The organism is Bacteroides sp. 1001302B_160321_D4, from assembly GCF_015667765.1.
Lineage (GTDB): Bacteria > Bacteroidota > Bacteroidia > Bacteroidales > Bacteroidaceae > Bacteroides > Bacteroides xylanisolvens.
On sequence record NZ_JADPLO010000002.1, the window covers coordinates 1 to 115,343 of the forward strand.

Here is a 115,343-nt window from a genome sequence, read left to right on the forward strand (position 1 = left end):
TGTAAGGCTTTCAGCCTAACCGATAAATTCTCATTTAACCGATAAATTCCCATTTAACTGCTAAATTCCCATTTAACCGCAAAATTCCCATTTAACCGATAAATTCTCATTTAACCGATAATTTCTCATTTAACTGCAAAATTCCCATTTAATTAAGAACGGTACGGAAATGAGGTAAACTCATACAATTATAATTCAAAAAGACTTCCGTAAACATTCTCAAGTATACTTATCACTATGAGAAAAAATACTCATAGGTATGAGAAGAAATACTCATTACAATGAGAACTTTTTCTCATTGCAGTGAGAATATACCCTTGTCAGAATAGGCTGAAACAGTTCATTACTGTACCGGAAACGAGCTAATTCTAATTCAAAACCGAACATGAATGCTTGTCTACTTCCCACTATATTTACTTGGCTGCATCCCGAATTGTTTCTTGAACAATGAACTGAAATACTTCGTGTTGACAAATCCGGTTTCGGCGGCGACATCGGTTACGCTTTTACCTTCTTTCAGCAGTTCGGCAGCTTTTTGTAGCCGGATGATACGGATAAACTCTTGCGGCCCTTTTCCCGTCAGTGATTTAAGGCGACTGTAGAATAGTGTCCGGCTCATTGCCATTTCATGGCACAAGAGATTGATGTTGAAATCGGGTTCATCCAAATGTTCAAGAACAAACCGGGTAGCTTGCATGATAAACCGACGGTCGCCCTCGGCCATTGTTTCGCTTGCTGTCGTTACGTTTTTGTTGTCGATACTTTCATTGTTTTCATTGCTTTCATTGTCGTCACGTTTGCCGCCCGCCTCTACTTGAGCGATGGCTTGCCGCATGAAAAACTGCCGTTGCCTGTTTCGATTGTCAATCAATCCTTGTACTTTCAATTTCAGTATCTCTGTACTGAATGGTTTGGGGATATAATCATCCGCGCCTTTCTTCAATCCTTCCACTATTGCTTCGTGGTTAGCCTTTGCCGTCAGCAGAACGACGGGAATACCTGATGTGTCAGGATTTTCCTTGACCATTCTGCAAAGCTCGTCACCCCGTATGCCGGGCATCATGACGTCGGAGAGGATGATGTCCGGATATTCATTGGCGAGACAGGCGATAGCTTCGTGTCCGTCGGCAACATCAATCACCCGATAGAGGTGTTCAAAGGTCTGGCGGAGGTAGTGACGGAGAGTTTCGTGGTCTTCTACAATGAGCAATGTATTCCGGTCGTCCGGATCTTTCATTTTATCCGTTTCGGGGCTGTTATTATCCGATGTGCCGGCAAGGTGTTCGAGGGATGATTCGTGCGACACGGGTTCGGCTACGGTGGTGGTTCGCGGCAATGTTACGATGAAAGTAGTTCCCTTGCCCTCCTCGGAACAGAAAGTGATTTTTCCATGCAGCATCTTTACAATGCGTTGCACCTGCAACAGTCCGAATCCGGTTCCTTCTTCCTGTGACTGCCGGGCATTTTCGGCTCTGTAAATATCGGAGAAGATATGCTTTTTCGCTTTCTTCGGTATGCCTATTCCGTTATCTTTCAACGAAAGGATGGCTTTGCGTTTCGTGGCTTTCAAATCCAGACTGATTTCTCCCTGGGGCATGGTGTATTTGCAGGCATTGGAAAGAAGATTGTCGAGTAACATCTCTATCAGGTGTTTGTCGGCCGAAACGAAAACGGATTCGTCGGGTTGGGTCAGATTCAGTGTCAACTGCTTCTTCTCGCAAAAAGACCGGAAGACGGAGACTTCTTTCAGCAAAACTTCATTCAGACAAAGCGGAACCGATGAAGAGGATGGCTTGTGGGCGTCTACCTTTTCAAATTCGAGCAACTGTGTGATGAGCGAATGGAGTTTCTGGGTACTTTCATGGGCCAGATTCAGGTAATAACGGGCTTTGTCCGAGAGATCCTGTTCCCGGTTCAAATCCTCCAGTGGCGCCATGATAAGCGTTACCGGCGTGCGAATGTCGTGCGCCGTGTCGATGAAGAAACGTATTTTGTCTTCGTCGTATTTCTTTTGGAGCTGGTTGCTCTTATAGCGCAGGATGAAATAGAAAACGAAGCCTATTATAAATAGGTAAATAGTCCAAGCCCACCACGAGTTCCACCATGGCTGGCTCACTTTCACTTCTAAGGTGCTTTCGGAGATAGTCTTTCCGTCGCTGCGTCGCAGGCTGCGCACTTTAAAAAGATAAGTGCCCGGCGATACCTTGGTGTAGGATGCCTTGCCCTCGGCAGACGGTTTGCTCCAGTCATTGTCATACCCCTCTAAAATATGCTGATAGACAATATCGCGCTGGAAACGATAGTTGATAGATTCAAAAGAAACGGTAAACGAGTTGTATTTATAGCCGAGCCGTACCGCACGGTCGGCAAGCATATCATGGATGGCAGGTTTCAACGATTCTTCTTCCTGGACGTTTTGATAATCAACTGTCAGCCCTGTGAAACGCAGGAGCGTCCAGTAGTCTACGGTTGAAATGTCGAGTGGCATGATAAAGACAGCGCCATCCGTGCTGCCATACACGAACTCGCCGTTCATCAACCGGGCAAATGAGGATTTGTTATATTCCTTGTCTATATTGCCCGCATAGTTGAGGTTCGACACGCGCAGGCTGTCTATCAAGGCAATTCCTTTTCCGGTGCTGACCCACAAGCGTTTCTTGTCGTCTCGCTGCAAACTATATATATCGTTGGACGGCAATCCCTCTTGAACAGTGAAAGTCTTTACCGTCCGGTTTTTCATGTCATATAGATTCAATCCTCCCCCTTCGGTTCCCAGCCACACGGTTCCGTCGTCATTGAACAGCATAGAGATGATATAAGCACTGACATTCTGATTGTGAAATTCCTGGGAATTGGCATAGTGCTGTATATTCCCTGTATGTTTGTCCACCAGGAAAAAACCGTTGACCGTAGCCACCGCTACCCGGTTTCGGTCGATAGGTTCAATGGACTGTACCCAATTCACGTCGAAAGACCGTCTGCTGCCTTTTTCTTTTTCAAACATGATCAGGCATCCGTCCAGACCTCCTATCCATAAGTCTCCCTCCATGTCTTGTCTGACGGAGAAAATATAATTGGTGGTCAATTGCCCTTGTTGCTTGGTGAGATGGCGTAACACGCATCCGTTGTTATCCAATAGATACACTCCGTCTCCGTACGTTCCTACCCATACGTTCCCATTTCCGGATGTGCAAAGAGAAATGGTTACGATTTCTTTCAGCACGTGTTTCCAGGTGCCTGACAGGGTGTTTCGGATGCTGATTCCATCATCGGTAGCGAACCATTGGTTGCCATCCGGGTTTTCTTCGATATCATTCACGTTGTTGCTGATGAGAGAATGGGTATTTCCCTTTTCGTGTGCTAATATCGAAATGGGATGTTTCAGCAGGATAGCCACGGATACACCTCCCGTATAACTACCTATCCAGATGTTGCCCTGATCGTCTCTGGTTACGGCATATACGCCGTTTCCGCGCAGGTAAGTATCTGTGTCATCTTTGGTATTCATCAGTAAACGGGCTTTCTTGGTGTCCTTGTCTATCGCATACACACCGCCACCGTCCACGCCTATGAGTATGGTATGTACATCATAGTCTGTAATTGCCCGTATCGGATGAAGGAACGTGCTCCCTTGTCCCTCCAGCGCAAGCACTTTGGAAGTGTCGAGGTTCATCACAGACAAACCGCTGCCAAATGTGCCTATCCAGAGTTCTTTTTTCGGTTTGTCGCAGAACAATGTTTGTACATTCCACCCTTCCAGCAGCTGGCGTTTCTTACCCGGCAGGGCGTGTGACAGTTGCCAGACTCCGTTAGAAGTGCCTACAAAAAGCGACTCGCCGGCAAATGCGATGTCGTTGACATATTGTCCTTTCAGCACGGCAACTATACGATGGTCCGCTTCTTGCTTGTATAGTCCTTTATCCGCCCCCATCCACCAGGTTCCGTCACTATCCAAACAGAGTTTGTTCAAGATGACTTCTTCCTGAATCAATTGTCCCAGGTGGAGGACTTGCTCAAAATGATCCAGGATGGTGGAGTATCGGTAAATTCGTCCGGTATGGTCGTAGGCAAACAGTCCTTGTTGTGCGTCGTACAATAAGTAAAGCCTGCGTCCGGCAAGATCGCCATAATAGAAACTGCCCGGCAAATCATAGTTCTTTACCGTATGACCGTTGTATCTGTCTATTCCGGTTTTTGTAGCAATCCACATAGCACCGTCTCCATCCTCGACAATCGAAAAAACACGTTGACTACTAAGGCCTTCTGCATAGCCTACATGCCTGACATCGAACATCCGGTTGGTCAGTTCGGCTTTGACAGCCATATTTATCATTAGTAGTAAGGTGATAACAAGATTAAAACGAACCATATTCTTTTAATTGTTGACATTACAAAGATAAAGTTTCTTTAGAAAATCCCAACAGAATAGGGGTGTGAAATTAGAAGGAATATTCAGTAAATCTTCCTAATAATCATGTTATAAACGGCTGTCTTGGTACTGGTGTATAGGGAGAATGGATATTATGAAGCAGGGAAGAATACCTTATCTCCCCTTTATTATTGTATTAAGTTACCGCTCTTCTTGCATCAGACTACCGATATAGTTAGCTTCCCACAGCCGTGACGACTTCTCTTCACGGCCGTGAAGAGAAGTTACCACAGCTGTGGGAAGATCTCACCACGGCTGTGGTGAATTAACTATATCGGTGGTTTAACGGATGGATAATGAAGGGATAATAGATATATACCGGTTGCACTTCCTATGTAATACAAGGAAGTAGGACAACATTTAGAATGAAACAGGGTGAGGGTAACTGCCTACCCTCACTTACTATCACCTTTACCCTCACACCTGTAATGCCGATGGATAAAGAGATACAAGCAGAGGATGAGGGTGTGAGGGTAAAAGTATTCTAAACTTTTGTTTAGAGAAATTTGCTTGGAGATACTCCGTCATGCTTCTTGAATGCTGAATTCGTTTCTTAAACGGGTGTGGCACATGAAGTTAAATTCATTAGCCGAAAGCCGGAAACTGTTTTATGGCTTTTCGTTGGCTCGCAGACCGAATACTTTTCCTGTCATCTGCCGGACAGCTACTTTCCACACTTTTACGTTACGTACGGCAGGATCGGAATAGCTGAATGCGTTGTCTGTATAATGACGCATGATAATATCCAGTGCACGACGTTTATCGTCTATCTCTTCGATGAATTCTACTTGCCCCCGACACATCGCGCTTTCGGAACGCATACTGTAACTGCAGGCTACCTTTTCGTGTTGGTAGACAAGTTTATGTCCAAGGCTGAAAGTGATGCATACATTATTATTATGTTCCAACATCTCTAACTTGCTGCCTTCGGGACCTGAATGCAGATATATGATACCATTTTCATAACCGAAGTTCATGGGAACTACATAGGGATTACCTTCTAAATCTGTAATGCCCACAAAACAGGCATCGCAATGCAGGATAATGGACTCGATTCGTTGTTTGTCTTCGATAATGATAGTCTTCATGGATATATGAATGTTATAATAGTAAGAATAATCAAAATGATACGCTAAAGTACAGACTTACGACTGATTACACAAATCTATGCGAACTTTTTTCTCGTTACTTTCACAGATTTATCTAATCAATCGTATTTCTGTACTAATGTTATCAGGGGTTGAATGAGCTTTTCAGTTTGCTTGAATATTCAAACTTTTACTTTTCTATTAATTCAAAATCCAATTGTTTCTTTTCCAGATTGGCACGAGCTACCCGAACAGTAATAGCGTCTCCCAAACTGTATATTTTGTTTTTGCGGCGTCCGCGAAGACAATAGTTCTTCTCGTCGAATTCGTAGTAGTCATCATCCAGATCACGAACAGGGACCAGACCTTCACATTTGTTTTCGTTCAGTTCTACATAAAGTCCCCACTCGGTTACGCCGGAGATTACACCGTCGTAAATCTGCCCCAGACGTTCGCTCATAAATTCCACCTGTTTATATTTGATGGAAGCACGCTCGGCATTGGCTGCAATTTGTTCCATGTTCGAGCTGTGGTCGCAGAGGTCTTCGTACTTGGCTTCGGATACGCTGCGTCCTCCGTCCATATATTTCGTCACCAAACGGTGTACCATCATGTCCGGGAAACGGCGGATGGGAGAAGTAAAGTGAGTGTAATATTCGAAAGCTAGTCCGTAGTGACCGATGTTATGAGTTGAATAACGTGCTTTTTGCATGGCGCGGATAGATACCGTTTCAATCAGGTTCTCTTCTTTCTTTCCATGAATGTCATCCAATAAGTGGTTGATGGATTTGGAGATATCCGTCTTCGTTCCGCTTGTGCGCACTTTGTAGCCGAAGCGGGCAATGAACTGTGACAAGTTCTCCAACTTCTCCGGATCGGGCAGGTCGTGAATACGGTAGGGAAGCACTTTGGGCTTTTTATTTTTGGGCACTTTACCTACAAACTCTGCCACTGTTCTGTTAGCGAGCAACATGAATTCTTCCACCAGTTTATTAGCATCTTTTGACTCCTTGAAGTAAACGCTGATTGGTTTTCCTTTTTCGTCAATCTCGAACTTCACTTCGTAGCGGTCGAAGTTGATGGCTCCTGCAGAGAAACGTTTTTCGCGCAGTGCTTTGGCAATGGTATCTAATGTGAGCACTTCTTCTTTGAAGTCTCCTTCTTTTGTTTCTATGATTTGTTGTGCCTCTTCATAGGTGAAGCGACGGTCGGAGTTGATAACCGTATGTACGATGCGTGAGTCTTTAATTTCTCCTTTTTCCGTAATATCGAAGATAACGGAGAAAGCTAGTTTTTCTTCGTTCGGGCGGAGTGAACAAATGAAGTTACACAGCCGTTCGGGAAGCATCGGAATGGTACGGTCTACCAGGTAAACGGAGGTTGCTCGTTTTTCTGCTTCCTTGTCGATGATTCCTCCTTCTTTTACGTAATGTGTCACGTCGGCAATGTGTACACCCACTTCCCATAATCCGTCTTTCAGTTTGCGGATGGAAAGTGCGTCGTCAAAGTCTTTGGCATCTTTCGGGTCGATGGTGAAAGTTGTTACCTTACGGAAATCTTCGCGTTTGGCAATCTCTTCTGCTGAAATCTCGGCAGGAATCTTGTCTGCTGCTGTTTCTACTGCTTTCGGATATACATACGGCAGACCGAATTCCGCAAGAATAGCGTGCATCTCTGTGGTATTGTCACCAGCCTGACCTAATATATCTATTATTTGTCCGATAGGATTCTTAGCCTTGTCCGGCCATTCGGTTACTTTCACAATGGCTTTATCTCCGGTTTTACCGCCTTTCAGCTTATCTTTCGGAATGAAAATATCATTGGCAAGTGTACGGTTCTCTGTCACCAGGAATGCGTATGACTTGGCTACTTCCAGTGTGCCGACGAAAGTATCGTTTGCACGTTCCAGTATTTCTATTACTTCTCCTTCTGCTTCTCTGTTCTTCCGTTTGGCATAAAAAGCAATTTTTACTTTGTCATTGTTCATGGCATGTGCCGAATTGCGTTCGGCCACAAATATCGGTTCGCCTCCTCCTTCAGGAATAAATGAATTCTTACCATTGCTTTTCCGTTGGAAAGTGCCTGTCATCTCCGTTCCATGATTGTTGAGACGGAATTTTCCTTTTTCTATTTCGGAAATATAATCGTCAGCTAAAAGGTCATGTAATATATCGACGCATAGCATTTTCTGCGGATGGGTGGTGAGACGCAGTTCTGAAAATATATATTTCATACTCAAGGTCTCGCTGGATTTGGCATGGAAAAAGTCTATTAATAATGCTGCCAGCTCTTTCTTACTCATTCTTTTGCCGGCCTTTTTCTCTTTCTTTTCTTTCTTTTTTGCCATATTATATGGAATTTATTAGTAGTTCAACCTACAAAGTAAACAAATTTTTGGACTTGATAGTTCTGAATGAGGACAAAACTTTTTGTGTTACTTGATATTTCATAGATTTTGAAACAGAAAGCCTCCTTTTCTGAATCAATTCGGAAAAGGAGGCTGGTCGGGTTTATAAAGAGAGAGAGAATAAAATTAGAATACCTTCGTTATGGTCATAATTACATATTGCATTTTCACTATTTCCTGTGTAGAGAGGCACATAAAAAGGGAAGTATATCTCTTGACACGCTTCCCTTATCTTTAAGAGAGAATTTATTAATTCTGTAATGAACTAATTGATGAATACTTGTTTATAACTAATTTTTTACGCAACGTACCGAAAGACCGCGTTTTTCTTGTATTCCTCCTTTATCAGAAGAATAACCTAATCCATAGCTCATATTACTGAAATATACAGTTCCTGCTCCATAAGTAGCTTGGTCTGTACTCCAAAAATCTGTTCTACTCTTTGACTTAGGTGTTTCAAAACCTCCACTATGATAGCATTGTCCAGCAGGTATAACATTAAAGCCATAGGTATCACGCGGGCCATTAGCAAGGTCAGGATTTTCATCTATCATGCCAGATTCTCCCCAACCGTCAGTATCAAGTTTTCCTGTTAATGCTGACCAGACGTTTTTACAATCTTTATCAGAGTACTTATTTCCATCCTCATCTGTCCATACGTTACCTTCAACTGGTGCTAATTCACTAGCAACAAAACTTTCTAGCTTTTTCCATTCTGCTTTACTTGGCAGGTGCCATCCGCTAGGACAGATTCCTTGGATACCACTTGGTATGGCTTCTGCATCTCCACCTGTTGCATTCTTTTGGTTCATAGCGGCATACCAATTATACAAGACTCCGTATGTTTTATATTCTTTCGTGGCTTTAGCTGCATTTACATCTTCGCCATCATAGTTGAAAACAAAATAGAGTGGATCTCCATCACTAGTAGCGGCAGCTTCCGGTTTGCTAACTGATGGTAAATAGGCCAAGTTCTCTGCCATCCATATTTGTTCACCAATCGTAACAATTTTGTATTCATGATTGTCTCGTGGGTCAATCATTTTTCCTTCTTCCGGTTCAGGAGTTGGTTTTGTTTTTTGTAATGTGACATTAACTTCACTTGTTGCCGTAGTGCCTTGGTCGCCTTTGACAGTTAATTCAATTTTCAGTGCTCCTTCAGCTTGGTTGGCTTCAAACGTATAGTCATAGCTAAAAGGCACTGCGGTAACTTCTGATATAGCTTTGCCTCCTACTTTTAATGTGACGTTTGAGATTTCACCAAAGTCAATCGTAGCTTCTCCTTTGATTGTCATTTTTTCTGCAATGTTTACCGTAGCTCCTTCAGCAGGTGCAGATATGGAGCATGTTACATGTTGCTCGGGAGTAGGGTCGTTGTTGTCGTCACTACAAGCAATTAGTCCTAAGACTGCGAATAAAAAGAATCCAAATTTTTTCATAAATGTATTTATATTTAGTGAGTAATAATATAATAGTTAGTCTTTGATGCAACGGACAGGAAGACCTACTCCGGGATTGAATTCTGCATTGGTTACAAATGTGTGGAGGTCTGACCATAAACGTACGGTGATACCGAATTCAGGTCCCATTTGTACTCCGGCTGTCGAGCTCCACCAGCCGGCACTGTAGCAGGTATGCATCCAGTCTTCGTCACCTGCACATGCACGGAATCCGATGGGTAAACCGTTGAATAAGGTTGCATTATTCTTTTCCATTTCTACGCCAACCCAAGTTGGTTGAGGTTCTATTTCTGTATATTCCGGCAGCATCCACATTGTTGTTGAAGCTAAAGCTTTTGCTATGGCTGTTTCGTCTACCTGACCATCATTCATGATAGCGGCCATGCCGGAGTCTAAAACATATTTAGATAATGTCTGCCATTCTTTTTGTGAAGGAATATGCCATCCGTCAGGACAAACACCTTTTATATTCCGTGTTTCATCTTCTCCTAACGCTGTTTCGCCTTGAAGTGCTGCAGGTAAGTTATAGTAGGCTCCATAAGCTTTCAAATAAGCTTTTCCCAATTCTGTTTTGATATCACTGTCGAACATGACATAATATTTGGGATCTGTTGACGATATATCAAAATTCTGTTCCGGTAAATAGCGTAAATTTTCTGCCATCCATAACTGGTCTGCAAGTTGTACCGTCTTGTATACATTTCCATCACGTGTATCTGTGAGGTCTTCTCCGATTTGAGGTGGTGCAGGTCTGTCACCGAGTTCTGTTGTGACAGTAATAGTTGCCAAAGCACTGCCTTCATGATCTCCTTTGACTGCTAATTCAATTTTCAACTTTCCTGGTTCAGCTTCCTTGGGGAAAGTGTATTCATAGTAGAATGGAACCGAACTTATGTCGGTAATAACTTCTCCTCCTACTTTAAGTTCAGCGGAGATAATTTTACCATAGTTAGTCGTTCCTTCTCCTCTGATAATCAGTTTGTCTGATATTATAACGGTTTCTCCGTTAGTCGGCATAAATATCTCACAGCTTACCTGTTGGTCCGGAAGTATTTCTCCTCCTCCGCCTGCGGTGCTGTTGTCATCTTTACAGCTTGCACCAAGTAATCCTAATGCCACGATAAAGCTAGTTAATAGTATCTTTTTCATATGTTATTGGATTATGTCTTCTTTAAATAGAATACAATTAATAAAAATGGACAGATTGTCTATAACCTTCTGTAGTTTTGCATCTTCATATACCCGGAAAACAAAACCGAAAGGATCACTCTCTTTTATTCCGGAAAAAGCGAAAACGAATGTTCCGTCTGTTAACATTACGGGGCCTAATGAGATTGTTACAGAAGGATCTTTTACATAATATAGGTCAGAGCTAAGAATTTCGAATGAGAGATATAAATTGTCCTCGAAGACTCCTAGGTTTTGACCGGCTCCAAAAGCCAGGCAATTGTCTATGGCTTTTGCTTTCAGTTTGTAAGGCAATCCGGTTAGAATGTTTGAAAGCAGGTATGTTCCGTCTTCCTGTTTTTCAATGCTGACATCTTTCAAACCGTAATTCATTTGCCCGTCTGAAAACATGCCTTGCCAGGTTCCGGTAAGTTCGTCAACATCATATTGTATTACCTGATAAGAAGCCGATCTGTCTTTTGCTGCCACATTGACAATAGCTCCTCTCATTTTTCCGGAGGTATTTTCTTTTACCTTGAAATTTATTCCCTTCGCATTCTGTTCAAATGACAACCATTCTTGAGCTTCTGCGGGTATGTCTATTGTATAATCGAAAGAACTTTGTAGTTTTATTGGCAGAGTAGCTGCTTTATTGTCGGTACGGAGCATCCATTCGTCTTTGCCGAAGATGAAAACAGCTCCGGATTGATTGATGTTGAATGCTTCTGTCTCTACTCCGTTACTGATTGTCAATAAAGCATTTCTACCGGAGTACCCGGTATTTTCTTTTACTTCGAATACCACTTCATTAGGATTTACTTCTTTCAGCACACACCAATCGACGTCAACATCTGCTGTTATATTCCCTGTTGACTGAAGTTGTATGTATCCTTTTCCGCCGGTAGCTTGGAAATTAGTATTTACAGCTTTGATTTCTAACTTGGATTCGCTGCTTTCCGTATCGTTGCATCCCGCTATTGCTACGATGCAAAGTACAAATAAGAATATATTAAAAAGCTTTCTCATAATCGTATTAATTACTTTCGTTTTCTTTTACCATTAAGATTGAGTTATACCAGCTCCAGTAACCCATTAGTCCGGAGGTTGAATATTCATCAGATGAATAAGCCCAGATTATTAATGATGTAATTTCCTGGCTTGCTTTATCCGCAAAGTAAAAAGTGAAAGGGTTGCTGTTTGTCGTCACATTTATCAATCCGTTGCGTAGGCGTGATGGCAGACTTAATTCTGTGTGGGCATAGCCTTCCACACCTGCCGCGCACGCAAAGTAATAAGACGATGAAGAAGTCGAACTTATACTTTGTGAATCTAAAACTAGTTTTCCGCTGGCTTTGTCATACTGGAGGGTGAAGTTGAATCCGCCAATACTTTTCAGTGTATAACTTTCTCCTCTGACTTTAGGAGAGATGGTTACAGATTGCGAAGTTGGCCCTTCGTCATAATCGTCAATCGTTGCAGTGTAGGTACCGATATAGTCTTCATATTGTAGATAGTTTTCGGGATAATATTCTTTAAGTACGATGTCAGTTGCTCCTGCGTCGGTACAAACAAATAGTCTGGACTTTCTATCCCATTTGAAGTTTTGGACTTCAAGTCCGTTGACATTGTACGGGGATTGTAACTTTAATCCTTTTTCTGTGTAGATATAGGGTAAACTTCTTGCACTACTATAATCGGCGCTGTAAGCGGAGAATGTAGCCATTGTGCCATTGTTGCGTATAAAGTAATTCAGTACTTGTCCGCCTTTCTCCATGCGGTATGTATTTAGAAAAGCATCTTTCTCAATGTTAATGATATCTTCAATCTGAATACGCCATGGTATATCTTTGGGCATAGGCGTCATCTCCATTATGTTTTTGTGTTTTTTTCCTTGCAGAATTACTTTGTCGGGAGTTGCGCTCATTATAATAAACTCGTAATCCCCTCCTAGGTTCATGTTCAGGCCTAAAGGACCTGAAAACATATGGATTAGTGGGTTGTATGAATCGAAAGTGAGCATTGTGCTTTGTTCCGATTTTACTTGATACAGAGAGGTTATTATAGTTCCCGGTTTATAGCTTTCTGCGCCTGTTTCCGAAGCCATTTCTACCTGCTTCCCGTCAAATTTCATTAGTAAAGTGACTGCACCTGCAGAATAGTTGCTTCCTATGTAATATTCCAGTTTCCAGCCGTTCGGCACATCTTTAAGAATCTCCTGGCATTTGATTACATCGGCTGTGGCTCTATTGGCAGATGATTCGTCGAATATTTCTTCTTCGGAGAAAAGACAAGATTGCAAAACAATGCAGGCCAATGCCAGAAGTGTGTATATGGATAGATATTTCTTCATAATTTTCATATTTTATTCAATAATACTTAAGTCTACATAGCCGTTTGCTATGTCATCTTGGCGTCGTAGAACAATCTCGCGTAATTCGTCCAGATTGATTCCCCAGGTTTGTTCCATATAACTATAGACTATTTCGAATTTCTGCTTTATGAGTGTACGGCCGTTTTCACCGGCATTTTGCAGCATGTTATTCCAGTAGTCTTTGGTATTTGTGACATACACTGCGATGTTCTCCACAAAATCTTCACGTGATTCACTCATTGCATAAGGAGTGACAAATCCTTGTTGCCATGCATTGCGGTCGGCTCCCACCATATACCAGTCGCTACCGATGTAGGCATTTTCCGTAATACGGTCAAAGGCCGGATCATAGTTTTTAGTTTGATGCAGAATATGTGCGAACTCATGGTGCATTGTCTGGAAATAGTAGTCGTTTAACAGGTTAATATCTATTTGGTCGGGATTGATGTCATTTACATTGTATAATGTAATTTTCATGCCGCCTTCAGCTGTTCCTAATACCATAGTTCCATTGTCTTCATAGGCGGGGGAACCGATAAAGTGGATTGTCTTAGGAATATATTGGCGTAAGAAGTTCGGATTGCCTGTTGCTTCATCGTATGCTTCCAGCCACACATGTTTGATAATTTTAGCCAGTACCACAGACTTTTTGTATTCGGCAGGCGCTAATACGTGTGTCATATCGCTCTCGTTATCTTCCATGCGATATTTTAATGCAATGTTGTATGGATGGGTATAATTGCCTAATATCCACTTGTCGAATGGGTTGCGATCTACTTCTTCTGTGGAGAAAATGCTGTTTGCTTTGTCTACGTCTTCGTCATTGTTGCAAGCACCCAGTCCGCAAGTCAATGTTATGATTAAACTGTATATGATGTATTTCTTCATATTTTTTTCCTCCTAAAGTTATTTAGTCATTTCTTGGATTTGGTTGCATACCTGCCGTAATGACACTGGCCGGTAGCTGAATTGCACGTCTAGGGTCATTCGTGTCCATCTTGTCGGTGATATTCACCAAAGTATAACCTTCATAATAGCGGCGGTAGATTATAATGCCATAGCGTTTTATATCTTGCCATCTAAGCCCCTCTTCTAAGGTTAGCAGACGTCTTGCATGTAGAATACAATGTATTAGATTCTCCTGCATTCCTTTTTCTACTACAAAATCCGGATGCAATTCCTTTTTTACTGTCGGAGCTTCCGGTGTGTAATATTTTAGTCGGGCATAAAAATCATTGATTGTCTCCTTGGTCAAAGTTTGGGTGTTTTTTGTAAAGGCTTTCTGCCAGGCATCTATATCAGCGGCAGCTTCGTCATAACGTTTTAGTAACGTGTAGGCTTCAGCTCGGCAAAGCAATGCTTCGTCGGTGGTAAAAGCAGGATACAGCATGTAGCCGATCCAACTGTTGCCCGACGTGAATTGCTGATAGATAACTAAGCGGCGGAATCCGTTCTTTATAGAGCCACCGGGTGAAAATGGGATCTGATGATAACTTGACTGATCTCCCCATGGACCTTCGGATTTACAACTTTCCGAAGCAGTAATATTGTTCATGCAATACCTTTCGCAGTTGGCATAACCCGGATCGGAAACCAATGGCCAATATGAAGCTGCTGATATTACCATTAGATTGGCACGGTTATCTGCATCAACATAAGCGTTCGGCTGTATATTCTTGTTGGGAGATAAAGCTCCTAATGCAGCCCAGTCACGTAAATATTGGGACGCATTATTACCGAGTACTATATTGGCATAATTGATAACTTTCTGACAGTTGGAAAAATCCGGTTGTGTATAATATAGATAAAAGCGGGCTGCAAATGCATAAGCAGCCTTCTTATTAAAATGATATTTTACCCGTAAGTAAATATTGTCATCAATTAAAGGTAGCCCTTCTTCTAAATCGGCTGCAATATTTTTGTATACTTCAGCAACTGTTCCGCGTGAGTATTGTGGATTTACAGATGTTTCCGGTTCTTTTATGTAAGGTATACCCAAGTCTTTGTCCCCATTTGTACCATACGCTTTGCAGAATGTGGTAGCTAATACAAAATGATTGTATGCACGGCATATCAAAGCTTCGCCTTTTTGGGCTGATAATGATTGAGGATTTCCCATCTGCTCAATAGCTGCCAAGGCTTGGTTGGCTGATGCAATCGAGTTATAACAGTCATTCCATAAAGCATGAGGAGAGTCCTGATTTTCTTCAGTCGTTTGTTGCCAACGGTACAAATGTTCGTTTAATCGGAAAAGGTAGCTGTATGCTCTGCTATTTTCATCGATATTGTCACTGTAAAATTCTCCTATATGGCAGTTGGTAGTCATAGGATATGCAGATACCAGAACTTTAGTAATACTTTCTTCAGTAGTCAATTCGGTTCGGTTATCCGGCATTTCATCTAAAAAGTCACTACAGGAAGTTGTTCCCAAGCATAGAGCTGAAATGAGTGTTGTATATAAGACGTTTCTGTATTTCATCATTTTTATAATTATCTGAATGGTTAAAATCCTAATCTAAGAGTCAATGTAAACTGACGAGGTACAGGGGAGGCTACTCCACCGGTATTGAAGAATTCCGGATCCTGTCCATTGAGTTTTTTATCTGCATAAATCAGGAATAAATTGGTAGCCTGAAGTTTCAAAGATAAATTAGATATCTTTGCTGGTGCAATCCATGATTGGGGGAAGTCATAGGACAAGGATATCTCTTTCATACGGATAAAGTCTCCCTTGGCAATTCGTTCTGTAGAATAATTGTAGGCATTATATGCATACATTAAATCTTTATTATCTTCATATTGGCGTTTCGAGATAATAGCGGGGATATTCGTGCGTTTCTCATCACCCGGTACTGTCCAGCGATTCTTGAATTCGCGTGGCATAGAAGATAAGTCACTGTATTGATAGCTGAAACATGGATTCAAACGTACTACATTACCAAATGAATAGGTGATGAATACATTCAGTTTGAATGCTTTATAAGTGAAAATATTACCAAAACTTCCTGTTATGGTAGGATCAGTAGGACCTTCATATTTTAGGTAGTCTATGTTGTCACGTGTCTGAAAATCAATATCGGTACTGGTTATTTTTCCATTGATATTATACATCGGGATACCATTTGAATTTAGGCCGACAAATGGAATGGAAAACAAACCACGTACCGGGTAACCCTGACGGGCAAAACCGTAACCTGAAACTAAATCCATTACGCTGGAACGGGCATTCAGTTCTGTAACTTCATTTTTTGCTTTGGAAAAGATGAAGTCTGTATGCCATGAAAAGTCTTTCGACTGGATATTCTTACTTGAAATGGTGAACTCGATACCATGTGATTTCATGGAAGCTATATTGGCATATTTGTAGATAGAACCGCCTACTCCTTGTGTCGGGGTAATACCAATCAGGTCATAGTTGTTGCGTTTATACCAGTCGATCGAAAAATTGATCCGGTTGTCTAAGAATCCCATGTCGGCACCGATGTTCAACTCATGCTTTTTTTCGTAGGTTAATTCACTGTTTTCAGGATCAGATACATAAAGTCCTGTTTCCTGTCCGCTGGTGAAAGGACGAAATGGTGAATAACTAGTAATTATGGCATGTGAGTTGGTCACATATTCCGGTCCTCTATCGGCTGTTAAAGAGTAGGATGCTTTGAATGTTAAGTGTGACAGTACAGAGCTGAATGTCTTGAAGAAATTTTCTTCATGTACATTCCATGCTCCTGACATATTCCATGTAGGAAGCCAGCGGGAAGAACGGCTTTTTCCCATGCGATTGGTGCCTTCATAGCGGAATGTTCCGTTTACTGTATAACGTCCATCATAAGAATAAGTTGCGTTGGCAAAGCCTGCTACACTTCTTGTTGTTGTATGGTTTAATCCATAATAGCTTTCACCGGATTCAATGCCCTTCTTGAAGAATTCATATACATACGATGGTATTTCACCCATTGTATATTGCATTCCCCATCCTTGAAAATAATTTTGCATACGTTTCAAATCATTTACTTCCATACCGGCGAAAAGATTGGTTATATGCTTTTCTGCAAATAAATGATTCCAGGATGCTGTGGCACGGAAGTCTACCCCCAACATACGATAGTCCTTACGCTGGTAAATACCTCCTTCCGGTAGTATACTGATAGGCAAAGCATACGGATTATCCGGATTGGTATACAATAAGTTGTTTTCGTCACGAATGGTAGCGTCGTCCATTCCTGTGCGATAAGCGGTTGCCTGATTCGAGTGATCTTTGATATTGTGTTCTTGTGAAGAAGCCTGATATCTGACTGCTCCTAATGCACTTAGCTCTAACTCCGGAAGTGCTTTCCATTTTATTTCTCCTTGAAACTTAACATCAGCTACATTCAAATCCATATAATTGTTATCCAATTCATGGAGGATATTGAACGGTGCATAGTTGGCTGTATAGTCAACTGTTGGATCTAGTGCACGTGATGTATTTAGTGCATACGAATAGGGATTGATGTCAAACTGACGGGTAACTTCTCCACTTGCTGCATTAACCTCTGAACTTAGTGTCCCGGGGGCTTTCTGTTTACGGTAGGAAGCACTGGAGATCAGGTTTATAGATAAATTCTTATATATATTATATGTTGTATTTAAATTAGCAGTATAACGTTTTACTTCGCTTTGTTTATACCATCCCGGATCTGACATCGCACTTAATGAAGCATAGAATGAAGACTTTTCAGTTCCGGAAGTGATACTGACCGAATGGTTTTGTGTAACGTTGTTGGAAAATAAGGTATTGAACCAGTCGGTATTTCTCATTTCCGCTTCGCGCAGGTAAGCATTACGTGCTTCCGGCGTGTTGGCAAGTCCGAATTGTCCTGTAGCCGGGTTATATTGATTGATTAATTGATACATACGTCCATATACACCACTATCTTTGGCACGGTAAGTATCGCTGTTATTAAGCCATCCTTTCTGCTCCATCTCTTTGTAGATTCCCATTTGTTCCTGCGAATTCATAATGTTGAATTCTTTATAACTGGGAATCATACGGGTTGTAAATTCACCGGTATAGCTCATTTTGCTAACGCCGGCTTTTCCCTTCTTGGTTGTTACTACAATAACCCCTGCCATGGCTCGTGCGCCATAGATAGAGGTTGCTGATCCGTCTTTCAATATTTGAAAGCTCTCGATATCATCTGAATTCAACCCGGCAATGGCTGAACTGATTAGCGTCTCTGCATCTCCTGAAGATAAGTCATCCGGACCTACGTCAATAGCATCCTCCATGATGACTCCATCTACTACCCATAATGGCTTTGAACTACCGAAAATAGATGTGGCACCGCGTACCCGGATTTTCGGGGCAGTACCAAACGTGCCGGAAACATTTTGTACAGATACGCCTGCGGCGCGTCCTTCAAGTCCACGGCTGATATCAGGCAAACCATCTAGTTTCACTTCATCTGCGGACAATTGTTTGGTTGCTCCTGTAAACAGGCGTTTATCCATTTTTTGCATACCTGTTACTACTACTTCTGATAAAGTTTGTACATCAGGCATTAATGTAACATTCATAGTTGGGGTAGGAGTCAGATCTTGTGGCTTCATTCCTATATAAGAAAATTGTAACAGGGATTTATTGGATACATTTTCTATCGAAAACTTTCCGTCTATGTCTGTTAATACACCGGACTTGCTTCCCTTGATGACAACAGTTGCACCGATGAGAGGCTGTCCGTCATCACCGGAAATTACCACTCCTTTTACATTGAATACTTTCGCTTGTTTGGAAGGACCTTTGGAAGTAATTGTGATAAATTGATCTTCAATATGGTATTCTAGTGGCTTATTGGCTAAGATAATATCGAGAGTCTGCTCTATACTCTTATCTTTGACAGAGCCGGAAACGGTGAATTTCTTGACATCGTCATACGTAAATAGGATTTTGTAGCCGGAGAGTTTTTCCAGACGTTTAAGTACGGATGGCAATCGTTCGTTGCTAATCTCAATCGTGATTTTCTTTTGTGATTGCGTTTGAGCATTAACTTGGTAAGGCTGGAAGCACAATACGCATAGAAAACACACAATAAATAAGTTCCAATTATTTCTCATACGTTTGTTTTTAATAACACTATTTGGATATGTTTATATAACTAATGCGTATGAGAAAAGAAAATGGATACCCCTTTTGCGATTTATTTTTTAATAAAAGTGATATTTTATTGTTTATTGCATAGATTTGTTATACTTATGCAATAAAAACCTAGTCTATGGTAAGCGTATTGCCTTGCAAGGTGACAGTGACTTTTTTCATTCTGTTAAGCAATGAGATTGTGTGCTCTAAATCTTTAGTGCGATCGGATATGAAGTGCATTTTATACGTCATTGCTCCTTTGTTTCTGAATTCTATGTTTACATTGTACCAGCGTCCTAAGTTTTGCATAATATCTTTCAATGTAATATTGTCAAAATAGAAATAGCCGTCTTTCCAATAGACGTAAGAGTCTAAGTCTACTTCTGTTAGAACGAAATTTCCATCAGATTGCAGGTGTGCGTCTTCTCCCGGATATAGTCGGGTATATGATCCTCCTTTTGTGTTACTTACTTCTACTTTCCCGTTAATAAGTACTACATGAGTATCTTCGGGAGTATAGCTACGTATATTGAATTCCGTGCCGAGAACGCGGGTTTGGACTGTCTTGGTTTTTACAATAAAGGGATGCTTGGCGTCTTTGGCCACCTTGAAATAAGCTTCGCCTTCTAAAGTAACGATACGCTCGTTGCCAATAAAGGCTGTAGGGTAAACAAAATTACTATTAGCATTCAGCCAGACTTCTGTGCCGTCACATAATACCACTTTGAAACTTTCACCTCGTGGTACGGTAAGTACATGTGTCTGTGTAGTTGTTGAGATGACTTGCCTATAATCCAGCTCTTTTTTTTCAGACTTTGCGATGGCGGTTTTAGGCAGGACTTGATTGTTTGACTGCGGTTCGTCTAACACAATTTTTTCTCCGTCATCTTTTTGCAAAACAATATGTTGGGGAGTAGTATCAGCAGTGAATACAGTGATTGGTTCGAGTGCAGGGGTTGTCAGGCTATTAATTAAATAGTAACTCCCGAATAGAACGGTAATCATGGCGGCTATTCCGATAGTTATCTTCCAGAGATTGGAACGCATTCGTGTCGAATGTTGTTTTTTCTTGAATCGCTCCAATTCCATTTCTACATTAGGAAGTTCTATTCCTCCTTTTTGTTGTAGGAAAAGACTACTATCCATGATGTCGCGACAAGCTTGCAGGACTTCTTTATCTTTAAGCATCTCCTGCAGCTGTTCGTCGTTTATCTCTGAAGAACTCTCCATGATGTCGAGCGCCTTCTCTACAGATTCATCTGTATTATTTATATTGTCAATATCTTTATTCATCACTGTTTGACTGTATCATACTTATTTATATTACGTTTAATCATAAAATAAAGATACCTGATTTATGATTTTTTTGCACATTCTTCACGTATCACCTGTAATGCTTTCACAATATGCTTCCTGACTGCACTGACACTGATATTTAATTCTTCTGCTACTTCCTGATATTTCTTGCGCTGAATATAACATTCTTCTAAAATATGCCTGGTATGTGGAGTCAGTTTTTCCATTGCCTTGCTGATATGCATCATTCTTTCATCTTGCTCCAGATATTCCGTTTCAACATAACTTTTGGTCAGTTCGGAATAGATTTGTACATACTGTTCATGTGTATTCTGATGTCGCAGGAAGTCAATGCTTTTGTTGCGAACGTAAATGTATAGATAAGATTTAGCCGTGGCTTTATCTATTTTTGCATAATTGGCCCAAATAAATTCGAAGGCGTCGCTTACGATATCCTTGCTAGCCTCCATATTATTAATCAGGTGAAATGCATAATAATAAAGTTGAGGATAGTACTCTTTAAAAAGAAAATCAAAATCGGCCTTATCTTCCACGTGCTTTAAAAGTGTTGAATAGTAAATAAATCGCGTTGCAAATAAACAAATAATAATTGAGAAAAGCAAAATGGCTTTTATTTTATATTTATCGTATCTTTGTGGCATCATATTTTTTCAATTAATATTCATGTAGGACCTGAAAAGTAATAATGGAGAGTATTTTAATTACAGGCGCGAGTGGTTTTATCGGCAGTTTCATCGTGGAGGAAGCGTTGAAGCGAAAGTTTGGTGTGTGGGCCGGGATTCGTTCTACGAGTAGCAAGCGGTATTTGAAAAACCGGAAAATCCACTTTCTGGAACTGGATTTTGCGCACCCTAATGAACTTCGTGCCCAACTCTCCGGGCATAAAGGCACTTACAACAAATTTGATTATATCATTCATTGTGCCGGTGTTACAAAGTGCCCCGACAAGCACTCTTTTGACTATGTAAATTATCTTCAGACCAAATATTTTATCGATACGTTGAAGGAGCTGAATATGGTTCCGAAACAGTTTATCTATATCAGTACATTGAGTGTGTTCGGACCTGTACGTGAGAAGGACTATACTCCGATAAAAGCGGACGACCCTGCGGTACCCAATACTGCTTATGGATTGAGTAAACTGAAAGCGGAGTTGTATATTCAGAGTATGCCCGGTTTCCCTTATGTCATTTATCGTCCTACAGGAGTCTATGGACCTCGTGAAGCTGATTACTATCTGATGGCAAAGTCTATCCAGAAACACGTTGATTTTTCGGTCGGTTTCCGTCGTCAGGATTTGACTTTTGTGTATGTAAAAGACATTGTGCAGGCTATTTTCCTAGGAATAGAGAAAAAAGTAGTTCGTAAGGCGTATTTCTTGACAGACGGGAAAGTTTATAAAAGCCGTGCCTTTTCGGATCTGATACAAAAAGAATTGGGTAATCCGTTTGTTCTTCACTTGAAATGTCCATTAATTGTGCTAAAAGTTATATCTTTGTTCGCTGAATTCATTGCTACACGTTCCGGGAGGAGCAGTACCCTGAATTCGGATAAATATAAGATAATGAAACAACGCAACTGGCAATGCGATATAACCCCGGTAATGGATGAACTGGGGTATGTGCCCGAATATGATTTGGAAAAGGGAGTTCGGGAAACCATTGCCTGGTATAAAAATGAAGGATGGCTTTAGACTTATTTAAGCGCATAGAAACCCGGAAAGGGTTGTTTGCTGTGGAAAAGATTACATTGATTTATAATCTGTTGACTTCCATATTGATTCTGTTCCTGTTTCAGCGGATGGATCATCCATGGCACATGTTGCTGGATAGGGCTATGATCGCGGCAATGACTTTTTTATTGATGTATCTTTATCGTCTTGCTCCCTGTAAATTTTCGGCGTTTGTGCGTATTGTTATTCAGATGAGTCTGCTGTCTTACTGGTATCCGGATACTTTCGAGTTCAATCGTTTCTTTCCGAATTTAGATCATGTATTTGCAACTGCCGAACAGTTTATTTTCAATGGTCAGCCTGCTATTTGGTTCTGCCATACGTTTCCACATCTTATAGTCAGCGAGGCATTCAATATGGGATATTTCTTTTATTATCCGATGATGCTGATTGTGGCTCTATTCTATTTCATTTATAAATTTGAGTGGTTCGAGAAGATGTCTTTTGTGCTTGTCACTTCTTTCTTTATTTACTATCTGATTTATATATTCGTTCCTGTTGCAGGCCCTCAATTCTATTTTCCTGCCATTGGTATTGATAATGTATCTAAAGGTATTTTCCCTGCTATTGGTGATTATTTCAATTATAATCAGGAGTTGCTTCCCGGACCGGGCTATCAGCACGGATTTTTTTATAGTTTGGTGGAAGGCTCGCAGCAAGTGGGTGAACGCCCTACGGCGGCATTCCCCAGTTCGCATGTAGGCATTTCTACTATTCTGATGATTATGGCTTGGCGTGGCAGCAAGAAGTTGTTTGCCTGTCTTATACCTTTCTATATGTTGCTCTGTGGGGCTACCGTATATATTCAGGCGCATTATGTGATTGATGCCATTGTTGGTTTTTTCTCTGCATTCCTATTGTATGTAGTCGTAACCTGGATGTTTAAAAAGTGGTTTGCGCAGCCGATGTTTAAATAGAAACCAAAGACCTTGACGTTTTAATTAGATCATGTTATTCTTCAGGAACAAGTACAAGTTCCTGAAGAATAGATATAATAGGTGTTGATTTAAATTTCCGGATTTTCTTTGCGTTGGGAAGTGATTTCATCAAATATCTGGAAAAGCTCTTCTTTTGTTTCTGCTCGTAACATCGCAATACGTGTGTTGCGGAAGTTAGGGATTCCCTTGAATAGAGGGCTTGCGGCCAGATGACGGCGTACATGCAAAATACCTCTACGCTCATCGAGCAGATTAACGCTGTCTACCACTTCCTGACGAAGTACTTCCATACACCATTCAAAACTAAGTGGAGGTAATTCTTCACCTGTCTCTAAATAGTGTTTTACTTCCTTGAATATCCATGGACGACCGAAGCTGGCGCGACCGATCATTACAGCATCTACTCCATAACGGTCAAAACACTCCTTACAGCGTTGAGGATTGGTCACGTCTCCATTACCGATAATGGGAATATGCATTCTCGGATTATTCTTCACTTCGCCTATCAGTGTCCAATCCGCCTCTCCGGTATACATTTGTGCGCGGGTACGGCCATGTATAGTCAATGCGGCTATGCCACAATCTTGCAATTGTTCCGCTAATTCTATAATTACTTTATTGTTTGCATCCCATCCCAAACGAGTCTTCACTGTTACGGGTATTTTCATCGCATCTACGACAGCACGGGTGATCTCCAGCATCTTGGGGATATTTTGTAGCATACCTGCTCCAGCACCTTTTCCAGCTACTCTTTTCACGGGACATCCGAAGTTAATATCCAGAATGTCAGGTTGTGCCTGCTCTACAATCTTGGCAGCTTCCACCATTGTCTCTGTATCTTTCCCGTATATCTGGATGGCGACAGGACGTTCTGCATCGCTGATACTTAGTTTCTGCGCAGTCTTGCTGACAGCGCGTATTAGTGCGTCACTCGATACAAATTCGGTGTACACCATATCTGCTCCGAATTTCTTGCACATCAGGCGGAAAGCCGGATCGGTTACATCCTCCATCGGGGCAAGTAAGATGGGGTGTTTTCCTAAATCTATATGGGCTATTTTCATATATGAATCTGCTATTTACTGTTTATGATTGAAGTAACTTCTTGTTTTCGCTGCAAAAATACGGAAAAAAGCCTACCTTTGTACGCATTCATTTGCTTAACTGATACAAATAAGTATATATTCTATGAGTCTTAGTTTGAAAGATTTTGAAATAATGGCTCCTGTGGGTTCGCGCGAATCTCTTGCTGCGGCCATTCAGGCAGGTGCCGATTCTATCTATTTCGGTATAGAAAACCTGAATATGCGTGCCCGTTCGGCTAATACATTCACAATTGATGATTTGCGGGAAATAGCCCGTACGTGTGATGAGCACGGGATGAAGAGCTACCTGACGGTCAATACGATTATCTATGATAAAGATATCCCTCTGATGCATACCATTGTCGATGCGGCCAAGGAAGCAGGAATTTCTGCGGTAATTGCAGCTGATGTGGCAGTGATGAATTATGCCCGTCAGATAGGGCAGGAGGTGCATCTTTCCACCCAGTTGAATATCTCCAATGCGAAGGCTTTGAAATTCTACGCGCAATTTGCAGATGTGGTAGTATTGGCCCGTGAGTTGAATCTGGAACAGGTGGCCGAGATTTATCGTCAGATACAGGAAGAACATATTTGTGGTCCGAGCGGCGAACAACTTCGTATCGAAATGTTCTGCCACGGCGCGCTTTGTATGGCAGTATCGGGTAAATGCTATCTCTCTTTACATGAGATGAATCATTCGGCCAATCGCGGTGCTTGTATGCAGGTATGTCGTCGTTCTTACACGGTTCGTGATAAGGAAACGGATGTGGAACTGGATATTGATAACGAATATATCATGTCACCGAAAGACTTGAAGACCATCCATTTTATGAATAAAATGTTGGATGCCGGTGTACGTGTATTCAAGATTGAAGGCCGTGCCCGTGGACCTGAATATGTACGTACGGTGGTTGAATGTTACAAAGAAGCTATCAAGGCTTATTTGGATGGAACATTCACCGATGAAAAGATTGCGGCTTGGGATGAACGCCTGAAAACCGTATTCAACCGTGGCTTCTGGGATGGATATTACTTGGGACAGCGTTTGGGCGAATGGACCAGGAATTATGGTTCGGCAGCTACGGAACGTAAGATTTATGTAGGTAAAGGTATCAAATACTTCTCTAATATCGGAGTTTCCGAATTCCTGGTAGAAGCGGCTGAAGTAAGTGTAGGCGATAAGCTTCTCATTACAGGGCCGACTACCGGTGCCCTATTTATGACTTTGGAAGAAGCTCGTGTTGACTTGGAATCTGTGCAAACAGTGAAGAAGGGACAGCATTTCTCCATGAAATCGGATAAGATACGTCCCAGTGACAAGCTGTATAAACTGGTATCGACCGAAGAATTGAGGAAGTTCAAAGGACTCGACATTGAGCAAAAAAGAGGCTAACTGTTATTTCTCAACTTTTAATTCTCAATTTAAATGAACTATATCTATGAATTGGAAATGAAGGTTCGCGATTACGAATGTGACCTTCAAGGTATTGTCAATAATGCCAATTATCAGCACTATCTGGAACATACCCGTCACGAGTTTCTGACTTCGGTGGGTATCAGTTTTGCTGCACTTCATGAGCAGGGAGTTGATCCGGTAGTGGCACGTATTAGTATGGCATTCAAGACTCCATTGAAAAGCGGAGATGAGTTTGTCTCGAAACTATATATGAAAAAGGAAGGTATCAAATATGTGTTTTATCAGGATATCTTCCGTAAGAATGATAATAAAGTAGTAGTGAAATCCACTGTTGAGACGGTATGTGTGGTAAACGGACGTTTAAGTGACAGCGAATTGTTCGATAATGTCTTTGCGCCTTACCTGAAATGAACAGCTCCGAAGAAGAACAAATTTATAGTATTGCTCTGACAATGGTGCCCGGTATCGGGCACATAGGAGCAAAACATTTGATAGATGGAATGGGTAATGCCGTTGATGTCTTCCGTTTGCGCAAAGAAATACCGGAACGTATTCCAGAAGTAAGTCAACGGGTGATAGAGGCATTGGATTGTCCACAAGCTGTGCTCCGCGCCGAACAAGAATATGAATTTATCCGGAAGAATCGGATCTCTTGTCTGTCTTTTCATGATGAGGCTTATCCTTCCCGTTTGCGGGAATGTGAAGATGCCCCTATTGTTCTTTTCTTTAAAGGAAATACCGATCTAAATTCCCTTCATATCCTGAATATGGTAGGAACCCGTAATGCTACTGATTATGGGACACAAATCTGCGCCTCTTTTCTGCGGGATCTGAAAGCACTTTGTCCTGAAGTGCTTGTAGTCAGCGGTCTTGCTTATGGAATCGATATTCATGCGCATCGTGAAGCTTTGGCCAATGAATTACCTACAGTAGGTGTTTTAGCTCATGGGCTGGATCGTATTTATCCTCATGTCCACCGGAAAACAGCTGTTGACATGCTTGAAAAAGGGGGATTACTGACCGAATTTCTGTCCGGCACCAATCCCGACCGGCATAACTTTGTCAGCCGTAACCGTATTGTCGCCGGTGTGTGTGATGCTACAATTGTCATTGAATCAGCAGAGAAAGGCGGTTCACTGATTACAGCCGAACTTGCCGAAGGTTATCATCGCGACTGTTTCGCTTTCCCCGGTCGCGTGAATGATGAATATTCAAAAGGATGCAACCTGTTAATCAGAGAAAACAGAGCTTCTTTGTTATTATCAGCCGAAGATTTTGTGAAGGCTATGGGCTGGGAGGTTAGTGCTCATTCGGCAAAAGTGGCAAATGTGCAGCGTAGTCTTTTTCTTGATTTGTCTGAAGAGGAGCAAAAGGTTATTGAAATTCTTGAGAAACGAGGCGATTTACAGATTAATACATTAGTAGTTGAAGCGGATATTCCCGTGCAGAAAATGAATACGATTCTTTTCGAGCTTGAAATGAAAGGTGTAGTTCGTGTGTTGGTAGGGGGAATGTACCAGTTATTATAGTAATTTCCTGATAATTTGTATACTTTATATTGTGGAGAAACAGAAACCTTTTCGTATTTTTGGCAAAATTTCGAAGGTACAATGAGCATGGCAAAAAAGACAAAAGCAGATAAAAAGACGAAAAGCACAGTGAATAAAGTTTCTTATCATTATCGACCGGACAATATGACTTTGCAAGACTGGCAGATTGCTTTGCGGAGGCAGGCGGCAATGAAAGAGAAGTTTGTAATATTTGAGAGAGACAAAAAAGAATATCCCGGTTATTATACGGTGATAAATCCTACATCCGGCAATGAATATAATGTGGTATATAGAGGACATCAGAGTCCTTGGAATTATTGTTCGTGTATGGATTTTAAGGCAAGCCAATTGGGTACTTGCAAACATTTGGAAGGAGTCAAACTATGGATTAGAGAGAAAAGACGTAAAGTTTGCCGTGTCACGCCACCGTATTCTTCCGTATACCTGTCTTATCAGGGAGAGCGTAAAGTTTGCTTGCGAATCGGTACGGACAATGAGGAGGAGTTCCGCAAACTGGCAAGTCCTTATTTTACTCCCGACGGAGTGATGCGCCCTGCCGCCATTGACTCGATAACTGAATTCTTGAGGGCTGCTACCCGCCTGAATAACACATTCCGTTGGTATCCCGACGCACTGGGATTTATACTTGAACAGCGTGATTTGCGGCGGCGGTCGCAATTGCTACCGGACTATGCTTCGGACACAGCATTGGACACATTGCTGAAAACAAAACTTTACCCTTATCAGAAAGAAGGAATCCGTTTTGCTTTTCGTGCCGGAAAATCTATCATCGCGGATGAAATGGGACTGGGCAAAACTATCCAGGCTATTGGAACGGCTGAACTGATGAGGAAGCATCAGTTTATATCTTCCGCTCTGATTATATGCCCTACATCATTGAAATATCAATGGAAAAAGGAAATAGAGCGTTTTACCGATGCCAAGGCTATTGTGGTAGAAGGAAATCACCTGACCAGGAAAGTGCTATATGGAGCGGAAGAATTTTATAAGATAGTGTCTTACAACAGTGTGTGCAATGATATTAAAATCTTGAAGTCTCTTCATACTGATTTCCTTATCATGGATGAAGTGCAGCGTCTGAAGAACTGGAATACTCAAATATCCAAAGCAGCCCGTCATATTGAGTCGGATTATTCGGTTATTTTATCCGGTACTCCATTGGAGAATAAGTTGGAGGAACTTTATTCCATCATGCAGTTTGTCGACCAGTTTTGTTTGGGACCTTATTATCAGTTTCTTGACCAGACTGTTGTCCGGTCGGATACGGGTAAGGTGGTTTCTTACAAGAATCTGAATGCCATTGGCGAGCAGATGAAGAACGTACTGATTCGCCGCCGGAAAAAAGATGTAGCTCTCCAGTTGCCCGGGCGGATGGATAAAGTTCTGTTTGTGCCGATGACTGAGCAACAGAGGAATATGCATGATGAATATCAGTCTATCGTGTCGCAACTAGTATTCAAATGGACGAAAACCCGTTTCCTGAGTGAGAAAGACCGGAAGCGGCTATTGTTGATGCTTAGCCAGATGCGTATGCTTTGCGACAGCACTTATATTCTTGACCAGAAAACCCGTTATGATACGAAGGTGGAGGAAACGCTGAATATTCTCAGGAATGTCTTTGAGAGTGGAGATGAGAAGGTGGTTATTTTCAGCCAATGGGAGAGGATGACTCGTCTGATAGCGAAAGAACTGGACGTTTTAGGTGTCCGGTATGAGTATCTTCATGGGGGGATTCCTTCCGAAGCCCGTAAAAATCTGACGGATAACTTTACCGAACTGCCGGAAAGCCGTGTCTTTCTGTCAACTGATGCCGGAAGTACAGGGCTGAATCTGCAAGTTGCGTCTATACTTATCAATCTCGATTTGCCTTGGAATCCGGCCGTTCTCGAACAGCGTATTGCCCGTATTTATCGTATCGGTCAGAAAAAGAATATCCAGGTTATCAATCTTGTTGCCAGCCAGACTATTGAAGAGAGGATGTTGTCTACCCTCAACTTCAAAACTTCTCTTTTTGAGGGTATCCTTGATAATGGTGAAGATACCATCTTCTTGGAAAACAGCAAGTTCGACAAGATGATGGATAGTCTCAAGGTGGTGGCCGAACCGTCTGAAGAAGTGGACGGAGCGCATAATCGTATGGCGGGCTGCAGTATTGATTTGAATGATAATGAAGAGAAAGTTGTGGGGGAAACGGCTGTTTTGCAAACGACGGACACGGATTCATTGGCATTGCTTGAGGAAGAAACACCTGAAGAAGGAGTAACAGAGGTGAGTACGGAAAAGAAGTCTTCTGTATCTGCGGCAGATAATAATCCGGAGCAATTGCTTCAGCAGGGATTTTCTTTCCTTAGCGGACTGGCACGTACGCTTAGTTCGCCGGAAGCTACTCAGAGATTGGTTGATTCTATTGTAGAGGAAGATAAGGAGACAGGCCGGACTAGTATTCGGATACCTGTATCTGATAAAGAGAGTGTAGCGGGGATTCTGAATTTGTTCGGGAAACTGTTGGCGGCAGGGAATAAGACATAAAAAAAGGAGCAACGCCTTGCTCCAACCTTTGTTAACCTTAAATCTAATACTATGAAAAAAATCACATGACAAATATAAGCCTTCTTCTTGCCCTTTCCAAATAATTTTGTTGTATTTGTTTCTCTTTTGAATTCTTTTACGGATTTTCACTGTTAACGGGCACAATATGCTTCCATTCCCAGTGATGTTCGAGATTCTGTATAGCTTTATTGCTGAGTTTGCTTTAAATTTCTTCACATACCGGCATATCCATTCCCTTATACACCACCACAATCTTATGAAGTTGTGTGGCATCGACCGCATTCTTCACCGTCTCGGTTTCTGCATAGCGGTTAGCTTGTGTAATCCCTTCCAGACGCAGTTCTTCCACACGGCTTTCGGGGTCTTTATATTTGGCGTATTTCAGTTCTACAATGTAGCTGTGCTTCATGCCAGAATAGATATCCAGTAGCGGACAGAGGAAAATATCGACATATCCTGCCTGTGTATCCTGTTCGGAAATGGGACGGTAGAAGCGGTTCTGTGCCGTCATGGCAAGCGTAAAGCCGTGGACAAAAAGTTCACCTTTCTGTTTGTCGCGTTGGGAAGTGTAACGTTTCAGGCAGTCGGCAATATAACCGAAATAGGCTTTCCAGTTAGCGTGGTAGGCAAGGGTGCTGGCAGTTCGTTCTTCTCGTAACCGCTGAAACTGAGATCGGCTTCGTCATAAGTACTCAGCAGATAGGTGTAGATTTGTTCGCGGACTACCTGATTGGGGATGGTAAGTTTAGTCTTTCCTTCATACATACCACTGATAGTAAGCATGCCGAAATAATAGAGCAGGCTCACAAAGTTGTCGGGGTTGGTGATCCCTGGGTGCTTTGCCTCGTTGAATATAATTCTTGACGAAGTAGAGCACCATATTTGAGTTGTGCATGGTGGTTTCGCCATAACATTCTTCCGTAAAGCAGTAGTTGTCATACCAGGGTTTTATTATTTCTATCAATTCGTCCACCGTATCTTGTGGCAGATAGTCGGCATATATTTTGCAGAAGTTCTCAAAGGTGGTGCCACAATGCGCATCCAGCCTCTTTCGGTAGTTGTGCAGTTCACCGACTATTCCGGAGAAGTTGAGATACAGCACCAAATACCTGTTCCGGTCAGGGGGTAGGGTGTTTTCCGATGTAAAGGTCGTCAAACAGGGCATCGAACTTATTCTTGGCAAGTATATCATAATAATGTTGCAACATATTTACTGTAAGACTTTTGCCGAAACGGCACGGGCGAATAAAGAAGAAAAACTTGTCTGCCTCTTCTATCATGGGGATAAACCGGATTTTGTCCACATAGTAACAGTCGTCGCGGCGGATTACTGCGAAGTTCATCATGCCGTATGGGATACGTTTTCTGCGCGGTATTATATATTCTTCCATAATTTAGTTAGTTTTGTCTTAAAAGTGTCTTTAGAGTAGTAGTGATGCACAGAGAATCGATTTATGATCGGCAATCTGTGCATCTTTTATTGTATATATGTCAGTAAAGCATTTCTTTTTTAAACCATACTCCAAATACTGGATCTGCAAGAACTATCTCTTTTCCATTTGTCTCTATGAGCTCCTTTTGTAGTAATGCATTTTTTAAGCGGACAATATTGGCCGATGTTCCTAAATTGTATTTTGAAATGACTTCTTTGCTGCTGAATTTAGTGTGTATTCCATCAACAATTGCTTTTAGAAAATTCATTTGATAGGCAGAAAGGTTTTCTGTTTCACTTTGGAATAGAATATTGTTTTGGTCGAGTAGGTCTTCCAATGCATAAGAAAGTTGTTCTGTGGTTGCCGTATTAATGGTACGTATCCAAAGTAGCCAGGAAAGTTGCTGTACATAAGACGAATGGTTGTCTACAAGGCGGCAGATTTCTTCTGCAAGTTCGGGAGAAATGTGTTTTCCTGTATTTTCAAATCGTTTGCATATATATTCAATCCAGTATTTTGTTTCTATTTTTGCGAGATAGATAGCATCTCCAAATTTATAGAATGGTAAATTCTTCTTTTCAAAGAGTTCGTTCATTAAATGCTTTTTACTTCCGAAAAGACAATATGAGACATGTTGTTGTAATTGCCATACGCTACGTAGCTTTTTCTGAAACGTTTTGGAATCTTCGAAATCCGAAATTTGTTGGAACTCATCAATGCAAATGACTATCTGTATTCCTTTCTCTATTGCAATTTTTTCGGGTAACTGTAAGATGTCATTCTCCGTATTATTTTGCATGTTGTACTCGAATGATATAGAGAAATCGTTCATCGGATCTGCTCCGATAGAGATTTTGGGATTGATGTGTGAGAGGAATTGTTTAGTATTCTCTATCCATTCCTCCCATTTGGAAGAAGTTTGTTTTAAGATAGAAGTGGCAAAGAGACGATAAAACTCATTTTCGGTGCGACAGGAAAAAATGTCTATGTAGACCACTTTTCTCTTGCTATCTTGTGATAGCTGGGCTACTTTCTTAACTAGTGATGTTTTTCCCCATCTTCTAGGAGAAATAAGCACTGTATTTACACCATGTGCAAAGTTTAGGAGTAAACGTTGAGTCTCTTTTTCGCGATCTGTAAAGTTATCTCCGGAAGTGGCTACACCAAAAACAAACGGCTTTTCCATAACTATTCTTTATTATTCTTATTGGGCAAATATAGTGATTCTTTGAAATACTAACAAGTTTGTTACTAACAATGTTGTTACTAACAGACTTGTTAGTATTCTTAAAAGAATAAATGCGAACATAAAACAATTTGATTTGTTATTTATAGTAAATGGATCTATTTAGAGGTGGCCTTCTTTCATTATGATATTAAACATCTCTTTATATCTATTTTTTAAGGTGATTGTTTGACTATATGTCAGTTTAAACCTTTATATTTGTATATGTGAAGTTAACCGAAGAAAAAATCACTTATTATTGGCTATGATGAAAAAGGAAATTAAATTCAGTCTTGTTTATCGGGACATGTGGCAATCTTCCGGTAAATATCAACCTCGGGTTGATCAGCTTGTTCGTATCGCTCCTTTGATTATTGAGATGGGCTGTTTTGCCAGAGTTGAAACGAATGGCGGTGCTTTTGAGCAAGTGAATCTGTTGTACGGCGAAAATCCTAATAAGGCTGTCCGTGCTTTTACCGCACCTTTTAAAGAAGCGGGTATTCAAACGCATATGCTCGATCGCGGATTGAATGCGTTGCGCATGTATCCGGTTCCGGCAGATGTGCGTAAATTGATGTATAAAGTCAAGCATGCGCAAGGAGTGGACATCACACGCATTTTCTGTGGACTGAACGAAACAAGAAATATCATTCCTTCTATTAAATATGCTTTGGAAGCAGGTATGATTCCGCAGGCAACTCTTTGTATCACCTATTCTCCCGTACACACTGTTGAGTATTATGCCCGAATTGCCGATCAACTGATTGAGGCCGGTGCACCTGAAATATGCTTGAAGGATATGGCGGGTATCGGTCGTCCGGGTATGTTAGGAGAATTGGTCAGGACTATCAAGGAGAAACATCCGGATATATTGATTCAATATCATGGTCATAGCGGACCGGGATTGTCTATGGCTTCTATTCTTGAAGTTTGTGAGAATGGTGCGGATATCATTGATGTGGCTATGGAACCGATGTCCTGGGGCAAAGTGCATCCGGACGTAATCTCTGTGCAGGCTATGTTGAAAGATTTAGGCTTCCAGGTTCCCGACATAAATATGAAAGCATATATGAAAGCTCGTGCCATGACGCAAGAATTCATTGATGATTTTCTGGGTTATTTTATGGATCCTACCAATAAATACATGTCTTCACTTCTACTGAAGTGTGGTTTACCGGGTGGTATGATGGGTTCCATGATGGCAGACTTGAAAGGAGTGCATTCCGGTATCAATATGATATTAAGGAGTAAGAATGAGCCGGAACTTAGTCTGGATGATCTGCTTGTGATGCTTTTTGATGAAGTGGAATATGTATGGCCTAAGCTGGGGTATCCTCCTTTGGTGACTCCTTTCAGCCAGTATGTGAAGAATGTTGCATTAATGAATCTTATGCAGCAGGTAAAAGGGGAAGATCGCTGGACAATGATAGATAACCACACTTGGGATATGATTCTGGGTAAAAGTGGACGTCTTCCGGGTAAGCTCGCTCCAGAGATTATAGAGTTGGCGGAATCTAAAGGATATGAATTTGTCGATACCGACCCGCAGTTGAATTATCCGGATGCTTTGGATGAATATCGAAAGGAAATGGATGAAAATGGCTGGGAATATGGAGAGGATGACGAGGAACTTTTCGAACTGGCCATGCACGATCGCCAGTATCGTGATTATAAGTCCGGGGTTGCCAAAAAGCGTTTTGAGGAAGAGTTACAACATGCTAAAGATGCAGCAATGGCAAAGAACGGATATTCGGAAGAGGAAATTAAGAAATTGAAACGTGCCAAAGCAGACCCGGTCATTGCTCCTGATAACGGGCAGGTACTTTGGGAAGTTTCCGTAGAGGGACCATCCATTGCTCCATTCATCGGACGTAAATATCAGCATGATGAAGTCTTTTGTTATCTTTCTACCCCATGGGGAGAATATGAAAAGATTCTGACCGGATTTACCGGACGTGTGGTGGAAATATGTGCGCAACAAGGTACCAATGTACGTAAAGGAGATGTAATCGGTTATATTCTACGGAGTGATATCTTTGCGTAAGCCTTTTTATAAGAGTTAGGGGTATAAGCTACACCTAATAAAGAATTTTAGTAGGGTGTCTTAAAAGTGTTTTTAAAATAGTAGTGATGCACAGAAAATCGATAACTAATCGGTGATCTGTGCATTCTCATTATTGTTACCTTAATGTAATAATTCTATGAGTATGTTACTATACCAGTACTTTATTCTCTAAAAGTTCTATGCGTTTGCACAATATCTCGATAAACCGGCTGTTTGCCTTGATTAGTTCACGGAGATCCTCTGCAGCTTCGATGCGGACAGTGCTACAATCTTTCGCGACTCCGATATTTGTCCCGATTGTACCTGTGTTATTGACATACACATTTCCATCTATTTTATTAAATAGCTCCAATGCAGACATATTTAGCACTTCTGCTATTTTGTTCAGCCTTGTTAATGTGAGGTCGGTTTCACCATACTCAATCTTACAATAGGCACTTGTTGACAGGTTCAACTTTTCTCCCATTTGTTCTTGAGTAAGATTCTTTTCCATACGAAGCATTTGCAGCCGATGTCCTACTATCTTTTTTAAATCCGTTTCCATGTATATTGTTGTTGGGAAGCAATTTTTATTCGACAAATGTAACAATTTTAGCGGATATAACAAATGCTATTTTATACTTATTCAAAGGAACTGAAGAAAATACAATGATGGAAAGATTTTGAATGAGAGAAAAATACTTCATATTATCGTACATACTGCAATATTCCTTTTATATTTTCCTTTCTCGTTGATATTTGGATAATACTATGCGTTTAATGGATAGTTGTAGTAAATATTGTGTATACAATTGATCTTGATGTGTGCTTAACTTTGCAACCGGAGAAACACGCAGTGACTCTTAACACTTAAAAAACAAACATTTCATTAATAATAAAAGAAAAACAAACATGAAGAAGATTTTACTATTGTTCTCAATCTGCTTAATTTCGATGTTAGGTTATGCACAAACTAATGAAGATGGAAAAGAAAGCGTTTACATTGATTATTTTTCCCGTCCTGGCAGTATAAACAACATTTTAGCAGAAGCTTTGCGTAATGAAGTTACGAAAAGAGTGTAATTTATTGGAAATGAGCGTAGGCTAATTACTCTTGATAGTAATAGGTTACGATTTAGTTAGTTATCTACTGCATTATCCTTCTGCGCGTTGCGTAACCTTCAAAGAACTCTTCGTATGCAAAAGTAGCTATTTAATCCGAGATTTTGATATAAACTCCCGGATTTTTTTATCCCCTCATTCATAAGATTTTTCCGTAAAAGCGGTTTTGTCCGTCGGAACACCATTGCCCAAAACGGGTTTGAGCAAACGTGTGCCGACTACCGCATAGCCGGAGAAAAAGGCACAGCCTCACGCCTAAACGATGTTTAGACTGATGATGCTGTGCCTCTTTCTTTTTGCGCCTATGCCAAGAGGTGCTTTTACGGGGTTTCAGACGGTTTCCTCTTTTTACGGATTTTCCCCTGAAGTTTTTTCTACCCAATCTGCCTCTGTTTTCGTTTACCTCCATTTTGCGCCTTTCAGTGAGCCGCATCAGTCAGTCATTTTCGTTCTGGGCGCAAAGGTAATTCCGGGATAGGACGGGAAAGCAAGGTCAAGCCTCCTGTTTTCGGTAAAAATCTCCAGCCCTGCGGGTAGTATTTTGACCGGAAAACCTTGCATTCCCTAATCCCTACCTTTTCAAGCACCCGAAACGAAAACGACCGATGCGACAGAAAGACGCATAAAAAAAATGTCGGATAAACGAGAGGCAGATAAGATAGTTTGAAACTCAACTCCCTCAGCTCTTGAATCCGCATAAAAAACAAAAAAATCAAAAACAGCGAAGATATGACAGCAACGGCAAATTTCAGACAAGTGGCGCAATACATCGGGTTGGCGATATGCGGCTTGATGATGCGCACCGCCTTCGGGGTGTTCGGCATCCTTTGGGGCATCATCAGAGAGATTGTAAACGGAGTGTTCCGAGTGGCGATAGGTGTAATCGTGGCTATCCTTTCCACCATTGCCTACTTCGGCTTCATCCTTTGGTTATTAACCCTTTAACCCTTACCGACATGGCAAAGAGAAACAGCAAGACGGTAGCGCAGCAGTGCAGATATTACGAGGTGGACAACATCTTCGTGTATATGGTGGAAACGTACATCAACGGCAATTTTAGCACTTTCCGAAGATTGTACCACGAACTGAACAAGGACGCACGGAGGGACTTCATGGACTTCCTTCTTAGCGAGGTAGAGCCGACCTATTGGAGAGAGATACTTAAACAGACAATCTAAAAACGACAGCGATATGAAAGGAACAGACCATTTCAAAAGAACGATACAAATGTATCTGGAACAGCGGGCTGAGGAAGATACGCTCTTTGCGAAGAAGTACCGCAACCCTGCCAAAAACATAGACGAGTGCGTGACCCACATTCTGAACTATGTGCAGAAAAGCGGTTGCAGCGGCTTCACGGACGGAGAGATATTTGGGCAAGCCATCCACTACTATGAGGAAAACGAGATAGAGGTGGGCAAACCTATGGCGTGCCAAGTGGTGGTGAACCATGTTGTGGAACTCACAGAAGAGGAAAAGGCGGAGGCACGTCAGAATGCAGTCCGCAGATACCAAGAGGAGGAACTCCGCAAGTTGCAGAACCGCAACAGACCGTCAGCGAGAAAAGAAAACCACCCCCAACCCTCATTATTTGATTTAGGCTTATGAAACCGAAGACCAAGATACAGAAAGAGGTGGCAAGACTTTCAGCCAACCTCCGCCCCATATCAACGACACAAATTGAATGGGCATACCGCCACTGCGTTGAACATATCGGCTACCGCACCAAGAAAGGGAACATTACCTGCTCCGACTGCGGTCACGAGTGGCACAGCGACAGCGCACTGTGCGACACCCTTGAAGGCTGCACCTGCCCCCAATGCCATGCCAAACTCAAAGTGCAGGACACACGCAAACGTATCTACAAGGAAACGCAGTATTTCAGCGTGATAACCACCTGCAAAGGCTATCAGGTAATCCGTGTGATGCAGGTCAGATGCGAGAGCAGGAAAGGCGAGCCGATGCACTTCTACTGCCACGAGGTTGTGCAGCGTTGGATTTCACCCGACGGTAAGGTTACAGACATGGCGTTGCTCCGTGGCTTCACATTCTATTACTGCGATGTATGGGCATTGTGCAGCGCGATGGAGATAAGACCGCACAACAGCCTATACGATGATGTTGTGGCAAGAAGCTGTGCATATCCCAAGATGAGGGTATTACCCCAACTCAGACGCAATGGCTTCAAGGGCGATTTCCACGGCATTTCCCCCGTGCGTCTTTTCAAAGCCTTGCTTTCAGACCCAAGAATTGAAACCCTTATGAAAGGCGGTGAGATTGAGGTTATGAAACACTTTCTTTTCAATGCCCGTACTGCCGATGAATGCTGGACATCATATCTGATTGCCAAGCGTCACAAGTATCGGATAGACAACTTCTCCATGTGGTGCGACTATCTGCGTATGCTCAACAAACTCGGTCAAGACCTCCGCAACCCGAAGAACATCTGCCCCGAAGATTTCATGGCGGCACACGACAACGCAACCCGAAAGATTGAAACCATACACGAGAAGGAACGAGCCGAGCAACGCCGCCGCTGGGAGATTGAAAGGCGTGAGCGTGAGCAACAGCGGCAACTGCAAAGGGAAAAAGATGCGGAAGATTTCATCGCCAACAAATCCAAATTCTTCGGATTGGTAATCACGGACGAGGAAATAATCATCAAGGTGCTTGAAAGCATAGACGAGTATTACAGCGAGGGCAAGGCACAGAACATCTGCGTGTTCGGCAGTGAATACTACAAGAAAGCCGACACCCTCATACTCTCGGCAAGGATTGGCGGTGAGATAATTGAAACCGTAGAGGTGGATTTGCGGACACTCAAGGTGGTGCAGTGCCACGGCAAGTACAACCAAGACACCGAATACCACGAACGTATCATAGACATTGTGAACAAGAACGCCAACCTTATCCGTGAGCGGATGAAAGTGGCATAGCATAAACCCTAAAACAACATTGATATGGAAGTAAGAATTGAAAGTATGATTTGTGTGTGGGATGATGCAATCCCCACGATGTTCATTGAATTTGTAAACCTCCTCACTCTCACAACGAGTGAGGAGGGATTGAGAAAAAGTGTGAAGGAGTTTGCCGAGAAGCACGAACTTGACAAGTTTTTCCTTTACGGCTTCGGCTCACATGTAGCTAACACCATTTCTACCTGCATCAACGCTACACGAGCAACCCCGAAATGGTGATGAAGAACAGAGTTCTGTCAGTACATTTTTAATCATATAAAAAGCAACATTATGGCAACACGAATGACCATCAACGGAGTAAGCACCTGTACGGAAGCAGGTACGGAGAAATATGAGCGTTTCCAATCGGGTATCGGCAGACGCAGGCGGACACTTGTGCAGTACGACTACCGCCATACGGACGGAGAACTGTTCGCTTGTGTCAAACCCACATTGGACGAGTGCCGAACCGCAAGGAACAAGTGGCTGAACGCAAAGCAGGGAAAGGAGGGCAACCGATGAACACGACCTATCAAACGCTGATAGTCAAATTCAGCGAACCTATCACGACATTGGACGGTATCTTTGACGATGCCCAAGCGTGGGGAACGGACACCCTCAAAGGGTGGATAGATGATTACGAAAGCACACGTTTCACCGCCACCGACAGCCATACGGCAGTCATCACGAGCGAGTATAATATGGAGTGGCTGCAACGGCAGACACCCATTGCCGAGATGCGAGAATTTTGAACGAGTTGGCGGTGTCCGCACCGCCAACACTTAAAACCCTAAAAACAACGGATATGATAGCCAAGACGATATTACAGCAGATAGGCGGAAGAAGATTTACCGCCATGACGGGCAGCCGTGATTTCATCGACATGGGCAACGGCTTACGGATGAGCCTTACACGGAACAAGACAAGTGCCAACCGCCTTGACATCATCTATGATGCGGGGGCAGACCTCTACAATATGCGGTTCTACCGCAGGACATTCAGCAAAAAGACTTTCGAGTGCAAGGAAAAGGACATTGCCGTACACGAGGGCATCTATTTTGATATGCTGGAAGAAATGTTCACGATGGTGACGGGACTTTACACACGCTTTTGAGTGGCGGCGGCGAGAGCCGCCCTACTTTCTTTCGGTGAGCATGATGGCGGACAAAGAAAGTAGCAAAGAAACCTCTGTCCAATCTGCGATGCCATTCACAAAAAAACAAGTTTTAATCTATGATAATATTATTTTTTTGTTAGTAAATTCCAAGGAGTTTCAGATATTAGTTTTTTCACCATATCTTCACCTATTTCTTGTGAAATAGTAGCACCTGATACAGCAAAATCATCTAATAAATTATCAACTCCTAATTTATCTACCGAGATACCTTTCCATTCCCTTACAAATTCTTCACTCCAATCTTCTTCAATATCGCCAGTATAATAGTTTACATACGGTGTAAACTTCATATCAAACTTTACGACCAAATGGTTTAACGAGTTTATATCGGGAGCAATAACAATAATCTCTCCTTGAGGAAAATTAGAAAAATTAAATGTTTTTCCTTTGATTCTCCACTCTCGTAGATATTCAAAATCATAAGAGTCCACATTTAATATATCAGTTCTCCACTTTAAGTGTTCTGGTATATCTTCATTACCATCCGTATAAATAACATTTCTTGCCCCAAAATCACGAACTAATATATCTCTTGAAAATCCTAATCCCCATGGTAAATACATAGGTTGTCCGGTGCTTTTGGTTTTTACTTCAAAGAAACGTTTAATCGCTGTTATGGGAGATGCCGAAAAACAAATATATCCCTTATCGCTAATCAATTGTTTTTCCTCTAAAATCTTTTGTAACGTATCACAAGGAGAATGGTCACGTCCATTTATGAAATGAAACAGATATGGACTTTGGTCCAATCTTGCTCGCTTAAATTTATCATTAATTATTGCCATATAGTTATAAACGTCCTAATTTTTACAGTATTGCAAAATTAGCAACTAATAAGCAGACTAAGAAATTTAGTTGGGCTTATTCCAGACCCTACATATGTCATACAAAAAGATTTCAGAAAATATAGTTATTCGGAAATATATATGACAGCTTCATAATGAAATTATCATCCCCACCACATTTCCGTAGCAGGGATGATTTTTTATGCACACTTCCTTTTATGGTACATACAGCAGTGCAAACTCCGCCTTCCTCCGTTTGAGCAGCATGGAGTGGCGTTTTCCCTTGTAGTTGCAGAAGGCGATATACTCCCGGTAGATGTTCCTGTCGCCCGCCTCCAGCTTTCGGATCAGCGAGCTTTTGGGTATCTTTCCGCTCCCCAAAAGCCGGTATGGTCCGACATTGTAGGCAAGCGTGGCAAGCAAAAGACTGTCTTTTCCGAACTGCCGGAACATCGCGCAGAAGTTCCGCATGTCTTTCCGCAGGAGTGCGTCAGCCTGCCGCTTTGTCATGGTTCGTGCCGAATACCTTTCGCCCGGCAGCAAGCGGTGTCCGTACCCCACATACGGGTGGTGCTTTTCCGAGTGCCAGCCCTCAAAATACTTCGTGCAGCGCACCGCCCGCTCGAAAAGTGGCAGCCGGTAGATTGCCGCCTGCCCGTCCGTTCCCTCTTGGCGGCTGATCCGTGCGGACACGGAACAGACCGCCAGAAGTGAACAGAGCATTGTCATGAATACACGCATCATTTCAGCAAGGGTCTGAAGTTACCGATGGAAATGGCGGTAAGACCGTCATCCTTGATATTGCGGTTGTTGAAGTCAAATTCCAATTCGTATGAATTTTTGAAATTGTCCTCCACCACCACGATGAAATTATGCGCTTCGTCACCCTCCGCCGTGTAGTACAGGCGGAACTTTTCGTTCTCCAGCAGGTAGCGGTCGTTGGGCAGGAAGGTGATGCCGTTATCCATTTTGAGCGAGCCTTCCCCCTCGAACTGGAAATAGCGGATGGTATAAAGCGTACCCGCGAAGTCGCCCTCCTTTTTCAGTTCACAGCGGATTTCCACTGTCTGCCCCTTTGTTACCTTATTCGGCACGGGCATGACCTCCACCGTGAAGGGATAGGACTGCTGGATGTCCATGTCGTCGTCACACGACACAAGGGTGAATGACACAGCGACTATCAGGCATAACGCCACTGCCTTAAAGATGTTGGTTCTCTTGTTTCTGTTGTTCTGTATGTTCATTTTTCTTCGATTTTTAGATGGTTGTTTTTCTGTTTTTTCGTTGTCAGTTGCAGGTACTCGTTCAAGTCCTTGCAACCGTCATAGAGGGAGGAACGGTCGGTGACACGCTCCCCATATCGCTTGGTGAGTGCGGCAAGCGTTCGCCGTCCGGCTTCGTCACGGTCGAGGAAACAGCCGATGCGCCCGTAGCCCTCCAGCATCCCCGTCGCCTTCTCCACGTTGGCGACAGAGTTCAGCACAAGACAGTCAGCGTTACCGGTTACGCCAAGCGTCACAGCGGAGAGAAAGTCCATGAAGCCCTCGAACACGAGGTACTCGTCAGCCGGGATGTCATTCGCCTTTACCAGTGATACAGACTTCGGAGGTATGCAACCCTTGAAATATCGGCTTCTGACTTCATAGCCACCCGCCATGTTCGGAAAGCCAACGGCAAAATACCGTTTCCCACGCACACCGTAGTTCAAGCGGCAGCAGTGACGGGATGCGATGGCGTAAGGGATGCCCCGTTCCTCTAAATACTCCGTCAGCAGTGAGCGGAGCAGCGGAGCGACCTCCACATCCTCAAAAACGGATTCGGTCGGCTTCGAGAGATAGACGGGCTTTTCCCATCCGGCAACCGTCATATTGGCGGCTTCCGCTATGAACTTCGCTTGCTTCATGAAGTCATCGCTTTGCAGAAACTCCCCGGCAAGCGTGAAGATGTCGCCGCCCTTGCCCAAACCGAAGTCGTACCAGAGCTGTTTCGCCACGTTCACACGGAAAGAGGGTGTGCGCTCGCCCCTGTACGGGGCGATATACCACAGCTCGTTACCGCTACTTCTGACAGGCTCATACCCCAACCGTGCGAGGAAGTCCGCAAGCGGCATCTGTCTGACAGCATCTATTTCCGTCCGTTCCATGCCCGTGTCAGTTGATGATGAACTTGATGCCGACCCCGAACTGCGTGTGGAACTTCCGTGTGTCGCCACCCCACAGGCAACGCTCACGCAGATTGGCAAGTAGGGCGATACGGTCTGCCACGTAGCACTCCACATCGAGCGTCAGCGCACCGCCGTAGATAAAGGCGTCCCGGTCGTGCAGCGTGGAGCCGTCATGCAGCACTTTCTTCCCCCAATTCACAGACTCATATCCGGCGAGAGCCGAAGCCCCGGCATAGACGAACACGATTTTTCGGGCGTCCGACAGTATCTTGAAGTAATAGCCGCCCTCCGCCGTGAACTGCGCCACGGGTATCTTGGTGTCCTTATAGAGGTTGTTCTTCAGGAGGTATTCGCCACCGAACACCCACTTGTTCCCCTTTTTCGTGTAAGTGGAGAGTGCCGCCCCGAAACTGTACCCGCCACCCTTGCCGCCGGGATTGAAGCCGTCCGCCATGTCCGCCCTCACCTCGATGCCCTGCATCTTCGGCAGACACCGCTGGGCGTGCGCCTGCCCCGTAAAAAGGGCAAGCGACGCGATGATTATTGCGATGTACTTTCTCATGGTCAGCGCACTTGAAGTTCATTGATGGTACCCGCGCGTACCAAATCCTCGTTCTCAATCACGAAGGACTGGTGACGGCCGCCGTTCTTCTCGTTTAATTCCACCACGAGGCACTTGTCATCGGGGATGGTGAACTTCGCCATCGTGAAGACTGTGCGCTCGCTCTTTTTGCCCGGCACGAGTGTGGCGTAGTTCTGCGCACGGAGCGGCAGAATAATCTGCTCCTGCACGGCAGTACGCTTTGCCATCTTCTTGTCCACGATTTTCCAAGTGATGTAGTCCACATCGAAAGGCACGTTGCTCTGGTTCTTTATCTCCGTGTGGAAATAGAGCAAGCCGTTGTGCGTGTAGATGCCTTTCAACTGGTATTGGATGCCGAAACGCTTGCAGCCGATATGCTTCACCTCGCGCTTGTTCTGCTTGTGGATGGACTTCATGATAAGGCGCACCAGCATCGGGCTTTCGCTGCCCAGCTCTTTCAGATAGATTTCCTGCGCGTTGTTCGGGCGGTTCACCGTGCTGCCGTCATGGATGAAGTCGCACATCTCCACGTTGAGCAACAGCGGTTCGGCGGCGTACTTCACGTTGAAGGTGTAGAAACTGCCGTCTTCCGTGATGACGGACATATTCGTTTCGTTGGGGAAATTCCGTACCGTAGCCTTCACACGGATGACGTTCTCCGCTCCGTCGGCTTTCCCGGCAATCAGGTCGGGCGAGCCTAAATCGACATAGCGCACCTCCGCCGGAAAAATGACGTGGACGGTCTTGTCGTAGGTCACTTCCAGACCGTGCGGCGGTATCATGCGGTCGAAGGCCAGCTTGCGCGACAGCCCGTGATACAGGTCGCCGTCCGCCTCCTTCTGCGGATAGACCTCCTTCGTCAAGGTCGGCTGTTCATTACTTCCGTTGTTCTGTTCAACGGTTACATTCTCCTGCGCGTTGGCAGTTGCGATGCCCATAGCGAGGGCAAACATGATGATTACTTTTCTCATTACTTTTGGTTTTTTAGTGGTAAATGGTTTTTATTGATTGTTGTTTTCAGTCCTTTTCCTGATAGAGCATGACCCTGTACCCGGCTTTCAGATGCACCTTGACGGTGCGCATCTTCTTGGCGATGTACTGGCTCGTGCCTTGTATCAGCCCCTTGCCCAAATCGGAGGCGAGCTGTGCCCCGGCATTGGTGGAGATGTTGATGCTGCTCCCCAATGAGCCGCCCATGTTGGCGGCAACCTCCCTGACGGCGTTCATCTCCATCGAGTTTGGGATGAAGATACCGGGCTGTCCGTCCGTGTCATAGACCGCAAGCTCCACCGGGATAATCGTGCCATCGTATTCCAGCGAGGTGACCTCGATGTCGAGCCGCTCACCCTGTATCTTGCCCGTGCCGACCACCACTGCATTGCGTGGGATAATCCTGCCCGCCACCGCCATAGGCTCCAGCAGGCGCAACCTTACCGTCTGTCCGTCCATCACACCATGCGCACCATGCACACACGCCGGTATGGTGTTCCGGTCCGATACCTCTGTAGTGCCGACAGCCGTGTTGAACCCCCGGTTGCGTTCCTGCGAGAAGGTGGCGACAAACTCCGCGTTGCTCATGGGCTGTGCAAGGGAGGAAACGATTTGGCGGGTCACTTGCCTTACGGGTGTCGCCGTGTTCTTCTTTCCCTTCTGCACGGTGGAAGGCTCTGCCGCCTGTTCCGGCTTTCCTCCGTTCTGACCGCCCATGTACTTTGCCGCCAGCTCATAGGACTTCTCCATAAGTGCCACCTGTTCGTCCATAGATGAAGTCCTGCCTTTTTCGCTTTCCAGTTCCGATTCCAGCGAGGCGATGCGCTCCAACAGCTCATCCATCTCGGCATTGTCGTTCTTCGGCTGTTCGTAGAAGTTGCCGAGGGTGGCGTTCAGGTCACGGTAGGCGGCAGCGGAGGATTGGATAGTCTGCGGTGTGGCAGGCTGTGCCTTTTCCTCCTTGCCGCCCGGATTGGCGAGGTCGAAGTCCGTCCCGTCCTCCGTTCCAGCTATCTCGCGGTCGAACATGTCGCCCAGCTGCCCGATGGCACGGTTGCGGCTCTCCAGACGCTCCTCCATCTCCCCATGCTCGTAGGCTTTCAGTTTGTCGCCGATAATCTGCTTGTTCGCCTTGTCAGCGTCGGGCATCTCGGTGTTGTATCCGTCCGTTCCCGGCTGTTGCTCCTTGCCGGAGGACGGGGCGAATATCAGCCACATCGCCCCGATGAACACCAGCACCATAGCGGGCAACACGATCATCTTCTGCCGTTTCAGCCGTTGCGCCTCTGTCAGCGGTTCGCGCTCCTTTTTCGGCTTTCCCGTGTCGGGAGCGGTTTTGTTCTCTTTCATCGGTTCATTCTTCGTCTGTTCCATATAAATAAGGTGTTAAGTGATTGTCTGTTTCCGCCGGGGTCGGCAGTTCCACCCGTCCGGCGTGTCCCGTTTCCATGCGTGAGCCATCGTTTCTGCCGATGTCATAGATGGCTCTGCCGAAGGTGTAGAGGGCAAGCACCGTGAAGGCGGCGAGCATCCCCAGCACGATGCGGCGGCGTGTTTCCGGCGGCAAGCCGTCCAGATACCCTTTGAGCCTTGCCACCAGCTGTTTCCGTTTGTCGTGGAGCTTCCAGTACACGCCCCACATTGTTTTTCTGATACTTTTTACTTTCCGTTTCATAATCCGTTACCGTTTGATTGTCTGTAAATCCTTGTTCTCAATGATGGTGAAGCCCTCGATGGTGAAGCCATTGGGGTTGTCGTCCGACCGCGATGCGTTCAGCAGGCGGCAGGTGGTCACGAGGCTGCGCTCGGTGACGTTGCTCTGCCGGATGATTTTCTGCGTGGCGTAGGTCACGGCACGGTAGGGATAGGCGTTGAAGTCGCACACCACGCTGTCCACCTTCAGCACTTGGTTGATGTTCCCGGCGATGATGCGGTTGTAGTACCCCTTCTCGGCGAAGTCCGAATAATAGTGGTACACGCTCTTGTCCGCCAGCAGCAAGGCACGTTTCACGTTGTGTTCAATTGCGCTCTTTTCGGGCGACAGCGTGAAGAACAGCTCGTGGAAGCGGCGCACATGCTCCCGCGCCTCCGCCGGGCGGTTCTGCGACAAGTCCTGCGACAAGGCGAGCATCAGGCTCTTGCCGTTGTCCAGCACATAGATTTTCTCCCGTTGCTTCTCCGCGAAACGGTAGGAACTCCACACGCTCCATACCGTCACCACGGCGCACAGCGAAAGGAAGACGATACCGAACAGGCGTATCTGCCTGAACGATGATTCGATGTTTCTGAGTGACTTAAATTCCATTCTTAATTCTGTTTCAATGATTCTACATGATTGTTATTTCAGCAATTTGCCGGCACGTCCCATCATATTGCCTGTCGCAGCTCCGGCAACACTGCCCGCCATTCCTCCGGCACGTCCCGCCATCTGGTTCACGTTGCGACCGTAACCGCCCATGCCTCCGGCTTGGATAATCCAGCCGGCAACGGTGGGAATGGTGAAGTAGCCGATGATGCCGATGCAGAGGAACACGATGTACACCCCGTCGCTCGAATCCAGCGAGAAGTTCGGGTCTGTCTGCATCCGCTCGATGTCGCTTTGCAGCATCAGCACCTGTATCTTCGCCAGTATGGTGCTGAACATGTCCGACACCGGCAGCCACAGATATACCTGTATGTAGCGGCATATCCACTGCGTGAGCGTGCTTTGGAAACCGTCCCACACCGATATGGCGAAGGCTATCGGACCGAGTATCGCCAGCACCACGAGGAAGAAGGTGCGGACGGTGTCTATCACGAGGGCGGCGGCTTGGAACAGCAGTTCCAGTATCTCGCGGAAGAAGTCGCGGATGCTCTTCTTCATGTTGTACATTCCCCGGTCGATATACATTCCCGCCATCGTCACCATGTCGGAGGGCGACCAGCCGAGTTCCTCCAGTTGCTTGTCAAATTCCTCGTTGGACACGAGGTAGGCGGTTTCGGGGTTGCGTACCATCGCCTCGTATTCCAGCTTGTCCTTCTGCTCCCGGTATCGGTTCATGTCCAGCGTTTCCGCCTCCAGCATCTTTGCCGTGCCCTGTACGACGGGTGAGAGGATGCTGTTTATCGTGCCCAGCACCACAGTCGGGAAGAACATGATGCACAGACCGATGGCAAAAGGGCGGAGCATCGGGAATACGTCTATCGGTTCGGCTCTCGCCAGCGACTGCCATACCCGGTAGGCGACGTAGAACAGCGCACCCAGCCCGGCGATGCCTTTCGCCACACCCGCCATGTCCCCACATAGCGGCATCATCTGCTCATAAAGTGAGCGTAAAATCTGATGAAGGTTATCGAACTCCATAGGCTTACCAGTATCTTTCGTTCATGTTCCCGTACAGCCCCATGATGCGGTCGAGGTCGTTCTTTTTCTTCGCACGCAGATAACTCACGGAGATGTTCTTGTTGGTGTAATAGCTCACAAGGTTGCGGTAACGCTTCATTTTGGAGTAGCAGCGTTCCACCACGTCCATGCGCTCCTTGTCGGTCATGGAGAGCGTGGTGATGTTCACCACATTCTTCAGTTCCGTCAACACTTCGTTGCTCTCTTCCAGCAGTTTCGTGTAACCGAAAGCGATTGCCGACAGCTCTTCTGGTCTGAAATTTCCATCACGGAGCATCCTTTGGAAACTGTTTACATAAATGTCGGTGATGTCGCCTACCATCAGGATGGTCTGCTGCACCTTGCGGGCGTCCTTGACGAGATTGTTCACCGATTTGAGGGCATCGTAATACTTTTTGCCCTGCTGATAGATTTTCACCGTTTCCTGAAAGTTGCTCACCATGTTCGTGGCGGTCTTGGAGGTATGGATGATGTTTTTGGAGGCATTGATGATACCCTGCGCCAGATTGCCCGGATCGCTTACGACCCACTGTGCGCTTGCCCTGCCTGCGAAAAGCAGGCACAGGCAGATAATCATTGTTATTCTTGTTCTCATGTTACTTTGGATTTTAGTGGTTGTTATTCTTCTGTCGGGTGTCCCGGCTGCGGTTTCACCCGCACATAGTCGCCGCCCGGCGAGAAGGTCAGCACGTCCGTGGCCTCGTTGTAGGACACGTCGATGCGGAAGCCGGTGTTCATGAACAGGTTGCCGTTCTCCTCCTGCAAGAGATAGGTTTCCGGTTTCAGCTTGCGGCGCAGACCGCTCCGGCGGAACACCGTCACCTTGTAGGCTTCGCCCTCCTTGTAGATAAGCACGTCGGGCTTCCCCTCCACGCTCTCCCAGTTCCCGCACAGCATATCACGGAGGTTGTCGGCCACGTCGCAGGATTGCAGCATCATGACCGCCAATCCGATCAGACACTTGCTGACTTGCAGCATTTTCACTTTCTGTAAACTCATACGCATTTTTCTTTTTTCGTTGATAAATTCATTTTTAATTGTTGGTTGTTTCCTTGTTTCTCCGCTTCTCGGCAAGTTGCCGGATGGCGGCTTCGATGTCGCCGCCCAACTTCTCCGCCAGACGGTAAACCTCCACTTTCTCCGTTTCCTCGGTGGTGTACGCCAGATACTCTTCTGCACTGACCTCGGTGGCATAGACCGCCGATTGTGTGCCACCCAAGCCTATCCACACCTCCTTGTAGAGCCGTGAAGGATTGTTCGCCATGTTGATGGAGAGTATCTGTCCCTTCTCCTTTTCCGTCAGTCCGAGCAACGCCTGTATTTGGTCGAACTTGTTCATATATTTCCTTTGGTCAAGCAGGATTTTACAATCCGAGTTGTTGATGATGCTCTCCTTGACCACGGGAGAGGAAATGATGTCGTCCACCTCCTGCGTCACCACGATTGCCTCGCCGTAATACTTTCTGACGGTCTTGTACATATAGCGCAGGTATTCAGCCATGTTCGCTGAAGAGAGAGCCTTCCAAGCCTCTTCCACAATAAGTTGTTTCCGTACCCCTTTCAGACGCCGCATCTTGTTGATGAAGGCTTCCATGATGATGATGGTCACGACGGGGAACAGTTCGCGGTTTTCCTTAATCGAATCTATCTCGAAGACAATGAACCGCTTGCCGAGCAGGTCGATGTTCTCCGTGGAGTTGAGCAGGAAGTCGTAGCGTCCGCCCCGGTAATACTGCCGCATGGTGGTGAGCATGTTGTCGATGTTGAAGTCGGACTTCTCCACCTTGATGTCACGCTCAGCCAGTTCCTTGCGGTAGTCGTCACGCATATACTCGTAGAAGGTGTTGAACGACGGCACGATGCTACGGTCAGATTGGATACGCTCAATATAGGCACTCACGGCACTGCCCAGTTCGCCGCTCTCCGTCTTCGTCACCTTGTCGTCCTCCGATTTCCAGAGCGTAAGAAGCAGGGTCTTGATGCTGTCCTTCTTCTCTACGTCGAAGATGTAGTCATCGGTGTAGAACGGGTTGAACGATATGGGCTTCTCTTCCGTGTAGGTGAAATACACGCCGTCCGCCCCGTCTGTCTTGCGCCGGATCATGCCGCACAAGCCCTGATAGGAGTTTCCCGTGTCCACCAGCACCACATGCGCGCCTTGCTCATAATATTGCCGCACCAAGTGGTTCATGAAGAACGACTTGCCGCTGCCCGAAGGACCCAGCACGAACTTGTTGCGGTTCGTGGTGATGCCCCACTTCATCGGAAGGTCGCTGATGTCGAGGTGCAGCGGTTTCCCCGTGAGCCTGTCCACCATCTTGATGCCGAAGGGCGAGAGCGAAGAGCGGTAGTTGGTTTCCTCTGTGAACAGGCACACCGCCTGTTCGATGAAAGTGTGGAAACTCTCTTCCGCCGGGAAGTCCGCCGCATTGCCGGGTATCGCCGCCCAGTAGAGTGTCGGGCAGTCGATGGTGTTGTGGCGCGGCACGCATTCCATGCTTGCCAACTGGCTGCCCACGTCGTTCCTGATATGCTTCAGTTCCTCCGCATCGTCGCTCCACGCCATGACGTTGAAGTGTGCCCGTACCGAGGTCAGTCCGTAGGAATGGGCTTCGTTCAGGTACTGGTCTATCCACTCGCGGTTGATGCTGTTGCTCCTTGAATAGCGAGATAGTGACTGCATATTACGGGCGGACTTCTCGAACTTCTGCAAGGCTTCCTCGCTGTTGTCTATCAGCACATACTGGTTGTAGATATGGTTGCAGGAGAGCAGAAGCCCCACCGGGGAGGCGAATGACAGTCGGCAGTCACTCCGGTCAGTGGAGAGCTTCTCGTAACGGGTATCTGTCGCCACCTTGCCCGGCAGGTCTTCCGCATCGGAGAGGGTGTGCAGGCACAGGCGGTTGTCGCCGATGCGCATCTCCCTTGCCGAAAGTTCGATGTCCTGCAAGGTGATGTCACCTTCCGGCATGAGCGAGAAGTAGCGTTCTACCAGCCCCGCCTTACCCTCCGTCCCCACAATCTCGTCGGTGGAGAGGCGGCGCAACCTGACAAGCCCGCTGTCGTTCATGATACGCTCGAACTGTTCGCAGGCTTCCATGAACTTGGTCGTGGTTTCCCTGTCCAGCTCCTTCGGGATGATATGTCCCCGGCACAGCGTGCTGAAGTTGCTCTGCATCCGGTTACGCTCCTTTGTCGTCTTGGTCAGGTAAAGATAACAGGTGTGTTTCAGGTACGGACGCTCGTTGAAGTGACGCTCGAAGCTTCGTGAGAGGAAGCTCATGTCGTCCTTCTGAAGCTCCGGCTTGTAGCGTTCCTTGATGAACCAGTCCTGTTTGTGGACGACGGAGTAGTCCGGCAGCACCTTGATCGCCTTGCACCAGCAGCCGTGTATCGCCTCGTACTCCGCGCCCGTCACGGTGTAAAGCTCCGGCAGCTCCACCTCGAAAGCCACCGTGATGTCGGCGTCCTTTGAGATGATGCAGCCATGCTCCACCGCAAGAAGCGGGAACTTGTTTTCCAGTGTTGTCATTTTTGATGTATTCCTCATGTCGTTTCTTCCTTTCGTTGTCGTTTGAACAGACGGGTTATCCGCCGCCGGTTGATCAGGTATCGGGGATGGCTCCGTGCCGCTCCCAGTTTCATCAGCCCGTGTTCGCCGTACCGGGCGTTCAGCGCGAAGGTCTGCCATACAAGGAGGGAGGACGATGCCGCGCCAAAGCCGATACATACCCACTGGTCGATGCCGACCATGTAGAGGATGACGAACAGGACGAAGAGAGCCAGCAGACCTCCGCAGAAGATGAAGAGGTACTGTGCCTTCAAGCCCTTGAACTCTACCGGACGGCCGATACCCTTGTTGATTGGGTATTCAGCCATACATTATTTATTAAAGGAAGAATGAGCGCAGGATGGTGGCGGCAACAATCAGGAAGATGCACGCGCCGAACCACGAGGCGGCTGTCTTGCTGGTGTCGGGGTCGCCCGATGAAAACTTGCCGTACACTTTTACGCCCCCGATAAGCCCGACGACCGCACCGATGGCGTATATCAGTTTAGTTCCGGGGTCGAAATAAGAACTCACCATAGAGGTGGCTTCGTTGATGCCCGCGATGCCGTTTCCCTGTGCGAAAGCAGAGGCGGTTGCGGCGATGACAAGTGCCGCGGAGAGGATTGCTTTTCTGTTTTTCAAGATGTTCTTGTTCATAAACTGTTCTTGTTTTTTGCCGTCAAAAGGGTGGATGGTCCTTTGTCGGGCGGTTGATACTTTGTTTCTTTACTTTGGTTTTAGTGGATGCCCGTTTGTTTCCACGGACGTGGGCGTGTCCGTTGCGGATGGGGATGCGCCTTGCGTTTCCTCGCCGCGTGGGTTGATGTCATTCTTTCATGTTCATTTCTTTTATTGTTGTCATACATAGTTGCGAATGTCGAACTCCTCGATGTTGTCCGGCACGACGAACTCCTTTTCAGATTTCTTCAGCCGAATCTCGATAAGCCCCTTGATGCGGATGCCTATCTCCGAAGAGCCTTCCATCATTTTCTCGTACAACTCCGTGCCCTCCATGTCGGTGAACACCTTGGCCGCCTTTTCACGTTGCGCCTGCGTTGCATCCGGGTTCTTGGCGGTCTTGCAGGCGTCGTCGATCTCGTCAAAGCTGCTGCCCGAAGCCCGTGGCGTGTCCGAAGCGTCTTCATCCGGTTCGTCCTCCCCGTATCCCAGTTCCTCCGGCGGTATGCTCGTGAAGGTCTCATCGAGCTTTTCCTCCGGGACTTGCGCCGGGCGGGACGCGGTTTCCGTGTTTCCGTCGTCAAAAGTAGCCTCTTCCTCCGACAGCTCAATGCCTTTTTCCGAAGTGGCGGCTTCTTGCGCCGGTATGGCAGCGGTTGTCCGGGTGGATGCCATTTTGAAACGGCTCTTGCCGATGATGTCCCCCTTTGCCGTGGGAACTTCCTCATGTGCCGCTACGCTCTTTGGTCCATTCCTGTCCAACGACCGCCATAATCCGGCTATGCCCTTGAAGAAGCGGACAAGCCGCGTTTCCATGATGCGCTCGTAAAGGAGCAGGAACAGGAACCATAGGTTGCAGCCGACCGATACCGCCAGCAGAATGTCTGTCATACTGATTGTTTCATTCATATACTTCCGGTTTTAATTAGAATACTGAATTGTAATTCCGGGCGTAAAGGCTCTTTATGGCGTCCTCGCACTGGTTGAAGTGGTGCGTCAGCACATGGTCGATGTAGGCGGACAGCGTAAGCCGGTCATGCCCGATTACACGGGTGATGCGCATGATACGCTCGTGGTACTCCGGGCGCACATACGCCATCTTGCCCTCCCGCGCCTTTACTTCGGGGTCGCGGATAAACAGACGCTCATAGTCCTTCTCGCTGCATTTGCCGCTTACCGGGACGAGCGACAGTATTTCCACGCTCGCCTTCACTTGGGCAAGCATGCCTCCGCAGTCCTGCTGCGGTCTTTTTTCATTCGGTGTCATTTCTTTTTCCATTTTCAAATCAGATCTTCACGTTGTTTCTTGTACAGTTCGTTGATTCTCTCCTTGTGCTGTTCCAGATGCTGGCGCAGCACGGTATCCACATAGCCGCCCACGGAGATTTCCCCTCCGGCGATATCGTTCACTATTCTGAGGATTTTGCCGTGTACGTCGCGGCTGATATAGACGCACTGGCGGGTCTTTATCTCGTTGCGGCGCAGGAACAGCTCGTTATAGTCCTCGTCCTGCCTTTTCCGGCGACCGCCTTCCCTCTGCGTTCTCTCCCGTGCCACGGGCTGCGCGGGTGGCGGCTCCGGTACGGCGGTGTCATCTTCGGTCGGTGCGGTTGCGGGGACTTCCTGCGCCGGACGCAGTGTCCCGTCCTGAGTGCGCCGCCCAATGGATGCCAACAGCAGTTCCTCGTCGATGCCTTCCGTGTTCACTTTCCTGCTGCCCATGCTCACTGCGGTCTGATGATGTCGCTTATCTCTTCGGAAAACTCACGGATGCCGCTTCCTTTCAGCAGTGCCGTGTCCATCGGGAAGATAGTGGAGCGGAAAACGCTCCTGCGCTCTTCCGATAGGTCGCGGCGGAACTTCTTGCTGTCGGGCAGGCGGGTGGAAAGCACCGGAAAGCCCATTTCGGCTATCACTTCTTCGTAGATGCCGTACAGGTCGTTCCTCTCCCTGCCGTCCACCATCGTCCAGAACAGATAAAGCCCCTTTGTTTTCGCCTGCCCGGTCGTCATCAGCCTGTCGCGGAACATCGTGACGAATTTCAGGGTACTCTCCACGACGAAGCGATCGGCACTAAGGGGCGTGAAGATGTAGTCCATCTGCGATAGCGTCTTTATCACGCCGTTGCTCCGGAGTGTTCCCGGCATGTCGAAGAAAACCACGTCGGGCTTCATGACCTCGGCGGCGATCATCCTTTCCGCATCGTCGAGGGCGTTCACCGCGTTGCTCTTGATGACCGGATAGGCGTTCTTCTTTATCTTGCGGAAATGGTCGCACGCGAGAGCCTTGAAGTAGATGCTCCCGCCGATGAGTGCCGTCTCATGTTCGCGCAGACCGTGGATGCTGTGCTGCGGATCATCGCAGTCAACGACGGCGACATTGTAGCCCTTCACGTTGTGGAGGTAGCTGGCGGCGAGTGCCGTGACGGTGGATTTGCCAATGCCACCTTTCTGTGTTGCGAATGCAACGAAGATTTCTTTACTCATGGTTCTATTCAGTTTAATTGTTGATGATTTTATTTTCTGTTTACATGCGGATTGAATTACCGCATTATCCGTTTCCGTGAACAGGCACACGGGCGGGTCACCACGTATCCGGTTCTGCGGTGAAGCGGTGCGGCGGACAAGTGATGAATGACGACATTGCGTCATGAAGTCATTGAATCCATACGTCATCGGATTGTCGGACAACCGGGTTTCCGACGGTTCGGGTATCCGTTTCGGCAAGTGTCCGCCGAAGCGGTTGTCCGGGTATTTGAATGTTCCTTTCCTCATATCTTCAAACCGTTCGTTTCTTGAATCATGCTGCAAATAAACAAGTATATTTTTGAACCTGTATCACTTCTCCAGCAAGTGGCGGCATGTTGCGCCGGTTGGCAGCCATTGACCGGGTCAAGCATCTGTCCATTACCGCTTTAAGGGCGTAACTTTGCACCCGGACAGCAGGGTTCGCCGATGACGCGCGGCCCGGAGTCCTGAAAGGTATTTTCCCAATCCGTCCCCTGACGGATTTTTATGTTCACCTGAACATAGCAAGATGTCTTTTCAGCCGCTCAAAATGATTTGAGCATCCCGGAAAAGCACTTGCCCTTGCAGGGGACGGGCTTTCCCTCCGAAGTCGGAAAGCCTTTCAGAACTGCGGTGCCGTGAACAGAAGCGGCGGCTTATGCCGTCAATCCGCTAAATCCAAAGTGATATGAAAGAGAAAAGGAAAAGCAAAGCAGGGAGAAATCCCAAACTTGATCCGGCGGTGTACCGGTACACCGTCCGTTTCAACGAGGAGGAACACAACCGTTTCCTCGCCATGTTCGGAAAATCGGGTGTCTATGCACGGTCGGTTTTCCTCAAAGCGCACTTCTTCGGGCAACCGTTCAAGGTGCTGAAGGTGGACAAGACGCTGGTGGACTACTACACCAAGCTGTCGGATTTTCACGCGCAGTTCCGCGCCGTGGGTACGAATTACAACCAAGTCGTGAAGGAATTGAGGCTGCATTTTTCCGAGAAAAAGGCGATGGCGTTGCTCTACAAGCTGGAGCAACACACCGTCGAACTCGTGAAACTGAGCCGTCAGATTGTGGAATTGTCGAGAGAAATGGAAGCAAAATGGTCGCAAAAATCAGTGTAGGAAACTCGTTGTACGGCGCGATTGCCTACAACGGGGAGAAGATTAACGAGGCGCAGGGGCGGCTTCTCACCACCAACCGCATCTACAATGACGGTTCGGGAACGGTGGACATAAGCAAGGCGATGGAGGGTTTCCACACCTTCCTGCCACCGCAGATGAAGGTCGAGAAGCCGGTGGTGCATATCTCACTCAACCCGCACCCGGAGGATGTGCTGACCGATATTGAGTTGCAGAATATCGCCCGCGAGTATCTGGAAAAACTCGGTTTCGGAAACCAGCCTTATCTTGTATTCAAGCACGAGGACATCGACCGCCACCACCTGCACATCGTGACGGTCAACGTGGACGAGAACGGTAAAAGGCTCAACCGGGATTTTCTCTACCGCCGCAGCGACCGTATTCGCAGGGAACTGGAACAGAAGTATGGATTGCATCCGGCAGAACGAAAAAATCAGGGATTGGATAACCCGTTGCGCAAGGTGGATGCATCGGCTGGCGATGTGAAAAAGCAGGTGGGCAACACCGTGAAGGCTCTGAACGGGCAGTACCGCTTCCAGACGATGGGCGAATACCGTGCGCTCCTTTCCTTATATAATATGACGGTGGAGGAAGCGAGGGGAAACGTGCGCGGACGGGAGTATCACGGGCTGGTCTATTCCGTCACGGACGACAGGGGTAACAAAGTTGGCAATCCGTTCAAGTCCTCGCTCTTCGGGAAGTCCGCAGGCTATGAAGCCGTGCAGAAGAAGTTTGTCCGTTCCAAATCGGAAATCAAGGACAGGAAACTGGCAGACATGACGAAACGCACCGTCCTTTCCGTGCTGCAAGGCACTTATGACAAGGACAGGTTTATTTCCCGGCTCAAAGAGAAGGGCATAGATACCGTGCTGCGCTACACAGAGGAAGGGCGCATCTATGGGGCTACCTTCATCGACCACCGCACGGGATGCGTGCTGAACGGTTCGCGCATGGGTAAGGAACTTTCGGCGAATGCCTTGCAGGAACACTTCACACTGCCATACGCCGGACAACCGCCTATACCGCTTTCCATCCCGGCGGATGTTGCGGACAAGGTATATGGGCAGACCGCATACGACCGTGAAGACATGTCGGGCGGTATGGGCTTGCTCACTCCCGAAGGTCCGGCGACCGATGCCGAGGAAGAGGCTTTCATCCGGGCAATGAAGCGCAAAAAGAAGAAAAAGCGCAAGGGCTTGGGTATGTAATCAGAGTATCAACAATTAAAAAATCAATGTATGTCACAAGAAGACGATTTGAGGGCATTGGCGAAAATCATGGATTTTCTGCGTGCCGTGAGTATCATTTTAGTGGTCATGAACGTGTACTGGTTCTGCTACGAAGCCATCAGGATGTGGGGCGTGAACATCGGCGTGGTGGACAAAATCCTTCTGAACTTCGACCGCACGGCGGGGTTGTTCCATTCCATACTGTACACGAAACTGTTTTCCGTCCTTTTGCTTGCCCTGTCCTGTCTGGGTACGAAAGGTGTCAAGGGTGAGAAAATCACTTGGGGGAGAATCTGGACAGCATTTGCCGTCGGGTTCGTGCTGTTTTTCCTGAACTGGTGGTTGCTGCCCCTGCCGCTGCCGCTTGAAGCGGTGACGGGACTATATGTCCTTACCATTGGAACGGGCTATGTCTGCCTGCTGATGGGAGGTCTGTGGATGAGCCGTCTGTTGAAACACAATTTGATGGAGGATGTTTTCAACAACGAGAACGAGAGTTTCATGCAGGAAACGAGGCTTATCGAAAGCGAGTATTCGGTCAATCTGCCGACACGTTTCTATTACAGGAAACGCTGGAACAACGGCTGGATCAATGTGGTTAATCCCTTCCGTGCGTCCATCGTGTTGGGTACGCCGGGCAGCGGCAAGTCATACGCCGTTGTAAACAATTTTATCAAGCAACAGATTGAAAAGGGATTTTCGATGTATGTATATGACTTCAAATTCAGCGACTTGTCCACTATTGCCTATAACCATTTGCTGAACCACCCGGAGGGCTACAAGGTGAAACCGAAATTCTATGTAATCAACTTCGACGACCCGCGCCGTTCACACCGTTGCAATCCCATTCACCCGGATTTCATGGAGGATATTACGGACGCTTACGAGAGTGCCTACACGATAATGCTCAACCTCAATAAAACGTGGGTGTGACCTGTAAAGTCGCGTAATTGATTGTTAAACAGTGATATTAGTTGCATGATTTAACCCGCTGTTCCGTCAGCGGTAGCCTACTATAAGGTGCATCTCCAGTGATGGGTTGTGCCAAGCTTATAGGACAAAGTACACTCTCCGAAAGGACAAGACTGAACCGTGAGGGAACGTCAAGGGCGGTTAGTATCATACTGCCGAGTGGCGAGGCTGGATAGCATGGTTAACATAAGTGAACTGTCTTTAGCCATCGTGAGGTTTGAAGGAGCGGAAGATACTTTAGCTCTCACCAAAAGGTAAGCAGTCGGATAACCCCTGCCCATGTTGGGGTTACACGGACATGGCACTGCCGGTGGACTTGACAGAACCTAAACTATCCTTTTGTCAATTACGTGGAACAGGGCAAGCCTGTATCTCTCTCGTAACAACGCGAGTAAGCGAACCGCAAGGCAAGCCGAAAGGGGTGCAGGTATGAGATAACGGAGAAAGCGAACGCCTCCCTGTAATGGGGAGGATACGGATTGAATCGACATCACGGGCTGATTGTGGATAACATCATCCGACACGAAAGTGGGCAGACTTCCGTATATGGTAACTCTTTACAAGATAACTTTTAGAACTTTCAAAAGGAGGAAAGCAAATGAACGAAACTAAGACATCGTGTGCGCCTGCTGACAACAGGAATCTGACTTGGGACGGTATGAACTGGTCCAAGTGCGAAGCCTATGTCCGAAAGCTTCAAGCGCGTATTGTAAAGGCTCAGAAAGAAGGCAGACATAACAAGGTGAAAGCCTTGCAATGGATGCTCACTCACTCTTTTTACGCCAAGGCATTGGCTGTAAAGAGGGTTACTTCCAACAAAGGGAAGAAAACGTCTGGAGTAGATAAACAGCTTTGGGACTCTCCCAAGCGCAAGTACAAAGCAATCAGTGAACTGAAACGCCGTGGCTACAATCCGCAGCCACTCCGTAGGGTTCACATCAAGAAAACGAACGGTAAACTCCGACCGTTGGGAATACCGACCATGAAAGACAGGGCGATGCAGGCTTTATATCTCATGGCATTGGAACCGATAGCCGAAACGACAGGCGACCGTTTCTCCTACGGCTTCCGAAAGAAGCGCAGGACAATGGACGCAATCCGTCAGATTGATACGGTTTTAAACCGCCAACATTCTCCCGAATGGATTTTGGAGGGAGATATAAAAGGCTGTTTCGACCACATCAGCCACGACTGGCTCATTGAGAATATCCCTATGGATAAGACAATACTCAGAAAATGGTTGAAATGTGGAGCTGTGTTCAACGGAAAACTATTCCCGACAGAAGAGGGTACGCCACAAGGAGGTATCATATCACCGACACTTGCAAACATGGTACTTGACGGGCTTCAGCCGCTCTTGGCTAAAAGATTCAAAAGACTATGGCGTAACAACAAGACATTCCATTACAAGGTAAATCTTATTCGCTATGCTGACGACTTTATAATCACAGGCCGAGATAAGGAACTATTGGAAAACGAAGTCAAACCAATAGTGATAGAATTTCTCAAAGAAAGAGGTCTTACCTTATCCGAAGAGAAAACTACTATTACGAACATATATGACGGATTTGATTTCTTGGGTTTCAATGTAAGGAAGTTCGGCAAAAAGCTATACACATCTCCGTCCAAAGACGCACAGAAACGCTTTAGGGCAAAAATCAGTGACATAGTCAAAGGACATAAGATGTGTAAGCAGGAATCGCTGATACGAATGCTCAATCCTGTAATCACAGGATGGGGTAACTATTACCGATATGGTGCATCGACCGATGCTTTTCATGGTTGCGACTACCACATTTATAATCTCACGAAGAAATGGGCCTTACGTCGTCACCCTAAGAAACGCAAGTCTTGGGTCGCAGACAGGTATTGGCATGAAATTCGGGGACGCAAATGGACGTTTGCGTGGAAATATGAAACGAAAAGTATGAAAGTGAACTACCTGACCCTTAAAAGATTGTCGGATATACATTATACTCCGTACAAGCAAGTCAAGGGAGAGGCAAATCCTTTTGACCCGGAATACGATGATTATTTCTCTCAGCGTAAGGAGCAACAAATGCTGGAATCTCTCAAAGGACGTAAGTCTCTCTTATATTTATGGAACAAGCAGAACCGGATTTGTCCGTTATGTGGCAAGGAAATAGACTGTACAAAAGCATGGAACGTCAACGAAATATCTGTTGGTGGTTCGATTGTACGGCAACTTGTCCACAACAACTGCTACAAGCGAAATAAACGAAAATGTTGAAAGTATGAGCCGATTTCTAACAACAAATAGAAATATTGAGTTGCTTGAGCCGTATGAGGGGAAACTCTCACGTACGGTTCTTAGGGGAGAAGGGGGCAGCAATGCCCTTGACTTACCCGATGTGCAAAAGCAGGGCGACTTCTTCGTGGAGTCTCCTATCATTCTGTTTGCCAGCATTATCTGGTATCTCAAAATCTATCAGAACGGGAAGTATTGCACTTTTCCTCATGCCATCGAGTTTCTGAACCGCCGTTACGAGGATATATTTCCGATACTGACCTCTTACCCGGAGCTGGAGAACTACCTTTCACCATTCATGGACGCTTGGCTCGGAGGGGCTGCGGAGCAGCTCATGGGGCAGATAGCGTCGGCGAAAATTCCGCTTTCAAGGATGATTTCACCGCAGCTCTATTGGGTGATGTCGGACAGCGAGTTTACGCTGGACATCAACAATCCCGAAGAGCCGAAAATCCTATGCGTGGGCAACAATCCCGACCGCCAGAACATCTACGGGGCGGCACTCGGATTGTACAACTCCCGCATCGTGAAACTCATCAACAAGAAGGGGATGCTGAAGTCGTCGGTCATCATTGACGAGCTGCCCACGATATACTTCAAAGGGCTGGACAATCTTATAGCTACCGCCCGAAGCAACAAGGTTGCCGTGTGTCTGGGTTTTCAGGATTTCAGCCAGTTGGTGCGAGACTACGGGGACAAGGAGGCGAAGGTGGTGATGAACACTGTCGGCAATATCTTTTCCGGGCAGGTGGTAGGCGAAACGGCAAAGACACTATCGGAACGGTTCGGTAAGGTGTTGCAGAAACGGCAGTCCATCTCCATCAACCGGCAGGACGTGTCCACCTCCATCAACACGCAGATGGACGCGCTCATCCCGCCGAGCAAGATTTCCGGTCTTACGCAGGGTATGTTTGTCGGTTCTGTGTCCGACAACTTCAACGAGCGCATCGAGCAGAAGATTTTCCACTGCGAGATTGTGGTGGATGCCGAAAAGGTCAAACGGGAGGAAAGTGCCTACAAGAAAATTCCTGTCATTACCGATTTCACGGACGAGGACGGCAACGACCACATGAAGGAAACGGTGCAGGCGAACTACCGGCGCATCAAGGAAGAGGTGAAGCAGATTGTGCAGGATGAACTGGAGCGCATCGCAGGCGATGACAACCTGAAGCATTTGTTGCAGCAGAAGTAAATAAAAAAATGAAGAAAGGCTTACCATAAACCTTTCTTCATTTTTTTAGAACTTAAGCATTATCCATACTTACTAAGATTCCGTTTTCCAAAATTTTTTGCAATGGAATTTTCTTTAAGATTTCTTGATAAGTGCTATAGAAGTCATTATCAAGTCCTATATAAACAATATTGTCATGTAATTCTTCTATAACACTAATATGTGAATGCAATTTGCACTTTTTATCAGAACAATCTGATACGATACTTTTAATTCGTTCCAACTTATTTAATAAATCATCATATTGAGATAACCCTTTTGTAGTTGGTTGTATTTGATAATTAGTTTTCTTTGCCGGTTGTATATTATGTTCAGGATCTAATAATACTATGTGAAATATAGAAGAATCCCGATCAAAATAACCTACAATACGCCCCGTACTTTTTGTTATCGAAAATTGCATTATTGGAAAATCTGTCTCATTGTCCAATATTTCTTTTGGTAGCCAATCTAAATCTTTTCGTTGAATAGGAATGTTTTTAGCACTCCAATCTATTGGATGACATCTTAATGCAATACTACCTCTATTTTCTTCTAATACTTCTTGCGGTGTCATAGTACCCAAAGCACCTAATCGTTCAAGAAGCCCAATATGCCATCCCTTAGAACACTCTCCAATCTGAAAATTAGGTATCTGCTTAAAGTAAGAGAAGGAAAAAGTTATCTTCCTTCTCTTTAACTCATTTTCTTGTTCTTTGGTAACTAATGATTTGTTTCCGTATTTAGGAGAATCTGAATTAAGATTTAATAGTTTCCCATTTTTTCCCATAATACTCAATCATTAGTTCTGGAGTAATAACCTTGTCACAACGCTCATTTACATTTAAATCTCCACGTGTTTCAATCCAAGGCATCTCATTGTGGGACAATCGTTCTAATTCAGCACCGCTATATTTAAGATAATTCTCCAATATAAAGTCAATAAATTCAGCGTCTTCTGATGATAAACTCACATTGTGATTCATGCAATCATCAATATTGATTTCTGAATAGAGATATTTTGTAGAATTAAATCGATTGTAGATTTCTCGATTTACCGGACCATGAATCCATGCTTCAAACTCGCCGTCAAACATAGGTTTTTTATTGATACCATAAGACCATGCTTGAACATAATACAATAACTTCTGCAACTTTAAATTTATTAAAGACGCAAATCTATCTTCCGATTTTACTCGTAAGATAATGTAGTCTGTTATATCGTGTATTGAGTTCATCTGAATTATGACTATATCAATTTCAATGCAAAGTTAATATCTTTTTCTAATATAACAAAATAATGAATTGAATTGATGTGATTTATTCTAATGAATTTGTTTTTTATCTCCTCATACGATCCAACTCATCATCGCGCAGCATCTTCTCGTTCAGTTTTTCCTGCATTTTGTCAAGGAAGTAGGTGCGGCTTTCGTTCTTCCGGCGTTTGATATCAGTGTAGAAGCGGTAGCAGTCTTTAGAATCAACCCCGAATATCTTATAGAGAAGTGGGGCGAGCTGTTTGAGCGGCATATTGCCGTTGTTGATGCAGCCCATCACGTCTATGCCGTAGATAAGTTCCACGAGGTCGATGGCATTGCCCGTCCATTGAAGAAGGCTGGCGGTGGTTTCTGTTGCGTTGTTGGCGGATATTAGTGGTGGCACTTGGGGCGTGGCAAGGAATTTCTGCATCTTTCTTACGAAAGACAGAGCCTTGCTGACGTAGGCGGCAATCTCTCTTTTTTCTTCTGACAGATTACGTACGGGATGGTGCTGCAACTCGATTTCGATGTAGGCAAGCGCGATGACGGTAAGGTTCATGTCCATGCCGCCGTTGCACAGTTCGATCACTTGGGTGGCGAAAGCCGTGTATGCCGTTTCCATATTGCAGTCGCCGGCTTCGTTTATCAGGCGGAAAAAGTCGGTTTCCGCCAGCAAGAAATAATTCATGGTTCTGTCAATTTTGAAAATTACACTTTGTTTTCTGCGTGCGCACATGAATATAATTGGCAAAAAACGCGGCAGAAAATAAAAAATCCAACACTCAATTTTACAAAGTGCTGGATTTCAGAGGTATAAAATTCAGTATTTTTTCACAAGGACAAATTATCTCCGACTTAAATTGTTTGTAATCGGAACATTTATTCTATTCCTGAAAATAGAAATGTATGCTTGCCGCACATTTTGGCTATCTTGCTTTTTTATCAAGGATATAGATAATGCGACATACACCGTTGGGATAGCTTTTCAAAGAGGAAAGCGTCCAGTGTTGCTCTGGCAGAGCCGACTTAAAAAAATGTCGTCCGCTTCCGGATATGAAAGGAACGGTGTATAGTATGATTTCATCCACAGCGTGCATCCGCAGCAGTCCGTTTATATAGTCTGCCGTGTCCGGTGTGGCTTCCGCGAGGTAACGGATGTTTGTGCAGTCTTTTCTCCATTCGTGCAGCATTGAAATGGAATAGTCCGGTGTCACACGGTAAAAGGCTTTCTTCCTGATTTCATCAAGACCGCAACGGTCAAGGCACAAATCCTGATGTGCTTTATCATATAACTCTGAAGAAAGACATCCGTCCATCGTCAGTACGGCGAGAATCTGAACTTTACCCATAATCGTTTCCTTTCGTTAGGCAAGGGTAAAAAAGTAGCGTGCAATTCACACTACCTTCAAGCGATGGCTCTGGTAAAGCCTTTACGGAGAGTACGTGAATGCACGCTATGCGTAAGCATAGCATAAGCATCACGCAATCGTCTCCGTAGTTCCAATTTACCAGATTTTCGCTTGAAACGCCTTGCGGTCTTATCCTATATGTTGGCGGCGAAAAGCTCCTGCCAATCGCCGTTTTTCTCAAATGTTATGCAAAGATAGCCAAATTCAGTGAATTACGGGCTATGATTGCTTGAATTTATATTTAATCTCCTATGCGCACTTTATCTCCTATCGAAACATTAATCTTGTCCAGGACTCCCGATATCTGCGATTTTATTTCGATCTCCTTCATCGGAAAAACATTGCCGGATATGTTTATTTCCTCTTTGATCTCGCGATATTGTGGTTGTGTAGTTTCGTAAATTGCCTTTGTACCTCTTAGCGAAGAACGAAAAGCAACAAATGCCAGTGTGGCGGAAAAGATGCAAATTAATATAATCTTAAATGTCTTCATTATCCTATATTTTCGTTTCTAATGGCGTCAATGGGTTGTATAACAGATGCTTTCATAGCCGGAAATGCTCCGGCAATGACACCGGACAAAATCAAGATAACCAAAGCGAGAACAGCTACATTTATATCTATTTCTGCATGCTTTATCATTGTCGCGTGACGGGCGCTTTCGAGCAACCAATTTATAATCTCAAGAATAGCTGCACCTGATATCAATCCGATGATACCGGAGATTACAGTTATGATGACAGATTCCGTCAGCATTAACACAAGAATGGATTTAGGAGTTGCTCCTACAGCCTTACGGATGCCTATTTCGCTACTCCTTTCTTTGATCACGACAAACATGATGTTGCTTACTCCAACAATACCACTTATCAGAAAACAAATTCCTACGATCCAGATAAACATTTTCAATCCATCAAAGAGTCCCTCAAAAGCAGATGTTTGTGTCTCAAAATTGATTATCTGTAAGGCTTGCTTATCAGAATAAGCAAATTGGTATTTATTAGCGATGAAGGCTCTCAGCTCATTCTCAAATCGCTTGGAATCAACTTCTTTGTTCAGATATAAACAGAAAGCGCGCAATGGAGTCTTATTGTCAATACAGTTTATGTAACTTGAGAAGGGCACATATACCGAATTGATTTCCGAAGCGCTGAAAATATCATCATTCTTTAGTACGCCTATCACCTTAAAATCAATACCGGCAATGTTGATCGACTTACCCAACGCTTTTTGATTATTAAATAAGGTCGTACTGACATTTTCGCCGATAATGGTAACATTACGGGTATTCTCGTCATCTCCTTTATTAAAATATCGTCCATCTTCGTTGATTTTAAGTATCTTAATTCCCATATAGTTTTCATTGATTCCTATAATCTTAAAAAGTCCGCTTTTAGCTTTATTCATCACTTGCGAATAAGGTCCTGTTATTTCAGGCGAAATAGCTTTTATCCCCGGGAACTGTTTCTTTATGCGGTTAAGAAAATGCAAATCGAAATGCAATTGTTCCCCTTCTCTGATATTCTTATACTTCACCCAGAATCCTCATCATTCCATACCATGACGGATTCACCATAAGTTACTAACGTGGTCACATAGCGGTGTGTGGTATTGATATTGTGCTGGGTTTGAAAAATAGCGATTGATTCATTCTCTATTTTCTGTACACGACTACGCTCGTGCAGAACAATAGCGACCATGCTGCCAATGATCGCCATTAAAAGAAAGTATCCTATAAATATTTTATGCTGCAAAAGTATTTTCATTGGCTTGATATTTTACAATCCAAATATTGCTTTCGTACAATATCTACATGCGGCAGAATCACGAAAAATATCCGAGATGAATAACACTAATAATAATTTCAAATTTTTCTATTTATTGCAGTTACATTCCTCCTCCCAACACATGATAAAGTTTGATTACACTTTGTATGCGTTCAAAACGAGTTTGTAGCTGTTGCACTTCCGCTTCGAGAAGAGACTGTTGGGCGGTCAACACTTCCAGATAGGTGGCATTGGAATGACGCATAAGCGATTCTGTCTTTCGCACAGCATCGCATAATGTTTCAACCTGTCGAGCATTGATTTCAATTTGCGATTTTGCCGTCTGCCATGCAGTCAGAGCATCGTTCACTTCTTTTCCAGCGTTCAGCAATGATTGCCGGAACAACAGTTTGGCTTCTTCCTGACGGCTTTTGGCTATCTTCAAGTTGGCGATGTTTGTGCCCCGGTTGAATAAGGGCTGTGTCAGGGAACCGATGGCATTGAGCAACCATTGTCCGGGATTTACGATTACGCCACCGCCGTTATTAGTCCATCCAAGAGTCCCCGAGAGGGTAATATTGGGATAGAAGGCGGCACGAGCCGCATTGGTGGCGTAGAACGCCTGCGCCAGTTCCATTTCAGCCTGACGCACGTCGGGACGGTTGGAAAGCAGTTGCAAAGGGACTCCAATCGAGACAGTATCGGGGAAAGCAGCCTCGGCCAGATTACTTCGTCCAATCGAGTGTGACGGCATGGCAAGTATCGCAGACAGGGCATTTTCTGTTTCGGAAATACTCTTGCGTATGGATAACAGGGATGCTTCGAGTCGCATCACGTTCGCCTTTGCCTGCAATACGCCGGCTTCGTTTGATTTCCCCACTTTTTTCAACGCTTCAAGAGTACGTACGGTAGTCCGCCAGTTCTCCAAAGTCCGGTTACTTATTGCCATTTGTGCGTCAAGCATGGCAAGGGTGTAGTAACTGTCTGCAATAGTGGCGACAAGCTGTGTCTGTACGGCCTGCCGGTAGGCACGGCTTCCTTGTAACGCGGCGGCTGCACCACGCTTTGCCGCCGTAAGTTTGCCGAAGATGTCCAGTTCCCAGCTTGCCGACGCTCCCACATTATATGTCTTTGCCGTTGCTCCGTCATGTTTATTGGCATTACCTTCGGCAGTCAGTCCCAGTGATGGAAGATATGATAGTCTGGCAGTCATCAGGACGGCTTCTGTCGCTTCCACGCGTAACCGTGCCACATTGAGGTCTGTGTTCCGTTCAAGTCCGGTTTCAATCAAGGACTGGAGTTTCGGGTCGGTAAACATTTCCCGCCACGACAGGGACGCGATGGTCGTTGTATCAATGTCCGCCGGTACGTCCCGATACAGATTCTCCGTTGAGAGGTCAGGACGATGATACCGGCTGTATGTGCCACAACCGGCAAACATCCATCCTGACAATATGATATATATTACTGTCTTCTTCATTTAATTATGCTTAACACGTTCTTGAATATATTGGAATACAATAAACAATGACGGCACAAGGAACAACAGAGCCAAAGTACCGACAATCATTCCACCGATTACACCTGTGGCAAGCGAACGGCTGCCGTTGGCACCCACTCCGTGCGCCATCATCAGCGGGACAAGACCGAACACCATGGACAGCACAGTCATCAATATAGGGCGCAGGCGGACTTTTGCCGCACTGTATGCTGCCTGTGCCAGCGTCATGCCTTCCGACCGCCGCTTGCCGGCGTATTCGGTAAGCAGGATGGCGGTCTTGGCAAGCAGGCCGATAATCATGATTAATCCGGTCTGCATGTAGATGTTGTTCTCCAGACCGAAGAGCCACGCAAACAGGAAACTGCCCATTAGTCCGCAAGGCACCGACAACAGAACCGCGAAGGGTATGAACACGCTCTCATACAAGGCGCACAGAATCAGATAGACCAGAACCATGCAGAGCAGGAATATAAGCGTGGCATTGTTGGTCGTCTTGCTTTCCTCACGCGAAATGCCGCCAAACTCGTATGTGTAATTTGACGGAAGCACTTCACGTGCCGTCTCGCCGATGGCTTCGAGCACCTGCCCTGAACTGTAACCCTGCGCCGGCGACCCGCTAATCGAGATGGCGTTGAACAGGTTGAAACGGGTGAGGTCTGACGGGCCGTTGGTCTTGGTCAGGCGCACGAACCGGCTCAAAGGCGACATGCCGCCATCGGAGGCGCGCACATACATGTGGTGCAGGGATTCCGCATTCACACGATATTCCGCCGGAGCCTGCATGGTCACATGGTAGAGCTTGGAGAACCGGTTAAAGTCGGAAACATATTGTCCGGTATAATAGCCCGACAATGTGGAAAGCACATCTGCGGGCGACACACCCGACTGCTCACATTTGGCGGCATCGATATCCACCCAGTATTGCGGATAGTCCGTGGCAAAGGAGGAATAGACTTCGCCGATTTCGGGTCGTTGCGACAAGGCTTCGACAAACTTGTCCGCCTCTTCCTTGAAAGCGGCGATGTTTCCGCCCGCCTTGTCCTGCAAATAAAGCTCGAAACCGTTTCCCATGCCGTACCCGGCAATCATCGGAGGCGACATGGCGAACACCGTGGCATCGGGAATATCTGAAGTGGCGGCATAAATCTTTCCGATGACATCATTCACCGACTGCCCCTCTCCCTTACGATCCTCCCAGTCTTTGAGTGTCACGAAATACATCGCCTGCGAGGGACCGGAACCGCTGAAAGAGAAACCGGCTACCGCACCGCTGTATTCAATCTCGCCGATGCTGTCGAGACGGCTGTTGATACGCTCCATCACCTTACTTGTCTGAGCCATGGATGTGCCGGGCTTCGTGTTCATGCTCACCATGACCGTCCCGGTGTCCTCTTCGGGAATAAGTCCCGTCTTTGTGACATTGACCAGCAGCACCAGCAACCCGAAAGAAATGCCTATGATGCTCCACAACAGCCATCGGCGATGGATAATGAACATCACTCCACGTACATAGCGTCGGCTCAGACTGTCGAAGACGGCATTGAACGCTTTACGGAAACGGGCTGCAAAATTGTTCTTAGTGTTGCCCTGCTCATCGATATAGGGTTTCAGCAGCAGCGCGCAAAGTGCCGGTGAGAGTGTGAAGGCATTGACTGCCGAGATTCCCACGGCAACAGCCATCGTGATACCGAACTGCGTGTAGAACGCTCCCGAAGTCCCGCCCATCATGGCTACGGGGAAAAACACTGCCATAAAGATTATGGTAGAGGTCAGGATAGCCGACGAAACGCCTTTCATGGCATCATCAGCCGCGAGAACTGCTGATTGATAGCCCTCATCGAACTTCGCCTGCACCGCTTCCACCACCACAATGGCATCATCGACCACGGTTCCGATGGCAAGCACAAGCGCGAACAGGGTGAGCAGGTTGATGGAGAATCCAATCATGGACATCACGGCAAATGTGCCGATGATGGAAACGAAGATGGATATGGTAGGGATAAGCGTTGACTTGATGTCCTGCAAGAACACATACACCACCACGATGACCAGAAGTATCGCTTCCAATAAGGTGCGGAGGACAGAGTGGATGGAGGCATACAGGAACTTGTTGGTATCGGTAAGCACCACGAATTCCGTCCCTTCGGGCAAGTCCCGGCTAAGGTCGTCAAGCACTTCGTGAATCTCCTTGATGGTGCTTGATGCATTGGACCCGGCTTTCTGGTTGATGAGCATCATAGCTGCCGGATGCCCGTTCACCTCGGAGGAATAGTTGTAGTATTCATCGCCCAGTTCCACATCGGCAACCTCTTTCAACCGAAGCACATTGCCGCCCGGCAGTGACTTGACGACCAGCTCACCGAACTCTTCCGCTCCGGACAAGCGTCCGCGGTATTTCATCGTGTATTCATTGGCGGTAGGATGATTGGCACCGAAGGAGCCGGTGGCGGCCTCGATGTTCTGTCGTGCAAGTACGGCAGAGATGTCATCGGGGATAAGCCCGTATTGCGCCATCTTGTCGGGACGCAGCCAAAGTCGCATGCTGTAGTTGGAACCGAACAACTGTGCCTTTCCCACGCCGCTGATACGTTTCAGCCTCGGCTCGACATTGATTTTCACGTAATTGCTCAGGAAGGTCTGGTCGAAGCGGTCATCGGGCGAATAGAGCGCGAAAGTCATCAGTTCGGCATTCTGCTGCTTTTCAGTGGTGACACCGGTCTTGGTGGCTTCCGCCGGAAGTTGGCTCAGTGCGCCGTTCACGCGGTTCTGCACGTTTACCGCCGCCATGTCCGCGTTGGTTCCCTGTTTGAAATAGATGTTGATGGAAGCATCTCCCGTATTCGATGCCGTGGAAGTCATATAGGTCATGTCTTCCACTCCGTTGATGGCTTCTTCCAGAGGGGTTATCACTGCCTTCTGCACGGTTTCAGCGTTTGCTCCCGGATAAGTTGCGAATACGTTGATGGTCGGAGGTGCGATGTCGGGGTATTGTTCCACCGGCAAGGAAAACATGGAAATCATGCCCAACAGTACAATCACCACCGAGATAACGCCCGAAAACACCGGGCGGTCTATAAAAAATCGCAGGTTCATTTCGTTTCGTTTTTAGGGGTTATGCTCATGCCTTCTCTCACCAGTCCCACGCCTTCGGCGACAATGGTGTCACCGACCGAAAGACCTTCTTTTACGATAAACCGGTTGCCGTCGTTCAGGCGGTCCACCGTGAGATAGGCGGCTTCCGCCTGTCCGTTTTTCAGACGGTAAGCGATAATCTTGTCCTGCAGTTCCACGGTGGCGGTCATGGGAATGGTTACGGCCTCCGTTTTCGGGTTTTGAAGGATGACATTGCCGATGCTGCCACTCAACAGTTCGCGGTCGGGATTGGGGAACAGGGCTTTGATTTGTACCGTTCCGGTAACAGGATCCACCACGCCGCTTACGGTTTCAATACGTCCTTTCGCCTTGTACAGGCTGCCGTCGTTGAGTTGCAGGCCCACTTCCGGCGTCCCGGCTATCATGCTGTCAATCGAGCCATAGCGAGCCGAATATCGCCGTAGCATATTCTCCGAAATGGAGAAATAGGCATACATCTCCGCATTGTCGGACACGACCGTGAAAGGCTGTGCCATATTGGGACCGACAAGCGCACCGATGCGATAGGGCAATGTGCCTACTACTCCGTTGCTCGGGCTTTTGATTTCCGTATAGGAGAGATTGTTGCGTGCATCCGATTCTTGTGCCTTTGCCTGTTCGAGTTCAGCACACGCCACTGCCAGTTGGTTCCGGGCGAGAGAAAGCTCGTAGTCGGATATGACCTTCTCGTCAAACAATGCCTGCTTGCCCCGCAGCTCGATTCTTGCCGTTTCCACTTTTGCCTGTGCCGCGCTGACATTGGCCTGCGCCGTGCGTAATGCCGCCCGATAGGGCACTTGGTCAATTACAGCCAATACTTGACCGGTCTTCACCCGTTCACCCTCTTTCACTTTCAGACGGATAATGCGCCCGGATATTTGCGGCAGGATGTCCACATCCTGCCGTCCGCGTATGGCGGCGGAATAGGACTCGGAGATTTCCACCGGACTTGCCGCGACCTTTATGACCCGATAACTCTGCACCGCATCCTGCTTGCCGTCCGCCTGCCTGCATCCGGTCGGCAGGAACAGCATGAGAGCAAATGCGGCGAAATTCGTGATAATGAATTGCTTGTTCATATTTTCTTCTTGTTTTGTATTAATTCATAAATTGATTTTTGGAACATGAATAAAAGTTTATCTTTTTCGTTCATGCGGATATTATCAGAATAACCGTCTTTTGTTATTTGATACCCACATGGCTTAACCATAAAAATGCCTAAGCCCTTAGTGTACGAACTTACTTCTGAGGCATAGTCTTTACTTGTATTTAATGGAACTTTCCCTTTAATATGACACCACTCATTATTGCAACTGATGTCTTCAATCTCAGACATCATTTTTTGCAAATCTGTAATAGCTTTGGAACTTGCCTCCTGGGGTATCTGCAACTCAAAATATAGCATCGGTTCGAGAATGTCCACACCTGACTGTTGCAAAGCCAGCCTGAAGACATAAGGGGTCAGCTGCCTGAAATCAGCAGGTGTACTTACCGGGCTATAATATTCGGCTTGAGTAAAAGTCACTTTCAGATCTGTCACTTCCCATCCATGTAATCCTGATTGGCAAGACATACGGATTCCTTCAAAAACGGCATTTTGAAAAGAATGGTTCAGATAACCATAGGAGATGTCACTTTCGATCTGCAACCCTGTCCCTAACGGCAAGGGTTCAAGAGTCAGCCCTATTGTGGCCCAATAAGGGTTGGGTGGCACTTCGATCTGAATAATCTTATTGACCTTTTTTACAGGTCGTTCTTTGTAGATAGTCTTGATCTCATCAAAATGGATCTTGACGGAAAACCGTTCTTCCAGCAATGTCTGTATGATTTCCTTTTGGGTCAAACCATATAACGAGATTTCCAATTCATCGCTATATGAGTTTATGGAAAAGGACAAAGACGGGTCTTCAATCCACAATGTATTCAGAGCGGATATAACCTTGCTCCTCTCTTCGGGCTTGTCTGGCCGGACGGAGGATTTGAGAGCGGGATGCTGATGAGATAATCCTTGAATCAAACAAGGCTCAGCACCTAAATAATCTCCGATTCGAAAATCTTCCATATCCTCTACAATCGCGATATCATTGGCACCCACTTCATCAACATTTATCTCTCTGCCCTGATAAATAGTTTTCAGATTTTTAATCTTGATGGATTTTTCCGAATCGTTGATTCTTACAACGTCTCTAAGTCTCAGACTTCCGTCAATTATTTTTAGAAAACTTCTTTTATGTCCTTTGGGGTCATGCTCTATCTTATAGAGATAAGCTGAAAGTCTGTCTGAGACTGATGCCGGAGGAAGTATAAAAGAAGTGATGGCGTCCATCAACTCATTGATGCCGATATTGAACATTGCTGATCCATGTAGCACCGGATAGACTTTGGCTTTTGCCACAAGAGCGATTATCGTATTCCAATAATCAGTCGGTGGAATTTCGCTATCCGCCAAATATCGTTCCAATATGTTGTCGTCATGGTCGCATACAAATTCTTTGTATTCTTCCTTTATATATGTTTGGGAGCAAACTGGATAAACCGATCCATCGACAACAGTTTGCATACACAGGACATCTTGCGACAGATTTGTTTTTATATCCAGATACAAACGCTCCAAATTCACACCGGCACGGTCAATCTTATTGATAAATATAATTGTCGGGATTTGCAGCTTCTGTAAAGTATTGAACAGCAACTTTGTTTGCGCTTGTATGCCTTCCTTTGCGGATAAGATGAGGACTGCTCCATCAAGCATTTTGAATGTCCGCTCCACTTCCGCAATAAAATCCATGTGTCCCGGAGTGTCAATGATATTGCATTTCACTCCATTCCAGATAATAGATGTCGTAGAAGCCCGAACAGTAATTCCTCTACGTTTCTCTATATCCATAGAGTCTGTTATGGTGTCACCATTATCCACACGGCCGCACTTTTCCGTTGCTCCACTGGCAAACAGCAGATTCTCGGTTACGGAAGTTTTTCCTGCATCAATGTGAGCAAGAATTCCTAAATTTATAATATTCATTTGGATTAAGCAATAATATACTACAATAGATGCATTGTCGAAACGCACCTTTTAATACCTCCTCGTAGCATGTGAGAACTACAGGATTACTAACTCGTATTAATATGTATATTATTACTGCCGCATAACGATTGCAAAATTACACAAAAAAAATATATCTAACAAAAGTGGGAGGATTTTTTAACTTTTTTTACCATAGACATTTTATTAGGGAAGCGTAGGTTCAACTGGTAAGTACAAATAAGTAGAAATGTTTGAACAACAACGTTTTAGGAAGTTGAAAAAAATCAAGTTTCTCTCTCGGTATAACGTTTATTTTGGCCAATATCTTCTTTAGTTTGGCATTTGAGTATTTCCCATTCGTGTTCTATTTAGCTCCTTATTATGAGTATGTAGCAAGTTGCTTATCAAATTCAGCCTCTTTGAGGGTCAAATATGGTTTTGCAAATGGTGACTGACAAGACATAAACAAGGTCAGCAGGATTTTTTACATAAATGGACATGAATGTATATAACCTAAAATAAGAATAAATTTTAATAAGGGCTGCCCAAAAAGAAAAAAAATGCAGTTGCCATCCTACAGATACTTGCAGAAAGGATAAAATTTACTTTTAGACCTTTTGGGATAGCCCTTATTAATACTTCAGATAAAATTCCTTAGGTTATATTTTCAATCCTTTGGACCGGGTTTCCTCCTTGGCATACAGTCCCGGACGCCCGATTATGACATGGTTGGCAACGATACTATCCGCCGGACTGCGTATCTGCGGCGGTGCATTTTCGGGATATTGCGCCTGCCTGTTCCTCACATCTTCCGCTTCCGGCTTGAGCTGTTGCCCTTCATTCTCCTTTTCTGCGACTTCGGGCGTGGGTGGCGCAAGCTCCAGCTGAATTTTTCGGTCAAGGGCGGCAAGTTCGGACTTCAACTGCTTCAGCTCGTCCTCCTTCTTCCACACCTTACCCGCTATCTCCTGTAACTGCGGTATCTCCATCTCCAGCACCTCGTTCTTCGCCTTGTACTGGTCGATGATGGAGGGTATCCTCTCCATCGCGTTGAGGAAGTTGCGGGCGGCGGCCAACGGGTCAGCCATCGCCAGATGCCCGTTGTTGTAGGTGTACTTGTAGTTCCCCTCGACCACGAAGCGGTTGTCGGTGAACTCCAATCCCTCTTTGAGTATCCTTTCGCTCACCACCTTTATCGGAAAACCGTAAAGTTCACCGACCTGCGTGTACAACCCTCCGGTCGTGGCATTCTTGGCTATCTCCTGCAAACGCTTTCCGATGACCTTCTCATCGGCGGAATCCACTCCGTCCACCTTTATTATATTAAGGCGGTTGCCCTCCTTGTCGGTCTGCACCACCGACAGGAAGCGGTTCCAGTCCTCCGTCATGGCATCTATGAAAGCCGTGTTGTTGCGCAACTCGCCGGTCTTTGACTCCAGCTTGAACTCCGAATCACGCTTGCCCTTGTTGAACGACTTGCGTTCCCCTTCGAGCGATGCGATCCGCTTTTCCAGTTTCGCCTTGTCCAACAGGTCGGTATTGCCGGAGAGCAACGCCATGTATTCCGAGAAATTCATGCCCGATTTTTCGTCCATTGCCCCCTCGTCGATGGTACGCGCACCCATCGCACCGCTTTTGAGCTGGCTTATGAAAGTCTGCTTGCAGTGCAGGAGGTTGAACTTGTAGCTGTCCAGTGACTTCTCCACCGCGTAGATGATTACATCCACGTTGTTCCCGGCGAAATGTTTGGCAATCTCATTACCTGCCCTAACTCCGCGTCCGTCACGCTGTTGCAAGTCGGACGGTCGCCACGGCGTATCGAGATGATGAATTGCCACACACCGTTTCTGTGCGTTCACACCCGTTCCGAGCATGGAGGTGGAGCCGAACAGCACACGCACCGTCCCGGCGTTCATGGCATCTATCACCGCCTTCCGAGCCTTGTCGGTCTTGCACTCCTGAATGAAGCGCACCTCGCTTGGCGGTATGCCGTAGTCCTCCGTCAGTTTGCGCTTGATTTCCGAATAGACGTTCCACCCATCGCCCGGCTGGTAAGTCCCCAAGTCAGAGAAAACGAACTGCGTGCCTTTCTGCGCGTCGTATTTTTGATAATACTCCGCGATTATTTTGGCACAGTGGCTCGCCTTGTTGTCGGGGTGGTCTTCGTAATGCGGGTCTATCATGCGCATGTCGAGTGCCATCTTCCGGGCATAGTCCGTGGCGATAAGCATCTTCGCCTTTTCCTCCGTTTCCGAAAGCGGCAGTCTGCCCAACAGGGTGGCGTCGCCCGTCTTGGCGAATTGCATCAGCTTCTGTATGAAGTCCTCCTGCTCCGGCGTGGGCGGTATGTGGTGCAGTATCTCGTTTTTGTTGGGACGGTCCACGCCCACATCCTCCGCCGTGCGGTAGTCCGTGATTTCATTATAGAAGGCGGCAAGCTCCGGCACTTTGATGAAGTAGCGGAAACGCTCCTTCTGCACCACGTTGTTCGTCACGTTGAACTCAAAATCCGTTGTCTTCTTGGCAAATATCGCCGACCACGCATCAAAACATCGAATGTCCTGCCGTTCCAGCTCCTTCGGGCGCAGGTACTTGAACAGCAGGTACAGCTCAGTCAGCGAGTTGCTGATAGTCGTGCCGGAGAGGAAGGTCGCCCCCAAGTCCTTGCCCGTGCGCTCCTGTATGGTGCGTATGGCAAAGAGCATGTTAAGTGCCTTCTGGCTTCCCTCGCTGTTCCCCAATCCCGCCACACGGTCGTGGCGCGTGTTGAAAGTCAGATTCTTGAACTGGTGCGATTCATCAATGAAAATGTGGTCGATGCCCATCTGCTTGAAGTCCACCACGTCGTCCGTGCGTGACTTTATGGCGTGTTCCACCTTCTCCAATTTCGCTTCAAGGTTATGCTTGCGCTTCTCCAGACCTTTCAGCATCGCCCGCGATACGTTCTTTCCCTGCTGGCGCAGCACTTCGAGGTTTTCCTCCACCGTGTCAAGCTCCGCTTGCAGGATGCGCTGCTGCAACTCCGGCGACTGCGGTATCTTGCCGAACTGGTCGTGCGACATAATGACACAATCGTAGTCGTTGTTCTTGATGTTGTTGAAGAAACGCACGCGGTTGGCGGTCGAAAAGTCTTTCTCCGAAGCGTACAGAATCCTCGCGTTGGGATATGCCGCTTGATAGGTGGCGGCAATCTCCGCAACATTGGCTTTCAGCCCGATAATCATCGGCTTGTGCGCCAAGTTCAGACGCTTCATTTCATGCGCGGCGATGCACATTATCAGCGTCTTGCCGGTTCCAACCTCGTGGTCACAAATTCCGCCGCCGTTCTGTTTCAGCATCCAGACGCAATCCATCTGCGAGGGATAGACGCTCCTGATGCCCCGGCTTGCCAGCCCTTTCAGATTGAGGTCGGGAAAAGTCTGATGCGAGCCGTCATACTTCGGGCGCACGAAACAGTTGAACTTGCGGTTATACATCGTCGTCAGCCGCTCCTTGAACTGTGGCGACTGCTCTTCGAGCCATTCGGAGAAGCCGTTTCGTATCTCGTCAATCTTGGCGTTGGCGAGTTGTATTCCCTCGCTGTCGCGCATCTTGATGTCGTTGCCATGCTCGTCCTTGCCGATGGACTTCATCATGTCAGGGCAGGTGTTGTGCAGGGCGTGTTTTAGGAGGTGCATACCGTCATAGTTCCGGTAATACCCCTTCACCAGAAACTCGTCCGTGATTTTCATGGTGCGGTAGCCGCACACCACCGAAAACTCGTCCATGCTTGCGGAATAGGCGATTTTCACCTCCGTGTCGAACAGCCGGCTCATGTAGGCGGCATAGACACCCGTCGGAATCCAGCGTTCCCCGAAATTGAAGTCCAGATCCTCGAAGGCGATGCGCTGCGGCTCGGCATCTTTCAGAGCCTCCAACGCCTGCTTCACCTCCGGCATACGCTCATTTTCGGGATTGTCACCCATCCATGCCTCTATGCGTTCCGCTTTCTCTATGACATTTCCGGCGATGAAACGGTCTTTGATTTCGTAACCGGTCACGAGCGGATTGTAGTAGATGCGCCCTTGCAGGGCAGTGAGCAAATCCTCCGCCGTGCTGTCGGTTATCTCCCGCATATAGTCGAGATTGACCGTACCATATTTGTTGAGCGACGCAGACAGGGCTTCTTCGGGAGAGCCTACGTTGGCATGGCTCTCCACCGCGAAGGAAACAGGATGCTCGAAGATGTCCGCCTTGACGAACTTTCCGTTTTCCATCCGTTCCAGCGAAAGGATGTCGCGCCCGCCCGCATCCATCATCACTAACTTCACGTTCTGCTTGGCGTTGAGGTTGCCGTAGCGCATGACAAACTCATCGTAACAGGTATTCAGATGCTCTCGCCACGGAACATTTGCCTCGCGCCGGAGCGATTCATAACGGTACAGACGCTCGTAGGCGTCACGCAGCGACACATACAACAACGCCTTTTCCTTCTGGTATCCTTTCAGGTCGAGCGGCTGGAATGTCGCCCCGTATGGCGTGATGTCTTTCAGGTAGCCGATGTTATGACGCCCCCGGTCAGCCACCAGCGACCCTTCGCGCAGGTGCATCTCCGGCGTGCGGTGGTAGGCACGCGGAGAAAGGTCCACGACTTCCTCCTTCGGCTTTTCCGCTTCGATGTCGGGGAAAAGGAAAGTCCCCACCGCTTCCGATGGGGTATCTGTAACGGCAGGTGCGGCGACTGCCTCCGGCTGTGTTTCCTCCTGTCGTGGCTGCTCACGGGAAGTTTCCGGCACGGCTTTCACTTCCGTCTTTTCCGCCACTTGTTTCTCGTTATGCTGCCTTGCCAGTTCCCGAAGTTCTTTCCTACGCTCCGGCGTCAAACCCATCATCATTTCATAGAAACCGTTGATGGGAGGATTGGTATCCCAGTCCAGTGTGGCATAGATGTCGTCCGGGTCGGCAGGCTTGGCGGTGTTCTCCGCTTTCACCTCCTTATTCTCCATTGCGGGTTTTGCAGTTGGAGCTGTCGGTGTAACCGTGACTTTCGGTTTGGGCGGAGTGGACTTTGCCGTAACTGCCTTTTTCACCGTCTTTTTCTTTTTGGAGGTTTTCGGTTGGCTGACCTCTTCCGTCATCCCCCAGAGGTCAAGCAGGGTGAGCTGCACGCCTGCGGAATATTGCGGGCGCGGTTCTATCTCCGGCTTTTCATCTGCGGGTTGCGGCTTTTCTGTCGGAGTTTCCACCGTCTGCGCCGAGGATACTGTTTCCAATTTTATGGCAGGACGCTCTACTTTATTTTGAACGGCAACTTTTTCTTCCGTTCCTGCCTGCCGGATTGAACCCGAATACAAGCGCATGGCAAGCCTGTAATGGAAATCCTCGTCGAGCATACGGCGCAAATCCCCGGCGATGCCTGCTGCCTTGCCCTCGTGCAGATAAACCATAGCGGGCTTCCCGTAGGGGTCTGTGTCAAGTTTCGCCATCGTATGCACGATGCGTTCCGGGTGGTGGATGAAATAGGCGTTGTCGGTCAGGGCGGTTTTCGTGTCCGTCTGTATCACGGTCATCAGCCGCTCGTCCTGCGACATTTCCTTCTTGCTGAGGTTCTTTTGCAGGACAATCAGGTCACTGCCCACCTCCGTGCCCGCGTTGTCCGTGAACAGGTTGTTGGGCAGGCGTATCGCGGATACCAGATTGGCCTGACTGAACAGCTCGTTACGCACGGAGGTCTTGGTGCTATTCAATACCCCTTGCGAGGTGATGAACGCCACGATACCGCCGTCACGCACGGCATCCAGTCCTTTGAGAAAGAAATAGTTGTGGATGGTTTTCTGGGCGGAGCGTCTGCCGAAAGAGTCGCTCCGCTGAAACTCCGCGTCGAACACGGCAATGTCACCGAACGGAATGTTGGACACCGCCAAGTCGAAATAATTGTTGAACGGTCTTTCGATTTTCTCAAAACCGCAGGTGCGCATTTTCTGGTCGGGATAGAGATGCCTCAAGATTGTACCCGTGAGCAGATCCTTCTCGAAAGCCATCACATCCGCATTGGGGCTGTGCCGCAGCATGGAATCCACGAACACGCCGACACCTGCCGACGGTTCGAGCATACGGGCGGGGCGGACGCTGTAATCTGCCAGCACGTCCGCGATGGTGTCGGTTATCTCTTTGGGGGTGTAGAAAGCGGTCAGCACGGACGCTTTCAGCGAATCCACAAACCGCTTGTACTCTGTTTCGTCCTTGCTGTTCTCACGGATAAGCCTGTGCAGCTCCACCGTCGGGGCGAACAGTTCGAGGTCGGATTTCGCCCACCGGACGGCATCCGTCAGTTCCTTTGCAGGGTTGAGGATACATTTCAGACCGCCGAAACCGCAGTACCTTTGAAGTATGGCACGCTCTTCGGTTGTCGCTGTCCTATTTTCCCTGTCAAGGATGAATGCCGTCCGTATCGCCTCGATGTTGTCCCGCAGTTTCTGTTTGCGGTTAAACGCCATATTCGTCTAAGTAAAGGACGGTTGCTCCCGTCAGCTCCGTGTAGAGCAGGTCGTAATCGGAAGACAGGGCGAAGTTGTCGTCCGAAAGGTCATAGACGGAGAACACGTTGCCGACAAGCGGCAGGAGTTTATGGATAAAGGCTTCTTGTTTCTCTTCCGGCACTTCGTTGGCAAACTCGTTCTCCACGACTTCGTGGAGCATGGCGTACCGGGAATAGTGCAACCCGCGCAGCAGTGTTTCCATCGCCAGTTCCTGCGCACCGTCGGTGGGATAGCCTTCAATCCGCGCCTTTTCATACGTTTCGGCGGCACGATCGGCGCGTTCCCGTATGAAAGCGGTGTCGGTAGCCTGTTCAAACTTGTTCGTGCGGAGGTAGTCCATCAGGTACAGACCGTAATAGGAAAAGTCGGACTGCCCTTCGTTGTTCTTCTTGTTGTTCATTACTTTGGAGTTTAGTGGATTGATATTTAACGGGATAATCGGTTGGAAAAAAGGAAGAAAAAGGCACTCGGTATCCCTCCGAGTGCCGCCACTAAATCCAAAGTATGAGTGTAATCCGGTATCGAAGAACAATTCATTACTCTGAACAAGTGGCAAAGTTAATACTATTTCTTCCGTCCTGAAAATTTCTTGCCCTTTTTAGCCTCCGGGAACACGAACGTCGTGTTATATTCCCCGTCAAAGGCGACGACGGCATCGAAGCTCTTGCCCTGTTTGCTCTTGAAGCCTTTGAGCAGCTGGGTATGCCCTTCGGTGAGCAGGTCTTTGATTTCATCGTCGGACAGGGTGCGTCCCGCTTTCAGCCGGAACACGGGAAGCCCGCACTCCGTGTTGTCGCAGCGTACCACCTTGCCGTAGAACCGCATCCTGCCCGTGCCGCACTTGGGACACGCGCAACCGGAATCGCGGCTGCCGAAGAGTTTGTCGCATGAGAGCAGTTCGGAGGTAATCTCCCGCGTGTACGCCTCTATCTTTTTGCGGAAGGTATCGGCGGACAGCTCCCCACGCTCGATGCGTGCCAGTTCCTTCTCCCATTCGCCTGTCATGGCGACATCGGCGATGCGCATCGTCTTCACCACGGAATTGAGTGCAAGCCCCTTTTCGGTGGGGACAAGCAATTTCTTGCAGCGTTCCATGTAACCGCGCTTGAAGAGCGTTTCGATGATGGAGGCGCGTGTGGCGGGAGTACCGATGCCGCAGTCCTTCATCGCCTGCCGCAGTGCGTCATCCTCGATTTCCTTGCCCGCCGTTTCCATTGCGGACAGCAGGGTGGCTTCGGTATGTAGCGGCTTGGGCTTGGTCTTCCCTTCTGTGATGGAAGAGGCTTTCAGTGTCAGCGTGTCGCCTTCCTGCCAGCCGGGAATGGTGGTTTCCTCCTTGTTTTCCTCGCCATAGACAGCACGCCATCCGGCTTGCCTGATGACGCTGCCTTTCACGGTAAACTCCACTCCGGCACATTCCGCCATGACAGCGGTCACGTCCTTGACGCATTTTTCAGAGAATGCCTCGACCATGCGCCCGGCAATCATCTGATAGATGGTATTGTCCTCTTTGGAGAGGAAGAGCGGTTTCTCACCCGTGACGAGTAGGGCATGGTGGTCTGTCACCTTGCCGCCGTCTACGCTGCGGCGTGTCGGGATGGCTTTTGCCCGCACCTTGTCTTTCCATTCGTGCTGTGTGCCGATGAAAGCGAGCAGTTTGGGAATTTCGGCAAACACGTCTTCGGGGATGTAGCGGCTACCCGTTCTCGGATAGGTTATCAGCTTCTTCTCGTAGAGCTTCTGCGCGATTTCAAGCGTCTGCTCCGCCGTGAAGCCGTGCTTGGCGTTGGCTTCTTTCTGAAGCGTGGTCAGGTCGTACAGCAACGGGGTATCCTCCGTTTTCTCCTTGCGCTCGGCTTTCGTTACCGTTGCGAAGCCTGCCGCCTTTACCTTATTATATAGCTCCGTTGCCGGTTCTTTCGACTTCCATTTTTCAGAGGATGAGAATTTCACGACCTTGCCGTCGCAACCGTCCGTTGCGATATGGAGTTGCCAGAAGGCTTCGGGCGTGAAGCGGCGGTTCTCCCAGTAGCGTTCACATACCATAGCCAACGTTGGTGTCTGCACCCGCCCCACGGAGTATGTGCCGTGTCCGGCGGCGATGGAGAGAGCCTGCGTGCCGTTGATGCCCACGAGCCAGTCGGATTCGCTTCGCGCTTTGGCGGCGAGGTATAGGTTGTCATACTTGCCGCCGTCTTCGAGGTTGCGCAATCCCTCGCGGATAGCCTTGTCGGTGAGCGAGCTTATCCACAGGCGCACGAAAGGAGTGGTACTGCCCGTGTAGTGGTAGAGGTAGCGGAAGATAAGTTCACCCTCGCGTCCGGCATCGGTTGCCACGATGATTTGGTCGCTGGTGCCGAACAGCCTTTTGATTGTTTTTATCTGCGACACCACGCCGCTATCGGGCTTGTAGCCTTTCTCCGTCCTGACCTGACGGGGGACGAGCGTGAAGGTGTCGGGGATAATCGGGAGGTTGTCACGGACGAAACCGCGCACGCCGTAGCCATCGGGCATGGCGAGCTGGACAAGGTGTCCGAATGCCCATGTCACGGCATAGCCGCCTCCCTCGAAATATCCTTCCTCTCTCTTTGTCGCGCCCACGATGCGGGCGATTTCACGTGCCACGGAGGGCTTTTCTGCAATGATTGTCTTCATGTCTTCTTCTTTTTTGTTGATACTTTGGATTTTATTTTGGATTCAGTGGCGGACATCGGTCTATACTTTCATGCCCTTGCCCGTTTTCTTCTGCGGCTTGTCCTGCTGCTGTTGCTGGCGGGCGTCCTTCGGAGTGGTCTGACCTTTCTGCAAAGGCTCTTTCAGGTTCTTTGTCGCCTCGTTGGTCTTGCCCTCGTTGTTCACCGCCACCTGCGTGCGGCTCTCGTTGGACGGGGCGACCTGCTGCCCGATGTCGGGATTTGTTTCGTAGCGGTACGGGCGACCCTTCTCCGGGTTGAACTTGATATACATCGTGGCATGGAAGCCCTGCTTGTCGGTCACGTTCTCCAGTTTCACGGCTTTGCCCGCCACATAGTCGGCTTTCTGCTGTTCGGTGAAGTTCACGTCGCTCCATTTGCTGATGGGGCGGATGCTGCCGTCCTCGTTCGTCCACGTGTTGCGGCGTTGCTCCTTCTTGGTCTGTGTGGCATTTTCCCCGCCTTGCGCCTGACTTTTCGACGTGTCGCCTTTGGTTTCCTGCGTCTGTACGGTACGGGGCGACCTTCCGGTTCCCGGCACGAACTCCACGCCGCGCTGCTCCACGTTCACTTGCAGAGTGGTGACGAACTTCCTGCCGTCGTTGCGCTCGATGAGCTTGTCGCGCACGGGCAGTCCGGCGCGGAGCATATCCTGCTCCTGCTTGGTGATTTCCGTCTTGCCGATGCGCTCCGGGATGCGTACCTTGCTCGCCGGAATGTCCGTGATCTCATTCGTCTTGCGGTCGATGCTGATGTAGGAGGGGATAATCTCGCCCGTTTCCTTCTCCACGATGTCCACGACCCTGCCGAGGTTGCCCGTCTCGCGCAGGTTCTTCCGGTCGTCGTCGGAGAATTTGTGTTCCTTGTATTCATCCAGTTTCTGCTCCTTGCGGATGAAGTGCGGCACGAGGCTGATGTTTCCCTCGCCGTCCTTCTTGAAGGAAAGGCGGGCGTCCAGCTCGAATGCTTCGCCGCCGAAGGTGGGCTTGACCTTCACCAAGTCGGACTTGCCGTAGTGGAGCATCTTCGTAAGGTCGCCGGACTTTTCAAGGTCGTCACGCTTCACGCCCCATCTGTCCTCCAGCTCCTGCCAGTTGATTTTGCTCTCGTCGATGGGCTGGTAGCCCCGTTTGCCCTGCGTCTGTTCGGGATCTTCCTGTTGTTCTTTTTGTTGCTCCATGTTTTCCTGTTTTTGAGGTTCTTGTTTTTCGGTTGCCAGTTCTTCCTGCACCTTTTTCTCGTAGTCGGAGGTGTCCACCTTGTGAGGGGCAAGCAGCTCCTTGTTCGCTTCGGGGTCTTTCAGCAGTTGCTTCATCACCTCCAAGAGATTTTCGGCTTGGTCTGCCGCGATGCGGTAAAAACCGAAGCGGCTGGGTTCCTTGCACTGCCGGAAGAAGTTCTTGAAGAAGTTGTCCAGCACGTCGCCGTGTCGGTCGAATTGCAGGAAACTCTGCGCGTTTTCCGCTTTCGCGGGGGTGCGCTTGGGTGTGCCGTCCGCGTTCAGCCCGGCAACCACGCTGATCTCGCCCGTCTTCTCGTCACGGACCACCAGCACGTCCTTTTCGTCTTTTTTCTTTGCCATCTGAAAAATGTTTTAATGGGTTATTTATGAAAGAAATTATGGATACGAGCCTTGTAGAAGGCTATATCTTCCTTTTTGAAGTCCTTGATATGGTTGGAAAGGAATGTCAGCACGTCCTCCTCGCTGTAATAGGTTTTCTTGCCCAGTGTCTTGTAGGGCAATGCGCCGACACTGCGGTAGCGTTGCAGGGTGCGCTTGCTTATCTGAAGCAGCATGCACAAGTCCTGATTGTCGAAAAGGCGGATGCTTTCCGTGATAGTAGGCTGTTTCCCCTCAGCCTTCATCGCCAGCAGCAGTTCGTCCTGACGGTCGAGCCGTTCCATCAACTTCTGCATCCAGCCTTCGAAGTTGTTTCGTGTGAGCAGTTCCATGACCTATGTCCTCCTTCCTTTGGGGTTGCCGCCCGTGCGCAACGTGTGGTTGCGTTTCAGTTCCTGCGGTGTCGCCGCGTCCTCGTTGACGGTACTCTCATCAAGCAGGCGGTCGATTTCCGACTGCCGGTAGCGGCATTTGCCGCGAAGCACGACATAGCCGATGCGTTGCTCGCTGCGCATACGCTGGAGGGTGCGGGTACTCACGTTAAGCAGGTGCGCCGCCTCGCGTGTGGTGAGCAACCTGTCGGGCGATGCCGCTCTCTTGTCACCGGAGACGGCACGGACGTGTGCCGCAATCTCCGCTATCTGTTCCGTCAATGACCGGAAGACGGAACTTTCCATCGTTATCACTTTCATATTCAGTCCTTTCTTTTTGTTTCTGCGGCAAAATTCGGCAATAAACAAAAGGGGCTTTAACAACTCACTACGTGACTCACGTAAGATTTTTACGGAAGATGGCTCCATAACCCGGTCAAACGGCGCAACAGGCAGCCTTTCAGCGGAAAACGGTACGTGTTAAGGGCTGCATCGTTACCTTTGCGGGCAAACCGGTAATTGCATGAATATGGAAATAGTATCTATCGAGAAAAAGACTTTCGAGATGATGGTGGCGGCATTCGGCGCACTCTCGGAGAAGGTCGCCGCCCTGAGGCGCAAAAGCGACACGGGGCGCATGGAAAGATGGCTCACGGGCGAGGAGGTCTGCGGGCAGTTGAGAATAAGCCCGCGCACGTTGCAGACGCTGCGCGACAGGCGGCTTATCGGCTACTCGCAGATAAACCGCAGGTTCTATTACAAGCCGGAGGAGGTGAAGCGGCTGATACCGCTTGTCGGCACGCTCTATCCGCACGGCAGATGATTTGATTTATTCACCCACTGAATCCGAAGTTATGATGAACGAGACCAACGATGTTTTTACGATGGAAGACGAGCCGATAGCCTCTGTGATGCAGGATATGCGCAAAGGCTCTAAATGGCTGTCCGCATTTCTGGAAAGTTACCGTCCTCCGCTGGACGGGGAGCGTTACCTGACGGACGGCGAGGTGGCGGAACTGCTCCGTGTGAGCCGACGCACCTTGCAGGAATACCGCAACAACCGCGTGTTGCCTTTTATCCTTTTGGGAGGGAAGGTGCTTTACCCGGAAACGGGGCTGCGCGAGGTGCTGGAAGCGAACTACCGCAAGCCGCTGGAGTGAGGCGGTTGCATGAAAAAGTAAACGGGCGACACCTTTTGTGGTGCTGCCCGTTTACTTGTCTTATGGGGAATCTGTTTTTAACAGTACCCGACCTTTCCGTTCTGAATGAACATCACGTATGCCTGCCGGTTATCTTTTGAGAGTGCCTTTCCCACCAGCCATGTGCGGAACAGGTGGGTGTTGTAGGTGTTCAGCCGGAAAGCGACCGGGATGATGATTTCAAGCGCGTACACGTCCGCGTACAGCCCGTTTTCAAGCTGCATGTAGCGACACAACTCGTAGTCGTTAAGCACGTCCGACTTGCGGACTGCTTTGATGGCAGCGTTCACTGCCGGGACGGTCGTATGGAACAGTCCGGCGATTTCGGTGGCGGTCATCCACACTTCGTTACCGGTTACGCTGACCGCCTTGTCCTCTATGATGATTATGTCACGCTTCATGGCTTCTCTTTTTTAGATGGTACAACCTGCAAATTCCTCAATGCCGTTCAACCTTGCCGCAAGGATCTCCATGTCTTGATTGAGTTTTTCTTTGGTTATCTTCGCGTAAATCTGCGTCGTCTTTATGCTCTTGTGTCCGAGCATAGAACTGACCGTTTCGATGGGTACGCCGTTGGAGAGAAATACCGTTGTGGCCGCCGTGTGGCGGCTCTGATGCCACGTGATATGCTTGGTGATGCCGCAACGCTTGGCGACGGCACGGATACCGGCAAGGCACGTGTTGTAATGCGGGACGGGAAATATCCTGCCGTTCTCGCACAGTCCACGGTATTTGCCGATTATGCGGTTGGCGATGTCAAGCAGGCGGATGTTGGACACCACGCCCGTTTTCTGGCGGTTGATGTTTATCCACTCGTGTTCATCGAAATAGGTGCGGATATTCTCTTCCGTGAGGTTGCGCATATCCGAGAATGACAATCCGGTGAAAGCGCAGAACAGGTAGAGGTCACGGTACAGTTCCTGTTTGGCGTTTTTCAGTTTGCCCTCCATCAGCAGGCGGATTTCCTCTTTGGTAAGGAAACTGCGTGTCGTTTCCTCCTTCTTGATTTCATACTCGCGGAACGGGTCGCGCGTCAGCCACTCGTTGTTGATGGCGATGAATACCATCGTCCGTAGCGGGCAGACGTACAACCAGACGGTATTGGTGCAACAGTGCTTGTCCGTGCGCAGGAACATCTCGAAGTCGGAGATGAAAGCCGGGGTAAGCTCTTTCAGGGCGATGTCCTTCACATGGTAGCGGATGTCGAGGAACTCTTGCAGGTGCTTGTAAACGATACGGTACTTTTCCAGTGTGCCTTTGGCTTTCATGCCTGCCTCCACCTGTTTCTCATAGTCCTCGTTGTGCTGGCGGAACACCTGCATCAGCGTGTGATAGCGGTGTTCCAGTCCGAGAAAGGCGTTTTTCACCTTTTCCGCCGTGACGAAGTTGTCACGCTCCATGATTTCCTGATAGTGTCTGTTGATGCGTACCCGCATTTTGTCAAGCATACGGTTCGCTTCGAGTGCCGCCGTGCTTCTGCCCGTGACACGTCCCCCTTTGGTGTCCCACAGTTTCGGATCGACAGTCAGCTTGCAGCTGAACTGCGTCTGGCTGCCGTCCACCGTGATGCGTCCCATGACGGGAACTGTCCCGTCTTTTTTCACTACCTGACGCTTGAGATAGTAGATTACTGAAAATGTACTCTTCATCGTCCTTAATTTTTTTGGTTTCAAAATTAGTTGGTGAAGAGTCCGGTGTCGGTACGCAAAACGGGGAGGAACGGCGCAATCTTTTTCCGTAAGCAAATTTTTCGCGTGAGTTGTCGGTAACTCACTATTCCTTAGCGTCTTGTTTCGTCATCCGTACCCGTTTGTCGCATTTTCGGGCATGGTTACGAACAAGTAACGTTGCGGCGTCAGGATTTGGCTTTGGCAGGGATTGTAATGGCTTCACGAATTTTCGCCACTTCAACTAAAACCCTTGTAACTCAATTCTATCACTATATCTTTCCGCATTTCACTTTTTTGTAGTAACTTTGCTCCGTAAAATTATTGAAGGTATTCAAGAAATGAATCGTGTCGTGTTGATTGACGTTGATTCTAATGAAGCATTGAAAACCGAAGCCAGGCGGCGTCAGGAAGCTTCCGCTATGGGAGATGTTGTTGCCAGAAGCGAGGCTATGACGACGTTGGGAGCTAAATATCTGATTCAGGGGAACATTACAAGTATGCAGGGCATTAAAAAAACGGACAGTAAAGGAAAGCCCTATTATAAAGGAAGTGTTTCTTACACATTAAAGATTGTGGATCCTTCTAATGGTACGCTCAAAGGTACCCAGGCTTTCTCTCATGAAGGGTTGACGGGAAGTATAGGAGATACTCCTGAAGAGGCAATCATTAAAACGTTGGATTATGCCAAAATAAGTATGGATGACTTTGTTAACGAGAATTTTAAGATACAAGGTACGATTGTGCAAGTGGAAAGCACAAAGAAAGATAAAGCACAAACTGTATACGTTGATCTTGGAACAAAAAGAGGTATACAGAAAGGACAGAAGTTTACTGTTTACATAGAGATGGACATTGCCGGTGAACTGTCATTGAAAGAAATCGGTCGCTTAAACGTGAAAGAAGTGTTGAGCGGGGCACGTTCTTTGTGCAGTGTCAGCAAAGGTGGGGAAGAAATCATGAAAGCTACCAAGGAAGAAAGGAAGTTGATTATCATTTCGAGGAAAGATACCTTTTTGTCACTATAATCAATTTCAATTATCAACTTTTCTCCTAGCAAAAAGAAAATGAAACTACGAATACTACTTTTGAGCCTGCTGGCGACATATACTATTCATCTCACAGCACAGGAGCTATACTCCAATGATCTGTCTTGCGTGAAAGCAGATAATAATTTGGCTGTTATCGCAGCCTCCGGAATAGCAGAAAAGAAGAAAGATGTATATTCTATGGCATTGAAGTCGATTTTCAACGCTCTCTTCTTGAATGGTATTGACGGAGTAGAAAACGGTCGGCCGCTGGTTGGGAAAGAAGACTCTTACTATATGAACCAGTTTTTCAATTCACGCTATATGCTTTTTGTGAAAAATTATGAGACGGTCGAAGAACCGGTGCGACAATCTTCCAGACTTTATAAGGGTACGGTTACGGCCCAAATTTTACTGGGTGCACTTAAAAAGGATTTGATACGGAACAAATTGATGACAAAGCCCATGGAGGAGATGTCGATGGAAGAAACCCGGCAACAGGTTGCTCTTCCAACCATTATGGTGGTTCCTTATAAAAGTAATGACCGGAGTTCGTATGCCGGTATCCTGAAAAATGATTTTGATCTTCGCGTAGCGGTAAGTACGGTAAAAGAAGGATTCGTCAAACTTGGTGTGAAGACGGTAGCTGCCGAAGGAAAACAGGCAGGTACTCTGCGTGCTTCTGAATGGGAGAGTAAGAATGCTGATTCCAATGATAAACAGTTGTTGATGAATTCGGGGGCAGATGTATATGTGATTGTTGATTTGAAGAAAGATATATCGGCAACCTCAGGTAGTAGGGTATCGTTGATTATGACTGCTCGTGAGACCGCTACAGGAATTGATTTAGCCAGCCGGAAAAGCTGGACGAACCGCTTTAGGACAACAGATGTGGACAAACTATGTGCGTATGCGGCACAGGATGTTTTGGATGGTTTTCTGAAAGATATTTCAAAGGAGTTTGCTCGGAGAGTCCAACAGGGAAATACGATAGTTCTTCGGGTCAGTCTTGCTGATAACGCTGTCAATACGATGAACAGCCGGATAAACGGGAGCACTACTCTTTCGGCGCATATACGCAACTGGGTGAGGAAGAATGCTCAGGGAGGATGCTACCATATTCAAGGTGCTGTGGATGATAGTCTGATATTTGATTCGATACAGATTCCTGCAAAGGACAGCGACGGCTTGCCGATGGATTGCATCACGTTTGCGGATAATCTGGTTAATTATCTGAATGATTCCGGAATAGATAGTGAACACAGAGTGGATGGAAGTACCATCTATTTGACTATTCAATAAATCAAGGACGTATGAAACATTGGCTTTTATTTATTCTTGTGATTTCATGGTTTTGCTTTCCGCTTTCCGGTCAACAAACGAACCGTCCTGACTGGGTGAAACAGCATCCTGTTAGTGGTTTAAGTTACATCGGAATAGGAATGGCTGAAATATCGGAAGGAGATTATCAGCAAAAGGCAAAGCAAAACGCTTTGTCTGATCTTGTATCTGAAATTCAAGTGGTGATTGCCGCCAATTCTTTGTTGAATACGTTGGAGGACGATGGTAATGTGAAACAAACCTTCGCAGAAAGTATTCGTACAGAAGCCCGGGCGGAAATAGAGAACTTTCGTCTGGTGGATTCCTGGCGAAGTGACAATGAGTATTGGGTTTATTATGAACTGAATAAGGATGATTATGCGGCCTTGGTGGAAGCACGTCGTCAGAAGGCAATCCGTAACGGCTTCGATTTTTGGTATAAGGGACACATTACTTTACAACAGGGAGATTTAATGACTGCCATTGAATTATTCTCAAATGGGATGGAGGCTATACGCCCGGTGCTTAATCAGGAGTTGTTCTGCTCTTACGAAGGAAAGACAATTAATTTGGCGACTGAACTATATGCGGCTTTGGCTGGAGTATTTGATGGAATAACGATTGTTCTGAATCCGGCAACCGTTTCAGTCACGCCGTTTCAAGGTATAAGGGAGCCTATTGCTATAGGTGTTTACCGTAATGGAAATCCGTTAAGGAATATCCGGTTGAAAGCCGAGTTTGTTTCCGGGTCGGGAGATTTGTCTTCCATGTCTCCCACCGACGAATCGGGAGTTGCCGCTCTTTATGTGCGCAATATTACTTCTAAACAGGCACAGCAGGAAATTGGAATTTCATTAATTGATGATGTGTTCAGCTTGTTCCGGAAGGGAAGTTATGCAACTTTATTCAAACAAATGCTTTCTTCTCTTCCCGGAGCAACGTTGACTATCAACACGGCGCAGACACAGACTTCTGCTTATGTTAGAAGTGCGCAGAGCGATATAGAGGCGGTGGAACGAACTGTGAAGAGTTTGCTGAACAATCATTTCTTTAACGTAGTTGCATCTCCTTCTGAAGCCGACATTATCGTTACATTGGATAATAAGTGTCGTAAAGGCAATACCGTTCCGGGTGAACTGTACAACTTCATCGAATTCTTTTCTACGTTGGGGATTGAAATAGAAAATAACCGGACGGGGCAAACCATGTTGAATTATTCGATTAATGATGAACGGACATTAGTACCTGAAAATAAGTCCGCTTCTCAAGGCAAGAATATGGCGGCGCGTGAATTGATAAAACGGCTGAACCGGGAGTTTGCACGTGAATTGAAGAAAATAACATTCGACAGAACCGGAAAGATTCCGGAAAGACAGAAGATGTTGCCGGATGTTCCTGTTCCGGTAGTCGGTCCTTCCGTACCGGAAAAAGAAGCTGATCCGGTTATATCTGTCCCTGTTGTGGTGCCGGAAGTTATTCCTGCTCCTTTGGTTCCGGTTAAGTCCGCCAAACCAGAGAATCAAAAGGCAATTCGGGTTGAATGGTTGGATGGTGTCTTTGTTGAATTTGACAAACTTGCAACTTTGGGAGACAAATCGAGGATACATCTTAAGATTGTGAATACAAATGCTGACGATTGCGAAGTGGACTTATATAGTGGAAATCTGACGGTTATAAACGAAAAAGGTGAAGAATCTCCGATTGTCAGTCTCAAACTGGGGTCTAAGTTCAATGCCCGCAGAGTCACTGCGCTCATTGTGCCTGATCTGCCTACGGAGATGGTTATTGAGGTAAGTAAGTTGCAATCTGTGGCACTGCTGCAATTGAAGGATTTCAAAAATAATATAGTGAAGTTGAGAGGCTTGAAATGAATCATATATTAACATTAAAAAAGACTTGAAATGAAAAGAATTAATTTATTGGGAACAGCATTGCTAACCATTGTTGTTATGACAAGTTGCGGTAGTTCAAAACCTGTAACACAAACAGTGCAGCAACCGGCAGTGCAACAGGACGTAGAAATTAATGTTCCTTGTTCGGGACCGGAATTTCAAACGAACAAAGAGTATTTTAGAGCTAGTTCGATGGGACTTTCTACGGATATGTCTATTGCAAAGAAAAAAGCGATGACGGAGGCCCGGGCTGAAATTGCTACTGCTATCAATGCAAAAGTGAAATCGGTAACCGATAGTTATGTTTCCTCTTATCAGCAAGGTGAAAATGATGAAAGCAAAAGTCGTTATCAATCATTGACCCGTACGGTAGTGGAACAGGAATTGAGCGGTACGCGTGTAATTTGTGAAAAAACCATGAAGACTCCTGATGGTAAATACAAAGTATATGTCTCTCTTGAACTGGCAGGAGAGGAAATCATGAATGCTATGGCAAATCGTATTAAGAATGATGACAAATTGCGCATTGACTTTGAATATGAAAAGTTCAAAAAGGTATTTGAAGAAGAAATGAGTAAAAACGCCCAATAAGCAGCTTGTTTAAAACATTGCGGATAGTAATGATCTCTTTAATAACTACCCAACTATTTGAAGATTGAATGATGAAGCTTAATTTGTCGGATATAAGATATAATTGGGTAGTTATTTTTATTATCCAGTTGCTTTTGTCTCCCGGTATTGATGTGTTTTCACAGGCAATGCCTGTTGATACAGTTTATAACCAATCTTATGACTGGAGACCGGGACAGCGGGAGACTTTGCCGGAATGGGTGTTTGCTTCTCAACGGAAAGGCCGGGTAGTTGGTATATCTGATCCTTGTATGAAATCCGAAGCTGCAAGGATGCTTGCTTTGCAAAGAGCGGCTTATCTGTATTCATTGCAGCAAGGGGTACAATTGAGACTTCTCTCGGACGTTTTTTCCACCATGGAGACTGCCAGTAATACATACGAAGACCAAAGAAACAAAATGCTTGTATTGGGAGTGATCGAACATCCCGTTCAACATGTTTCCTACCGGATTGAGCATGAATATACTTCTATATTTGGAGAGAAATTTCTGGAGGTATCTTTTACTCCATCGAATGATAGTTGCGATTTTTCTTATCATTCCATTAGTGAGTTGATGCTTTTGTTTACGAAAGAAAGGGTTGAGGAAGAAGAGGTGAAATTCAATTTATTGTTGGAATCGGATAGTTGTAGGGAGCAATCAGACCAGTCATGGTTTCAGCTTAAGGGAACACAGTCATCTCCTCAAATAATTTCATATATGAACGGAGTTGAAATTTGTTCTTCACAGGAAGGCTGTTGGTATGAAGATGCCGGTTTTGGAGGTCAGGACGGATTGGAGAAGATGGATATGAGGAATGCCTTTTGGAATGCCTATATGTCTTCTTTGGTGAAGGCACTGTTGTTATATCCGTTTTCTGATGTAAATGTCAAGCAGGTGGACGATCGTTTCAATGGCGGCACTGATTCCGGTTGTGGTTTGTATCGGGAGAAGGTTGTCGCTGTCTTGTCCATTTCCCCCTTTATCAAAGATATACGGAATAATAAGCTGTATGTGGATTGGCAGATAACAGAACAACAAAATATAATAAGGAAATGAGGAAAAATAGGATACGAATACTATCTATGGTAGTTTTTTCATTGTGTTTGCCGTTTAGTCTTTTTGCGCAAATAGATAAAGACATGAAGGAGTTTGACGATTTTGTGAAGCAGCAGCAAAAAGAGTTTGATGATTTTGTGAGCGAACAGAATAAGGAATTTGCCGAATTTCTGAAAGAAACCTGGAAAGAGTATGACTTGCAGAAGCCGGTGGCACGTCCTCAAAGGCCGGAGCCTGTAAAACCGGTCAGCTTTGACCATAAGAAGCCGGCAACAAAACCGCAAGAGGTTAAAGTAGGGGAGGTGACACGACTCCCCATTCCGACAGTGACTCCAAGTGCGACATTTTCTCCTTCAAAGGGGAAAACACAGATTCCGGTTGTACCGGGAGGTAAAGATGTGGCTGTAGAACCGGAAAAGGATTTTGCGGTGCTCCCTGAAATAAAACCGGAAGTGAAGCCTGAAGAAACCGTTCCGGCCAAACGCTCACTTTCCGGTGTAGAGTTTTCGTTCTATAGTAAAGATTGTGTTGTCAATGCTTCATTGAAGAACCGGCTCACTTTAAAAGGGATTGCAGAGAAAGATATTTCTGCCGGATGGGAGACGTTATCGCGTAGCAACTATCAGCCTTTGATAGACGACTGTCTGGCTTTTAAAAAGGATAATGCCCTGAATGACTATGGTTATCTGCTGTTGACGAGGAAAGTTGCTACTGAACTATGTGGAAGTACTCATTCCGATGAAATAGCTCTTATGCAAATGTTTCTCCTTTCTCAATCGGGATATAGGGTTAAGGTGGCGCGTATGGATAACCGCCTTACTTTATTCTATGCTTCGGGTAACATGATTTATGCTACCTGTTTTATAACTTTGAATGGAGTAAACTATTACAGGTTTGATACTACCCCGGATAAAACTAATTCTATTTACACTTACAACCGTGATTTCGCCAATGCGAAGAACCCGGTAAATATGAATATCACTGCTCCTCAACCCTTTTCAGGAACTTACGTGGAGAAAACGTTGCAAGCGAAAGCTTATCCATCCGTCAAAGTCTGCTCGAAAGTAAATTCGGGACTTATTTCCTTCTATAAGGATTATCCGCAATGTGACTTTTCTGTCTATGTGGGAGCTCCTGTCAGTCAGGAAGTACAACAGACGGTGCTTCCATCATTGCAAGCTGCCGTACAAGGGAAAAAACAATCGGAAGCCGCTAATATACTGATTAATTTCGTGCAGACAGCTTTTGATTATAAGACAGATGGTGACCAGTTTGGTTATGAAAAGCCTTTCTTTGTGGATGAGCTGTTCTACTATCCTTATTCCGATTGCGAAGACCGTGCTGTGTTATACTCTTATTTGGTACGTACTCTTATGGGGCTTGATGTTGTATTGTTGGAATATCCCAATCACATGGCAACAGCGGTCTGTTTTGATGAAAACATTGACGGAGATTATATAACTGTAAGCGGAAAGAAGTACATAATTTGTGATCCGACTTATATTGGAGCTTCTATCGGGCTTGCTATGCCGCAATTTAAGAACGTGGCAGCCAAAGTGTTGAAATATTAATTTTATTATATTATGAAGAATATTAAAAAGTATTTGTGTGCCATTGTAATGATGGTTATTTCGATGACTGCATTTGCGCAGGAAGATGTTTTTAGCGGTGACTGGCTAGGAGCAAATAAAGAAGGCGATTTAAAGGTTGCGTTCACATTGAATTGTGATGGTAATTGGCAATTGAATCCTTATAATGAGAATGCCAGATGCAATGGATTTATGGAAGTGAATATGCTGGAACCCGGTGGAAGGGAATCTTTGATGGCAACTTATGAGTTTTACGTCGAGAGTATGAACGGGAATGAACTGACTCTTTCTTTTGTAGGCGGACGTCCGGAGGTTGATGCCGGGATTTCCGGTCAATGCAAAGTCGTTTATAAAGATGATAAGTTGTCGTTTTCCGGACTTGATAAAGGCGGAAAAGATGCTGCCTTTAATGGATTGACACTTGTAAAAAGCGGTAGTGGAGCTGATGCAATAGCTGATGCTGCGGCGGATGACGGAGTTCCTTTGGGAGTAAAGATATTGGCTGTTCTCCAACTGATTTTGTATATTGCCGTTGTTTTATTTATTGTGGGGCATATGTTTTTTGTATGGTATAAGGGCGCACGTTATAAAGAGGTTTTTACGGTAGAAGGAATGTTGAATAAACGCCTTGCAGCCGGAATGCCGGAGAAAATGACGGATGAAGAGATAACGGAGGCGTGGAAGCTGATGGATGAGGCCTTTGCTACTTGGACGGTGATTGAAAAAACAGATGATGATGAATTCAGAAAGCCGACAAAGATGAAGCAAATTAAGAAATCTGTTCTTTTGATTGATCAGGTTATCGGTATGTGTCCTACTGATGCTGATGTCATAGAACGCTTAAACTCATTGACTGATGTGATTAATAGTGGTGAAGAACGTCATTTTGATGGTTCCAGGAAATTAATCTGGTTAGGTGTCATTGTGGGTATCTTGATGTATTGGATGATGGGAGTCGGTATGATGTTTTCTACTTTAATAGCTACCGGTTTGTATGTGGTAGCGAGCAGGACGCCTCAATTCTTAATTGATAAGCGGGCACTTCGTGGCGGTGGAAACATTCATAATGGTATTTTTGCCGGAGTGTTCGGGTTATTGGCAGGAGCGCAGACAGTGCGGACAATATACAAGTTTAATGATGGTCATAAAGAATATTCTGATGATCATTCACAACATTGGATTGCTTTGGCAATCGGACTTGTCGTTTTGTTTGTATTGGCAATGATGATGGCGTTCTGGGCACTTCTGAACTATTTACGTAATTATGTTCTGTACTTTTGATGGATAAAACTAACATGATTGTTAATAATGGATTCGGCAGCATAATTAGGCTATTTATGTTTTGAAGTAGAATTTAGAGTAGCAGGTGTACAGGGGATCGATGAAAATTCGATGACCTGTGCATCTTATTTTAATTAGTGATACTACAAAATATGATTAAGAACTTGCTAATTCCAATATAAATTTTAATATTTGCATTATAACAATAGTGTCAATTGAAAACAAAAGATGAAATAATCGCTATTCTCCGGAATTTTAAGGAAGAATTTGGGGAGAGATATGGAATTGAAAAGTTGGGACTTTTTGGTTCTGTGGCTCGTGGTGAGCAGAAAGAGGATAGTGATATTGATATTTGTGTAAAGCTTCAAGAACCGGATTATTTTACTCGAATGGAAATAAAAGAGTCATTAGAAGAGCGTTTTAATGCAAAAGTGGATGTCGTGTCTTTAACCGCAATTATGCGTAGTTTATTTCGCAATCATATAGAGAAAGATGCAATCTATATCTAATGCTGACATATTGGATATGCTTCTTTTTGTAGAAGAACGTATTAATACAACTATAGAAAGATGTGGTAGTGTCATTTCTGTAAATGATTTCTTAGCTTCTCCTGATAAGATGGATATTTTTGATGCAACTTGTATGCGTTTGCAAACCATAGGTGAAACTGTTAAGAATATAGATAACCTGACTAATCATGAATTATTGATAAATTATGCCGGTACTCCATGGAGGAGCATCATTGGACTGCGCAATATTATTTCTCATGAATATTTATCTATTGACCCCGAAGAAATTTTTAAAATAGTAAAAGTGCATCTGCCTGGATTGCTTCTTGCAATTCAGCAGATCAGGAATGATATTGCTGCTAGTATATGAGACCTTTGTAGCTTTTCTATTTTTTATTATGCAAACGGTAGTCTTTAGGTACCACTCCCATCCGCTTTGTACACTCCTTATAGAAATGTGATCTATTCATAAACCCACTTTGATACATGATTTCTTTAATGAAATTTTTGGGTGGGGATAAAATATCTCGTAGAAAATTCCTGGCGACTCCCGATCATAGTTATTTCCCGATTTGTATAGAGGCGATGAAGCTTGGCATCCATGTGTATGTGGAAAAGCCGCCTGTCAGAACTTCCTTTTTCTGTTTATTATTGACCTTAAACTCTCAAAACTTGCAAAATAGTTTCAATCGTTTCACAGAACCTTTCATGCCTTTGTTTTTATTCTAAAAGTATGATTCGATTTGTTTTCTAACTTCTATATTTGTTATCAGAAACGAACGACAATGAAACATGGTATCTATATATTGACTATTCTTATGGCTTTATTAAGCCTTCCAGAAAGTGGGTATGCTTCGATTCCATTTTTCGCTGTTGCGAATGATACAATCCGGCGGGCAGTGATATATTTTGATGCGAATGAAGCGAAAGTGGATCTTAGTTATAAGAATAATAATCAGGTAATTATAATTTTAGATTCTTTGCTTCTCGGAAATTTAAATACGAAATATATAACAGCGCTGAATGTGGAAACTTTTGTTTCTCCTGATGGTGATGAATCTTATAATAGAAGTTTGGCTGCTCGGAGAAATGATTCGATAAAGGAATTCTTACAACGGTATAATTCGGATGTTAGTGTTGATAAGATTCATTTTTTTTCAGGGGGAGAGGATTGGTCGGAGTTTCGTAAGTTGGTGGCATCCGACTCTAACTTACCAGATCGGGAAGAAGTGCTGATATTGATTGATTATCATAAGAATGATGTCAATAAACGGAAGCAACTGTTGCGAAAATTGAATCGGGGAATTGCTTACCGATACATTGTTCACAATATCTTTCCAGAACTGCGGAGATCGGTTATTACGATTGTCGGAGAAACTTCGAAATTAGGTAAAGAGGCTTTTGAACCGGTATCTTCTGTCTCCGGGTTGTTTGTTTCAAAGCAGGAAGAGGCGCTTCCGAAAGATCAACCTGATAAGCCTGTGGGAGAAAGTGAAAAAAAACAGGCCTGTGAGGTCGATATATCGGAGGCAGAAGGGCCGGTGAAAAGCCAAACTGTACTTGCAGTGAAGAATAATCTGTTATATGATTTGGCATTGGCGCCAAATATAGAAGTGGAAATTCCGATAGGCAAGAGGTGGTCTTTGAATACTGAATATAAATGTCCGTGGTGGCTGAATAGCAAACATGATTTCTGCTATCAGCTCCTTTCGGGAGGGATGGAAGGACGTTGTTGGCTGGGAAACCGTCAGAAGCGTGACCGATTGACCGGACATTTTATCGGATTTTATGCTGAAGGCGGGATATATGACTTCCAGCTGCGTGGAGATGGCTATCAAGGTAAGTATTACGGAGCTGCGGGAGTGACTTATGGATATGCACGGCAATTGGCACGGCATTTTTCTCTTGAATTCAGTCTTGGCATAGGGTATTTGACAACAGAATATAAAAAATATACTCCTTATGAGGGAGATATTATATGGACAAATAGTGGGCGTTATAACTTTATTGGTCCTACCAAGGCGAAAGTTTCTTTGGTATGGCTGATAACAACAAAGAGATAGGAGGGCGCAATGCGAAATACAAGATACAGGTTTCTTGTGCTTTTGTCCTCGCTGCTGATGTTAATTGGATGTAGCCGTCGCGATATATTGGATGATTATCCCGTAAGTGGGGTAGATATAAAGCTGGATTGGGATGGAGTGACAGATCAACTGCCGGAGGGAGTTCGGGTGATTTTTTATCCGAAGAACGGAGATGGCAGGAAAGTAGATAAGTACCTTTCGGTACGAGGCGGAGAAATGAAAGTTCCTCCGGGACGGTATTCGGTAGTAGTCTACAACTATAACACGGAATCTATACGAATCAGGGGTGAAGAGTCCTATGAAACGATAGAAGCCTACACGGGAAACTGCAACGGTTTAGGGATTGCAGGAACGGAAAAGATGGTTTGGTCACCGGATTCATTGTATGTGTTGAATATAGATGAGCTGAAAATAGAGAAGAGTGAAGAAGTGCTTCGCTTAGACTGGAAGTTGGAATCTGTGGTGAAGAAATATTCTTTTGCAGTAGAGGCTAAAGGCTTGGAGTATGTTGCAACAGTGGTAGGAAGCATTGATGGATTATCCGATTGTTACTGTATAGGCAAAGGTCGTGGAGTGTGTAGCTCACAACCTATCTACTTTGAGGTAAAGAAGGGAGATAGTAAGGTAACGGCATTTTTCACCGCTTTCAAACAAGTAAAGGAAATGACAATGCCGACGCGAATGTCAACATCAGAGAGAGAAACTTCTAGTGAGAAAGGTGCTATAATATTAATATTGAAATTTATCAAAACAGATAATACAGTTCAGGAAGCAACAATTGATGTTACTGAAATAATAGGTACACTTGAAAATGCTGGAACAGGGGAAGATGGAAAGCCAACCCCACCACCGGAGATTGAGTTACCGCCTGATGATAAGATTGAGGTTGATAAGCCGGATACACCTTCGGGTGGAGGTGGAGGTATTGGAGGAGATGTTGATGGATGGGGACCCGAAGATAATGTAGAGTTACCCGTGAATTAAAATAGATGCTATAAACAAAATATAACAATATTATAAACTTTAAAAAATACAGTTATGAAGAAGATTTTATTGGCAGTTACAGCTGCTTTAGCAATTACGGGTTGCTCACAGAATGAAGAGTTTGAGAATGCAGGACAGAAAGCTGAAATTAATTTTGGAAGTATAGTTGGTAATTCAACTAGGGCTGCTATAATGACAACTGACGGCTTTGAAACATTTACTGTTAATGGATATAAAACATCTGATAAGATGGGGGATGCGGTTAGTTTGGCATCGTTTATGCCTAATGAAGTGGTTACGAAAACGGATGGTGCATGGAAACATGCCAACGTTTTTTATTGGCCAAGTAACTATGTTCAGTTTTTTGCGACTTCTCCTCAACAGACTTTATCACTACCAAGTAAAGGATATCCAACATTTGACTATACTGTAGGTGGTATTGCTGATCAAAAAGATTTATTGGTTGCTAACCAAATAGATAAACAAAAGAGTGAGAATGCTGTGGAGTTAAAATTTCAGCATGCTTTAACTCAGGTTAATTTCTCAATTAAAGGTGATACTAAGGGATTTGATTATAAGGTGACTAACCTAACAATTAGTGGCGTAGATGGTACAGGTACATTTAAATTTGATGGTACAGCAACTGTTGGTGCATGGGCACAGGATGGAAAAGCTGCTGGTACATATACAGCTACTTATGCTGAGGGTTCAGAAATCACGTTGATTAATGTTACTGATCTTGCCGCTACAACTAAGTTTGATGCTAATCCTACAGCTTCTTTATTTATGTTATTGCCTCAAACTTTGAAGGCTGGTGCTAAAGTTGCTATAACTTATACAGCTGCTCCTACAGGAAAGACAGATGTTACTGACTTAACCTTCACTGGAACGAAAGAAGTAGCACTTACAGGTGCATGGATCGCTGGTCAGAAGGTACGTTATACATTAACATTGTCTAGTGATGCTAAAGAGATTACTATTACTCCGACTGTGTCAGAATGGGGTACATCAGAATCCGATACCCCTTTGACTCCTTCTAATTAATCTTTATAATAATATACTAATTAGGCATTTAAATGGGACAGTAATATTCTGTCCCATTGCTATTTAAAGTTTAAATATTTTTCTATTAACCAAGTTACTGATATTACTTTTAAAATCACCATTAAAATATAGTTGTATTTGATTTATCCTCTCACTTCAACCTCTTTTTCACTTTTCTTTCTTTTTTTATGGCAATATGAAAGATTTCATATATTTTTGCTGGCAGCATAAACAAAAACAAACACAGTCAGCGTATGCCATCTATTTGTCAAGGAACCTGGGATTGTCAAATATGTCCAAAAGCGGTGAGTAATGCCATTACTCATGTGATTTATCAGCGTGGTTTTCATAAACCGGCTCAAAAGTGTGAAGAAAATCTTATCCTTTTTTTGATGAAGGGAGAAATACTGGTCAATAGTAAGGAATATGCGGGGACAATGCTTAAGGAAGGTGAATTTATCCTTCAGGCCATTGGCTCTATGTTTGAGATGCTTGCTATGACTGAATGTGAGTGCATTTATTATCGTTTTATCCAGCCCGAACTGTTTTGTGATTTCCGTTTCAATCATATCATGAAGGAAGTATCTCCTCCACTTATTTATACTCCATTAAAAATAATTCCAGAACTACAATATTTCCTTAATGGGTCTATCACTTATCTGAAAGGGGATAAAGTCTGTCGGGATTTGCTATCTCTGAAACGAAAAGAATTGGCGTTTGTATTGGGATACTATTATTCCGATTATGATCTTTCGAGCTTGGTGCATCCACTCTCTAAATATGTAAACAGTTTCCAATACTTCGTTATTCAAAACTATAAGAAAGTAAAGACAGTGGAAGAACTGGCACAATTGGGTGGATATACCCTTAGTACATTCCGTCGTATCTTCAATAACGTCTTTCATGAACCTGTTTATGAATGGATGCTGGCGAGACGTAAAGAGGGCATTCTGGACGACTTGAACAACTCTAAATGTAGCATCTCGGAGATATGCTATAAATATGGTTTTGAATCTTTACCCCATTTTTCTAATTTCTGCAAGAAATCTTTTGGTGCCTCTCCACGTAATTTACGTAGGCAAGACATTTCATAAATGCAACTATGTAAGATAATTGCGGTTCACCGGTTTCACCCAATTCTCTAAATGCCGATGAATAAGGTAATAGCGGGTGAAAGCAAGGGAGAAATTCAGGTGAAACTGAACCTTCTTGGTTTCACCTATTGAGTTTATTCATACCGACTGTTGGACATATAGATCCAAGGTGTTGGATATATAGCTCCAAGATGCTAGATATATAGATGCAACAACTCAAGTATTAACACATGAGAACTAAGGTGTTAAGACCTGGCGGCCAAAGTACTACATCCGCACAGTTCACTCATTAATACCTGAAAGCGGATTTGCTATAAGCATATCCGGATTAGCTATAATGATAATTGTTTTAGCTCAAGGGATATTTTAATAAGACAGGTGAAAGCGGTAACGAATGATTTTACCTTATTTCAATCCTCGCTTTCACCCGTAATTCTCTCATTCATAACAGTTTTGGCTATAAGGTGAAATCGGTGAAACTTATGAATTAAAAGTTCATGTTACTGATCCGTATTAATAATAATTGTGGTCTACTCATACATAAAGAAATCCCCTGTCGAACTAGCCGGCAGGGGATTCTGTCATTAATCAAATTAAGCTCTCGCTATTGAAATCTAGCAGTTTCTAGTCTTTTAATTTTGCGATGATGAAGTCGCGGTTCAAGCGAGCGATGTTGCTGATAGAAATATTCTTCGGACATTCAGCTTCACAAGCACGAGTGTTTGTACAGTTACCGAATCCCAGTTCGTCCATCTTTGACAACATAGCTTTTGCACGGCGCAAAGCTTCCGGTTTGCCTTGCGGCAACAAGTTCAACTGGCTAACTTTTGCAGAAACGAACAACATAGCAGAACCATTCTTACATGCAGCTACACAAGCACCGCAACCGATACAAGAAGCAGCATCCATAGCTTCGTCAGCGATCGGTTTCGCGATCAGGATAGCGTTAGCATCCTGCGGAGCACCTGTGCGTACGCTTACATAACCACCAGCTTGCATAATCTTGTCGTATGCAGTACGGTCTACCATCAAGTCTTTGATGACAGGGAAACCAGCCGAACGCCAAGGTTCAACAGTGATGGTATCACCGTCGTTGAAACGACGCATATAGATTTGGCAAGTAGTAGCACCTGTTGCAGGACCGTGCGGGTGTCCGTTGATGTAAAGAGAACACATACCGCAGATACCTTCGCGGCAGTCATGATCGAATACTACCGGTTCTTTTCTTTCGCTGATGAGCTGTTCGTTCAGAATATCCAGCATTTCGAGGAAGGAAGTATCACCGGGGATATCTTTCATTTGGTAGGTTTCAAAAGCACCTTTAGCTTTCGGACCAGCTTGGCGCCATACCTTCAGTGTAAATGATATATTTTTATCCATTTTCTTCTAATTCTTTTAAATGTTTAACTTCACCGATTAGCTCTTGTAGTTACGAGTCTGAACCTTGATAGCTTCGTATACCAGCGGTTCTTTGTGTAATACCGGAGCCTTTTCATCGTCACCTTGATATTCCCAGCATGCTACATAGAAGAAGTTTTCGTCATCACGTTTTGCTTCTCCTTCTTCAGTCTGGTATTCTTCACGGAAGTGACCACCACAACTTTCGTTACGGTTCAATGCATCGTAAGCAACAAGCTCACCCATAGTGATGAAGTCGTACAGACGGATTGCTTTGTCAAGCTCTACGTTCATACCTTCTTTAGAACCGGGGATAAACAGATTCGTTTCGAATTCCTTGCGGATTTCTTTCAGTTCGGCAATACCTTTCTTCAAGCCTTCTGCCGTACGTCCCATACCTACATATTCCCACATAACATGACCCAGTTTCTTGTGGATAGAATCAACAGATTCTTTACCCTGGATGCTCATGAACTTGTCGATCTTAGCTTGAACTGCCTTTTCTGCTTCAGCAAATTCAGGAAGATCAGTAGAGAAACGAGGAACAGTGATTTGATCTGCCAGATAATTCTGGATGGTATAAGGCAATACGAAGTAACCGTCAGCCAAACCTTGCATCAATGCAGAAGCACCGAGGCGGTTTGCACCGTGGTCGGAGAAGTTACATTCACCGATAGCGAACAGACCCTTGATAGTGGTTTGCAGTTCGTAGTCTACCCAGATACCACCCATTGTATAGTGGATAGCCGGATAAATCATCATCGGATTATAATATTTTACGCCATTAATTTCTTTTGCCAGTTCGCCCGGATTAACGTCAGTGATTTCTTCGTACATATCGAAGAGGTTACCATAACGTTGAAGAACAACGTCGATACCCAAACGGTTGATAGCTTCAGAGAAGTCGAGGAATACGGCCAAACCTGTGTTGTTTACACCGAAACCAGCGTCGCAACGTTCTTTAGCGGCACGGCTGGCAACGTCACGCGGAACCAAGTTACCGAATGCCGGATAGCGGCGTTCCAAGTAATAGTCGCGGTCTTCTTCCGGAATATCACTTCCTTTGATTTCGCCTTTCTGGAGTTTTACTGCATCTTCTTTCTTTTTCGGAACCCAGATACGACCGTCGTTACGGAGAGATTCAGACATCAAAGTCAGCTTAGACTGCTTGTCACCATGTACCGGAATACAAGTCGGGTGAATCTGAACGTATGCAGGATTTGCGAATACAGCACCCTTGCGGTAGCAAGAGATAGCAGCTGTACAGTTACAACCCATAGCGTTAGTAGACAGGAAGTAAGCGTTACCATAACCACCGGTAGCGATTACTACAGCGTGAGCAGCGAAACGTTCCAATTCGCCTGTTACAAGATTTTTTGCGATGATACCGCGGGCACGTCCATCAACGATGACAACATCCTGCATTTCATAGCGGGTATACAGTTTAACAGTACCTACGTTTACCTGACGGCTCAATGCAGAGTAAGCACCCAGTAGCAACTGCTGACCAGTCTGGCCTTTAGCGTAGAAAGTACGAGATACCTGTGCGCCACCGAAAGAACGGTTGTCCAGCGTACCGCCATATTCGCGAGCGAAAGGAACACCTTGCGCTACACATTGGTCGATGATAGCGTTAGACACTTCAGCCAAACGATATACGTTAGCTTCACGGGCACGATAGTCACCACCTTTTACAGTATCGTAGAACAGACGGTAAACCGAGTCACCATCATTTTGATAATTCTTTGCAGCATTGATACCACCCTGTGCAGCGATAGAGTGTGCACGACGGGGAGAATCCTGAATACAGAAATTGAATACTCTGAAACCCATTTCACCAAGTGAAGCAGCGGCAGAAGCACCTGCCAGACCCGTACCCACAACGATGATGTCCAAACGACGTTTATTAGCGGGGTTCACCAATTTCTGGTGAGCTTTATAGTTGGTCCATTTCTCAGCCACCGGGCCTTCTGGAATTTTTGAATCTATCTTGATCATAATATTATTTACAATTTAATCATTTACAATTTACTATTTAGCAAGCACCGCCACAAATCAGTGTTTTCACGAAGAATACCACTACTACCAGTGCGAAACCGAGTACAACAATCGTAGAATAGATGTTAGAAATACATTTCCAACGATTGATCCATACTTTGTTGTTCCATCCCAGTGATTGCATAGAGCTCCAGAAACCGTGAGTCAGGTGGAACCACAAAGCAAACAGCCAAACGAGGTAAAGAACTACGTAAACCGGGCTAGAGAAAGTCTGCTGGATGTGATAAGCACCGTTAGCGGCATAAGCCAGCGTCAGTGTATCAGCGTGCATGCCCATGTTGTGCATCAGTTCCGGCAACTGCATTTTTGCCCAGAAGTTGAAGAGGTGCAAACCAAGACCTACGATAACGATCAGACCCAGCACCAACATGTTTTGAGATGCCCATTCTACAGTTTTTGGTTTGTCAACCACTGCATAGCGTTCGCTACCACGCGCTTTGCGATTCTGCATTGTCAGCCAGAATGCGTAGATGATGTGAATCACAAAAAGAGCGGCTAGTCCTGCGGTAGCCACTAACGCATACCAGTTTGCTCCCAGGAACTCACAAATCATGTTGTAACCATCAGCCGAGATGATTGCAACCAAGTTCATCGCCATGTGAAATGTTAGAAACAGGACAAGGGCGATACCGGTAACGCTCATCACCACTTTCCTTCCTACAGATGAATTACTTAACCACATAAATGATTGAATTTAAATTATTTAATTGTTAGAACTAAAATTTCGACGTTTTACACCTCTTACAGACTGCAAAAATAGGGGAAATAGATTGATTGAGCAAGGAATTAAAGAAATAATTCTTTAATAATGAATCAATGCGCTAATGTATCAATATGCCAGCCAGTATGCGCGCATGGTGCAACTGATTGGCACATTAGTAGGATGAGGCTGTTTATTGTACTTTCCCGATTTTCTCACCGCCGGCTGCTTTCTTGCGTAAAGCGCGTGGGGTATCTCCGAAAGAGTCTTTACAAAAGTGGGCGAAATGCGACAGGGAGTCGAATCCGTATCTGTTACAGATTTCAGTGATTCGCATTTTGGTGTGCTGTAGGTCTTCCAGGATTCCTTCCCGTTTCTTTTCCAGTATCCATTCGTATACGGGCACACCATAGAGGTTTTTGAATAGTCGGCGGAAAGTAGTGGTCGTATATCCTCCCAGATGCGCAAATTCTTCCACGTTCTTCACCTTGCTGTAATTCTGCATGACGAAATAGTGGAAACTTTCCGTATAAGTGCTGATCGGATAGAAGAATGAACTCAGTTGGGGCAGCGGATAAAAGTTGGTAATCAAGAAAACCAGTTCTTTGCATTTTAAGTCGATATACTTGCTGCAAGGGTTTTCCTCAGCGAGGAATTCGGGCATACTGGTGACAAGGTGGTAAAGCCTTTCGCTCATAATCAGTGGAGTGTAGGTCAAAGGAGCTTCCGTCTGTTCCATCATTTCCTTATATCGGTCTTCGCAGAGCAAAGGCAGTTCGTTGAACCAGTAGACAACGTATTCAACATCTGTCAGTGCCAGTATTTCGACCTTGGAGCCAATAGCTTGCAAAACAATTTGTCTCTCGCGTAACGTTATTCCGGGATGCTCTTCGCTATTGATAAGTAATTCGCCCTTTATCATAAAAAGCATACAATTCTGCGTACACTTATCCTTGGGGATATGCTCTCCTTTAGGTAAGTTTCTATATACAAGGATATTCTCAACATTTTTTGGACATCCCGTACAGTTGGTATATTGTATGCAAAATGAATCTCCTGGCATGAGTTTTATGCGTGATTTATTATCTTAACGGAACAAAGATAGGCTTTTTTTGCGGAAAATGGAACTCTTTCTTTTATTTATGTTTTAGTAGAAACCTGCAAATATTATTCTTATCCCTTTGGATGATGTTAAAGAATTCAATATTTATCTGTTGTAAATTTCTGAATAGAAAACTTTATGTTGATTTTTGGAAGTATTATAGTTGTTTTTGAACATCTGTTTCCCTTTGATATGCGTATTTTTGCAATCTAAACGTTTTAATTATCAATCATTATGCTAATGCTAAGAAAAATTGTATTCTTCCTTTTTGTGTTTGTTGGATTATCATTGTTTGCACAACAAGACTATATGGTCAGTTCTTATGTGCGGGGTAATTTTTACAACCGTGGTCGTATCTCTACAGAAAGCTTGCGGGCAAGTGACGACCTTATTTTCTTGAATGTTCATCCTAATAAAGACGGATCATTGTCATTTGAGAATCCACGTGTATTTCAGGGAAAAGGGGTGACCACTTGGGAAGGTTTGATTAAATCGGTTCGTGCAAAAGTAAAAGGTACAAAAGTGAAAATACGTTTGGGTGCTTCCAGTGGCGAATGGAAAGCGATGGTGGCCGATGAGGCCGCTCGTACGACGTTTGCAAAGAACATAAAGACTGTACTGGAAAAGAATAAACTGGATGGCATTGATCTTGATTTTGAGTGGGCGGAAAATGAGAAAGAATATAAAGATTATAGTTTGGCTATCCTGAAGATGCGTGAAGTGTTGGGAGACAAGTATCTTTTCAGTGTATCTCTGCATCCTGTTTGTTATAAGATTAGTAAGGAAGCTATTGAAGCAGTTGATTTTATTTCACTTCAGTGCTATGGTCCTTCACCGGTTCGCTTTCCGATAGAGAAATATTGTTCGGATATACAGATGGTATTGGAGTATGGTATTCCGAAGGAAAAACTGGTGGCAGGAGTTCCTTTTTATGGGGTGACCAAAGATAATTCAAAGAAGACAGAGGCTTATTTCAATTTTGTACAGAATGGATTGGTTACGAGTCCTGCACAGAATGAAGTGATCTATCAGGGAGATACTTATGTGTTTGACGGTCAGGATAACATTCGTATCAAAACCCGTTATGCAAAGGAACAGAAGCTGAAAGGTATGATGAGTTGGGATTTAGCTACGGATTTGCCGTTAAGTGACAGCAGGTCATTACTAAAAACAATGACTGAAGAATTGAGGGAATGACTTAGTTTGCACGACTGCTGCTTGTAAATCCTTTTTATAGATGCTGCCTAACAGGCTCTGTTTTAATAGGTTCCTCCCCTCCTTTATTATAAATCAGATTTATAAAGAATGTGTTAAAACGTTTTTCTTTAGAGAAATACCCCTGCCGCAATATCTTCATTTGCAGGAATTTGTTCAGGAAATATGCCTCTACCAACAAGCATATCTCTGACTGCGACATTATTGTCAACATGTTCATTTTCAATGGCAGTTTGTCCGTATAGGTCTTTTTGCTGAACATTCACAGAGGTCATTTCTGCGGCAAAGTCTTTGGCTTTTATGCTGATGGTCGGAAGAAAATCAGCCAATGGTCGACTATCAGGTACGTCAAGTTTACGTTTTAGCATTTTGGTGTCCATGTGAAACAGTGCTTTATCTCCTTTGGAACGTATAATGGCGAATCCTTGATTGTCAACTCCTCTTTCATATAAAACACCCGAGAGAAGTTTCTCTGTCTCGGCTAGTTTGGTACGTGCTTGGACACGTTCATATTCTATTAAACGTTGCTCTACTAATTCTGCACGGCGCGTTTGTATTGCAAAGTAGTTTTGAGCAAAGGCAATTTCTTGCTTTCGAGAATCTCCATTTTGTGCTACCAGATAGCAGGCATAACGGGTCAGAAAGATGTTATCTACTTCTCTTTCAGCGCCTGAACCTAATATAACCATTTTGCTGACGTCAGCAAAATGGTATGCAATATTTTCTCCGGCATTTTTACATGCATCTTTTGCTTTCTATATGATAGACAGGAAGTTACGCCATTGAGAATATCCTAACAATGGATAAAGTTCTCTCGCACTCCAACATTCCACTTTGTTGTATTCGCAAACAATGCTCTCAAACTGCTTAAATAGCTCTTTTATTTCTTCTGATTTCATTTTATTTCTGTATTATGTTGGTTCCATTTTATTCATCTGTCTTTATCTCCGCCTTGCCATAATATCCCGGCATCGGTATGTAAATCGGATTATAATAAGTATTGATATTCTTCAACTTCTTCTCCTCCTCTTTCAGCCGTTTGATTTGCCGTGCGGCAGTGGTAGGGGCAAAGCCGCACAATCCTTGAAAGTCGCGACGAGTTAATACAGGGTTGCTCTTGAAGTAGTTTGTCAGCAATTTGTCTATCTCGTCATTTGAAAGGACAGCCGAATGGGGTTTCAGTTTACTTCGCTCCACATGAACAACACTGACTGACCTTTTCAGTTTGACGTCCGCTTTAAAGCTGATATTGGCTTTGAGTTTTATCTGATTCGCTTTTAGTTTGGGCGAAGTGATAGGTTCTTGACTATTCAGCTTTATCTGGAAATAACCGATGCCATCCAGATGGACGCTTTGTCCTTCCCGAAGACGATCCCCCATAAAATGACTTAGGGATTCGAGAACTGACTTTACATCCCCTTCAGTTAGAGAAGTTGCTATCTGGATTTCTTTTGCCAAATAGTCTGTGTCAATGTGTTGGAAGTTGACTACACGTGCGTGATACACTTCTTTGTCTTCCTCATCCTTGGGACGGGGAGTCTTGTACAATTCAAATTGTATTGCCATTATTTATTTGTTTTCGCCTTATACATTGCTACGCCTTTTTAATTTACCGTTGCAAGCCTATAAGGGCATTGTTTTTTGTTGTTGCGAAGCTAATCGATCATCTTCGGACTTAGGGGGAGGGTGTTATATAGCTGTTGTTTGTTTGCTATCAAGCGGCTTTTATAAGTTATCCTGCCTTTATTCTTGGACTAAGGCATAAGGATAGTTGTCTTCCGGTGCCTTTATCATTAGTTTCCCACGGCCGTGGAGAGATCTCTTCATGGCTGTGGTAGTATCTTTCCACGGCCGTGGTAGGAATTCGCCACGGCCATGAAGAATGAACTATATCGGTAACAAAGATAAACTATATCAGGGAGAAAAGCAAACTATCTCTGCTTGTTTAAGGTATTTATACGCCTTGTTCTATCTGATAGATATAGGGCAGGGGAGAATTAAACTATTCAACAAAAACAAGCTATCTTATGCATATAGGGTCTTTATTCGGCTATTTTGTAGATGATAGATAACCTGTTTTTGCTGGTAAAAGTATGATAGATACCTTTTTTAAAAGCTATCTATCATACTTATTTCTTTGATAATGAGAAGAGTATCAAAATGAATGATACTTATGATAGATATTTTTTCACTATGGTAAGTATATATGTCCACCGAACTGAAAAATGATGTCTTATGATTGTTTACTGAATACCCTATTTCAGCTTCTTCTGATACTCATCCGAATTCAGTATCTCCAGCGCCTTTTGTATACTCTCATTGGTGGTATTCATTACCCGGAAATATTCGTTCATATCCCAAAGGTCACGGGCTATCAGTGCTTTAAGCTGCGTCTTGATAAGAGGAAGCGACTTCTGATATTGTTCTTCATTGAATTTCACTCCTTCTTTCTCTCCTATTTCCTTTAAAATGGCGAGCATATCATCATCAACTACGAACTTCTCATCAAACGATTCGAATTTCTTGTATTTGTTTTTCAACTCTTTCCGGTGCCCTTCGATAAACTGCATGGTGAATTTAATCACGGCTCCTTTAGCTACCAGATTACGGTGATAATCCGTATAAAGAGTAGTGTCGATAGGTACGAAATAATCCGGCATGATACCCCCTCCGCCATAAACGGTACGTCCTAGTTTCTTGGTTTGTACTTTCAGCGAATCCGGGAAGTGAATACTGTCAGCATTCATCAGTTCACCGTGGTTGAAACGTTCTATCAGGTCCTTGTTGTAATCGACAGTACTGTCGTATGGTTTCTGGATGGAACGTCCCGATGGAGTATAATAGCGCGCAATAGTCAAACGAATCATGGAACCATCCGGCAGGTCGATAGGACGTTGCACCAATCCTTTGCCGAAAGAACGGCGTCCTACGATAATTCCTCTGTCCCAATCCTGCACTGCACCGCTGACAATTTCGCTGGCGGAAGCCGTATATTCATCTACCAGGATGATAAGACGTCCATTACGGAAATCTCCGTTTCCTTTGGCGTAGAAATCACTGCGTTTGGCAGTCCGTCCTTCCGTGTAGACAATCAGTTCCTTTTGTCCCAGGAATTCGTTGGCAAGGTCGATAGCTGCATTCAGGTAACCTCCTCCGTTTCCTTGCAAGTCGAGAATCAGGTCCTTCATACCTTGTTTCTGAAGGCTTGTCATTGCTTTCTTGAATTCTTCGGCAGTAGTTGCTCCGAAGCGGTTGATGCGGATATAACCTGTTTTAGGCTGAATCATGTAAGAAGCATCGAGGCTAAGGATAGGTATTTTATCTCTTTTCACTGTGAACAATAAAGGATCTTGCACGCCACGACGAACGATAGTCAGGTTGACTTTAGAGCCTTTCGGACCACGAAGACGCTTCATAATATCTTCCGTACTCATTTTCACTCCGGCAATGGCGCTGTCATTGACCGCAACAATACGGTCACCGGCAAGGATGCCGACTTTTTCGGAAGGTCCGTTACTGACGGGTTGCACTACTAACAGGGTATCTTCAATCATCTGAAACTGAACTCCAATACCTTCGAAGTTACCTTGAAGAGGTTCGTTCATTTTCTTCACTTCTTCTGCGTCCGAGTAGGTAGAGTGCGGGTCGAGTTGTGCCAGCATCTTGATGATGGCTTCTTCCACCAACTTGTCTTCATCTACTTTGTCTACATAGAAATGGGAGATTGCGAACTCTGCCATCTGTAGCTTGCGCATGGCTTCAGAACCGAAATTTTGGGCTTGTAAGGCTGGTACTGCCCACAGGCAAGCCAAAAGGACGTATATTTTAATCTTATTCATAATCTTACTTTATATTAATAGCCGAGTATTAACAACCGGGCACAGATACGCCTGCATCCTTCTCAACTCTCAACTTATCCTCATTCCTTTGGGAATAAACTGGCTGATATCTTTATTATAAGTCAATAATTCGCGTACAATCGTCGAGCTGACGCAAGTCAGTTCCGGTTCTGTGAAGAGCAGGATGGTTTCAATGCCTGCCAGTTTGCGGTTGATGTCTGCAATCGTTTCTTCATACTCGAAATCTTTCACTGTACGGATACCGCGGACAATAAACCTGGCCTCTACTTCCTGCGCAAAATCAATGGTCAGACAGTCGTAGGACATCACTTTTATACGAGGCTCATCCTTGTAAAGTTCCCGAATCATTTCCTCTCTTTTCTCAATGGGAAAGTATGTATTCTTGTTCTCATTGATACCGATTCCTATCACGATTTCGTCCATAAAGGTGAGTGCACGTTCCACTACCGAATAATGTCCGATGGTGAAGGGGTCAAAAGTACCCGGGAATATTGCTTTTCTCATGATGCCAAATCTTCTTCTATAACCAGATTATCTATAATAAAGTTCTGTCGTTCCATGGTATTTTTACCCATGTAGAATTCAAGTAGTTCTTTCACTGCATCCGTCTTTCGCAAAGAAACTTGCTCCAGACGCATGTCTTTACCGATGAAATGCTTGAACTCGTCCGGTGAAATCTCTCCTAAACCTTTAAATCGCGTGATCTCCGGATTCGGGCTTAGTTCGTTAATTGCATTGACACGCTCTTCTTCACTATAACAATAGATTGTTTTTTTCTTATTGCGTACACGGAACAAAGGCGTTTGCAGAATATATACGTGGCCTTTTTTTATAAGGTCAGGGAAGAATTGCAGGAAGAAAGTAATTAATAGCAGGCGGATATGCATACCGTCCACATCGGCATCGGTTGCTACGATGACTTTGTTGTAGCGTAGTCCGTCCAAGCCATCTTCTATATTCAGGGCTGCCTGAAGCAGATTAAATTCTTCGTTCTCGTAGACCACTTTCTTAGTTAACCCGAAAGAATTCAGCGGTTTACCACGTAGACTGAACACTGCTTGCGTGTTCACATCACGGCTTTTGGTGATGGAACCACTTGCAGAGTCCCCCTCGGTGATAAAGATGCAGGAGTCTTCTTCCAGTCCTTTTCCTTTCGGGTCGTTGAGGTGAATACGGCAGTCACGTAATTTGCGGTTGTGCAGGTTCGCTTTCTTTGCACGCTCACGGGCAAGTTTGGTTACACCTGCAATGGCTTTACGCTCTTTCTCGGATTCTTGTATCTTTTGCTGTATCGCTTCGGCTACATCCGCATTCTTGTGCAAGAAGTTGTCCACTTCCAGTTTGATAAAGTCGCCTACATATTTATTGACTGTCACTCCGCCGGGAACCATATTGGTAGAACCCAGCTTCGTTTTCGTCTGACTCTCAAAGATAGGCTCTTCCACATTGACGGCAATGGCAGCAACCAGTCCGTTACGAATGTCGGTATAGTCCATGTTCTTGTTAAAGAACTCTTTGATGGTGCGGGCGATGTGTTCCTTGAAAGCACTCTGATGCGTACCTCCTTGGGTGGTATGCTGACCGTTGACGAAGGAGTAATATTCTTCTCCGTATTGTCCGGTATGCGTGAAGGCGATTTCGATGTCTTCCCCTTTCAGGTGGATGATCGGGTAAAGTCCGGTTGCCGTCATATTGTCGTTCAAAAGGTCTACCAGACCATTGCGCGACAGGATACGGTGTCCGTTATAGATAATGGCAAGCCCGGTATTGAGGTACGTGTAGTTACGTAGCATTGTCTCAATAAATTCAGGCTTGAAACTGTAATTCAGGAATAATGTATTATCCGGTTCGAAGAAGATGTAAGTTCCGTTTTCTTCTTCGGTATTCTGCGTCTCATCGGTCAGCAGGTTTCCTTTTGAGAAAGTGGCGATACGTACTTTGCCGTCGCGGTAACTGCGTACCTCGAAACGGGAGCTCAAGGCATTGACGGCTTTCACACCGACACCGTTTAGTCCGACACTTTTTTTAAATGCCTTGCTGTCGTACTTACCACCGGTGTTCAGCATGCTGACGGCTTCGATGAGTTTTCCCTGCGGGATGCCTCGTCCGTAGTCGCGTACGCTGACACGGAGGTTTTCTTCAACGGTAATCTCGATTTTCTTACCGGCTTGCATTTTGAACTCGTCAATACTGTTGTCAATTACTTCTTTCAGGAGGACATAGATTCCGTCTTCGGCATGTGCACCGTCGCCCAGCCTTCCGATATACATACCGGGGCGTGTGCGTACATGTTCCATGTCACTTAGGTGACGGATGTTGTCGTCAGTGTACTCTACTGCATTGTTGTTGTCTACAGGTATCAATTCGTTCTCTTCCATAGCTGTTATAAATGAAGAATGAAGAATAAAGAATGAAGAATTGCCATGCGGCATTAAGTAGTAGCGCAGCCAAATTCTTCATTCTTCATTCTTAATTATTAATTTCTTTAATGAACGCACGGCGGCGCTTATGTTGTTGAGTCTCAAAGTAATCCCATTGTGCCTGAACTTTTCCGTTCAGTTCCAGTTCGGGGTTGCTTTCCGCAAAGATAAAACCTAATTTTTGATAAACTGGAATTAAATCGGAAAATAACAAAGCGTTAACACCTTTGTTTTGATATTCCGGTTTCACTGCAACGAGTAGCAGATCAAGCATTTTGGCACGGCGTTTCATAAATAGTGCCTTTAACAGATAGAACCATCCGAGTGGCAACAGACGCCCGTGTGATTTCTGTAAAGCTTCGGCGAGAGATGGCATGGAGATACCTACACAGACCAGTTCGTCATTGGCATCAGTAATCAGTGTAACCATCCGTAAGTCAAGGATCGGCAGATACATTTTCACGTATTGGTCGATTTGCCGCTGTGTCAACGGAGAATAGCCATAAAGAGGACTGTATGCTTCATTCATCAACTCGAAAATCTTCTGTCCGTAGTCTTTGGCTATTTTTCTTCCGGAAGTATATTTCTTTATCTTGAGGTTATATTTTCGTTGGATCAGTTCGGAGATACGTTTATGCTTGTCGGGAATGGCATCCGGTATGTAGATTTTGTATTCCACCCAGTCGGCGTCTTTCTCGAAGCCTAACTTTTCCATGTGTACAGGATAGTATGGGTAGTTGTAGATAGTAGCCATGGTACTAAGCTGGTCGAATCCTTCAACTAACATACCTTCCGCATCGAAATCAGTAAATCCGAGAGGACCGGCAATGTGAGTCATGCCTCGTTCTTTTCCCCATTCTTCCACCGTTTTGATGAGT

98 protein-coding genes and 5 pseudogenes (1 of these 103 running past the window's edge) are annotated in these 115,343 nt (G+C 45.6%); 39 read left to right on the forward strand and 64 right to left on the reverse strand.

The annotated features are described in order from the left end of the window. Positions 1-397: 397 nt before the first annotated feature. Positions 398-4,369 carry a hybrid sensor histidine kinase/response regulator transcription factor gene (locus KFO40_RS00810; RefSeq protein WP_211145981.1) on the reverse strand — a complete coding sequence of 1,324 codons (3,972 nt, stop codon included), beginning with the start codon at positions 4,367-4,369 and terminating at the stop codon, positions 398-400. 425 nt (positions 4,370-4,794) lie between these two features. Here KFO40_RS00810 and KFO40_RS25800 point away from each other — a divergent pair, with 425 nt between their 5' ends. After that, positions 4,795-4,917, forward strand: a complete 123-nt coding sequence (locus KFO40_RS25800; RefSeq protein ID WP_255299338.1) for a hypothetical protein — start codon at positions 4,795-4,797, stop codon at positions 4,915-4,917. A 120-nt stretch (positions 4,918-5,037) separates the two neighbouring features. Here KFO40_RS25800 and KFO40_RS00815 read toward each other — a convergent pair whose 3' ends face one another. The 11 genes from KFO40_RS00815 to KFO40_RS00865 form a co-directional block, all read right to left on the reverse strand. Then, positions 5,038-5,517 carry a pyridoxamine 5'-phosphate oxidase family protein gene (locus tag KFO40_RS00815; RefSeq protein ID WP_087318990.1) on the reverse strand — a complete coding sequence of 160 codons (480 nt, stop codon included), beginning with the start codon at positions 5,515-5,517 and terminating at the stop codon, positions 5,038-5,040. A 190-nt stretch (positions 5,518-5,707) separates the two neighbouring features. After that, the gene (rnr, locus tag KFO40_RS00820) at positions 5,708-7,864 is read right to left on the reverse strand and encodes a ribonuclease R (RefSeq protein ID WP_008023447.1); all 2,157 of its coding nucleotides are present in this window, start codon (positions 7,862-7,864) and stop codon (positions 5,708-5,710) included. Between the two features lie 350 nt (positions 7,865-8,214). Beyond that, positions 8,215-9,363, reverse strand: coding sequence for an FISUMP domain-containing protein (locus KFO40_RS00825; protein ID WP_211145982.1), 1,149 nt, complete (start codon positions 9,361-9,363; stop codon positions 8,215-8,217). Positions 9,364-9,399: 36 nt separating this feature from the next. Beyond that, positions 9,400-10,533, reverse strand: coding sequence for a fibrobacter succinogenes major paralogous domain-containing protein (locus tag KFO40_RS00830; RefSeq protein ID WP_128859553.1), 1,134 nt, complete (start codon positions 10,531-10,533; stop codon positions 9,400-9,402). A gap of 3 nt (positions 10,534-10,536) precedes the next feature. Then, entirely contained in the window at positions 10,537-11,577 is a 1,041-nt protein-coding gene (locus KFO40_RS00835) for a BACON domain-containing protein (protein ID WP_128859554.1), read from the reverse strand. 7 nt (positions 11,578-11,584) lie between these two features. Then, complete coding sequence (locus KFO40_RS00840) at positions 11,585-12,901, reverse strand: DUF4302 domain-containing protein (RefSeq protein WP_049702221.1); 1,317 nt, start codon at positions 12,899-12,901, stop codon at positions 11,585-11,587. Between the two features lie 12 nt (positions 12,902-12,913). Then, positions 12,914-13,810 carry a putative zinc-binding metallopeptidase gene (locus KFO40_RS00845; RefSeq protein ID WP_211145983.1) on the reverse strand — a complete coding sequence of 299 codons (897 nt, stop codon included), beginning with the start codon at positions 13,808-13,810 and terminating at the stop codon, positions 12,914-12,916. A 22-nt stretch (positions 13,811-13,832) separates the two neighbouring features. Further along, the gene (locus tag KFO40_RS00850) at positions 13,833-15,401 is read right to left on the reverse strand and encodes a RagB/SusD family nutrient uptake outer membrane protein (RefSeq protein ID WP_008643928.1); all 1,569 of its coding nucleotides are present in this window, start codon (positions 15,399-15,401) and stop codon (positions 13,833-13,835) included. 23 nt (positions 15,402-15,424) lie between these two features. Continuing rightward, positions 15,425-19,015: a SusC/RagA family TonB-linked outer membrane protein gene (locus KFO40_RS00855; protein ID WP_008023436.1), complete on the reverse strand. Its 3,591-nt coding sequence runs from the start codon at positions 19,013-19,015 to the stop codon at positions 15,425-15,427. 151 nt (positions 19,016-19,166) lie between these two features. Then, positions 19,167-20,330: a FecR family protein gene (locus KFO40_RS00860; protein ID WP_128859555.1), complete on the reverse strand. Its 1,164-nt coding sequence runs from the start codon at positions 20,328-20,330 to the stop codon at positions 19,167-19,169. Between the two features lie 62 nt (positions 20,331-20,392). Continuing rightward, the gene (locus tag KFO40_RS00865) at positions 20,393-20,995 is read right to left on the reverse strand and encodes an RNA polymerase sigma-70 factor (RefSeq protein ID WP_128859567.1); all 603 of its coding nucleotides are present in this window, start codon (positions 20,993-20,995) and stop codon (positions 20,393-20,395) included. A gap of 44 nt (positions 20,996-21,039) precedes the next feature. Between KFO40_RS00865 and KFO40_RS00870 the strand changes: the two genes are divergently transcribed. After that, positions 21,040-22,047 (forward strand): NAD-dependent epimerase/dehydratase family protein, encoded by a 1,008-nt coding sequence (locus KFO40_RS00870; protein WP_128859556.1) that lies wholly within the window; start codon positions 21,040-21,042, stop codon positions 22,045-22,047. Then, entirely contained in the window at positions 22,038-23,003 is a 966-nt protein-coding gene (locus KFO40_RS00875) for a phosphatase PAP2 family protein (protein WP_049701384.1), read from the forward strand. Before KFO40_RS00870 ends, KFO40_RS00875 begins: the two co-directional genes overlap by 10 nt. Before the next feature lie 89 nt (positions 23,004-23,092). Here KFO40_RS00875 and dusB read toward each other — a convergent pair whose 3' ends face one another. Next, positions 23,093-24,088 carry a tRNA dihydrouridine synthase DusB gene (gene dusB, locus KFO40_RS00880; RefSeq protein WP_211145984.1) on the reverse strand — a complete coding sequence of 332 codons (996 nt, stop codon included), beginning with the start codon at positions 24,086-24,088 and terminating at the stop codon, positions 23,093-23,095. 124 nt (positions 24,089-24,212) lie between these two features. On the opposite strand from dusB, the gene KFO40_RS00885 reads away from it, so the two are divergent. The 4 genes from KFO40_RS00885 to KFO40_RS00900 all read left to right on the forward strand — a co-directional run bounded on the left by KFO40_RS00885 (position 24,213) and on the right by KFO40_RS00900 (position 29,626). Further along, entirely contained in the window at positions 24,213-25,502 is a 1,290-nt protein-coding gene (locus KFO40_RS00885; RefSeq protein WP_211145985.1) for a peptidase U32 family protein, read from the forward strand. 33 nt (positions 25,503-25,535) lie between these two features. Beyond that, the gene (locus tag KFO40_RS00890; RefSeq protein ID WP_128859559.1) at positions 25,536-25,937 is read left to right on the forward strand and encodes an acyl-CoA thioesterase; all 402 of its coding nucleotides are present in this window, start codon (positions 25,536-25,538) and stop codon (positions 25,935-25,937) included. Continuing rightward, positions 25,934-27,055 carry a DNA-processing protein DprA gene (gene dprA, locus KFO40_RS00895; protein ID WP_192923122.1) on the forward strand — a complete coding sequence of 374 codons (1,122 nt, stop codon included), beginning with the start codon at positions 25,934-25,936 and terminating at the stop codon, positions 27,053-27,055. The genes KFO40_RS00890 and dprA overlap by 4 nt, the downstream gene beginning before the upstream one ends. Before the next feature lie 87 nt (positions 27,056-27,142). Then, positions 27,143-29,626, forward strand: coding sequence for a DEAD/DEAH box helicase (locus tag KFO40_RS00900; protein ID WP_074704580.1), 2,484 nt, complete (start codon positions 27,143-27,145; stop codon positions 29,624-29,626). A 223-nt stretch (positions 29,627-29,849) separates the two neighbouring features. Here KFO40_RS00900 and KFO40_RS00905 read toward each other — a convergent pair. Both KFO40_RS00905 and KFO40_RS00910 read right to left on the reverse strand, forming a co-directional pair. After that, positions 29,850-30,993 (reverse strand): annotated as a pseudogene (locus tag KFO40_RS00905) (AAA family ATPase). Positions 30,994-31,138: 145 nt separating this feature from the next. Continuing rightward, positions 31,139-32,266: an AAA family ATPase gene (locus tag KFO40_RS00910; protein ID WP_004317037.1), complete on the reverse strand. Its 1,128-nt coding sequence runs from the start codon at positions 32,264-32,266 to the stop codon at positions 31,139-31,141. A 307-nt stretch (positions 32,267-32,573) separates the two neighbouring features. Here KFO40_RS00910 and KFO40_RS00915 point away from each other — a divergent pair, with 307 nt between their 5' ends. After that, the gene (locus KFO40_RS00915) at positions 32,574-34,349 is read left to right on the forward strand and encodes an oxaloacetate decarboxylase (protein ID WP_117809049.1); all 1,776 of its coding nucleotides are present in this window, start codon (positions 32,574-32,576) and stop codon (positions 34,347-34,349) included. A gap of 169 nt (positions 34,350-34,518) precedes the next feature. Here the strand turns inward: KFO40_RS00915 and KFO40_RS00920 are convergent, their stop codons facing one another. Beyond that, positions 34,519-34,914: a helix-turn-helix domain-containing protein gene (locus KFO40_RS00920; protein ID WP_004312261.1), complete on the reverse strand. Its 396-nt coding sequence runs from the start codon at positions 34,912-34,914 to the stop codon at positions 34,519-34,521. A gap of 347 nt (positions 34,915-35,261) precedes the next feature. Here KFO40_RS00920 and KFO40_RS00925 point away from each other — a divergent pair, with 347 nt between their 5' ends. The 9 genes and pseudogenes from KFO40_RS00925 to KFO40_RS00965 all read left to right on the forward strand — a co-directional run bounded on the left by KFO40_RS00925 (position 35,262) and on the right by KFO40_RS00965 (position 39,542). Continuing rightward, positions 35,262-35,432, forward strand: a complete 171-nt coding sequence (locus KFO40_RS00925; RefSeq protein WP_248005546.1) for a hypothetical protein — start codon at positions 35,262-35,264, stop codon at positions 35,430-35,432. Between the two features lie 768 nt (positions 35,433-36,200). After that, the gene (locus tag KFO40_RS00930; protein ID WP_005861638.1) at positions 36,201-36,416 is read left to right on the forward strand and encodes a hypothetical protein; all 216 of its coding nucleotides are present in this window, start codon (positions 36,201-36,203) and stop codon (positions 36,414-36,416) included. Between the two features lie 11 nt (positions 36,417-36,427). Further along, on the forward strand, positions 36,428-36,649 hold the full coding sequence (locus KFO40_RS00935; protein WP_005796897.1) for a hypothetical protein: 222 nt from the start codon (positions 36,428-36,430) through the stop codon (positions 36,647-36,649). Positions 36,650-36,662: 13 nt separating this feature from the next. Then, entirely contained in the window at positions 36,663-37,079 is a 417-nt protein-coding gene (locus KFO40_RS00940) for a PcfK-like family protein (RefSeq protein ID WP_005861640.1), read from the forward strand. After that, positions 37,076-38,407, forward strand: a complete 1,332-nt coding sequence (locus KFO40_RS00945; protein WP_005861643.1) for a PcfJ domain-containing protein — start codon at positions 37,076-37,078, stop codon at positions 38,405-38,407. The genes KFO40_RS00940 and KFO40_RS00945 overlap by 4 nt, the downstream gene beginning before the upstream one ends. Positions 38,408-38,431: 24 nt before the next feature. Then, positions 38,432-38,700, forward strand: a pseudogene (locus KFO40_RS00950) (hypothetical protein). 19 nt (positions 38,701-38,719) lie between these two features. Continuing rightward, positions 38,720-38,950 (forward strand): DUF3873 domain-containing protein, encoded by a 231-nt coding sequence (locus tag KFO40_RS00955; RefSeq protein WP_005861651.1) that lies wholly within the window; start codon positions 38,720-38,722, stop codon positions 38,948-38,950. Beyond that, complete coding sequence (locus KFO40_RS00960) at positions 38,947-39,180, forward strand: DUF6956 domain-containing protein (protein WP_005861653.1); 234 nt, start codon at positions 38,947-38,949, stop codon at positions 39,178-39,180. Before KFO40_RS00955 ends, KFO40_RS00960 begins: the two co-directional genes overlap by 4 nt. A 53-nt stretch (positions 39,181-39,233) precedes the next feature. Beyond that, positions 39,234-39,542, forward strand: coding sequence for a hypothetical protein (locus KFO40_RS00965; RefSeq protein WP_005796903.1), 309 nt, complete (start codon positions 39,234-39,236; stop codon positions 39,540-39,542). A gap of 128 nt (positions 39,543-39,670) precedes the next feature. Here the strand turns inward: KFO40_RS00965 and KFO40_RS00970 are convergent, their stop codons facing one another. The 19 genes from KFO40_RS00970 to KFO40_RS01060 all read right to left on the reverse strand — a co-directional run bounded on the left by KFO40_RS00970 (position 39,671) and on the right by KFO40_RS01060 (position 54,388). Continuing rightward, the gene (locus tag KFO40_RS00970; RefSeq protein ID WP_008674611.1) at positions 39,671-40,390 is read right to left on the reverse strand and encodes a hypothetical protein; all 720 of its coding nucleotides are present in this window, start codon (positions 40,388-40,390) and stop codon (positions 39,671-39,673) included. A 216-nt stretch (positions 40,391-40,606) separates the two neighbouring features. Further along, positions 40,607-41,134 (reverse strand): glycoside hydrolase family protein, encoded by a 528-nt coding sequence (locus tag KFO40_RS00975; protein ID WP_008674613.1) that lies wholly within the window; start codon positions 41,132-41,134, stop codon positions 40,607-40,609. Continuing rightward, on the reverse strand, positions 41,131-41,634 hold the full coding sequence (locus tag KFO40_RS00980) for a DUF3872 domain-containing protein (protein WP_008674615.1): 504 nt from the start codon (positions 41,632-41,634) through the stop codon (positions 41,131-41,133). Before KFO40_RS00980 ends, KFO40_RS00975 begins: the two co-directional genes overlap by 4 nt. Next, the gene (locus KFO40_RS00985) at positions 41,631-42,533 is read right to left on the reverse strand and encodes a toprim domain-containing protein (protein WP_009017929.1); all 903 of its coding nucleotides are present in this window, start codon (positions 42,531-42,533) and stop codon (positions 41,631-41,633) included. Before KFO40_RS00985 ends, KFO40_RS00980 begins: the two co-directional genes overlap by 4 nt. A gap of 7 nt (positions 42,534-42,540) precedes the next feature. Further along, positions 42,541-43,116 carry a conjugal transfer protein TraO gene (locus KFO40_RS00990; RefSeq protein ID WP_008675852.1) on the reverse strand — a complete coding sequence of 192 codons (576 nt, stop codon included), beginning with the start codon at positions 43,114-43,116 and terminating at the stop codon, positions 42,541-42,543. A gap of 2 nt (positions 43,117-43,118) precedes the next feature. Further along, the gene (gene traN, locus KFO40_RS00995) at positions 43,119-44,108 is read right to left on the reverse strand and encodes a conjugative transposon protein TraN (RefSeq protein WP_009017930.1); all 990 of its coding nucleotides are present in this window, start codon (positions 44,106-44,108) and stop codon (positions 43,119-43,121) included. A 46-nt stretch (positions 44,109-44,154) separates the two neighbouring features. Beyond that, positions 44,155-45,501, reverse strand: coding sequence for a conjugative transposon protein TraM (gene traM, locus KFO40_RS01000; RefSeq protein ID WP_008674619.1), 1,347 nt, complete (start codon positions 45,499-45,501; stop codon positions 44,155-44,157). Beyond that, entirely contained in the window at positions 45,482-45,769 is a 288-nt protein-coding gene (locus KFO40_RS01005; protein ID WP_009292471.1) for a TraL conjugative transposon family protein, read from the reverse strand. The genes traM and KFO40_RS01005 overlap by 20 nt, the downstream gene beginning before the upstream one ends. A 39-nt stretch (positions 45,770-45,808) precedes the next feature. Beyond that, positions 45,809-46,432, reverse strand: coding sequence for a conjugative transposon protein TraK (traK, locus tag KFO40_RS01010; protein ID WP_005861666.1), 624 nt, complete (start codon positions 46,430-46,432; stop codon positions 45,809-45,811). A gap of 33 nt (positions 46,433-46,465) precedes the next feature. Continuing rightward, a complete protein-coding gene (traJ, locus tag KFO40_RS01015; protein ID WP_005861668.1) occupies positions 46,466-47,470 on the reverse strand; it encodes a conjugative transposon protein TraJ in 1,005 nt (334 codons plus the stop codon). Positions 47,471-47,474: 4 nt separating this feature from the next. Next, on the reverse strand, positions 47,475-48,104 hold the full coding sequence (locus tag KFO40_RS01020; RefSeq protein WP_002560978.1) for a DUF4141 domain-containing protein: 630 nt from the start codon (positions 48,102-48,104) through the stop codon (positions 47,475-47,477). A gap of 23 nt (positions 48,105-48,127) precedes the next feature. Continuing rightward, entirely contained in the window at positions 48,128-48,508 is a 381-nt protein-coding gene (locus KFO40_RS01025) for a DUF3876 domain-containing protein (RefSeq protein ID WP_005680594.1), read from the reverse strand. A 34-nt stretch (positions 48,509-48,542) separates the two neighbouring features. Next, on the reverse strand, positions 48,543-51,059 hold the full coding sequence (locus KFO40_RS01030) for a TraG family conjugative transposon ATPase (RefSeq protein WP_005861670.1): 2,517 nt from the start codon (positions 51,057-51,059) through the stop codon (positions 48,543-48,545). After that, entirely contained in the window at positions 51,056-51,388 is a 333-nt protein-coding gene (locus KFO40_RS01035; RefSeq protein ID WP_005816813.1) for a DUF4133 domain-containing protein, read from the reverse strand. The genes KFO40_RS01030 and KFO40_RS01035 overlap by 4 nt, the downstream gene beginning before the upstream one ends. Positions 51,389-51,398: 10 nt before the next feature. After that, complete coding sequence (locus KFO40_RS01040) at positions 51,399-51,716, reverse strand: DUF4134 domain-containing protein (protein WP_002560983.1); 318 nt, start codon at positions 51,714-51,716, stop codon at positions 51,399-51,401. A 201-nt stretch (positions 51,717-51,917) separates the two neighbouring features. Continuing rightward, a complete protein-coding gene (locus tag KFO40_RS01045; protein ID WP_005861672.1) occupies positions 51,918-52,646 on the reverse strand; it encodes a hypothetical protein in 729 nt (242 codons plus the stop codon). 16 nt (positions 52,647-52,662) lie between these two features. Further along, on the reverse strand, positions 52,663-53,016 hold the full coding sequence (locus KFO40_RS01050) for a DUF3408 domain-containing protein (RefSeq protein ID WP_009017933.1): 354 nt from the start codon (positions 53,014-53,016) through the stop codon (positions 52,663-52,665). Between the two features lie 2 nt (positions 53,017-53,018). Then, positions 53,019-53,459 (reverse strand): DUF3408 domain-containing protein, encoded by a 441-nt coding sequence (locus KFO40_RS01055; RefSeq protein WP_005861676.1) that lies wholly within the window; start codon positions 53,457-53,459, stop codon positions 53,019-53,021. Between the two features lie 2 nt (positions 53,460-53,461). After that, positions 53,462-54,388: a ParA family protein gene (locus KFO40_RS01060; protein WP_229034768.1), complete on the reverse strand. Its 927-nt coding sequence runs from the start codon at positions 54,386-54,388 to the stop codon at positions 53,462-53,464. On the opposite strand from KFO40_RS01060, the gene KFO40_RS25590 reads away from it, so the two are divergent. From KFO40_RS25590 to KFO40_RS01085, 6 genes and pseudogenes are all read left to right on the forward strand, one after another. After that, positions 54,387-54,551 carry a hypothetical protein gene (locus KFO40_RS25590; protein ID WP_229034769.1) on the forward strand — a complete coding sequence of 55 codons (165 nt, stop codon included), beginning with the start codon at positions 54,387-54,389 and terminating at the stop codon, positions 54,549-54,551. The genes KFO40_RS01060 and KFO40_RS25590 overlap by 2 nt on opposite strands. Positions 54,552-54,932: 381 nt before the next feature. Beyond that, positions 54,933-55,361, forward strand: coding sequence for a conjugal transfer protein MobA (mobA, locus tag KFO40_RS01065; protein WP_004312006.1), 429 nt, complete (start codon positions 54,933-54,935; stop codon positions 55,359-55,361). After that, positions 55,340-56,587 (forward strand): conjugal transfer protein MobB, encoded by a 1,248-nt coding sequence (gene mobB / locus KFO40_RS01070; RefSeq protein ID WP_005861681.1) that lies wholly within the window; start codon positions 55,340-55,342, stop codon positions 56,585-56,587. The genes mobA and mobB overlap by 22 nt, the downstream gene beginning before the upstream one ends. Positions 56,588-56,617: 30 nt before the next feature. Then, a pseudogene (locus KFO40_RS01075) lies at positions 56,618-57,538 on the forward strand (YWFCY domain-containing protein); the annotation flags it as partial. 640 nt (positions 57,539-58,178) lie between these two features. After that, positions 58,179-59,831, forward strand: coding sequence for a group II intron reverse transcriptase/maturase (gene ltrA, locus KFO40_RS01080; RefSeq protein WP_032557826.1), 1,653 nt, complete (start codon positions 58,179-58,181; stop codon positions 59,829-59,831). 4 nt (positions 59,832-59,835) lie between these two features. Further along, a complete protein-coding gene (locus KFO40_RS01085; protein ID WP_195577083.1) occupies positions 59,836-61,041 on the forward strand; it encodes a TraM recognition domain-containing protein in 1,206 nt (401 codons plus the stop codon). Positions 61,042-61,093: 52 nt separating this feature from the next. On the opposite strand, the gene KFO40_RS01090 is transcribed toward KFO40_RS01085, so the two are convergent. The 17 genes and pseudogenes from KFO40_RS01090 to KFO40_RS01170 form a co-directional block, all read right to left on the reverse strand. After that, a complete protein-coding gene (locus KFO40_RS01090; protein WP_004293874.1) occupies positions 61,094-61,849 on the reverse strand; it encodes a hypothetical protein in 756 nt (251 codons plus the stop codon). Further along, the gene (locus KFO40_RS01095) at positions 61,818-62,297 is read right to left on the reverse strand and encodes a Panacea domain-containing protein (RefSeq protein WP_004293873.1); all 480 of its coding nucleotides are present in this window, start codon (positions 62,295-62,297) and stop codon (positions 61,818-61,820) included. The genes KFO40_RS01090 and KFO40_RS01095 overlap by 32 nt, the downstream gene beginning before the upstream one ends. 103 nt (positions 62,298-62,400) lie before the next feature. After that, on the reverse strand, positions 62,401-63,006 hold the full coding sequence (locus tag KFO40_RS01100; RefSeq protein ID WP_211146013.1) for an RteC domain-containing protein: 606 nt from the start codon (positions 63,004-63,006) through the stop codon (positions 62,401-62,403). A 238-nt stretch (positions 63,007-63,244) separates the two neighbouring features. After that, entirely contained in the window at positions 63,245-63,667 is a 423-nt protein-coding gene (locus tag KFO40_RS01105) for a dihydrofolate reductase family protein (protein ID WP_004291474.1), read from the reverse strand. Positions 63,668-63,968: 301 nt separating this feature from the next. Next, a complete protein-coding gene (locus tag KFO40_RS01110; RefSeq protein ID WP_005809234.1) occupies positions 63,969-64,220 on the reverse strand; it encodes an efflux RND transporter periplasmic adaptor subunit in 252 nt (83 codons plus the stop codon). Then, on the reverse strand, positions 64,220-65,263 hold the full coding sequence (locus KFO40_RS01115; protein WP_005809236.1) for an ABC transporter permease: 1,044 nt from the start codon (positions 65,261-65,263) through the stop codon (positions 64,220-64,222). Before KFO40_RS01115 ends, KFO40_RS01110 begins: the two co-directional genes overlap by 1 nt. Before the next feature lie 2 nt (positions 65,264-65,265). After that, positions 65,266-65,493: pseudogene (locus KFO40_RS01120) on the reverse strand (hypothetical protein); the annotation flags it as partial. 121 nt (positions 65,494-65,614) lie between these two features. Next, entirely contained in the window at positions 65,615-66,973 is a 1,359-nt protein-coding gene (locus tag KFO40_RS01125) for an efflux transporter outer membrane subunit (protein WP_005809240.1), read from the reverse strand. Continuing rightward, on the reverse strand, positions 66,974-70,087 hold the full coding sequence (locus KFO40_RS01130; protein WP_005809243.1) for an efflux RND transporter permease subunit: 3,114 nt from the start codon (positions 70,085-70,087) through the stop codon (positions 66,974-66,976). Further along, on the reverse strand, positions 70,084-71,205 hold the full coding sequence (locus KFO40_RS01135; RefSeq protein ID WP_005809248.1) for an efflux RND transporter periplasmic adaptor subunit: 1,122 nt from the start codon (positions 71,203-71,205) through the stop codon (positions 70,084-70,086). The genes KFO40_RS01130 and KFO40_RS01135 overlap by 4 nt, the downstream gene beginning before the upstream one ends. Then, on the reverse strand, positions 71,202-73,148 hold the full coding sequence (gene tet(Q) / locus KFO40_RS01140; protein ID WP_146374786.1) for a tetracycline resistance ribosomal protection protein Tet(Q): 1,947 nt from the start codon (positions 73,146-73,148) through the stop codon (positions 71,202-71,204). Before tet(Q) ends, KFO40_RS01135 begins: the two co-directional genes overlap by 4 nt. 662 nt (positions 73,149-73,810) lie before the next feature. Further along, positions 73,811-79,627, reverse strand: coding sequence for an N-6 DNA methylase (locus tag KFO40_RS01145; protein ID WP_095231439.1), 5,817 nt, complete (start codon positions 79,625-79,627; stop codon positions 73,811-73,813). Continuing rightward, positions 79,617-80,069 (reverse strand): DUF1896 domain-containing protein, encoded by a 453-nt coding sequence (locus tag KFO40_RS01150; RefSeq protein ID WP_095231474.1) that lies wholly within the window; start codon positions 80,067-80,069, stop codon positions 79,617-79,619. The genes KFO40_RS01145 and KFO40_RS01150 overlap by 11 nt, the downstream gene beginning before the upstream one ends. Before the next feature lie 164 nt (positions 80,070-80,233). Further along, entirely contained in the window at positions 80,234-82,324 is a 2,091-nt protein-coding gene (locus KFO40_RS01155; RefSeq protein ID WP_004371701.1) for a type IA DNA topoisomerase, read from the reverse strand. A 60-nt stretch (positions 82,325-82,384) separates the two neighbouring features. Next, positions 82,385-83,944, reverse strand: coding sequence for a DUF3945 domain-containing protein (locus tag KFO40_RS01160; RefSeq protein WP_004371700.1), 1,560 nt, complete (start codon positions 83,942-83,944; stop codon positions 82,385-82,387). A 20-nt stretch (positions 83,945-83,964) separates the two neighbouring features. Then, positions 83,965-84,315 carry a helix-turn-helix domain-containing protein gene (locus KFO40_RS01165; protein WP_004291454.1) on the reverse strand — a complete coding sequence of 117 codons (351 nt, stop codon included), beginning with the start codon at positions 84,313-84,315 and terminating at the stop codon, positions 83,965-83,967. 3 nt (positions 84,316-84,318) lie between these two features. Continuing rightward, positions 84,319-84,675, reverse strand: coding sequence for a helix-turn-helix domain-containing protein (locus KFO40_RS01170; RefSeq protein ID WP_025072716.1), 357 nt, complete (start codon positions 84,673-84,675; stop codon positions 84,319-84,321). 202 nt (positions 84,676-84,877) lie between these two features. Between KFO40_RS01170 and KFO40_RS01175 the strand changes: the two genes are divergently transcribed. Both KFO40_RS01175 and KFO40_RS01180 read left to right on the forward strand, forming a co-directional pair. Further along, on the forward strand, positions 84,878-85,177 hold the full coding sequence (locus KFO40_RS01175; protein ID WP_004291426.1) for a helix-turn-helix domain-containing protein: 300 nt from the start codon (positions 84,878-84,880) through the stop codon (positions 85,175-85,177). A 31-nt stretch (positions 85,178-85,208) separates the two neighbouring features. Beyond that, a complete protein-coding gene (locus KFO40_RS01180; protein ID WP_005861708.1) occupies positions 85,209-85,514 on the forward strand; it encodes a helix-turn-helix domain-containing protein in 306 nt (101 codons plus the stop codon). Positions 85,515-85,591: 77 nt separating this feature from the next. Here the strand turns inward: KFO40_RS01180 and KFO40_RS01185 are convergent, their stop codons facing one another. Together KFO40_RS01185 and KFO40_RS01190 are read right to left on the reverse strand one after the other, a co-directional pair. Beyond that, the gene (locus tag KFO40_RS01185) at positions 85,592-85,954 is read right to left on the reverse strand and encodes a hypothetical protein (protein ID WP_005861710.1); all 363 of its coding nucleotides are present in this window, start codon (positions 85,952-85,954) and stop codon (positions 85,592-85,594) included. 12 nt (positions 85,955-85,966) lie between these two features. Beyond that, on the reverse strand, positions 85,967-87,202 hold the full coding sequence (locus KFO40_RS01190; RefSeq protein WP_005861712.1) for a site-specific integrase: 1,236 nt from the start codon (positions 87,200-87,202) through the stop codon (positions 85,967-85,969). A 359-nt stretch (positions 87,203-87,561) separates the two neighbouring features. Between KFO40_RS01190 and KFO40_RS01195 the strand changes: the two genes are divergently transcribed. From KFO40_RS01195 to KFO40_RS01255, 13 genes are all read left to right on the forward strand, one after another. Further along, positions 87,562-88,248: a penicillin-binding protein activator LpoB gene (locus tag KFO40_RS01195; RefSeq protein WP_317194765.1), complete on the forward strand. Its 687-nt coding sequence runs from the start codon at positions 87,562-87,564 to the stop codon at positions 88,246-88,248. A 39-nt stretch (positions 88,249-88,287) separates the two neighbouring features. Beyond that, the gene (locus KFO40_RS01200) at positions 88,288-89,550 is read left to right on the forward strand and encodes a DUF6175 family protein (RefSeq protein WP_211145986.1); all 1,263 of its coding nucleotides are present in this window, start codon (positions 88,288-88,290) and stop codon (positions 89,548-89,550) included. A gap of 11 nt (positions 89,551-89,561) precedes the next feature. Beyond that, complete coding sequence (locus tag KFO40_RS01205; RefSeq protein ID WP_211145987.1) at positions 89,562-91,439, forward strand: LPP20 family lipoprotein; 1,878 nt, start codon at positions 89,562-89,564, stop codon at positions 91,437-91,439. A 30-nt stretch (positions 91,440-91,469) separates the two neighbouring features. Continuing rightward, positions 91,470-92,051: an LPP20 family lipoprotein gene (locus KFO40_RS01210; RefSeq protein ID WP_004298500.1), complete on the forward strand. Its 582-nt coding sequence runs from the start codon at positions 91,470-91,472 to the stop codon at positions 92,049-92,051. Between the two features lie 68 nt (positions 92,052-92,119). Continuing rightward, entirely contained in the window at positions 92,120-93,127 is a 1,008-nt protein-coding gene (locus KFO40_RS01215; RefSeq protein WP_004312266.1) for a hypothetical protein, read from the forward strand. Further along, on the forward strand, positions 93,124-94,698 hold the full coding sequence (locus KFO40_RS01220) for a hypothetical protein (RefSeq protein WP_151936005.1): 1,575 nt from the start codon (positions 93,124-93,126) through the stop codon (positions 94,696-94,698). The genes KFO40_RS01215 and KFO40_RS01220 overlap by 4 nt, the downstream gene beginning before the upstream one ends. Before the next feature lie 12 nt (positions 94,699-94,710). Next, entirely contained in the window at positions 94,711-95,997 is a 1,287-nt protein-coding gene (locus tag KFO40_RS01225) for a hypothetical protein (RefSeq protein WP_004312268.1), read from the forward strand. Positions 95,998-96,212: 215 nt separating this feature from the next. Then, positions 96,213-96,506 (forward strand): nucleotidyltransferase family protein, encoded by a 294-nt coding sequence (locus tag KFO40_RS01230; RefSeq protein WP_151920884.1) that lies wholly within the window; start codon positions 96,213-96,215, stop codon positions 96,504-96,506. Then, entirely contained in the window at positions 96,490-96,876 is a 387-nt protein-coding gene (locus tag KFO40_RS01235) for a DUF86 domain-containing protein (protein ID WP_004317062.1), read from the forward strand. The genes KFO40_RS01230 and KFO40_RS01235 overlap by 17 nt, the downstream gene beginning before the upstream one ends. 415 nt (positions 96,877-97,291) lie before the next feature. Further along, a complete protein-coding gene (locus tag KFO40_RS01240; protein ID WP_151936003.1) occupies positions 97,292-98,569 on the forward strand; it encodes a DUF3575 domain-containing protein in 1,278 nt (425 codons plus the stop codon). Positions 98,570-98,578: 9 nt separating this feature from the next. Continuing rightward, the gene (locus KFO40_RS01245) at positions 98,579-99,574 is read left to right on the forward strand and encodes a DUF5119 domain-containing protein (protein WP_234394032.1); all 996 of its coding nucleotides are present in this window, start codon (positions 98,579-98,581) and stop codon (positions 99,572-99,574) included. A gap of 54 nt (positions 99,575-99,628) precedes the next feature. Further along, positions 99,629-100,618: a fimbrillin family protein gene (locus KFO40_RS01250; protein WP_151936002.1), complete on the forward strand. Its 990-nt coding sequence runs from the start codon at positions 99,629-99,631 to the stop codon at positions 100,616-100,618. A gap of 254 nt (positions 100,619-100,872) precedes the next feature. Then, positions 100,873-101,712 carry a helix-turn-helix domain-containing protein gene (locus KFO40_RS01255; RefSeq protein ID WP_004322970.1) on the forward strand — a complete coding sequence of 280 codons (840 nt, stop codon included), beginning with the start codon at positions 100,873-100,875 and terminating at the stop codon, positions 101,710-101,712. Positions 101,713-102,336: 624 nt separating this feature from the next. Here the strand turns inward: KFO40_RS01255 and KFO40_RS01260 are convergent. From KFO40_RS01260 to KFO40_RS01275, 4 genes are all read right to left on the reverse strand, one after another. Then, positions 102,337-103,092 (reverse strand): succinate dehydrogenase/fumarate reductase iron-sulfur subunit, encoded by a 756-nt coding sequence (locus tag KFO40_RS01260; protein WP_004298485.1) that lies wholly within the window; start codon positions 103,090-103,092, stop codon positions 102,337-102,339. A 36-nt stretch (positions 103,093-103,128) separates the two neighbouring features. Next, the gene (locus KFO40_RS01265; RefSeq protein ID WP_004311072.1) at positions 103,129-105,108 is read right to left on the reverse strand and encodes a fumarate reductase/succinate dehydrogenase flavoprotein subunit; all 1,980 of its coding nucleotides are present in this window, start codon (positions 105,106-105,108) and stop codon (positions 103,129-103,131) included. A 37-nt stretch (positions 105,109-105,145) separates the two neighbouring features. Further along, positions 105,146-105,850 carry a succinate dehydrogenase/fumarate reductase cytochrome b subunit gene (locus KFO40_RS01270; protein ID WP_004298481.1) on the reverse strand — a complete coding sequence of 235 codons (705 nt, stop codon included), beginning with the start codon at positions 105,848-105,850 and terminating at the stop codon, positions 105,146-105,148. 211 nt (positions 105,851-106,061) lie between these two features. Next, a complete protein-coding gene (locus KFO40_RS01275) occupies positions 106,062-106,931 on the reverse strand; it encodes a helix-turn-helix domain-containing protein (RefSeq protein WP_211145988.1) in 870 nt (289 codons plus the stop codon). A gap of 273 nt (positions 106,932-107,204) precedes the next feature. Between KFO40_RS01275 and KFO40_RS01280 the strand changes: the two genes are divergently transcribed. Continuing rightward, entirely contained in the window at positions 107,205-108,167 is a 963-nt protein-coding gene (locus KFO40_RS01280; RefSeq protein ID WP_120144405.1) for a glycoside hydrolase family 18 protein, read from the forward strand. 128 nt (positions 108,168-108,295) lie between these two features. Here the strand turns inward: KFO40_RS01280 and dinD are convergent. From dinD to KFO40_RS01310, 6 genes and pseudogenes are all read right to left on the reverse strand, one after another. After that, positions 108,296-109,084: pseudogene (gene dinD, locus KFO40_RS01285) on the reverse strand (DNA damage-inducible protein D). Positions 109,085-109,112: 28 nt separating this feature from the next. Then, complete coding sequence (locus KFO40_RS01290; protein WP_151935166.1) at positions 109,113-109,751, reverse strand: HU family DNA-binding protein; 639 nt, start codon at positions 109,749-109,751, stop codon at positions 109,113-109,115. Between the two features lie 689 nt (positions 109,752-110,440). Next, a complete protein-coding gene (locus KFO40_RS01295; RefSeq protein WP_211145989.1) occupies positions 110,441-112,024 on the reverse strand; it encodes a S41 family peptidase in 1,584 nt (527 codons plus the stop codon). Positions 112,025-112,093: 69 nt separating this feature from the next. Further along, the gene (coaD, locus tag KFO40_RS01300) at positions 112,094-112,549 is read right to left on the reverse strand and encodes a pantetheine-phosphate adenylyltransferase (RefSeq protein WP_087317407.1); all 456 of its coding nucleotides are present in this window, start codon (positions 112,547-112,549) and stop codon (positions 112,094-112,096) included. Beyond that, positions 112,546-114,423, reverse strand: a complete 1,878-nt coding sequence (locus KFO40_RS01305) for a DNA topoisomerase IV subunit B (protein ID WP_004311085.1) — start codon at positions 114,421-114,423, stop codon at positions 112,546-112,548. Before KFO40_RS01305 ends, coaD begins: the two co-directional genes overlap by 4 nt. A 91-nt stretch (positions 114,424-114,514) precedes the next feature. Beyond that, positions 114,515-115,343, reverse strand: the 3' portion of a protein-coding gene (locus KFO40_RS01310) for a GNAT family N-acetyltransferase (protein ID WP_087317403.1). 311 nt of this gene lie beyond the right edge of the window; only the last 829 of its 1,140 coding nucleotides appear in the window; its start codon lies beyond the right edge, outside the window; it ends in the stop codon at positions 114,515-114,517.

Coding starts and splice junctions, on each gene's coding strand:
- KFO40_RS00925 (WP_248005546.1), top strand. CDS start 35,262: ATGAAGAAGATTTTACTATTGTTCTCAATCTGCTTAATTTCGATGTTA.
- KFO40_RS01160 (WP_004371700.1), bottom strand. CDS start 83,944: ATGGCAAAGAAAAAAGACGAAAAGGACGTGCTGGTGGTCCGTGACGAG.
- KFO40_RS01170 (WP_025072716.1), bottom strand. CDS start 84,675: ATGAAAGTGATAACGATGGAAAGTTCCGTCTTCCGGTCATTGACGGAA.
- KFO40_RS01130 (WP_005809243.1), bottom strand. CDS start 70,087: ATGAACCTGCGATTTTTTATAGACCGCCCGGTGTTTTCGGGCGTTATC.
- KFO40_RS00825 (WP_211145982.1), bottom strand. CDS start 9,363: ATGAAAAAATTTGGATTCTTTTTATTCGCAGTCTTAGGACTAATTGCT.
- KFO40_RS01215 (WP_004312266.1), top strand. CDS start 92,120: ATGATGAAGCTTAATTTGTCGGATATAAGATATAATTGGGTAGTTATT.
- KFO40_RS01190 (WP_005861712.1), bottom strand. CDS start 87,202: ATGAAGAGTACATTTTCAGTAATCTACTATCTCAAGCGTCAGGTAGTG.
- KFO40_RS00900 (WP_074704580.1), top strand. CDS start 27,143: ATGGCAAAAAAGACAAAAGCAGATAAAAAGACGAAAAGCACAGTGAAT.
- KFO40_RS01195 (WP_317194765.1), top strand. CDS start 87,562: ATGAATCGTGTCGTGTTGATTGACGTTGATTCTAATGAAGCATTGAAA.
- KFO40_RS01030 (WP_005861670.1), bottom strand. CDS start 51,059: ATGAGGAATACATCAAAAATGACAACACTGGAAAACAAGTTCCCGCTT.
- KFO40_RS00810 (WP_211145981.1), bottom strand. CDS start 4,369: ATGGTTCGTTTTAATCTTGTTATCACCTTACTACTAATGATAAATATG.
- rnr (WP_008023447.1), bottom strand. CDS start 7,864: ATGGCAAAAAAGAAAGAAAAGAAAGAGAAAAAGGCCGGCAAAAGAATG.
- KFO40_RS01235 (WP_004317062.1), top strand. CDS start 96,490: ATGCAATCTATATCTAATGCTGACATATTGGATATGCTTCTTTTTGTA.
- KFO40_RS01275 (WP_211145988.1), bottom strand. CDS start 106,931: ATGCCAGGAGATTCATTTTGCATACAATATACCAACTGTACGGGATGT.
- KFO40_RS00850 (WP_008643928.1), bottom strand. CDS start 15,401: ATGAAATACAGAAACGTCTTATATACAACACTCATTTCAGCTCTATGC.
- KFO40_RS01110 (WP_005809234.1), bottom strand. CDS start 64,220: ATGAAGACATTTAAGATTATATTAATTTGCATCTTTTCCGCCACACTG.
- KFO40_RS01040 (WP_002560983.1), bottom strand. CDS start 51,716: ATGAACAAGAACATCTTGAAAAACAGAAAAGCAATCCTCTCCGCGGCA.
- KFO40_RS01025 (WP_005680594.1), bottom strand. CDS start 48,508: ATGAGTTTACAGAAAGTGAAAATGCTGCAAGTCAGCAAGTGTCTGATC.
- KFO40_RS01035 (WP_005816813.1), bottom strand. CDS start 51,388: ATGGCTGAATACCCAATCAACAAGGGTATCGGCCGTCCGGTAGAGTTC.
- ltrA (WP_032557826.1), top strand. CDS start 58,179: ATGAACGAAACTAAGACATCGTGTGCGCCTGCTGACAACAGGAATCTG.
- mobB (WP_005861681.1), top strand. CDS start 55,340: ATGGTCGCAAAAATCAGTGTAGGAAACTCGTTGTACGGCGCGATTGCC.
- KFO40_RS00970 (WP_008674611.1), bottom strand. CDS start 40,390: ATGGCAATAATTAATGATAAATTTAAGCGAGCAAGATTGGACCAAAGT.
- KFO40_RS01095 (WP_004293873.1), bottom strand. CDS start 62,297: ATGAACTCAATACACGATATAACAGACTACATTATCTTACGAGTAAAA.
- KFO40_RS00890 (WP_128859559.1), top strand. CDS start 25,536: ATGAACTATATCTATGAATTGGAAATGAAGGTTCGCGATTACGAATGT.
- KFO40_RS01005 (WP_009292471.1), bottom strand. CDS start 45,769: ATGTGGGGCGTGTACTGGAAGCTCCACGACAAACGGAAACAGCTGGTG.
- KFO40_RS00830 (WP_128859553.1), bottom strand. CDS start 10,533: ATGAAAAAGATACTATTAACTAGCTTTATCGTGGCATTAGGATTACTT.
- mobA (WP_004312006.1), top strand. CDS start 54,933: ATGAAAGAGAAAAGGAAAAGCAAAGCAGGGAGAAATCCCAAACTTGAT.
- KFO40_RS00870 (WP_128859556.1), top strand. CDS start 21,040: ATGGAGAGTATTTTAATTACAGGCGCGAGTGGTTTTATCGGCAGTTTC.
- KFO40_RS01245 (WP_234394032.1), top strand. CDS start 98,579: ATGCGAAATACAAGATACAGGTTTCTTGTGCTTTTGTCCTCGCTGCTG.
- KFO40_RS00865 (WP_128859567.1), bottom strand. CDS start 20,995: ATGCCACAAAGATACGATAAATATAAAATAAAAGCCATTTTGCTTTTC.
- KFO40_RS00935 (WP_005796897.1), top strand. CDS start 36,428: ATGGCAAAGAGAAACAGCAAGACGGTAGCGCAGCAGTGCAGATATTAC.
- KFO40_RS25590 (WP_229034769.1), top strand. CDS start 54,387: ATGAAGTCATTGAATCCATACGTCATCGGATTGTCGGACAACCGGGTT.
- KFO40_RS25800 (WP_255299338.1), top strand. CDS start 4,795: ATGAAACAGGGTGAGGGTAACTGCCTACCCTCACTTACTATCACCTTT.
- KFO40_RS00860 (WP_128859555.1), bottom strand. CDS start 20,330: ATGAATAAAGATATTGACAATATAAATAATACAGATGAATCTGTAGAG.
- KFO40_RS00915 (WP_117809049.1), top strand. CDS start 32,574: ATGAAAAAGGAAATTAAATTCAGTCTTGTTTATCGGGACATGTGGCAA.
- KFO40_RS00930 (WP_005861638.1), top strand. CDS start 36,201: ATGACAGCAACGGCAAATTTCAGACAAGTGGCGCAATACATCGGGTTG.
- KFO40_RS01060 (WP_229034768.1), bottom strand. CDS start 54,388: ATGACGCAATGTCGTCATTCATCACTTGTCCGCCGCACCGCTTCACCG.
- KFO40_RS00855 (WP_008023436.1), bottom strand. CDS start 19,015: ATGAGAAATAATTGGAACTTATTTATTGTGTGTTTTCTATGCGTATTG.
- KFO40_RS01125 (WP_005809240.1), bottom strand. CDS start 66,973: ATGAAGAAGACAGTAATATATATCATATTGTCAGGATGGATGTTTGCC.
- KFO40_RS01260 (WP_004298485.1), bottom strand. CDS start 103,092: ATGGATAAAAATATATCATTTACACTGAAGGTATGGCGCCAAGCTGGT.
- coaD (WP_087317407.1), bottom strand. CDS start 112,549: ATGAGAAAAGCAATATTCCCGGGTACTTTTGACCCCTTCACCATCGGA.
- KFO40_RS01045 (WP_005861672.1), bottom strand. CDS start 52,646: ATGAATGAAACAATCAGTATGACAGACATTCTGCTGGCGGTATCGGTC.
- KFO40_RS01290 (WP_151935166.1), bottom strand. CDS start 109,751: ATGGCAATACAATTTGAATTGTACAAGACTCCCCGTCCCAAGGATGAG.
- traM (WP_008674619.1), bottom strand. CDS start 45,501: ATGGAACAGACGAAGAATGAACCGATGAAAGAGAACAAAACCGCTCCC.
- KFO40_RS01155 (WP_004371701.1), bottom strand. CDS start 82,324: ATGAAGACAATCATTGCAGAAAAGCCCTCCGTGGCACGTGAAATCGCC.
- KFO40_RS01100 (WP_211146013.1), bottom strand. CDS start 63,006: ATGAATTATTTCTTGCTGGCGGAAACCGACTTTTTCCGCCTGATAAAC.
- KFO40_RS01255 (WP_004322970.1), top strand. CDS start 100,873: ATGCCATCTATTTGTCAAGGAACCTGGGATTGTCAAATATGTCCAAAA.
- KFO40_RS00980 (WP_008674615.1), bottom strand. CDS start 41,634: ATGAACATACAGAACAACAGAAACAAGAGAACCAACATCTTTAAGGCA.
- KFO40_RS01210 (WP_004298500.1), top strand. CDS start 91,470: ATGAAAAGAATTAATTTATTGGGAACAGCATTGCTAACCATTGTTGTT.
- KFO40_RS01020 (WP_002560978.1), bottom strand. CDS start 48,104: ATGAGAACAAGAATAACAATGATTATCTGCCTGTGCCTGCTTTTCGCA.
- KFO40_RS00975 (WP_008674613.1), bottom strand. CDS start 41,134: ATGATGCGTGTATTCATGACAATGCTCTGTTCACTTCTGGCGGTCTGT.
- KFO40_RS00885 (WP_211145985.1), top strand. CDS start 24,213: ATGAGTCTTAGTTTGAAAGATTTTGAAATAATGGCTCCTGTGGGTTCG.
- KFO40_RS01135 (WP_005809248.1), bottom strand. CDS start 71,205: ATGAACAAGCAATTCATTATCACGAATTTCGCCGCATTTGCTCTCATG.
- KFO40_RS01175 (WP_004291426.1), top strand. CDS start 84,878: ATGAATATGGAAATAGTATCTATCGAGAAAAAGACTTTCGAGATGATG.
- traJ (WP_005861668.1), bottom strand. CDS start 47,470: ATGGAGTTCGATAACCTTCATCAGATTTTACGCTCACTTTATGAGCAG.
- KFO40_RS01225 (WP_004312268.1), top strand. CDS start 94,711: ATGAAGAATATTAAAAAGTATTTGTGTGCCATTGTAATGATGGTTATT.
- KFO40_RS01085 (WP_195577083.1), top strand. CDS start 59,836: ATGAGCCGATTTCTAACAACAAATAGAAATATTGAGTTGCTTGAGCCG.
- KFO40_RS01185 (WP_005861710.1), bottom strand. CDS start 85,954: ATGAAGCGTGACATAATCATCATAGAGGACAAGGCGGTCAGCGTAACC.
- KFO40_RS01205 (WP_211145987.1), top strand. CDS start 89,562: ATGAAACATTGGCTTTTATTTATTCTTGTGATTTCATGGTTTTGCTTT.
- KFO40_RS01200 (WP_211145986.1), top strand. CDS start 88,288: ATGAAACTACGAATACTACTTTTGAGCCTGCTGGCGACATATACTATT.
- KFO40_RS01250 (WP_151936002.1), top strand. CDS start 99,629: ATGAAGAAGATTTTATTGGCAGTTACAGCTGCTTTAGCAATTACGGGT.
- KFO40_RS01180 (WP_005861708.1), top strand. CDS start 85,209: ATGATGAACGAGACCAACGATGTTTTTACGATGGAAGACGAGCCGATA.
- KFO40_RS01270 (WP_004298481.1), bottom strand. CDS start 105,850: ATGTGGTTAAGTAATTCATCTGTAGGAAGGAAAGTGGTGATGAGCGTT.
- KFO40_RS01280 (WP_120144405.1), top strand. CDS start 107,205: ATGCTAATGCTAAGAAAAATTGTATTCTTCCTTTTTGTGTTTGTTGGA.
- KFO40_RS01150 (WP_095231474.1), bottom strand. CDS start 80,069: ATGAACAACAAGAAGAACAACGAAGGGCAGTCCGACTTTTCCTATTAC.
- KFO40_RS00875 (WP_049701384.1), top strand. CDS start 22,038: ATGGCTTTAGACTTATTTAAGCGCATAGAAACCCGGAAAGGGTTGTTT.
- traN (WP_009017930.1), bottom strand. CDS start 44,108: ATGAGAAAAGTAATCATCATGTTTGCCCTCGCTATGGGCATCGCAACT.
- KFO40_RS00960 (WP_005861653.1), top strand. CDS start 38,947: ATGAACACGACCTATCAAACGCTGATAGTCAAATTCAGCGAACCTATC.
- dprA (WP_192923122.1), top strand. CDS start 25,934: ATGAACAGCTCCGAAGAAGAACAAATTTATAGTATTGCTCTGACAATG.
- KFO40_RS00945 (WP_005861643.1), top strand. CDS start 37,076: ATGAAACCGAAGACCAAGATACAGAAAGAGGTGGCAAGACTTTCAGCC.
- KFO40_RS00910 (WP_004317037.1), bottom strand. CDS start 32,266: ATGGAAAAGCCGTTTGTTTTTGGTGTAGCCACTTCCGGAGATAACTTT.
- KFO40_RS01090 (WP_004293874.1), bottom strand. CDS start 61,849: ATGGGAAAAAATGGGAAACTATTAAATCTTAATTCAGATTCTCCTAAA.
- dusB (WP_211145984.1), bottom strand. CDS start 24,088: ATGAAAATAGCCCATATAGATTTAGGAAAACACCCCATCTTACTTGCC.
- KFO40_RS01165 (WP_004291454.1), bottom strand. CDS start 84,315: ATGGAACTGCTCACACGAAACAACTTCGAAGGCTGGATGCAGAAGTTG.
- KFO40_RS01055 (WP_005861676.1), bottom strand. CDS start 53,459: ATGGGCAGCAGGAAAGTGAACACGGAAGGCATCGACGAGGAACTGCTG.
- KFO40_RS00835 (WP_128859554.1), bottom strand. CDS start 11,577: ATGAGAAAGCTTTTTAATATATTCTTATTTGTACTTTGCATCGTAGCA.
- KFO40_RS00940 (WP_005861640.1), top strand. CDS start 36,663: ATGAAAGGAACAGACCATTTCAAAAGAACGATACAAATGTATCTGGAA.
- KFO40_RS00920 (WP_004312261.1), bottom strand. CDS start 34,914: ATGGAAACGGATTTAAAAAAGATAGTAGGACATCGGCTGCAAATGCTT.
- KFO40_RS01050 (WP_009017933.1), bottom strand. CDS start 53,016: ATGGAAAAAGAAATGACACCGAATGAAAAAAGACCGCAGCAGGACTGC.
- KFO40_RS01220 (WP_151936005.1), top strand. CDS start 93,124: ATGAGGAAAAATAGGATACGAATACTATCTATGGTAGTTTTTTCATTG.
- KFO40_RS01105 (WP_004291474.1), bottom strand. CDS start 63,667: ATGGGTAAAGTTCAGATTCTCGCCGTACTGACGATGGACGGATGTCTT.
- KFO40_RS01240 (WP_151936003.1), top strand. CDS start 97,292: ATGAAACATGGTATCTATATATTGACTATTCTTATGGCTTTATTAAGC.
- KFO40_RS00955 (WP_005861651.1), top strand. CDS start 38,720: ATGGCAACACGAATGACCATCAACGGAGTAAGCACCTGTACGGAAGCA.
- KFO40_RS00840 (WP_049702221.1), bottom strand. CDS start 12,901: ATGAAGAAATATCTATCCATATACACACTTCTGGCATTGGCCTGCATT.
- KFO40_RS01265 (WP_004311072.1), bottom strand. CDS start 105,108: ATGATCAAGATAGATTCAAAAATTCCAGAAGGCCCGGTGGCTGAGAAA.
- KFO40_RS01305 (WP_004311085.1), bottom strand. CDS start 114,423: ATGGAAGAGAACGAATTGATACCTGTAGACAACAACAATGCAGTAGAG.
- KFO40_RS00965 (WP_005796903.1), top strand. CDS start 39,234: ATGATAGCCAAGACGATATTACAGCAGATAGGCGGAAGAAGATTTACC.
- KFO40_RS01145 (WP_095231439.1), bottom strand. CDS start 79,627: ATGGCGTTTAACCGCAAACAGAAACTGCGGGACAACATCGAGGCGATA.
- traK (WP_005861666.1), bottom strand. CDS start 46,432: ATGGAATTTAAGTCACTCAGAAACATCGAATCATCGTTCAGGCAGATA.
- KFO40_RS00845 (WP_211145983.1), bottom strand. CDS start 13,810: ATGAAGAAATACATCATATACAGTTTAATCATAACATTGACTTGCGGA.
- KFO40_RS00990 (WP_008675852.1), bottom strand. CDS start 43,116: ATGAGAAAGTACATCGCAATAATCATCGCGTCGCTTGCCCTTTTTACG.
- KFO40_RS00815 (WP_087318990.1), bottom strand. CDS start 5,517: ATGAAGACTATCATTATCGAAGACAAACAACGAATCGAGTCCATTATC.
- KFO40_RS00985 (WP_009017929.1), bottom strand. CDS start 42,533: ATGGAACGGACGGAAATAGATGCTGTCAGACAGATGCCGCTTGCGGAC.
- KFO40_RS01295 (WP_211145989.1), bottom strand. CDS start 112,024: ATGAATAAGATTAAAATATACGTCCTTTTGGCTTGCCTGTGGGCAGTA.